The 95979-nt window shown below is 31.9% G+C and carries 93 protein-coding genes, 1 tRNA gene and 1 other RNA gene (1 of these 95 cut by a window edge); 45 read left to right on the top strand and 50 right to left on the bottom strand.

Annotated features, from left to right (window positions below; genetic code table 11):
* On the top strand, positions 1–320 hold the 3' portion of the coding sequence (locus C8D80_RS00790) for a lipocalin family protein (protein ID WP_133606372.1). 100 nt of this gene lie to the left of the window's left edge; only the last 320 of its 420 coding nucleotides appear in the window; its start codon lies off the left edge, out of view; it ends in the stop codon at positions 318–320.
* 254 nt (positions 321–574) lie between these two features.
* Here the strand turns inward: C8D80_RS00790 and tpiA are convergent, their stop codons facing one another.
* The 4 genes from tpiA to C8D80_RS00810 all read right to left on the bottom strand — a co-directional run bounded on the left by tpiA (position 575) and on the right by C8D80_RS00810 (position 3761).
* Complete coding sequence (tpiA, locus tag C8D80_RS00795) at positions 575–1324, bottom strand: triose-phosphate isomerase (protein WP_133606374.1); 750 nt, start codon at positions 1322–1324, stop codon at positions 575–577.
* 111 nt (positions 1325–1435) lie between these two features.
* The gene (locus C8D80_RS00800) at positions 1436–1939 is read right to left on the bottom strand and encodes a TlpA family protein disulfide reductase (RefSeq protein ID WP_199757192.1); all 504 of its coding nucleotides are present in this window, start codon (positions 1937–1939) and stop codon (positions 1436–1438) included.
* A 148-nt stretch (positions 1940–2087) separates the two neighbouring features.
* Positions 2088–3161, bottom strand: a complete 1074-nt coding sequence (locus tag C8D80_RS00805; protein WP_133606376.1) for a MauE/DoxX family redox-associated membrane protein — start codon at positions 3159–3161, stop codon at positions 2088–2090.
* A gap of 60 nt (positions 3162–3221) precedes the next feature.
* The gene (locus C8D80_RS00810; RefSeq protein WP_133606378.1) at positions 3222–3761 is read right to left on the bottom strand and encodes a DUF1599 domain-containing protein; all 540 of its coding nucleotides are present in this window, start codon (positions 3759–3761) and stop codon (positions 3222–3224) included.
* Positions 3762–3894: 133 nt separating this feature from the next.
* Between C8D80_RS00810 and folP the strand changes: the two genes are divergently transcribed.
* From folP to C8D80_RS00825, 3 genes are read left to right on the top strand one after another with little or no spacing between them, the layout of a single operon-like run.
* The gene (gene folP, locus C8D80_RS00815) at positions 3895–4716 is read left to right on the top strand and encodes a dihydropteroate synthase (RefSeq protein ID WP_133606380.1); all 822 of its coding nucleotides are present in this window, start codon (positions 3895–3897) and stop codon (positions 4714–4716) included.
* A gap of 3 nt (positions 4717–4719) precedes the next feature.
* Entirely contained in the window at positions 4720–5457 is a 738-nt protein-coding gene (locus C8D80_RS00820) for a hypothetical protein (protein ID WP_133606382.1), read from the top strand.
* A 44-nt stretch (positions 5458–5501) separates the two neighbouring features.
* Positions 5502–6098, top strand: coding sequence for a hypothetical protein (locus C8D80_RS00825; RefSeq protein WP_144728170.1), 597 nt, complete (start codon positions 5502–5504; stop codon positions 6096–6098).
* 36 nt (positions 6099–6134) lie between these two features.
* Here the strand turns inward: C8D80_RS00825 and rlmH are convergent, their stop codons facing one another.
* Positions 6135–6608, bottom strand: a complete 474-nt coding sequence (gene rlmH, locus C8D80_RS00830) for a 23S rRNA (pseudouridine(1915)-N(3))-methyltransferase RlmH (protein WP_133606386.1) — start codon at positions 6606–6608, stop codon at positions 6135–6137.
* 68 nt (positions 6609–6676) lie between these two features.
* The gene (locus C8D80_RS00835; protein ID WP_133606388.1) at positions 6677–8155 is read right to left on the bottom strand and encodes a TonB-dependent receptor; all 1479 of its coding nucleotides are present in this window, start codon (positions 8153–8155) and stop codon (positions 6677–6679) included.
* A 108-nt stretch (positions 8156–8263) separates the two neighbouring features.
* Between C8D80_RS00835 and C8D80_RS00840 the strand changes: the two genes are divergently transcribed.
* Genes C8D80_RS00840 through C8D80_RS00850 form a run of 3 tightly spaced genes read left to right on the top strand, consistent with a single transcriptional unit; the run spans position 8264 to position 11031 of the window.
* The gene (locus C8D80_RS00840; RefSeq protein WP_133606390.1) at positions 8264–9028 is read left to right on the top strand and encodes an MBL fold metallo-hydrolase; all 765 of its coding nucleotides are present in this window, start codon (positions 8264–8266) and stop codon (positions 9026–9028) included.
* A gap of 5 nt (positions 9029–9033) precedes the next feature.
* The gene (locus tag C8D80_RS00845) at positions 9034–9528 is read left to right on the top strand and encodes a hydrolase (protein WP_133606392.1); all 495 of its coding nucleotides are present in this window, start codon (positions 9034–9036) and stop codon (positions 9526–9528) included.
* A gap of 15 nt (positions 9529–9543) precedes the next feature.
* On the top strand, positions 9544–11031 hold the full coding sequence (locus tag C8D80_RS00850; RefSeq protein WP_133606394.1) for an aminotransferase class V-fold PLP-dependent enzyme: 1488 nt from the start codon (positions 9544–9546) through the stop codon (positions 11029–11031).
* 18 nt (positions 11032–11049) lie between these two features.
* Here C8D80_RS00850 and C8D80_RS00855 read toward each other — a convergent pair whose 3' ends face one another.
* Positions 11050–11931: a lysophospholipid acyltransferase family protein gene (locus C8D80_RS00855; protein ID WP_133606396.1), complete on the bottom strand. Its 882-nt coding sequence runs from the start codon at positions 11929–11931 to the stop codon at positions 11050–11052.
* Between the two features lie 82 nt (positions 11932–12013).
* Here C8D80_RS00855 and C8D80_RS00860 point away from each other — a divergent pair, with 82 nt between their 5' ends.
* Together C8D80_RS00860 and C8D80_RS00865 are read left to right on the top strand one after the other, a co-directional pair.
* A complete protein-coding gene (locus tag C8D80_RS00860; protein ID WP_133606398.1) occupies positions 12014–12640 on the top strand; it encodes a rhomboid family intramembrane serine protease in 627 nt (208 codons plus the stop codon).
* A 66-nt stretch (positions 12641–12706) separates the two neighbouring features.
* Positions 12707–13399, top strand: a complete 693-nt coding sequence (locus C8D80_RS00865; protein ID WP_133606400.1) for an SIMPL domain-containing protein — start codon at positions 12707–12709, stop codon at positions 13397–13399.
* A gap of 250 nt (positions 13400–13649) precedes the next feature.
* On the opposite strand, the gene C8D80_RS00870 is transcribed toward C8D80_RS00865, so the two are convergent.
* The 9 genes from C8D80_RS00870 to C8D80_RS00910 all read right to left on the bottom strand — a co-directional run bounded on the left by C8D80_RS00870 (position 13650) and on the right by C8D80_RS00910 (position 20989).
* Positions 13650–14705, bottom strand: coding sequence for a ligand-binding sensor domain-containing protein (locus tag C8D80_RS00870; protein ID WP_133607963.1), 1056 nt, complete (start codon positions 14703–14705; stop codon positions 13650–13652).
* A gap of 205 nt (positions 14706–14910) precedes the next feature.
* On the bottom strand, positions 14911–15864 hold the full coding sequence (locus tag C8D80_RS00875) for a Fic family protein (protein WP_133606402.1): 954 nt from the start codon (positions 15862–15864) through the stop codon (positions 14911–14913).
* 210 nt (positions 15865–16074) lie between these two features.
* Positions 16075–16374 (bottom strand): type II toxin-antitoxin system RelE/ParE family toxin, encoded by a 300-nt coding sequence (locus tag C8D80_RS00880; RefSeq protein ID WP_133606404.1) that lies wholly within the window; start codon positions 16372–16374, stop codon positions 16075–16077.
* The gene (locus C8D80_RS00885; protein WP_133606406.1) at positions 16371–16619 is read right to left on the bottom strand and encodes a type II toxin-antitoxin system ParD family antitoxin; all 249 of its coding nucleotides are present in this window, start codon (positions 16617–16619) and stop codon (positions 16371–16373) included. The genes C8D80_RS00880 and C8D80_RS00885 overlap by 4 nt, the downstream gene beginning before the upstream one ends.
* A 217-nt stretch (positions 16620–16836) precedes the next feature.
* Positions 16837–17274, bottom strand: coding sequence for a hypothetical protein (locus tag C8D80_RS00890; protein ID WP_133606408.1), 438 nt, complete (start codon positions 17272–17274; stop codon positions 16837–16839).
* 211 nt (positions 17275–17485) lie between these two features.
* Positions 17486–18589, bottom strand: a complete 1104-nt coding sequence (locus tag C8D80_RS00895) for a DUF6544 family protein (RefSeq protein ID WP_133606410.1) — start codon at positions 18587–18589, stop codon at positions 17486–17488.
* A 174-nt stretch (positions 18590–18763) separates the two neighbouring features.
* Positions 18764–19276, bottom strand: a complete 513-nt coding sequence (locus tag C8D80_RS00900) for a hypothetical protein (protein WP_133606412.1) — start codon at positions 19274–19276, stop codon at positions 18764–18766.
* A 342-nt stretch (positions 19277–19618) separates the two neighbouring features.
* A tRNA-Tyr gene (locus C8D80_RS00905) sits at positions 19619–19700 on the bottom strand.
* A gap of 164 nt (positions 19701–19864) precedes the next feature.
* A complete protein-coding gene (locus C8D80_RS00910) occupies positions 19865–20989 on the bottom strand; it encodes a TlpA disulfide reductase family protein (protein ID WP_133606414.1) in 1125 nt (374 codons plus the stop codon).
* 244 nt (positions 20990–21233) lie between these two features.
* Between C8D80_RS00910 and rpsA the strand changes: the two genes are divergently transcribed.
* The 6 genes from rpsA to arsB all read left to right on the top strand — a co-directional run bounded on the left by rpsA (position 21234) and on the right by arsB (position 26232).
* Positions 21234–23000 carry a 30S ribosomal protein S1 gene (gene rpsA, locus C8D80_RS00915; protein WP_133606416.1) on the top strand — a complete coding sequence of 589 codons (1767 nt, stop codon included), beginning with the start codon at positions 21234–21236 and terminating at the stop codon, positions 22998–23000.
* Positions 23001–23127: 127 nt separating this feature from the next.
* Entirely contained in the window at positions 23128–23451 is a 324-nt protein-coding gene (locus C8D80_RS00920; RefSeq protein WP_133606418.1) for an ArsR/SmtB family transcription factor, read from the top strand.
* Between the two features lie 36 nt (positions 23452–23487).
* Positions 23488–23964: a DUF6428 family protein gene (locus C8D80_RS00925; protein WP_133606420.1), complete on the top strand. Its 477-nt coding sequence runs from the start codon at positions 23488–23490 to the stop codon at positions 23962–23964.
* A 1-nt stretch (position 23965) separates the two neighbouring features.
* A complete protein-coding gene (locus C8D80_RS00930; RefSeq protein ID WP_133606422.1) occupies positions 23966–24583 on the top strand; it encodes a class I SAM-dependent methyltransferase in 618 nt (205 codons plus the stop codon).
* A gap of 1 nt (position 24584) precedes the next feature.
* A complete protein-coding gene (locus tag C8D80_RS00935; protein WP_133606424.1) occupies positions 24585–25196 on the top strand; it encodes an arsenate-mycothiol transferase ArsC in 612 nt (203 codons plus the stop codon).
* A 4-nt stretch (positions 25197–25200) separates the two neighbouring features.
* Positions 25201–26232 carry an ACR3 family arsenite efflux transporter gene (gene arsB, locus C8D80_RS00940; RefSeq protein WP_133606426.1) on the top strand — a complete coding sequence of 344 codons (1032 nt, stop codon included), beginning with the start codon at positions 25201–25203 and terminating at the stop codon, positions 26230–26232.
* Positions 26233–26265: 33 nt separating this feature from the next.
* Here the strand turns inward: arsB and C8D80_RS00945 are convergent, their stop codons facing one another.
* The 7 genes from C8D80_RS00945 to C8D80_RS00975 all read right to left on the bottom strand — a co-directional run bounded on the left by C8D80_RS00945 (position 26266) and on the right by C8D80_RS00975 (position 34896).
* On the bottom strand, positions 26266–27996 hold the full coding sequence (locus tag C8D80_RS00945; protein ID WP_133606428.1) for a T9SS type A sorting domain-containing protein: 1731 nt from the start codon (positions 27994–27996) through the stop codon (positions 26266–26268).
* A gap of 248 nt (positions 27997–28244) precedes the next feature.
* Positions 28245–28502, bottom strand: a complete 258-nt coding sequence (locus tag C8D80_RS00950; protein ID WP_133606430.1) for a DUF6952 family protein — start codon at positions 28500–28502, stop codon at positions 28245–28247.
* 2 nt (positions 28503–28504) lie between these two features.
* On the bottom strand, positions 28505–28813 hold the full coding sequence (locus C8D80_RS00955; RefSeq protein WP_133606432.1) for a thioredoxin family protein: 309 nt from the start codon (positions 28811–28813) through the stop codon (positions 28505–28507).
* A 94-nt stretch (positions 28814–28907) separates the two neighbouring features.
* The gene (locus C8D80_RS00960) at positions 28908–29543 is read right to left on the bottom strand and encodes a peroxiredoxin (RefSeq protein WP_133606434.1); all 636 of its coding nucleotides are present in this window, start codon (positions 29541–29543) and stop codon (positions 28908–28910) included.
* Between the two features lie 252 nt (positions 29544–29795).
* Entirely contained in the window at positions 29796–31982 is a 2187-nt protein-coding gene (katG, locus tag C8D80_RS00965; protein ID WP_133606436.1) for a catalase/peroxidase HPI, read from the bottom strand.
* Between the two features lie 138 nt (positions 31983–32120).
* Positions 32121–33578: a Na+/H+ antiporter NhaC gene (nhaC, locus tag C8D80_RS00970; RefSeq protein ID WP_133606438.1), complete on the bottom strand. Its 1458-nt coding sequence runs from the start codon at positions 33576–33578 to the stop codon at positions 32121–32123.
* A gap of 115 nt (positions 33579–33693) precedes the next feature.
* On the bottom strand, positions 33694–34896 hold the full coding sequence (locus C8D80_RS00975; RefSeq protein ID WP_133606440.1) for an aminotransferase class I/II-fold pyridoxal phosphate-dependent enzyme: 1203 nt from the start codon (positions 34894–34896) through the stop codon (positions 33694–33696).
* 181 nt (positions 34897–35077) lie between these two features.
* Here C8D80_RS00975 and C8D80_RS00980 point away from each other — a divergent pair, with 181 nt between their 5' ends.
* Both C8D80_RS00980 and lpdA read left to right on the top strand, forming a co-directional pair.
* Positions 35078–35530 (top strand): Lrp/AsnC family transcriptional regulator, encoded by a 453-nt coding sequence (locus C8D80_RS00980; protein WP_133606442.1) that lies wholly within the window; start codon positions 35078–35080, stop codon positions 35528–35530.
* Between the two features lie 103 nt (positions 35531–35633).
* Positions 35634–37037, top strand: a complete 1404-nt coding sequence (lpdA, locus tag C8D80_RS00985) for a dihydrolipoyl dehydrogenase (protein WP_133606444.1) — start codon at positions 35634–35636, stop codon at positions 37035–37037.
* 229 nt (positions 37038–37266) lie between these two features.
* Here the strand turns inward: lpdA and C8D80_RS00990 are convergent, their stop codons facing one another.
* The gene (locus tag C8D80_RS00990; protein ID WP_133606446.1) at positions 37267–38376 is read right to left on the bottom strand and encodes a tetratricopeptide repeat protein; all 1110 of its coding nucleotides are present in this window, start codon (positions 38374–38376) and stop codon (positions 37267–37269) included.
* Positions 38377–38571: 195 nt separating this feature from the next.
* Positions 38572–39465: a DUF4349 domain-containing protein gene (locus tag C8D80_RS00995; RefSeq protein WP_133606448.1), complete on the bottom strand. Its 894-nt coding sequence runs from the start codon at positions 39463–39465 to the stop codon at positions 38572–38574.
* A 182-nt stretch (positions 39466–39647) separates the two neighbouring features.
* Here C8D80_RS00995 and C8D80_RS01000 point away from each other — a divergent pair, with 182 nt between their 5' ends.
* The 4 genes from C8D80_RS01000 to C8D80_RS01015 are packed head-to-tail and all read left to right on the top strand — an operon-like array spanning position 39648 to position 45186.
* Entirely contained in the window at positions 39648–40931 is a 1284-nt protein-coding gene (locus tag C8D80_RS01000; RefSeq protein WP_133606450.1) for an anthranilate synthase component I family protein, read from the top strand.
* Between the two features lie 7 nt (positions 40932–40938).
* The gene (locus C8D80_RS01005) at positions 40939–41835 is read left to right on the top strand and encodes a hypothetical protein (protein WP_133606452.1); all 897 of its coding nucleotides are present in this window, start codon (positions 40939–40941) and stop codon (positions 41833–41835) included.
* A gap of 16 nt (positions 41836–41851) precedes the next feature.
* The gene (tilS, locus tag C8D80_RS01010) at positions 41852–43159 is read left to right on the top strand and encodes a tRNA lysidine(34) synthetase TilS (protein ID WP_133606454.1); all 1308 of its coding nucleotides are present in this window, start codon (positions 41852–41854) and stop codon (positions 43157–43159) included.
* The gene (locus C8D80_RS01015; protein ID WP_133606456.1) at positions 43156–45186 is read left to right on the top strand and encodes a protein-disulfide reductase DsbD family protein; all 2031 of its coding nucleotides are present in this window, start codon (positions 43156–43158) and stop codon (positions 45184–45186) included. The genes tilS and C8D80_RS01015 overlap by 4 nt, the downstream gene beginning before the upstream one ends.
* An 80-nt stretch (positions 45187–45266) precedes the next feature.
* On the opposite strand, the gene C8D80_RS01020 is transcribed toward C8D80_RS01015, so the two are convergent.
* A complete protein-coding gene (locus C8D80_RS01020; protein WP_133606458.1) occupies positions 45267–45701 on the bottom strand; it encodes a GNAT family N-acetyltransferase in 435 nt (144 codons plus the stop codon).
* 136 nt (positions 45702–45837) lie between these two features.
* Between C8D80_RS01020 and C8D80_RS01025 the strand changes: the two genes are divergently transcribed.
* Positions 45838–47373 (top strand): YifB family Mg chelatase-like AAA ATPase, encoded by a 1536-nt coding sequence (locus C8D80_RS01025; protein WP_133606460.1) that lies wholly within the window; start codon positions 45838–45840, stop codon positions 47371–47373.
* A 1179-nt stretch (positions 47374–48552) separates the two neighbouring features.
* Here C8D80_RS01025 and C8D80_RS01030 read toward each other — a convergent pair.
* From C8D80_RS01030 to panB, 8 genes are all read right to left on the bottom strand, one after another.
* Positions 48553–48969 (bottom strand): DUF2452 domain-containing protein, encoded by a 417-nt coding sequence (locus C8D80_RS01030; protein WP_133606462.1) that lies wholly within the window; start codon positions 48967–48969, stop codon positions 48553–48555.
* Positions 48970–48971: 2 nt separating this feature from the next.
* Positions 48972–49262 (bottom strand): TIGR03643 family protein, encoded by a 291-nt coding sequence (locus C8D80_RS01035; protein WP_133606464.1) that lies wholly within the window; start codon positions 49260–49262, stop codon positions 48972–48974.
* 72 nt (positions 49263–49334) lie between these two features.
* Positions 49335–49742: an SET domain-containing protein-lysine N-methyltransferase gene (locus tag C8D80_RS01040; protein WP_199757191.1), complete on the bottom strand. Its 408-nt coding sequence runs from the start codon at positions 49740–49742 to the stop codon at positions 49335–49337.
* Between the two features lie 5 nt (positions 49743–49747).
* A complete protein-coding gene (ypfJ, locus tag C8D80_RS01045; RefSeq protein WP_133606466.1) occupies positions 49748–50602 on the bottom strand; it encodes a KPN_02809 family neutral zinc metallopeptidase in 855 nt (284 codons plus the stop codon).
* Positions 50603–50623: 21 nt separating this feature from the next.
* On the bottom strand, positions 50624–51979 hold the full coding sequence (locus C8D80_RS01050) for a hypothetical protein (RefSeq protein ID WP_133606468.1): 1356 nt from the start codon (positions 51977–51979) through the stop codon (positions 50624–50626).
* 6 nt (positions 51980–51985) lie between these two features.
* Positions 51986–53989 (bottom strand): response regulator, encoded by a 2004-nt coding sequence (locus C8D80_RS01055; RefSeq protein WP_133606470.1) that lies wholly within the window; start codon positions 53987–53989, stop codon positions 51986–51988.
* Between the two features lie 59 nt (positions 53990–54048).
* Entirely contained in the window at positions 54049–54747 is a 699-nt protein-coding gene (locus C8D80_RS01060) for an RluA family pseudouridine synthase (RefSeq protein WP_133606472.1), read from the bottom strand.
* A gap of 2 nt (positions 54748–54749) precedes the next feature.
* Complete coding sequence (panB, locus tag C8D80_RS01065; protein WP_133606475.1) at positions 54750–55568, bottom strand: 3-methyl-2-oxobutanoate hydroxymethyltransferase; 819 nt, start codon at positions 55566–55568, stop codon at positions 54750–54752.
* A gap of 131 nt (positions 55569–55699) precedes the next feature.
* On the opposite strand from panB, the gene nhaD reads away from it, so the two are divergent.
* From nhaD to C8D80_RS01080, 3 genes are read left to right on the top strand one after another with little or no spacing between them, the layout of a single operon-like run.
* Positions 55700–56986, top strand: a complete 1287-nt coding sequence (gene nhaD / locus C8D80_RS01070) for a sodium:proton antiporter NhaD (RefSeq protein WP_133606477.1) — start codon at positions 55700–55702, stop codon at positions 56984–56986.
* 3 nt (positions 56987–56989) lie between these two features.
* On the top strand, positions 56990–57424 hold the full coding sequence (locus C8D80_RS01075; protein ID WP_133606479.1) for a nuclear transport factor 2 family protein: 435 nt from the start codon (positions 56990–56992) through the stop codon (positions 57422–57424).
* A gap of 8 nt (positions 57425–57432) precedes the next feature.
* Complete coding sequence (locus C8D80_RS01080) at positions 57433–58476, top strand: porin (protein ID WP_133606481.1); 1044 nt, start codon at positions 57433–57435, stop codon at positions 58474–58476.
* On the opposite strand, the gene C8D80_RS01085 is transcribed toward C8D80_RS01080, so the two are convergent.
* Positions 58454–58831, bottom strand: coding sequence for a ribosomal maturation YjgA family protein (locus C8D80_RS01085; RefSeq protein ID WP_133606483.1), 378 nt, complete (start codon positions 58829–58831; stop codon positions 58454–58456). The genes C8D80_RS01080 and C8D80_RS01085 overlap by 23 nt on opposite strands.
* Positions 58831–60246 (bottom strand): L-serine ammonia-lyase, encoded by a 1416-nt coding sequence (locus C8D80_RS01090; RefSeq protein WP_133606485.1) that lies wholly within the window; start codon positions 60244–60246, stop codon positions 58831–58833. The genes C8D80_RS01085 and C8D80_RS01090 overlap by 1 nt, the downstream gene beginning before the upstream one ends.
* Before the next feature lie 148 nt (positions 60247–60394).
* On the opposite strand from C8D80_RS01090, the gene C8D80_RS01095 reads away from it, so the two are divergent.
* The 3 genes from C8D80_RS01095 to C8D80_RS01105 all read left to right on the top strand — a co-directional run bounded on the left by C8D80_RS01095 (position 60395) and on the right by C8D80_RS01105 (position 64065).
* Complete coding sequence (locus tag C8D80_RS01095) at positions 60395–61303, top strand: EamA family transporter (RefSeq protein ID WP_133606487.1); 909 nt, start codon at positions 60395–60397, stop codon at positions 61301–61303.
* A gap of 135 nt (positions 61304–61438) precedes the next feature.
* Positions 61439–63325: a molecular chaperone DnaK gene (dnaK, locus tag C8D80_RS01100; RefSeq protein WP_133606489.1), complete on the top strand. Its 1887-nt coding sequence runs from the start codon at positions 61439–61441 to the stop codon at positions 63323–63325.
* 119 nt (positions 63326–63444) lie between these two features.
* Positions 63445–64065 (top strand): hypothetical protein, encoded by a 621-nt coding sequence (locus C8D80_RS01105; RefSeq protein WP_133606491.1) that lies wholly within the window; start codon positions 63445–63447, stop codon positions 64063–64065.
* A gap of 64 nt (positions 64066–64129) precedes the next feature.
* On the opposite strand, the gene C8D80_RS01110 is transcribed toward C8D80_RS01105, so the two are convergent.
* Positions 64130–66610: a zinc-dependent metalloprotease gene (locus C8D80_RS01110; RefSeq protein ID WP_133606493.1), complete on the bottom strand. Its 2481-nt coding sequence runs from the start codon at positions 66608–66610 to the stop codon at positions 64130–64132.
* Between the two features lie 243 nt (positions 66611–66853).
* On the opposite strand from C8D80_RS01110, the gene C8D80_RS01115 reads away from it, so the two are divergent.
* The 3 genes from C8D80_RS01115 (at position 66854) to C8D80_RS01125 (ending at position 68783) form a co-directional block, all read left to right on the top strand.
* On the top strand, positions 66854–67804 hold the full coding sequence (locus C8D80_RS01115) for an NAD(P)H-dependent flavin oxidoreductase (RefSeq protein ID WP_133606496.1): 951 nt from the start codon (positions 66854–66856) through the stop codon (positions 67802–67804).
* Positions 67805–67839: 35 nt separating this feature from the next.
* Entirely contained in the window at positions 67840–68229 is a 390-nt protein-coding gene (locus tag C8D80_RS01120; RefSeq protein ID WP_133606498.1) for a hypothetical protein, read from the top strand.
* Between the two features lie 83 nt (positions 68230–68312).
* A complete protein-coding gene (locus C8D80_RS01125) occupies positions 68313–68783 on the top strand; it encodes a hypothetical protein (protein ID WP_133606500.1) in 471 nt (156 codons plus the stop codon).
* A gap of 51 nt (positions 68784–68834) precedes the next feature.
* Here C8D80_RS01125 and C8D80_RS01130 read toward each other — a convergent pair whose 3' ends face one another.
* The gene (locus C8D80_RS01130) at positions 68835–69878 is read right to left on the bottom strand and encodes a glutaminyl-peptide cyclotransferase (RefSeq protein ID WP_133606502.1); all 1044 of its coding nucleotides are present in this window, start codon (positions 69876–69878) and stop codon (positions 68835–68837) included.
* A gap of 88 nt (positions 69879–69966) precedes the next feature.
* Between C8D80_RS01130 and ffs the strand changes: the two genes are divergently transcribed.
* The 5 genes from ffs to fsa all read left to right on the top strand — a co-directional run bounded on the left by ffs (position 69967) and on the right by fsa (position 73374).
* Positions 69967–70064: signal recognition particle sRNA small type (gene ffs, locus C8D80_RS01135), an RNA gene on the top strand.
* A 68-nt stretch (positions 70065–70132) separates the two neighbouring features.
* On the top strand, positions 70133–71131 hold the full coding sequence (locus C8D80_RS01140) for an enolase C-terminal domain-like protein (RefSeq protein WP_133606504.1): 999 nt from the start codon (positions 70133–70135) through the stop codon (positions 71129–71131).
* Positions 71132–71168: 37 nt separating this feature from the next.
* A complete protein-coding gene (locus C8D80_RS01145; RefSeq protein WP_133606506.1) occupies positions 71169–71972 on the top strand; it encodes an SDR family oxidoreductase in 804 nt (267 codons plus the stop codon).
* A gap of 78 nt (positions 71973–72050) precedes the next feature.
* A complete protein-coding gene (locus C8D80_RS01150) occupies positions 72051–72575 on the top strand; it encodes a GNAT family N-acetyltransferase (RefSeq protein WP_133606508.1) in 525 nt (174 codons plus the stop codon).
* A 142-nt stretch (positions 72576–72717) separates the two neighbouring features.
* Positions 72718–73374 (top strand): fructose-6-phosphate aldolase, encoded by a 657-nt coding sequence (gene fsa, locus C8D80_RS01155; protein WP_026726663.1) that lies wholly within the window; start codon positions 72718–72720, stop codon positions 73372–73374.
* Between the two features lie 70 nt (positions 73375–73444).
* On the opposite strand, the gene C8D80_RS01160 is transcribed toward fsa, so the two are convergent.
* On the bottom strand, positions 73445–74848 hold the full coding sequence (locus C8D80_RS01160) for a TlpA family protein disulfide reductase (RefSeq protein WP_133606510.1): 1404 nt from the start codon (positions 74846–74848) through the stop codon (positions 73445–73447).
* Positions 74849–75004: 156 nt separating this feature from the next.
* Here C8D80_RS01160 and C8D80_RS01165 point away from each other — a divergent pair, with 156 nt between their 5' ends.
* The 7 genes from C8D80_RS01165 (at position 75005) to C8D80_RS01195 (ending at position 80750) form a co-directional block, all read left to right on the top strand.
* Entirely contained in the window at positions 75005–76624 is a 1620-nt protein-coding gene (locus tag C8D80_RS01165) for an ABC-F family ATP-binding cassette domain-containing protein (RefSeq protein ID WP_133606512.1), read from the top strand.
* A gap of 94 nt (positions 76625–76718) precedes the next feature.
* Positions 76719–77258, top strand: a complete 540-nt coding sequence (gene pyrR, locus C8D80_RS01170) for a bifunctional pyr operon transcriptional regulator/uracil phosphoribosyltransferase PyrR (RefSeq protein ID WP_133606514.1) — start codon at positions 76719–76721, stop codon at positions 77256–77258.
* A 24-nt stretch (positions 77259–77282) separates the two neighbouring features.
* Complete coding sequence (locus C8D80_RS01175) at positions 77283–78212, top strand: aspartate carbamoyltransferase catalytic subunit (protein WP_133606516.1); 930 nt, start codon at positions 77283–77285, stop codon at positions 78210–78212.
* A 32-nt stretch (positions 78213–78244) separates the two neighbouring features.
* Complete coding sequence (locus tag C8D80_RS01180; protein ID WP_133606518.1) at positions 78245–78658, top strand: hypothetical protein; 414 nt, start codon at positions 78245–78247, stop codon at positions 78656–78658.
* Positions 78659–78671: 13 nt separating this feature from the next.
* Complete coding sequence (locus C8D80_RS01185; protein ID WP_133606520.1) at positions 78672–79004, top strand: ribonuclease Z; 333 nt, start codon at positions 78672–78674, stop codon at positions 79002–79004.
* A 73-nt stretch (positions 79005–79077) separates the two neighbouring features.
* Entirely contained in the window at positions 79078–79983 is a 906-nt protein-coding gene (locus tag C8D80_RS01190; protein WP_133606522.1) for a ribonuclease Z, read from the top strand.
* A gap of 110 nt (positions 79984–80093) precedes the next feature.
* Positions 80094–80750, top strand: coding sequence for an HAD family hydrolase (locus C8D80_RS01195; RefSeq protein WP_133606524.1), 657 nt, complete (start codon positions 80094–80096; stop codon positions 80748–80750).
* Here C8D80_RS01195 and C8D80_RS01200 read toward each other — a convergent pair.
* The 4 genes from C8D80_RS01200 to C8D80_RS01215 all read right to left on the bottom strand — a co-directional run bounded on the left by C8D80_RS01200 (position 80747) and on the right by C8D80_RS01215 (position 84781).
* Complete coding sequence (locus C8D80_RS01200) at positions 80747–82207, bottom strand: FAD-binding domain-containing protein (protein WP_133606526.1); 1461 nt, start codon at positions 82205–82207, stop codon at positions 80747–80749. The two genes, C8D80_RS01195 and C8D80_RS01200, sit on opposite strands and share 4 nt — an antisense overlap.
* A gap of 38 nt (positions 82208–82245) precedes the next feature.
* Complete coding sequence (locus tag C8D80_RS01205) at positions 82246–83532, bottom strand: cryptochrome/photolyase family protein (protein ID WP_133606528.1); 1287 nt, start codon at positions 83530–83532, stop codon at positions 82246–82248.
* 78 nt (positions 83533–83610) lie between these two features.
* Positions 83611–84309 carry an SDR family NAD(P)-dependent oxidoreductase gene (locus tag C8D80_RS01210; protein ID WP_133606529.1) on the bottom strand — a complete coding sequence of 233 codons (699 nt, stop codon included), beginning with the start codon at positions 84307–84309 and terminating at the stop codon, positions 83611–83613.
* A gap of 4 nt (positions 84310–84313) precedes the next feature.
* A complete protein-coding gene (locus tag C8D80_RS01215) occupies positions 84314–84781 on the bottom strand; it encodes an SRPBCC family protein (RefSeq protein ID WP_133606531.1) in 468 nt (155 codons plus the stop codon).
* A gap of 135 nt (positions 84782–84916) precedes the next feature.
* Between C8D80_RS01215 and C8D80_RS01220 the strand changes: the two genes are divergently transcribed.
* On the top strand, positions 84917–85768 hold the full coding sequence (locus tag C8D80_RS01220; protein ID WP_133606533.1) for a DUF2911 domain-containing protein: 852 nt from the start codon (positions 84917–84919) through the stop codon (positions 85766–85768).
* Positions 85769–85819: 51 nt separating this feature from the next.
* Here C8D80_RS01220 and C8D80_RS01225 read toward each other — a convergent pair whose 3' ends face one another.
* From C8D80_RS01225 to C8D80_RS01255, 7 genes are all read right to left on the bottom strand, one after another.
* On the bottom strand, positions 85820–87505 hold the full coding sequence (locus C8D80_RS01225) for a sodium:solute symporter (protein ID WP_133606535.1): 1686 nt from the start codon (positions 87503–87505) through the stop codon (positions 85820–85822).
* A gap of 113 nt (positions 87506–87618) precedes the next feature.
* The gene (locus tag C8D80_RS01230) at positions 87619–90066 is read right to left on the bottom strand and encodes a PIG-L family deacetylase (protein ID WP_133606537.1); all 2448 of its coding nucleotides are present in this window, start codon (positions 90064–90066) and stop codon (positions 87619–87621) included.
* A gap of 84 nt (positions 90067–90150) precedes the next feature.
* Positions 90151–90687 (bottom strand): mechanosensitive ion channel family protein, encoded by a 537-nt coding sequence (locus C8D80_RS01235; protein WP_133606539.1) that lies wholly within the window; start codon positions 90685–90687, stop codon positions 90151–90153.
* Positions 90680–91264 (bottom strand): Maf-like protein, encoded by a 585-nt coding sequence (locus tag C8D80_RS01240; RefSeq protein ID WP_133606541.1) that lies wholly within the window; start codon positions 91262–91264, stop codon positions 90680–90682. The genes C8D80_RS01235 and C8D80_RS01240 overlap by 8 nt, the downstream gene beginning before the upstream one ends.
* A complete protein-coding gene (locus tag C8D80_RS01245) occupies positions 91257–92129 on the bottom strand; it encodes a geranylgeranylglycerol-phosphate geranylgeranyltransferase (RefSeq protein ID WP_242004796.1) in 873 nt (290 codons plus the stop codon). The genes C8D80_RS01240 and C8D80_RS01245 overlap by 8 nt, the downstream gene beginning before the upstream one ends.
* Positions 92130–92302: 173 nt before the next feature.
* Positions 92303–92830, bottom strand: coding sequence for a KdsC family phosphatase (locus C8D80_RS01250; protein ID WP_133606545.1), 528 nt, complete (start codon positions 92828–92830; stop codon positions 92303–92305).
* Positions 92814–93572 carry a Rossmann-like and DUF2520 domain-containing protein gene (locus C8D80_RS01255; protein WP_133606547.1) on the bottom strand — a complete coding sequence of 253 codons (759 nt, stop codon included), beginning with the start codon at positions 93570–93572 and terminating at the stop codon, positions 92814–92816. Before C8D80_RS01255 ends, C8D80_RS01250 begins: the two co-directional genes overlap by 17 nt.
* 107 nt (positions 93573–93679) lie before the next feature.
* Here C8D80_RS01255 and C8D80_RS01260 point away from each other — a divergent pair, with 107 nt between their 5' ends.
* Positions 93680–95941 carry a T9SS type A sorting domain-containing protein gene (locus C8D80_RS01260; protein ID WP_133606549.1) on the top strand — a complete coding sequence of 754 codons (2262 nt, stop codon included), beginning with the start codon at positions 93680–93682 and terminating at the stop codon, positions 95939–95941.
* The last annotated feature ends 38 nt before the right edge of the window (positions 95942–95979 follow it).

A 95979-nucleotide genomic window follows, 5' to 3' on the forward strand; every position in this document is an offset into this window, starting at 1 on the left:
CAGGAAAATGGAATGTGAGTCAAGTTGGCTCTACGGTTAATGGGCAAGAAGTTTTGGTAGATGCGCCTCAAAATGAAAGCGGTTGTAATAGAGATTATTTAGATCTTAATTCTGATAACACATTAGAGGAAGGCGATTATGATTCAACTTTAGCTCCTTGTGCTATATATACTAAAGCAGGAATTTATTCAAGATCACATAACAATTTAACTACTGTAGTTGATGGAGTAAGTATTACTAAAGATATTGTTAACTTGACGCTTACAGAATTAAAATTAAGTGATGCTAATGGTGTAATTATCGTTTATGTTAGGGATTAATTTGTGTTAGGTTTAAATTGAAAACGGAAATAACTTCAAGGTTGTTTCCGTTTTTTTATTTTAATCTCTCTAAAATCCTTTTTCGTTTTACGATATTCTTGAATTCGAGTATTGTTTCAATCAAATGTAATAAAAAACTCCGAGAAGTATCGGAGCTTATTAATGCTATTTAAAAAAACAGATTTAAGAAATTAAAGGCATTTTAAAAATCTGTGAAAATCCGTTAAATCTGTGTTATCTGCGTTCCAAAAAAATTAAAAACCATTCACAATAGCTAAAAAGTCATCTGCTTTTAAAGCGGCACCGCCAATTAATCCTCCATCTACATCTGGTTTTGAGAAGATTTCTTTAGCGTTGTCTGGTTTTACACTTCCTCCGTATAAAATGGTTAAGTTGTCTGCAATATCAAAACCATATACTTTTTCAACTAACGTTCTAATGAATTTGTGCATTTCTTGTGCTTGTTCTGGAGAAGCGGTTTCGCCTGTTCCAATTGCCCAAACCGGTTCGTAAGCTAATACAATATTTGCCCAATCTTTCTTTTCTAAATGGAACAAACCATCACGTAATTGGTATTCTACTACATTAAAATGATTGTCATTTTGGCGGTCTTTTAATTCTTCACCAAAGCAGAAAATAACTCGCATTTCATGTTTTAAAGCCGTATCGACTTTACTAGCTAACAAAGCATCGGTTTCATGAAAATACGCACGTCTTTCGCTGTGACCTAAAATTACGGTGTTTATTCCGATATCAGTTAACATTCCCGCTGCAATTTCACCAGTAAAAGCGCCACCTTCAGCTTGGTGCATGTTTTGTGCTGTTACAGTAATTCCTTTTCCATTCGTTATTTCAACTGCTTTGGCTAAGTTTACAAAGGTAGGAGCTACAATAATTTCAGTTGAAGTATTTGGTTTTTTAGCGATAATTTCTTCGATTAATGCAATAGTTTCCTGTTGGTTTTTATGCATTTTCCAGTTTCCGGCAACGATATTTTTTCTCATTGAAATTTCATTTTTATTAATTTCAAAAGTACTAATTTGTTTGTTTAATTAGTATTTTTTGGTCACCTCTTTGTAATAAATTTACGCAAAGGTTTGCGAAGATTCGACGATTTATTTAACCTTGTTTAATACCTCTTTTATTTTGTCAAAATCTTTTTCTATGGCTCTGTATAAAACAATTTTACCAGTTTTGTCTACAATTAAATATCTTGGAATCCAATCTACATCTAATGATTTTCCGAATGTTCCTTTCATGTTATCACCTATGAAATAATTTTCACCTTCTACTTCATATTTTTCGATTCCTTGAATCCATTTTTCAGATGTTTTGTCAAATGATAAGTTTACAAAAACAACGTCTTTACCATAAGTTTGGTTTAATTTTTTTACTTCTGGCATTGCTTTGATACAATCTGAACACCATGAAGCCCAAAGTTCTATAAATATAGTCTTTCCTTCATGTTTTTTTACTATTTCTTGAAATGAAATTGGTTTATCTTCAGTTGTTTTTAAAACATAATTAAGACTTTCATTTTTAAAGGTAGTTTCTTCTTTTTGTGCACATCCTAAAGTGCTGATTAGCATAGTAGCTAAAACGAACATTTTCTTTATCATAATTTCACTTTTTATTTATTTGAAACAAACAGGCATATAGTTTTCAGTTTAATTGCTTTTTTTTAAAAGTTTTTATAGAATAAAATCTTAGGATTTTATCACATTAGTCAACGTTTTAAAAATTTCTATGTTTCTATGTGTTTAAAAATTATTTTTTTAATTCCGAATACGGTTTTTTAATTAATTTTTTGAACTCAGCACCATTGAATTTATTTTCATTGATACCATCGTAGTATTTGAATTCGTTACCATTCCATAAATATTTCACTCCTGGCGTATCTCTTCCTGAACCTAATTCGGTCCAAAACGGAATCACATCAATCATTTTATATGGGAATTTCGTTCCTGCAAATTCAAAGAAGGTTGGAATTTTCTCTGGTTCTTCGTCCATGAAAATTACGTAAATAGGAGGAAAGTTCTTATCTTTTTTACGCATTTCGTTCAATTCTTTTGCGGTATCCATACAATGGTCACAACCTGGAACAAAGTAGCACAGAATCTTTTTATCAGTATCAATGCCAGGAAAATATTTCTCGTAACCCGATTTTACTTTTTTAGGAGCGTCTTCGGTTTTCTTTTCGGCTACCTTTTTAACGGTATCTTTTGTAATTGCAGCAACAGGTTCTTCATTGGACAATAAAGAAGTAGAATCTATTACAACTCCTAAATTTTCTTGAATTTCAGAAGTTGGTTCATCCATTACTTTTTCAACAGGACGAATAGGAGCCAACATGAAAAGCGCTAAAATACAGCCCAATCCAACCGATTTCAACAACCAAAAGTTCGATTTTCCATCAGCAGGAAGTAATTTGAATAACCAAACTAATAATCCAATGGCAATGATATTTTTGATAATCGCCTCAACTGGCGTCATTGGAATTAATTCTCCGAAACAACCACAGTTTCCCGCATTTCCACTCACAAAAGTCGTGTAACTCAAATGTATCGTAAATACAGCCAACAATAAAATCGTAGCTGGAATAGTGATTTTCTTCAAGTAATCTTTCAACAGGATGCAAATTCCCAATGCAAATTCAATTCCAATTAAAATTCTTGAAAAGTAAGGCGCAAAACTTTCTGAAAAACCTAATGGATACAATTGTTTTACTTCAAAAGTAGAAATTGCAAAATAAGGCGAAGGATATAATTTGGCAACAGCCGAAACAATAAATAAGGCAGAAATAATAAGGCGTAAAATCCAACTTAGGTTTTCTTTCTTCATATGTTTTTATAATTTTTATAAAAATACAACTTACTAAAAAGGTAAGCTGTTAACGACTTGTTATTTATTTTCCATTAAAATCAAAGCAAAAACAGAATAGTTGATCATGTCTTGGTAATTAGCATCAATTCCTTCCGAAACTAAAGTTTTTCCTTTGTTGTCTTCGATTTGCTTTACACGAAGTAATTTTTGAATGATTAAATCGGTTAAAGAACTGATTCGCATATCGCGCCAAGCCTCGCCGTAATCATGGTTTTTGTTTTCCATTAAGGCTTTCGTTTCTGCGATTTTTTCATCGTACAATTTCACTGCTTCATCAGCTGATATGTCAGGTTGATTGGCAACTCCTTTTTCCATTTGAATCAAAGCCATCGCACAATAATTGATTATTCCGATGAATTCTGATGCTTCACCTTCATCCACTTTACGAACTTCATTTTCTTGTAGACTACGAATTCTTTGCGCTTTAATGAAAATTTGATCGGTTAATGATGGCAAACGTAAAATACGCCATGCAGTGCCGTAATCATGCGCTTTTTTGGAAAATAAATCGCGACAAACCGCTATAACTTTATCATATTGTTGAGAAGTATTCGACATTATTTGGTGTATATTTGTGTGAAATTTTTCAAAAGTAAAAAAATAAGAACAAAGAATACCGATTCTTAACAAAGAATTTCATGTTTTTATAAGAAAACGATTTCGTAAACTGTAATTTGAAAAACTACTTTAAATGACAATTAATTGTAACGGAAATTTAATCGATTTGTCAACTCCAAAAGTAATGGGGATTTTGAATGTGACACCCAATTCTTTTTACGATGGTGGTAAGCATAAAGAAATCAATTCGATTATTCATCAGGTAGATAAAATGCTGTCGGAAGGTGCTGATTTTATTGATATTGGTGCGTATTCGAGTAAACCAAGTGCCGAATTTGTTTCGGAAGAAGAAGAAATAAAGCGTTTGGTTCACATTATTAAAGAATTGGTTGAAACATTTCCTACAATTATTTTATCGGTTGACACGTTTAGAGCTAATGTTGCTAAAGCTTCAGTAGAAAATGGAGTAGCAATAGTGAATGATATTTCAGCAGGTTTGTTAGATGATAAAATGTTGGAAACCGTTGCCGATTTAAAAGTGCCGTATATCATGATGCATATGCGTGGAAATCCTCAAACCATGCAAAGTTTGACAGATTATAATGATATTGTAAAAGAAATGATTTTCTATTTTTCGGAGCGCATTCAAAAGGCGAGAAGTTTCGGAATTTCGGATATTGTGATTGATCCTGGATTTGGTTTTGCCAAAACATTAGAACAGAATTACGAAGTATTACATAAAATGGAATTGTTTTCGATGTTAGAATTACCAATACTAGTTGGAATTTCAAGAAAATCAATGATTTATAAAGTGTTGGAAAATTCACCACAAGAAGCTTTGAACGGGACTTCGGTTTTGAATACGATTGCTTTACAAAAAGGAGCTAAAATTCTCCGAGTGCATGACGTAAAAGAAGCAGTGGAGTGTATAAAATTAGTCAGTAAATTAAAATAAATAATGAAGAAATTAGTTGCTATTGTTGCCTTGATGGGCTTGTTTTCTTGTAATAACGAAGAAGTTTTGTTGCCACAAGAAAATGTTTCGGTTATGAAAGAAATGACCGATCATTCACCTATTTACATGTTCTTTAAAACCGAAGAAAATAAAGATGATAAAGAAAAATTAGACACAATTGTGGAAGTGAATCGCAAGAACTCGATTTCTTCAACTAATTGGGTTTTCAATATAGACAAACGTTTGCCGTTGAAATTAGTCATTCCAGAAATAATGGAATTACAAGATAAAAAGAAACGCAGTTCGCACTCGAAAACTGGAACCATGAATGTTTTTACGTATTCGGATAGTGTGGCTAAGAATTTAGCTTTTTTTCCTTTTACGGACGTAGAGTTCAAGTATAGCAAGCATTTTTCTAAGTTTTTTATTAAAAAACACGCCGAACATTATAGAAACTTCCACAATTTCACAGTGAATTTCAATAAAGACAACAAAATTACCGTTGACGGAAATGATATTTCTCGTGAAGAATTTATCGATTTCATTAAAGAATTCGCCGAATTTACAAGCGATGGAAAAATCACCATGTTGCATTTGAACTTTGATAATCGCTTAACTTATGACCAATACATTCAAAATAAAATATTGGTTTGGAAAGCAACGAATAACGAAATCCAATTGTCTTCTTTCGAGTTTGTATACGATGAAAAGAAATTGCCTGAATGTGGGTGTAAGCTTTAGAAGAGTTGTGAGTTAGGAGTTTTTGAATTGAGTTAATTAGTTTTATGAGATATTTGAAGTTATTCTTTTTCTTGATAGGTTTTGTTTTTATCTCTTGTAAAGAAGATAAAAGCATGGTTGTTAACAATGATTTAGTTTCTGATGAAGAATGTATTCAACTTTTAAATGAAGTTTTATCTGATACTGTAAATTTAAAATTGATTCCTTCGAAAAGAATAATTATTTCTAATTGTGATTTTCATAGATGGAATTTAAGCGCATTTGAAAATTATTCAGATTATGATTTTTTATATGAATTGCTAGAAGAAAAAGATACTGCATTTGTAAAAAATCAAATTGATACTTTAAAATGTTTTAAAACAACTGAATTAAAAAACTTTGGTTTTCAAGTTTATGACTTCAAAAAAATATTAGATAAAGTAGAATATGATTCAATCCCGAAAGAAATAGAAAAAATCAATATTTCAAATGGGAATCCTGAATTCGGTGATGGTTTTATTATGATACAAAGACCAATTTTCAATAGAAAAAGAGATAAAATTCTTTTAAGAATTGATTACATGACTAGCGGTATCGATTATCTATTAAGTAAAAAGAATAATTCTTGGGAAAAGAAAAAAGTTGGTGGTTGGATGGAGTAATTCCTTTTACCCTTTTCCTTTATCCTTTTGCCTTAATTACTGATGATGATACGGTTCGTTTCTTAAAATCGTAAAACCTCTATAAATTTGTTCGATTACAAATAATCGTACCATTTGGTGAGAAAACGTCATTTCGGATAACGAAACTTTGCCTTGTGCTTTTTGGTAAACGGTTTCACTGAATCCGTATGGACCGCCAATTACGAATACTAAGGTTTTAGTTCCAGCATTCATTTTCTTTTGTAAAAAGTCAGAGAAACCAACACTGCTGAATGTTTTTCCGTTTTCATCTAGTAAAATTAAATGGTCGGTTGGTGTGATTTTGGATAAAATCAATTCGCCTTCCTTTTCTTTTTGTTGGGCTTCCGATAAATTTTTTACGTTTTTGATATCCGGAATAATTTCCAAATCAAATTTTACGTAAAACGACAATCGCTTGGTGTAATCATCAATTAAGGATTGTAACGATTTGTTATCAGTTTTTCCAATAGTTAAAAGGCGGATGTTCATAGGATTTGTTTTTGCAAAAATAGTAGCGTAAAACGAAAAATCACTCTTTTTAGGAGTGATTTTCTAAATTATTCAATTTTCTCTACTTCTTTAAAGTCTACTTCGCAAGCGTAAGAGAATAGTTTTTCTTTCTTAATGATATCAGCAGTTCCTTCTGGAAGCATTTCTTCCCAACCTGTTTCGCCTTTGCAAATCATTTTAAGAATTTTTCTTGAGAAAATATCTAGGTTTTTTTCTTCGTAATCTTTGATATCGATTACTTTTCCATTGAATTTGAAGAATTTATATAATTCTTTCATTCTTGGGTGTACTTTTAAGTTCTCAGAAGTAATAACGTTTCCATTATCATCTTTCATAGGATATAAGTACACTTTTAAATCGCGATAGAATAATTTTCCAAAGGCTTCTAAGATACCTCCAGATAAATGGCGGTAATATTTCTCGTCAAAGATTTCAATTAAGTTATTTACTCCCATAGCTAATCCCATACGAGCTTTAGAATAATTAGAGAAATATTCTACTACTTTGAAATATTCTTGGAAATTTGAAATCATTACGTTTTTACCTAGTTTACAAAGCAATTCAGCTCTGTCAAGGAAATCGCGTTCGTCAATTTCACCTTCTGCTTTTAAGTTGGAAAGCGTAATTTCGAAAACCACAAACGTATTTTCTTCTGCTACTTTATTTTCTTTAATAAACATGTTGTATGACTCTTCATACATGTCCATATTTACTTTTGTAACCGGTCTAAAACTTCCTCTTAAAGCTAAGATGTTTTTCTTGTATAAAACCGCTGCAGGAAGAATGTTTTTTCCATCAGGTCCAAACATTACGGCATCAGTCATTCCGTTTTTCACCAATTGTAAACTCATCAAACGATTGTCTACATTAGCAAAACGAGGACCAGAGAAGTTTATAGTATCAATTTCTAATTGGTCTTTATCTAAATGGTCGTATAAGTAGCGAAGTAATTTTTTAGGATCGTTATATTTATAAAAAGCACCATAAATTAAGTTTACCCCCAAGATTCCTAAGGTTTCTTGTTGTAATTTGGCATCATTTTCTTTAAAACGAATATGAAGAATAATTTCGTTATAATCTTCATCTGGTTCTACTTGATAAACGATTCCTACCCAACCATGGCCTTTAAATTGTTTTGCAAAATCAATTGTAGCTACGGTATTAGCATAACTAAAAAACAATTTATTAGGATGTTTGTCTCGGCTCAAACGTTGCTCAACAAGGTTAATTTCGTGAGTAAGCATTTTTCTAAGACGGCTTTCGGTAACATAGCGACCATCTTCTTCAACACCATAAATAGCGTCACTAAAATCTTTATCGTATGCCGACATAGCTTTTGCAATTGTCCCAGAAGACGCGCCAGCTCTGAAGAAATTACGAACGGTTTCTTGTCCTGCGCCAATTTCAGCGAAGGTACCATAGATACTCTCGTTAAGATTAATTCTTAAGGCTTTGTCTTTGATGGATGGGATTTGCTCAATTGCTTTATCTCCACGAACTTTGATATCTGTAACTATACTTTTCATTAATTTACCTTTGAGGCTTTAGGAATCAAAATAAAACTCTATTTGCAAAGTTAATCATTTTATAAAAACTACCATAATTATTGTTATTTTTGTGCAAAAGATAAGGCTTTGAAAATTTATTTTTTAGGAACAGGTACATCTCAAGGAATTCCAGTAATTGGAAGCCATCATTCTGTATGTTTAAGTTCAGACAAAAAAGACAACAGATTACGTGTCTCGGTTTGGATTGAAACCGAAGACGCTTCTATTGTTATCGATTGTGGTCCCGATTTTAGACAACAAATGCTAAATTCGAAATGTCCTAAAATTGATGGATTGTTATTTACACACGAACATGCCGATCATACAGCCGGTTTAGATGATATTCGTCCGTTCTTTTTTAAACAAGGTGCAATTGCCATTTATGCGCACGAACGCGTATTAAAAAATTTAGAACGTCGATTTGATTATATTTTTCAAACCGAAAACAAATATCCAGGAGCGCCTTCAGTATCTGAAAATGAAGTGATTAATGACCAGCCATTTACCGTAAATAATGAAGTTGTTATTCCTGTGAATGCTTATCATGGTTCGTTGCAAGTTTTTGGATACCGAATTCAAGATTTTGTGTATTTGACTGATATAAAAACAATGGAAGCTTCCGAAATTAAAAAAATAAAAGGATGTGAAGTATTGGTTGTAAATTGTTTAAGAGAAGAACCACATAACACACATTTTAATTTAGAAGAAGTTTTACATTTCATATCTTTGGTGCGTCCAAAAACAACTTATTTAACGCACATTAGTCATTTGTTTGGTTTTCATGAAGAAATTCAAAAGAAATTGCCAGAAAATGTGTTTGTAGCTTATGATAATTTAGAAATTAATATTTAATACTTATGAAGAATGTAATTTTGTATGCTTTGATTTTCTCGTTATTGTTTAATGTATTCCAATATGTGAATTCCACCAAAATATTAGACGCAAAAGACAAAGAAGTACTAAAAGTAAAAGCGAATTTAAAAACTTCGAGAGATTCTGTCGCTACTTTAGCAAATGCGAATTATTTTGCTTTGGAAAGTGATGAAGATGCTCAAGAATATTTCTTTTCTAACAATTTAGATTATCAAAAAGTTGCTATAAAAGTAAAAGAAGATCTTATTAGTTTGAATGCAAATAAAAATGGAAATCCGCTTGTTCCTTATGAACCAATTGATGGGAATCCATTTTTAATTAATACCTCTAAAGTTTTAAATCACAGATGGATTATTGCCGAATTTTCATGTGGTGATTTATGGGGGCAAGTTTTAATAAAATACTTTGTTTCAGAAGGAAAACCAACCGATTTTGAAACGGTAGAAACGGTTTTATACGAAAGACAAACGAAAGAATAAATAAAATACAACGCAATGTCGACTACAACTACTAAAACCCAATTAGAATGCTATTTTGAGCAATTCAGAAAAGATATAATTGGAATCAATCAAAGTTTTCAATCGCCTTTTGGGGAAAAGAAAATCATTTACACCGATTGGACAGCCAGCGGAAGATTATATCGCCCAATTGAAGAGAAATTAATGAATGATTTTGGTCCTTTTGTAGCCAATACGCATACCGAAACTTCAGTTACGGGAACAGCAATGACAATGGCGTATCATGAAGCGCGTCACATTATCAAACATCATGTAAACGCATCTGATTCGGATATTTTAATTACCGATGGAACTGGAATGACAGGTGTAGTGAATAAATTCCAACGTATTTTAGGACTTCGTATTCCAGAAAATTTAAAAGAGTTTACGGCGATTCCAAACGAGTTGAAACCAATCGTTTTTATTTCGCACATGGAACACCATTCGAATCAAACGTCTTGGTTAGAAACCATTGCAGATGTAGTGGTAATTCCAGCCGATGAAAACGGATTATTATGCATTAATGAATTAAAGAATTTACTAGAAAAATATAAAGATAGAAGTTTTAAAATTGCATCAATTACGTCGTGTTCAAACGTTACCGGAATTAGAACTCCGTATCATGAAGTAGCGAAGTTAATGCACCAAAACAACGGTGTTTGCTTTGTAGATTTTGCTTGTTCAGGTCCGTATGTGAATATTAATATGCACCCAGAAGATGCAGAAAGTTATTTAGATGCGATTTTCTTTTCGCCTCATAAATTTTTAGGTGGTCCAGGAACTTCAGGAGTTTTGATTTTTAATAAAGATTTATATAAAAATAACGTTCCAGATTGTCCTGGTGGTGGAACCGTAAGTTGGACAAACCCTTGGGGCGAGCACAAATACATCGATAATATCGAAGATAGAGAAGATGGTGGAACTCCAGGTTTCTTGCAAGTAATGAAAACCGCTTTGGCGATTCAGTTGAAAGAAAAAATGGGCGTTCAGAATATTTTAGATAGAGAACACGAGTTAGTAGATTATATTTTTGAAACTCTTGGAAATATTGATAATTTACATATTTTGGCGAACCAACACCAAGATAGGTTAGGAGTTATTTCTTTTTATATTGATGATTTACACTACAATTTAGGAGTGAAATTACTAAACGATAAATTCGGAATCCAAACGCGTGGTGGATGCAGTTGTGCTGGAACTTACGGACACTTTTTATTACACGTAGATCAAGAAACTTCGCACGATTTAGTTTGTAAAATTTCTTCAGGCGATTTAATACAAAAACCAGGATGGATTCGTATGTCAATTCACCCAACGACTACAACAGAAGAGATTGAATTTGTTTGCGAAAACATCAAAGCTCTAGCAGCTAATCACAAAGAATGGGGAACGGATTACGAGTACAATCCGAAAACCAATGAATTTGTTCATAAAAGTGCCAAAGGCGAAATCAAAGAAATGGTTCACAATTGGTTCAATTTATAAAAAGAAAAAGCTCAGTTATTACTGAGCTTTTTCTTTTGTATGTTTCCATCTTTTATGCGTCCACAAGTAAAATTCTGGAGCTTCATAGATTTGTTCTTCTACTAACTTCAAGAATTTATCAGTAATTTCATAATTAGGAACCGATTTTACGTCTTCCGAAAGTACTTCAAAGCTTGCTTGATAATAACCTCTTTTTATTTTTTTAGTTCTTAGGAAAATCACATTCATATCAAAACGTTTAGCTAGCATTTCTGCACCAGTATGCACAGGAACAATATGCCCCATAAAAGGCGCCCAATGATAAGCTGAACTTGGTTTAGGCGATTGATCACTTGCAAATCCGTATAAACTTAAAACATTTTTATTGTAATTGTCTGAAATAGTTGGAATCGTTTCTTTCGTAGTAATTAATTCGGCTTTAAATTTAGAACGGATTCGTTTGACTAATTTATCAAAATACGGATTTGCTAATTTTTTATAAATACCAAATCCTTTACAGTTAATGTGATAATTCATGGAAACAACCCATTCGTAACTTGCATAATGCGCACACATTAACGCAATACTTTTATTTTTTTTCTCCAAATCATAATACACATCCATGTTGCTAAAAGTGAATCGTTTTTCAATTTCCTTTTGCGATATTGAAATAGTTTTAATCATCTCTAAAAACATATCACACATGTGGCTGTAAAACTTTTTTTCAATTGTAAGTCTTTCTTTATCAGATAAGTGAGGTAATGCCAATTTAATATTATCACGGACTACCTTTTTGCGGTAACCAATAATGTTATAGGTTAAAAAGTATACAAAATCTGATAATAAGTAAAATACAGGAAAGGGTAGTATAGATATTATCCACAATATCGGATAGATAAGTATGTAAACTAATAATTGCATTCGCGAAATTTTTTACAAATATACTTTTTTAGTTCTAAGTAAATTTGACAAAGTATTCCTAAATTTACAAAAAATAGATTTCATGAATATTATTTTATTGGGTTTAATAGTAATAAATGCCTTAATAAGCTACAAAGCCATAAACAATACTTCTTTTTTTAGAAAATATGAATTTCATATTGGAAGTATAAAATCGGGTGAACAATTACGTATCTTGAGTTCTGGTTTTTTACATGTCGATTTTCAGCATTTGTTTTTTAATATGTTTACGTTGTACTTTTTTGCTCCTTATGTGATTTATAATACAAGTGCGCTTTATTTTTTGTACATTTATATGGGAAGTTTAATTGCAGGAAATTTACTTACGTTCTACTTTCATAAAAACGATTATTCGTACCGAGCAGTTGGTGCTTCTGGAGCGGTTACAGGTATCATTTTTAGTGCTATTCTGTTAGAACCAAATATTCGTATGTACGGATTAATTCCGGGCTATATCTTCGGATTTGCCTATTTGTTGTTCTCTATTTACGGAATGAAAGCCAAAAGAGATAATATTGGTCACGTAGCCCATTTTGGAGGAGCAATAGGAGGTTATGCTTTTACATTAACAAAATATCCGCAATTAATTACTACAGAACCTTTAACCGTTGGTGCTTTATTAGTTCCAATTGTAGTTTTATTTTTCTTACAAAAGATGAATAAATTATAAAATTTTAAGATTTTGTTTTTTTGGCACAATACTTGAAAAACTATAAATAATTAAAATATTAAGATTATGAAAAATTTAGTAATGATACTATTATTCTCAGCAGGTATGGTACAAGCACAAGAAGTAAAAACAGTTCCGCAAATTAGCGTTTCAGGAGAAGGAAAAATTAAGGTTACACCAGACGAAGCTATAATTACAGTAGCTGTAGAAAACACTGGAAAAGAAGCAGCCGAAGTAAAAAAGAAAAACGATGAAATCGTAGATAAAGTACTAAAGTTAATCAAGCAACGTGGTATTCCTACGGCTGATTATCAAACGCAACGTGTGAATTTGTACAAGAACTACGATTATAACACTAAAAAATACAATTACGTAGCCAATCAAACCATTTCAATTCATTTGAAAGATTTGTCTAAATACGATAAGTTAATGATGGATTTGGTAGATAGCGGCATCAATTCGATACAAGGTGTAGAATTCAAATCGTCTAAAATTAAAGAATACGAAAGTCAAGCCCGCAAAAAAGCCATGTTAGATGCTAAGCAAAAAGCAGAAGATTACGTTTCGGTTTTAGCAGGGCAAAAAGTAGGGAAGGCGTTAGTAATTTCAGACAACTCATTTACTAATTACCCACGACCAGTGTATGCCGAAATGAAAACTATGGCAATGGCTGATGGAAGCGCAATGCCACAAGAAACCTTAGCAATTGGAGAAATTGAGATTATTTCAAACGTATCCGTTTCGTTTGTGTTAGAATAAGAAATTAGTTTAATAAACAGAAAAGCCAGAATGTAAGTTCTGGCTTTTTTTGTTATACTTTAAAAATGGCGAGTAGCCATAAACAGCTTTTGAGTTTGAGTTTTAACGTTCCAGCTCCATGCGAAGTTCTCACTTCGAAACAGCTTATTTTCTATCAAAGATAAAGTTTCTTTCAAAATGTAAATATTTATTTCCTCCAAAATTCGCAAGCTTAGTTAAATGTACATTAGCGGTTGTTTTTCTTTTGTTATTATGGTTTAAATTTTTCAAATGCATTTCCGTTAAATTTCCATGCGCCATTTTCATGTGAGCCAAGCCAAAGATTGCCATTGTTATCTTTGTAAATACTGAAAAGCGTAATGTCTTTTGAATTGTCTTTAACAGGATAGTGTGTAATTTTTGTTCCATCATATTTCCAAACGCCATCACGATAAGTTACAAACCACAAATCACCATTATTGTCTCTTACGGTTGATAAATATTCGTCCAAATTGCTTTCCATTTTCCCATCTAAACCACCTATGCTTTTGTGTCTTGTGTAAAATTTGTTGCTTTTTAATGTGGTGCTGTCGTAAACACTATAACGATATTCGGTATTAAACCAAAAGTCGCCATTTTTGTCTTCTGTTATTGAACGTACTCCATTTGCCCCTTCATTGCGAAATTCAGTTACATCCTCTTCTGTAATCCATTCAAATGATTTTCCATCATATCGACAAACTCCAACAGGATTTGTGCCAAACCAAATGTTGCCTTTTATGTCTTTATAAATGCTATAGATATCAAATGAATTGGATAAATTTGGTGGGTTCGGGAATTGCAATTCAAATAATGTAGTGCCATCATAGCGATATACTTTTTTCGTATTTCCATAAGAATGTTCAAACCACATATCTGTAGATTCAAGTTTCCAATTTTCACTTGGAACTGCTGTTAAAGGCGTGAAATTATCCCCGTTAAACTTAGATATTGAGGATGTTGCGTTTGCACTAACAAAGTAAATATTGCCTAATTCATCCTCTTTTATATCATCAACTCTATTGTTATGTAACCCGTTTTTTGTTGTGTAATTTATCAAAGTCTTACCGTCATATCGATACACACCTGTTTCCCAACTTCCAAACCAATAGTTATTTTTCTTGTCTTGAAAAACCACCATAATACTACTTCCAAGTTCTTTTACGGTATCGCCCTTTACATTTATTTCATTTAAAAGAACAGAATGATCCTTCAAATTAGAAGTCTGTCCATTGCACGAAGTTAAAAAGGATAGAATGCTAAAAAATAACAATGTTGTTAATTTCATTTCTGTCAGTTTATTGATTAGTGAGGTGGGTCATTGAAGAACCGATGTGTCGCGGCTTACATCAGTTGCTGCTGCAAACACTGACCAAACAAATATAAAGAATTTCTTTCGAACTAAATTAGTGAAAACAAGCCAAATGTCCACCGAAACAAAAATGGTAAGCCCAAGCCCAGTAATTGGTGTAAACCGCTGTTGGCAAAAGTAATTACTTTACTAGGTATTTTGTTTTATTAAGAAAACCAATACTTTCAAATAGTTTTAGTTCAAGTCCTTTTTTTAGATCACGACTCGCAGTAGCAGAAGACAAATTTTTAAAGGTGTTCATATAATCTTTTCTTGTAAATTCTTTTGCTCCGAGTTTTATGAAATATTCTAACCTATCTACATCTTTGAATATTCGATTATTATAATCAAGTAAACTACTTAATGATTTATCAATTACTCCAAGCATGTATTCAATAAATATTGTTGACTTCCCTAGTTTATCACACATTGCAAGTGAATTATAATATTCGTTTTGAGTTTGACTAATCAAAGTCTCAAAAGGCAAAAACTCAAAGACTGGATATTCTGACATTAAAATTAGCGTTTGCCATAATCTTCCCATTCTGCCATTTCCATCAATAAAAGGATGTATAAATTCCATTTCGTAATGAAACACACAACTTTTAATAAGAGTTAATTCTTCGGAATCTTTTAAATATTCAAAAAGATCTTTCATAAGATAAGGAACGTTTTCGGCTGGAGGCGCAACATGTTCAACCATATTTCCTTTTACAATTCCAACACCTTTAGTTCGATACTTTCCAGGACTTTGAATTAATCCGTTCATTAATTCTTTATGAGCTTTTAAAAAACTTTTGTCAGAATAAAATTTATATTTTTCTAGGTTTTCGTAAAGTTTTATCGCATTTAAAACTTCTAGAACATCTTTTTCAGGACCAATTACTCTTTTATTTTCAATCAAAGCTGTAATTTGTTCTTCTGTTAGCGTATTTCCTTCAATTTGTAATGAAGAATGTATTGTTTTGATTCTATTTTGCTTCCTAAGTTGTGGGGATTGTTTACTAAGATAAGTTGCATTTATTTCACCTAACTTCTCCGAGATTGAAGTTATTAATTTTAAAATCTTTGGGGTAATGTCATATGGTGGTTTCATTGATAGTATCATTTGATATTATCAAAGGTACTTTTTTTTATAGAACTACCAAAATATTATTGTTGCTAACGTTCTGCGGCTTGCTCTCAGTGGCGTTGCACCAACACCAAGCCATTACAAATATAAAAAAACATTCCATTCAGCAGCGGATTTTCCGTAGGAAAATCCTGAAGTAGCCATTGAAGCAAACCGCTGTTAGCAGTTGCCATTTTATTCGTTTAGCCGATTTTCTATATCCATTTGTTGATGGAGAATTCGGATAATCTCTAACTCACTTTGTTTTTCGTTGATTTTGTAGAAAATAAAATGGGATTTGACCTGAGAACGTAAATAATCTTTTCTGACATGGCTAAAATCAGAACCAGAATTTGGTTTTTGACATAGATATTCTATTTCATCAAAAATCAAATTCAAATACCTGTCAGCTTGTTCTGCAGACCAAGTTTCAATTGTATAAAGCCAAATTTTTTCAAGATCATTTGATGCTTCTTTACTTATTTTGTAAATCATTTACTCAAATGTTTGTTATGTAAATCCTTTAAAAAAGTATCTCTGTTAAAATCTTTTACAAATCCAGATTTTTCTCCTTTTTTAAGTTCTTTGATAAGTTCAGCTTTTTTTGATTCTTCTTGCTCAAACATTCTTAATGCAGTTCTTACAACTTCGCTTGCTGAAGAAAACCGACCACTTCTTAATTGCTGATTAATAAAATCATCAAAATAATCTCCTAATAGTATTGATGTGTTTTTTGCCATGACAAATAAATTTAAAAAACAAATATACCAAGTTTTGGTATAATGTCAAATTTTACGGAGATTTTTTTTTTATGGTTACTGCTAACGTTCCGCCGCTTCTCGACAGTTGCGAACTACGGAACTTATTATTTTCAGTTAAAGATAAAAATTCTTGCGAAACGTGAACGTGAACTTACCACAAAATTCGCAATTGCGAGAAACGGCTGTTAGTGGTAGTTTATTTTAGATCAGCAATTTCGACAAAGTTAAATTCTTCACGACCTTTTTCTCCGTTTATTAAACTTTTAAATTTGAGTTTTAGTAAACCATCACGAGTTATTTCTCCGCTATATTTAACTGTACCAACTTTACTTGTAGTCGCGAGAGTTATTTTTCTACCCTCAATTTTATAATCACCAATATTTAGATATTCAATTTTTTTATTATCAATATGAAACCATTTGCTTATTTCGACAGCAGTTCCTTCACAATCAGTTGCAACACTAATAACTTTCCCATTTGGATAAAACCTTAAATATTCTTGGTCTCCTTCTTGGTCTCCTTCTTCGTATATACATTTAGTTACATACAATCCATTAAATTTAATAGACGAATTTTCTTCATTTTGTTTTAATGGTAAGAAAGAGATTAGTAATGATAGAATTATTGCTGTCATGAATTTTTCTTGAATGTTGTTTTAAATTGCCACTAACGTTTTGCGGGTTTAAGAAGTTGGGGATTTCGGAGCACAAAACTGTCAAGTCACCACAAAAGTTAATGCGAGGTAGAATGTTCAATTAATCACTGAGCCCCCAATTTCTTAAACCCGCTGTTAGTGGCTGGCATTCTCTTCGGATTAAAATTGTCTTGGTGGTTGTGTCTTCATTTTAATCTTCAATATTTGTAAGGTTATACTTCACACTTTTATATACCATTTCGCCATAAGTAAAATCTCCTTCAGGTTTCTGATAAATCAATTTTGCTTTGCTTGGCAAATAGTATCCATTTATCATTCGGTAATCTTCAACAGGTGTTGCCCAAGGATAACTTTTGTATTGTTTTCCATCGGTATCATAGCGGTCATTGCTTATGAAGTTTACCAATTCACCTTTTTTGTTGAAGTAAAGCACCGCACTTATGCTGATATTCCCATTTTTAAAAATGCCTTTTACAGAGGTGTCGTTTATAATTTCCCAAGTTATTCTTCTGTCAATTAAGGTCGCAGGGGCAATAAAACACATATCGTTAAAAAGTGTTACCGTTTCAGCCTGGTTCATCTTGTCGCCTTTGGCATCTACCACTTTCAGCCAATTCAACATTTTTACTTCAAAAGTTGCAGTTTCGTTTTGGTATAGATGCAGTCCCGTTGCTGGTAAACCCATTTTACTTGCTTCCATAAAAAAGTAGCGTGACGGTTTTGGGTAGAAGTTATATTGAACCGATTGAAATTTCATATATGCATCTTCGGTTTTACCACGCATACCGCCTACAAACTCTGCCCTGAAATTCTTAATCTTTGGTTGTCCAAGTGATTTGGTATAATGAAGATACTTTTGCACAATCACAGGCAAATGAGCAATGTCGTTTTCGGTCAAAATCTCAGAGGAAAGCGTGTTGTTTACTGAAAAATCATTTTTCACTTGATTGGCAAACTCACTTTTCAATAAATAAGAACCTAAACTTACCAATGAAACCACTAAAATAATCAGGTTGGGGATTGTGCCAAACTTAGCATCTTTCCAAAACATTACGACAAGAATTTGCGAAATCACCATAGCAGTAAGCCCAACAAGCCATGCATATTTGGTGTTTGTAAAGTGCAAAATTCCATAAATCACAAAAAGGGCAGTTGCTGTCAGCCAAAATAGTCCCATTGGTTTTGATATAGGAAGTGTCAACTCTTTTATTTCCTTAAAACCAAAGCCTTTTATAAATCCAAGCAAGTGAATTAGTCCGTGCAGTAATACAATTATTAAAAATACTATTCTCATTGTTGTCGTCTTTCTTGTTATGCTTGCCACTAACGTTCTGCGGCTTGCTCTCAGTGGCGTTGAACCAACACCAAGCCATTACAAATATAACAAAACATTCCATTCAGCTGCGGATTTTCCGTAGGAAAATCCGGAAGTAGCCATTGAAGCAAACCGCTGTTAGCAGTAGTATTTTTAATACATCCTAGTAAATTCCGTGACTTCATCCAATTTCCAATTTCCGTATTCTTTCTTAATGTAGACTAAAAAGTATTTTGAATTATAAATATATCCTTCAGAATAAATACAGTTAAAGGCGCCATATTTTCTATGTTCATCGAAGCAAATCTTAGAAAATAGTAAAATTCCAGAAAGCGCATTTTTAGAACTCCAATAACTCTTTTTTATTGAATCAGGACTTACAGATAGTTTAGGTAAATATTTAAAATTTGCCTTTTTTTCTAATTCCAGCAAGTCAATTTTTGGTAATATTTTTTCGGAAATTGTGTCAAAGTGAAGATTTTGGACTGTTTTATATTTTGCATGAAACTGAACAAACCCTGGTATGTCAGTTGTTAGACTATCATAAATTACAATAGTTTTTTGTTTTAAATTTTTTGAAATTGTTTTATTTTCAGTAAGTTTTAAATAAACCGAATCTACAACAGAATTAAAAACTGAATTTAAAGCAATTTGTTCAGTTTCCAAAACACTTTCATTTTTTTGGCAACTTAAAAATGTAAAGCAAAGTAAAAGTGTAAAAGTTACGATTTTCATAATATTACTGCTAACGTCCCGGCGCTTGGCGAGGTTGCGAACTTAGGAACCGAATTATTTTCTATCAAATATAAAAATAAAATAGAAATAATTCATTTGTCAAAGAGCAAATAAAGTAATACATAATAGGAGGATACTAGGAGGATACTAGGTAGATACTCCATAGATACTCCATAGATAGTGTATAGATAAAGTATGGATAGTGTATGCAAGATGTATGCAATAGAAGGAATAATAAGAAACAAAAAAAGCACCTCGTTAAAGGTGCTTTTGTGGGGAGAGCAGGATTCGAACCTGCGAAGATGTAATCAGCGGATTTACAGTCCGCCCTCGTTGGCCGCTTGAGTATCTCCCCAAGCCATCTTGCTTATTTGACTAAGCGGTTGCAAATATAGAATTGTTTTTTATACTTGCAAAGATATTTTTTACAATTTTACCTACTATTTTATAATGTTCTGTAAATGAAAAACATAAAAAAATCTCCCTAAGGAGATTTTTTTTATTTATAGAGTTTTCAGTTTATTTTACACCTAAAAGTGCTGCAACTTTAGCACGTAATTCTTCGCCTCTAAGGTCTTTTGCTACAATGTTTCCTTTTTCATCTAAGATAAATGTAGCTGGAATAGATTGCACATTGTATTGTTTAGCAATAGGTTCTTGCCAGTGTTTAAGATTAGAAACATGTGGCCAAATTAAACCATCTTTTGAAATTGCCTCTTTCCATTTGGCAGCGTCTTTGTCTAAAGAAACGCCAATAATATTTAATCCTTGTGGGTGGAATTCATTGTATAAAGCTACCACATTTGGGTTTTCAGCTCTACATGGTCCACACCAAGAAGCCCAAAAATCAATGATGGTTACTTTTCCTAAAGATTCTTTTAAAGAAATAGTTTTTCCTTCAGGAGATGGAGCAGAAAAGTTAGGAGCAGGTTTTCCAATTACTATAGCTGACATTGAATCTAAAGCGGTTTTTATTTTTTTACCACTTTTAGTTTCTTTTACGTCTTTATCTAAGCCTTCAAAATATGATTTTATCTCTTCAGGAGTTAAATATTGTCTCATTAAAAAGTTCTCCAATAATAAAACAGATAAATAAGCATCTGGATTTTCTTTTATGAATTTTTTAGAATAGTCGTTCATTTCGTTTTGAAATTTTTTGTATTCTTTCAAAAGCTTGTTAATAGTAACGGTGTCATTACTCATCTGAGCTTTTTGCATTTCAGGTCCGTTATCTTTTTCAAATTTTGCTACCTTTTCAGAAATAGCTCTCGATTCGGTATTGAACTTCTGAAATTTATCATTGTTTGGAGTTCCTCCTAAAGTTGACTTATGTAAAGAATCTTTAACAATATTGATTTCAATTTTACCTTCTTCTAATATTAAAGGTAAATTAATTTGTTCGTTTTCAATGCGGATAAATCCTAAATCAATTTCTTCAGTTATTCCTTTAAGCTCAAATTTACCATCTGTAACAACTGCTGTATCTTTGGCTAACGTTCCAGTCTCGGTTTGTACTTCTATAAAAACTTTTTTACCATTTTCAATTCCATTCGCAGTTCCCGAAATAAGAAATTCATTATCTTTTAGATTGTTACATGCTACAAACAAAAGAGCAGAAGTAATAATAAATACTATTTTTTTCATTTTAATTGATTAAATTTTGGCAAATGTATTTAAAATAAATCAGTTACAAAACATAAATAAATGTTAGAATGGCTGTAAAAACTTAACTTCAAAGTTTTGTCAATCAAAAATATAATTGTAATTTTGCGCACCTTTTGGCGGATAGCGTTTCCATTAGGTATCAATCATTTATGTAAAACACTGCTGTTGTTTTCTATTCGCATTAAGAAACGCTAGAATCACGGCATACAAATTTTTAATCAGCATGTCTGAAATTAACAAAACACAAGAAGAGTTTTTAGCGAATTTTAACTGGCATAACTTCCAAGAAGGAATTGACCCAGTAGATGAAAAAAACTTACAAGAATTCGAAGAATTAGTAACTAAAACATTCATCGCTACTGATCAAGAAGAAGTTGTAGAAGGAGTTGTAGTTAGAATTACTGAAAGAGACGCAATCGTTGATATCAACGCTAAATCTGAAGGTGTTATTTCTTTAAACGAATTCCGTTACAATCCTAACTTAAAAGTTGGTGATAAAGTAGAAGTATTAATCGACGTTCGTGAAGACAAAACAGGTCAGTTAGTATTATCTCACAGAAAAGCTAGAACTATCAAAGCATGGGATAGAGTTATTTCTGCTAACGAAACAGGAGAAATCGTTAACGGTTTCGTTAAATGTAGAACTAAAGGTGGTATGATTGTAGATGTTTTCGGAATTGAAGCATTCTTACCAGGTTCACAAATTGATGTGAAACCTATCCGTGATTACGATCAATATGTGAACAAAACTATGGAATTCAAAGTAGTTAAAATTAACCACGAATTCAAAAACGTAGTAGTATCTCACAAAGCGCTTATCGAAGCAGATATTGAAGTACAGAAAAAAGAAATCATTGGTCAATTAGAAAAAGGACAAGTATTAGAAGGTGTTGTTAAAAACATTACTTCTTACGGTGTATTTATTGATTTAGGTGGAGTAGATGGATTAATCCATATTACTGACTTATCTTGGTCAAGAATCAATCACCCAAGCGAAGTTCTTGAGTTAGACCAAAAATTAAACGTTGTAATCCTTGATTTCGATGATGAGAAAACAAGAATCCAATTAGGTTTAAAACAATTAAACGCTCATCCTTGGGATGCTTTAGGAGCTGAATTAAAAGTTGGTGATAAAGTTAAAGGAAAAGTTGTTGTTTTAGCTGATTACGGAGCTTTCATCGAAGTTGCTGAAGGTGTAGAAGGTTTAATCCACGTTTCTGAAATGTCATGGTCTACTCACTTAAGAAGTGCTCAAGATTTCATGAAAATTGGTGACGAAGTAGAGGCAGTTGTTTTAACTCTTGATAGAGAAGAAAGAAAAATGTCTTTAGGTATCAAACAAATGACACAAGATCCATGGACAGATATTACTTCTAAATACCCAGTAGGTTCTAAACATACAGGTATCGTTAGAAACTTTACTAACTTCGGAATTTTCGTAGAGTTAGAAGAAGGTATCGACGGTTTAGTATATATCTCTGATTTATCTTGGACTAAGAAAATCAAACACCCATCTGAATTTGTAAATGTAGGTGATAAATTAGACGTAGTTGTTTTAGAATTAGACGTTGAAGGTCGTAAATTATCTTTAGGTCATAAACAAACTACTGCTAATCCTTGGGATAAATACGAAGATGCATTCGCTGTTGGAACTATCCACAACGGAACTATCGCTGAAATCGTTGACAAAGGAGCTACTGTAGAATTTGGTGACGATATCGTTGCTTTCATTCCTACACGTCACTTAGAAAAAGAAGACGGTAAAAAATTGAAAAAAGGAGATACTGCTGACTTTAAAGTTATTGAGTTCAATAAAGAATTCAAAAGAGTAGTAGCTTCTCATACAGCTATCTTCAGAGAAGAAGAAGAGAAAAATGTTAAAACTGCAGTTGAAACTACATCAAATAGTTCAGCTCAAACATCTACTTTAGGTGATAACAACGATATTCTTGCTGAATTAAAAGCTAAAATGGAAAAAGGAGGTAAATAATCTTCTTTTTGTCATGCTGAACTCGTTTCAGTATCTATAAAATTAATCCCGAAAGAAATTTCGGGATTTTTTATTGTGTATTATATTTGTTTATCGTAATATTGCAATATAATAATTTATAAAAATTATGGGAGCATCAAAATCAGATTCTTTTTCATTAGAGCAAAATGAAATGGCAACTTTATTCAAAGCCTTATCACATCCGGCTCGAATTGCTATCGTTGATTATCTATTAACTGTTGATTCTTGTATTTGCGGTGATATTGTAAACGAATTGCCATTAGCACAACCTACAATTTCGCAACATCTAAAAGAATTAAAAAACGCTAATATTATCAAAGGAACCATCGAAGGAACTGCTATTTGTTATTGCATCAATCCAGATACGATTGATAAAATAGAAAATCACTTTGGTATGATTCGTCATAAGTTAAAGAATAAATGTTGTTAGCTAATCACTTTTTACTAATCACTAATTACTCAAAAAATGAAATTATCAGAAATCAAATCCGAATTAAAAAAGCTAACAACCATAGCTTTTCAACTACCAAATGGTGATTTAGTACCAAATCATTTCCATGTAACTGAAGTAGGTAAAATCACTAAACATTTCATCGATTGCGGTGGAGTTGTTCGTACAGAAGAAGTCGCAAACTTCCAACTTTGGGAAGCAAACGATTACGATCATAGATTACATCCTGAGAAATTGGTTCACATTATAGAGTTATCAGAAACTAAATTGCAAATTCCAGATTTAGAAATTGAAGTCGAATATCAAATGAAAGAAACCATCGGGAAATTCAGTTTAGATTTTGACGGAACTAGCTTCCAATTAAAATCAAAATTAACTGATTGCTTGGCTAAAGACAATTGCGGTATTCCACCAGAAAAACTAAAAGTTAAAATAGGCGAGTGGAAACCAAAAGAAACCTCTTGTTGTACACCAGATTCAGGTTGTTGTTAATATGGAAAACACTAAAAAAGAACATTGGGAAACGGTTTTTACTACAAAAGCTGAAAATGAAGTAAGTTGGTATCAAAACGAACCAAAGACTTCAATTCAATTAATTCAAGCTTGTAAAGTAGCTAAATATGCCAAAATCATTGATATTGGCGGTGGCGACAGCTATTTGATTGATAGTTTATTGGATTTAGGTTACACGAATTTATTCTTGTTAGACATTTCAGATGCTGCTATTGAACGCGCTAAAAAACGATTAGGAGATAAAGCTAAGAATGTCACTTTTATAGTTTCAGATAGTTTACATTTTCAATCGGATGAAAAATTTGATGTTTGGCACGATAGAGCCTCTTTTCATTTTTTTACAGAAGCTAATGATATCGAACAATACAGAGCTAATGTAATTGCAAATACCAATCAAAACGCACATTTTATTATTGGAACTTTCTCGGAAGACGGGCCTTTAAAATGTAGTGGTTTGCCTATAACTCAATACTCAGTTGAAACAATGGAAGCAGTTTTTGGCGAAGATTTCGAATTAGAAAACTGTTTTACAGAAGACCACGAAACACCTTTTGATACCGTTCAAAATTTCATTTTTTGTCATTATAAAAAGAGATAATATGCTTGAGAATTTATCAAAAACTATTGAAACTATTGCTGAAATTGCAGTTTCAGAGGAACGTAAGACGGTCTTAAAGCCATTAGCTGATTATATACAAAACAAAGTCAATGCTAACGAAGAAATTCGATTGAACTTCATTTGTACGCACAATTCCAGAAGAAGTCATTTGTCTCAAATTTGGGCACAAACGATGGCATTTCAATTCGGAATTAAGAATGTTTTTTGCTATTCTGGCGGAACGGAAGCAACAGCAATGTTTCCAAAAGTTGGCGAAACCTTAGTAAATCAAGGATTTCAAATTCAGAAGTTAAGTGAAGAACAAAATCCAGTTTACGCTGTTAAATTCGATGACAATCAACATCCAATCATCTGTTTTTCAAAAGCGTATTTCGATGATTTTAATCCGAAAACTAACTTTGGAGCTATCATGACGTGTAATAACGCCGACGAAGGTTGTCCAATGGTTTTTGGTGCAGAAGCTAGATTTCCAATCAAATACGACGATCCAAAAGCATTTGATGGAACTGATTTAATGAACGAAAAATACGCTGAACGTAGTTTACAAATTGCAAGCGAAATGTATTTTGTATTTAGTCATGTAAAGAAGTAAACATATGAAAAAACGATTAGGATTTTTAGACCGATATTTAACAATTTGGATTTTCTTAGCGATGTTAATTGGAGTAGGAATAGGTTATTTCATTCCAAATTCAGCTAATTTCATCGATTCATTTTCTTCCGGAACTACAAATGTTCCGTTAGCTATTGGATTGATTTTAATGATGTATCCACCTTTAACCAAAATTGATTTTTCTAAAGTGCCTCAAATGTTTGAAAAACCTAAGTTATTATCGGCTTCGTTTTTCATCACTTGGATTGTAGGTCCTTTTTTAATGTTTTTATTAGCGACATTCTTTTTGAAAGATTATCCAGAATACATGATGGGCTTAATTATCATAGGAATTGCGCCTTGTATTGCTATGGTAATCGTTTGGAATGAACTAGCCGAAGGTAACCGAGAATTAACAGCGGGTTTAATAGGAATCAACAGTTTGTTGCAAGTTTTCTTTTTTAGTTTGTATGCTTATTTCTATTTGGAAATCATGTTGCCTTTATTTGGAATTAAAGGTTTAGAATTAAGTATCACTATTTCAGAGATTGCTCAAACAGTTGGAATCTATTTAGGAATTCCGTTTGCATTGGCTGTTATAAGTCGTTTTGCTATTAAAAAGTTTATTGGAGATAAGTGGTTCAATCAAAAATTCATTCCTTTTGTATCACCAATTACTTTGATTGCCTTGCTTTTTACTATTGTAGTAATGTTCAGCTTGAAAGGTGAAATGATTGTTGATTTACCAATGGATGTTGTTCGTATTGCTATTCCATTAGTCATTTTCTTTGCGATTATGTTTTTCTTAATGTTTTTTGTGGCTAAAAAAATCGGTGCTAATTATCGTGATGCTGTGGCGTTATCGTTCACCGCTTCAGGAAATAATTTTGAGTTAGCCATTGCTGTTTCTATAGGTGTTTTTGGAATCAATAGTGGTCAAGCATTTGCGGGTGTAATTGGGCCTTTAGTAGAAGTTCCCGCTTTGATAATTTTAGTAAATGTCGCCTTTTGGTTGAGAAAGAAATATTACAAATAAAAAAAAACGCTCTGTTTAAGAGCGTTTTTCGTTTTATTCTTTAATTACTTTTATCGTTTTCTGTTCCAAATCGTTTTCTAATACAATTAAGTAAATTCCGCTTTCTAAATTGGTTAAATCTAAAGTATTAGAAGTTGAGTTTTCAAATGATTTGGTTTCAATTAATTGACCTAATAGGCTATAAATACTTGCTTTAGTTAAACTGATATTATCTAAATGTAAAATATCTTTAACTGGATTTGGATAATAAGTAAAGGAAGCGAAACTATTATCTCCAGTACTTAAAGTAGTGGTAATATTAAATTGATATGGTGTTTGGTAGTTGGTATTTGTTGGACTTGTACTCGTTAATCTTAAGAAGTAATCACCTGGAGTAAGAGTTCTTGTAAAGCTTAAAGTATTTCCACTATTATTTTGAGAAGCTCCAACAGCTGTTCCTGCGGAATTTAAAATAGTTCCATTCATTGATGAAGTTACAATACTAGTAACAGAAACAACTGCGTTTACATTGTCTGCTATAGTAAATTTAAAGAAGTCATTATCTGCGCCTGTTGGGTTTTGAACTGTTGTATAACCAATATAATCTTTGTTTGTGCTTATTCTGTATGATAATTCTTTAACATTTGGTTCATCCAAACCTTGCATGATTTCATAGTATTGACTAGGTAGTGCGGTGTGATTTTCAATCCCAATAGAAGTGTAGTAAAAATATTTTATTGGATAAGTTAATCCAGTTCCTGTAAAATAATTACCTAAAGTTCCAGAAGTTTCAGTTACAACTCCGTCTGAAGAAGATCCGTTTATTCTTCCTAGTACACATGAAAAATCAATAATGTTATCAATTGGTTTTTGATTTAATCCAACTATATTATCACCAATTGTACCGTTACAATTAACATCTATGTTCCAATAATCTGGGCCAAATAAGTGTTCATTCATATTGCTAGAATTATTTATTTCAATTCCACCAAACAAAAATCTACTTGGTTCACCACTATAATAATAAGTTATTTTTAAGTCTCTAAGCGCTTCAGAACGTGTTTCTGTTCCAGTAAGAAATGATCCAGGAATGTCACTTGCATTACTTCCTCCATGTGGAGTTCCTAATGTTAAAAATTTGGCGACATGATGTTGGTTGTCTGCTTGCCAATTGTATGAGTTTTGAATGTATTCTCTAGAAGCTAATCCTCCCATACTATGACCTACTAAAATTACTTTGTCTTTTCCAGTAACAGCCATAACTCGTTGAACAGCAACTTTTACAGCAGCTCCTTGTTTAGCAACTGCCGATTGGTTACTTAAAACCGTTGTTCCTACTGAGCCATTTGGATTCACATTAAAATTCACATAATAATAATCGCCATTTTGAACGAAAGATTCAAAAGCAGCTATATCAGCTCCAGCAGTAGGGAAAAAGTTTTTATTTGTAGTAGCATTGTTGTTGTCTGCGTTTAAGCAAAAATCAAAACGACCACCGTATGTAAAAGAATATTGTGTGTCGTAATAATCTGTTGCGTCGTTCCATGTTTCAGAACTTGAATTTAATCCGTGGATAAAAATGATAGGATAAGGTAATTTGCTTTCAAAAATGCGACTTGCAGAATTATCAATAGGAGTTTTTAATGGGAATATACTATCATTTCTATATTCAAAGTATTCAAATTCAGCTTGTCTAGGTTTGAATTCGATTCTTTGGTTTTGTGAAAAACCTATTGATGAAATAAATAAAAAGGCAAATGATGCTACAAGAGTAATTTTATTCATATATGTTAAATTTATTTTTTAGCGGACATATATGGTATCGCCTTTTTATTTATTGGTGTTTGCTTGAGCAAACTTGTTGTTGATGGCGATTTCATACACATTATTTTTAATTTAATAATGTGCAATATATAAATAAATTGTTAAATTGCTATGAATGCATATAATTTTTGTGTGATTTAGTTGATTAAAAGAAAAAAGCTCTATGTTTATCACATAAAGCTTAATATATTCATTCTTTTAAAATAGTATTATTTGTCTATCGAACCTAAAACTCGCTTCATAAAATCGTTTAAAGCGGTTTTTTTGTCAGCACCATTTTTGATGGCTTGATGTACTTCAAGGGCTCCGTACATATTTGAAATTAGTTCAGCAATTACATCTAATTCTTCATCCTTTAAAGAAGAAACTTCACAAAGGTTTTCTAAAACTTCGATAGTTTCTACTAAATAATCTTGATCGTTATCTTCAATAAATTGAGTTAACTGTTTTATAACGGGTAATTTCATAATTAAATTACTTCAGCAACTAATTCGGCTAATACTTCAGCTTTATTAGTTTGTGTTTGATTAACTAATACACCATTTTTGAAAGTAGCAAACGTAGGTAAATTATCCACTTTTGCTAATTTTCTAGATTCTGGAAATTTTTCTGCATCAACCATTAAGAAAGGAATTGATTCGTTTTGCGAAGCCATCATTTTGAATTTTGGTTTCATAATACGACAATTTCCACACCATGATGCTGAGTATTGAACCACAACTGTTTCGTTGTTTGCAATTACTTCCGCTAAATTATCTTGTTCTATTTCTGTAAACATAGTTTATAAATTTCAATTACAAGGGCAAGAACAAGTTCAAAATTAATACTTGTGAAAATTTGAACTTGAACTTGAACTTGAATTTGTTATTGAATTAGTGAGAAGCTAAATAAGCAGCAGTACTGTTTCTATCAGCACTCATTGCTTCTTTTCCTTCTTCCCAGTTAGCTGGACAAACTTCACCTTTAGTTTGAACGTGAGTGTAAGCATCAATTAATCTTAAATACTCGTTTACGTTTCTTCCTAATGGCATATCGTTTACACTTTCGTGGAAAATTTTTCCCTCTTCGTCAATTAAATAAGTTGCTCTGAAAGTTACGTTTGAACCTTCTAAAATTTCATCATTTACTTCTTCATTGTAAACCCATTCTGCATCTAAAATATCTAAAGCTGCAGCTAAGTTTCTAGTTGTATCTGCTAAAAGTGGGTAAGTTACACCTTCGATTCCACCGTTGTCTTTTGCTGTGTTTAACCAAGCAAAGTGCACTTCGTTAGTATCACAAGAAGCACCAATTACTGTAGTGTTTCTTTTTTCAAATTCTTGTAATGCTGCTTGAAAAGCATGTAATTCTGTTGGGCATACGAAAGTGAAATCTTTTGGATACCAAAACAAGATTACTTTTTTCTTGTTGTTAACCGCTTCTTCTAAAATGTTGATTCTTAAGTTGTCTCCCATAAAAGAAATTGCGTCAACTGTAATGTTTGGGAATTTTTTTCCTACTAATGCCATGATTTTTTATTTAAAAATTATTATTGTTTTTCTGAGTGCGAAATTACAAATACAATGGCTAATAAAACATGATATTTATTATATTTTCAAATATTATAATAGAAAAAATTTATGAGAAAAAGTCTTATAAAATTTCCTGATTTTGAATAATGATTTTAAAATTAAGTAAAGTGAAAATTTAGTGATATAAAAAAGTAATACCATCAAAAAAATGATGGTATTACTAGAAAAACAATAATAAATATGGAAATTTTATTTTAAATCAAATCGGTCTAAGTTCATTACTTTAGTCCAAGTGTTGATAAAATCTTTGACAAATTTTTCTTTGTTGTCATCCTGAGCATACACTTCAGCATAAGCTCTTAAAACGGAATTAGAACCAAAAATCAAATCAACTCTTGTTGCTGTCCATTTCGTTGCTCCTGATTTTTTATCTACAATATTGTATAGGTTTTCACCAACTGGTTTCCAGCTATAACTCATATCGGTTAGGTTTACAAAGAAATCGTTGGTTAGGATACCTTCATTATTAGTAAACACACCGTGTTTTGTTCCGCCGAAGTTAGTGCCAAGAACACGCATTCCTCCAATTAAAACAGTCATTTCGGATGCCGTTAATCCAAGAAGTTGTGCTTTGTCTAGCATTAATTCTTCTGGTTGAACTACATATTTAGCTTTCATAAAGTTTCTAAAAGCATCATTTGTAGGTTCTAAAACTTCGAAAGATTCTGCATCTGTCATTTCTTGCGAAGCGTCACCTCTTCCTGCATGGAAAGGAACTTTTACATTGAATCCACCTTCTTGAGCCGCTTTTTCTATTGCTGCGCTTCCACCTAAAACAATTAAATCCGCAATACTTACTTTTTTCGATAAGCCAGCTTGAACTTCGACTAATTTATTCAATACTTTTTGTAATCTTTCAGGTTCGTTGGCTACCCAACTTCTTTGAGGTTGTAAACGAATTCTCGCTCCATTTGCTCCACCTCTAAAATCAGAACCTCTAAAGGTTCTTGCGCTATCCCAAGCGGTGTTAATTAATTCCGCTCTTGTTAATCCGCTGTTTAATAATTTTACTTTTAAATCTTCGATTTCAGCATCAGACAAAGTGTAATCTACTTTAGGAATTGGGTCTTGCCAAATTAAATCTTCTGCAGGAACATCAGCTCCTAAATAACGTTCTTTTGGACCTAAATCTCTATGTGTTAATTTGAACCAAGCTCTTGCAAAAACTTCAGAGAAATAAGCTTGGTCATTATGAAATTTTTCAGAAATTTTTCTATACTCAGGATCTATTTTTAATGCCATATCAGCATCAGTCATAATAGGATTTCTTCTTACAGATAGATTATGAGCATCGACAGGTTTATCTTCTTCTTTCATGTTTATAGGTTCCCATTGACTTGCTCCAGCTGGACTTTTCTTTAATTCCCAATCGTGGTTTAATAATAAAGTAAAGTATTCATTATCCCAACGTGTAGGATGTGTTGTCCAAGCACCTTCTAATCCACTTGTTACTGTATCAGCTCCATTTCCGTTTCCTTTAGGGTTTATCCAACCAAATCCTTGATTTTCGATTGCGCCACCTTCAGGTTCTGGACCTAAAACGGAAGCATCACCATTTCCGTGTGCTTTTCCAACTGTGTGTCCACCTGCAGTTAAAGCAACTGTTTCTTCATCGTTCATTGCCATTCTTTGAAACGTAACTCTCATGTCATGAGCAGTTTTTAATGGATCAGATTGTCCGTCAACACCTTCCGGGTTTACATAAATTAATCCCATCATTACGGCTGCTAAAGGATTTTCAAGATTTCTTTCTCCAGAATAACGACTTCCTTCACCACCAGATTTTTGCAACCATTCTTTTTCGGCACCCCAATACACATCTTTTTCTGGATGCCAAATATCTTCACGACCACCTGCGAATCCGAAAGTTTTTAACCCCATTGATTCGTATGCCATATTTCCGGCTAAAATCATTAAATCTGCCCATGAAATTTTGTTACCATATTTCTTTTTGATAGGCCATAACAATCGTCTTGCCTTATCTAAGTTTCCATTATCTGGCCAACTGTTTAAAGGTGCAAAACGGATATTTCCAGTTCCAGCGCCTCCGCGACCATCTGAAATTCTATATGTTCCTGCAGAATGCCATGCCATACGAATCATCAAACCACCATAGTGTCCCCAATCGGCTGGCCACCAATCTTGACTATTGGTCATAAAGGTTTTTAAATCATTCTTTAGCGCTTCTAAGTCTAATTTTTTAAATTCTTCGGCATAATTAAAATTTTCACCTAACGGATTTGTTTTGGTATCGTGTTGGTGAAGAATATCTAAGTTGAGTGATTTAGGCCACCAATCTTGATTCTTTACACCATCACTTAATCCTTTTTGGTTTTGATGAAAAGGGCATTTACTAATGTCGTTTGAGTTTTCCATATTCAATAATTTTAATTTATAATTGTAAGTGTTTGTTTTCTAATTTTCTACACTTGCTAATTTACAAATAAAAAAACCATCACCTTGTTAAAGTAATGGTTAAATTTTATTTAAGTATAAATTAAAATTATAGTAAATCTATTCTTTGATAGTATTAACTAATTGTTTAATTTTAATATTGAAAGCAGCAAAAATTAAAGTCATGAATGGACTGATAATATTAAAGAAAGCATATGGTAGATAATCAAGAGTTGAAACACCTAAAGTTCCTGCTTGATAAGCACCACAAGTATTCCAAGGTACTAAAACTGAAGTTACGGTTCCAGTGTCTTCTAACGTTCTACTTAAGTTCTCAGGAGCTAATCCTTTATCTCTATAGGATTTTGCAAACATTTTCCCAGGAACTACAATCGCTAAATATTGATCAGAAGCTGTTATGTTTAATGCTAAACAACTCCCAACAGTTGAAGCAAATAATCCAAAAGTTGTATGTGCTAGCTTTAATAAGGATTCACTAATTCTTGCTAAAGCACCAATTGCATCCATAATTCCACCAAAAACCATTGCACAAAGAATTAACCAAATTGTAGGTAACATTTTAGCCATACCACCCGAAGTGAATAAATCTGCTAAGGTTTTGTTTTCTGTAGGAACAACCACTTTTGATGTAATTGCATCCATTACACCTTTATAAGCTGATTTAAAATCCATTGTTTCAACACCAGAAATTTGATTGATAATTTGAGGTTGAAAAATTATAGCAAAAATTCCGGCTAATAATGTTCCTACTAATAAAGCTACTAATGGTTCTGTCTTTTTTACAATTAATCCAATTACGATTACTGGAACTAAAAATAACCAACCCGAAACATTAAATGAAGTGGTTATTGCTGTTAATAGTTCATTCGTATTAACATCGCCTTTTACTTCAATAGAAAGACCTAAAATAATGAATAAAATTAGGGTTATAATGTATGTTGGAATAGTTGTTAATGTCATGTATTTGATGTGCGTAAACAAATCAGTTCCAGCCATAGCAGGAGCAAGGTTGGTTGTGTCTGACATTGGTGATAATTTATCTCCAAAATAGGCTCCCGAAATTACAGCTCCAGCAACCATTCCTAAATCAAATCCTAATGCTCCTCCAATTCCAATTAATGCAATACCAACAGTTGCTGATGTTGTCCATGAGCTTCCAGTTGCAATTGAAATTACCGAACAAATAATTAATGTTGCTGGTAAAAAAATGGCTGGGCTTAATATTTGTAATCCGTAATAAATCATTGAAGGGATAATACCACTTACCATCCAAGTTCCAGCAAGTGCACCAACCATTAGTAGAATTAAAATGGCTCCAGCGGTAGATTTAATGTTATTTGCTACTTCATCTATCATTTTATGAAAGGAAACTTTATTAAAATATCCCATAATTGCCGCTACAGCACCACCTAAAAGTAAAACAAATTGATTACTTCCTCCTAAAGAAGCATCTCCATATATAAATACGTTAAATGCTAACATTCCAATTAATGCGACTACTGGAATTAATGCTTCCCAAAGTTTTAATTCTTTATTCTTATTGATTTTTGTATCCATTAGTTTTATTTGAGCTTGCAATATAGAAAAATCATATTTTACAACAAAGTATCGTTAAAATAAAAAGTCCGATTCATTACTAAATCGGACTTTTTGAAAATTTATTTGGAAGAAATTATAAAATACCTAATTCCATCATACATTGTTTCATCATTTGATACGTTCTTTCAATATCGTTATCTAAACCAATTGAAAAACGAATTAAGCCATCAGTTAAGCCCATTTCTGCTTGTTCTTCTAAAGGAATTTCAGATGAAGTTGAAGTTCCAGGAGCACTGAATAATGTTTTGTAAAATCCTAAACTTACAGCTAAGTAACCTAAGTTTCTTTCTTGCATTAATTCCATTAAAGCGTTGGCTTTATCTAAACTTCCTACGTCGATTGTCATCATTCCTCCAAAACCATATTCTGGATTAATCATGCTTTTGTAAATTTCATGACTTGGATGACTTGCTAAACCTGGGTAAACCGTTTTAATTCCATCTGCTTCAAATTTGTTTGCCAAATACATTGCATTGTGGCTGTGTTGTTTCATTCTAATATGTAATGTTCTCATGTTTTTCATCACAGAAGCTGAACGTAAGCTATCCATTGTTGGACCTAAAAGCATACTAGCTCCGTCGTTTACATTTTTTAAACTGTTGATGAATTCCTGAGAAGCACACGTTACACCACCAACCGTATCACTACTTCCGTTGATGTATTTTGTTAACGAGTGAATCACGATATCAGCACCCAATTTTGCTGGAGCAACTGATAAAGGTGAAAACGTATTGTCAACTACTAATTTGATGTTGTGCTTTTTAGCAATTTTAGCCAATGAAGCAATATCAGCAACTTCCAATAAAGGATTACTTACGGTTTCGCAGTATAAAACTTTTGTGTTTGGCGTAATAGCCGCTTCAACTACATCTAATTTAGTAATATCAACAAATGTTGTTTTGATGCCCATTCTTGGAACAAAATTCTTTAAAAAGGCATAAGTTCCACCATAAATTGTGCGACTTGAAACGATATGATCGCCGTTTCCACATAATTGCAAAAGAGTAGGAGTAATAGCGCCCATTCCAGAAGCAGATACATTTGCTGATTCTGTTCCTTCCATAGCAGCCAAAGCTTTATCTAAGTATAAATTACTTGGAGATGAATGACGTGAATATAAATAACAACCTTCTGCATTGCCTTCGAAAGTATCGAACATGGTTTTTGCGGAAAGAAAAGTGTAAGTTGAACTGTCTGAAATTGATGGATTTACACCACCAAATTCACCAAAATATTGTAAATCTTGAATGCGGTCAGCTGGATTGAAATTTTCCATATTTTTAATGTTTAGTTGTTTATTTTAAATCAAAAATAGAATTATGTAAATTATTATTCAATAGTAATTGATTAAATTGGTTTTTTATTCTATTTTTGTTTTAATTTATAGTTTTTAATTCTATTTTTTATTCGATTTCATTACATTTGCCGATAACAATAAACAACAACACAACTAATCAATGGACGCAATCGACAAAAAACTTCTTGGATTACTTCAAGAAGACACAAAAAAAACTACAAAAGAACTTTCAATGGTTCTGAATCTTTCAGTAACCGCGGTTTATGAAAGAATTAAAAAACTAGAGCGTGAAGGCGTAATTAGCAAATATGTTGCTATTCTAGATCGAAATAAGGTAGAAAAAGCTTTCGTGGTATTTTGCCACATCAAATTAATCCAACATACTAAAGATTTTGTTACCACTTTTGAAAGTGAAGTAGTAAAATTAAATGAAGTATTAGAATGTTTTCACGTTAGTGGCGATTATGATTACATTTTAAAAGTACATGTTAAAGATATGGATGAGTTTCGTGAATTTATGGTTACTAAACTTACTGGATTAAAACATATTGGAAGTACGCATAGTTCATTCATGATTGGAGAAGTTAAAAATACGACTGCTTTTACTTTGTAAGAAACACCTATAATAATTTACCAAAAAAGTAACAAAGAATTAATTCAAAAAGCGTTACTTTTGTATCCGAATTTAAGTCAAACAACAAACTTTATATAAAATCATGAGTCAATTTGATGTAACCATTATAGGTTCTGGACCTGGAGGATATGTTTCAGCTATCCGTTGTGCCCAATTAGGTTTTAAAACTGCTATTATTGAAAAATATTCAACTCTTGGAGGAACTTGTTTAAACGTGGGATGTATTCCATCGAAAGCGTTATTAGCATCTTCTCATCATTACGAAGAGTTACAACACTTTGCTGACCACGGAATTGAAGTTTCTGGTGATGTAAAAGTGAATTTAGAAAAAATGATTGCTCGTAAACAAGCAGTTGTGGATCAAACTTCGGGTGGTGTAAAATTCTTAATGGATAAAAACAACATCACAGTTTTCAATGGAGTAGGTTCGTTTGAAAGCGCTACTTCTGTAAAAGTAACTAAAGAAGATGGTTCTTCGGAAATCATCGAATCAAAAAATATTATTATTGCTACAGGTTCTAAACCTTCAAGCTTACCATTTATCAAATTAGATAAAGATAGAATCATCACTTCAACTGAAGCGTTAAAACTGAAAGAAGTTCCAAAACATTTAGTAATTATTGGTGGTGGTGTTATCGGAATCGAATTAGGACAAGTATATTTACGTTTAGGAGCGCAAGTTTCTGTAGTAGAATTCATGGACAGAATTATTCCAGGAATGGACGCTGCTTTGTCAAAAGAATTGACTAAAGTGTTGAAAAAACAAGGAATGAAATTCTACACGTCTCACAAAGTGCAATCGGTAGAAAGAGCTGGAGATGTTGTAACGGTAAAAGCAGAAAATGCTAAAGGAGAAATCATCACATTAGAAGGTGATTATTCATTAGTTTCTGTAGGTCGTCGTCCTTATACTGATGGATTAAATGCTGAAAAAGCAGGAGTAAAAGTTACGGATAGAGGTCAAATCGAAGTAAACGATCATTTACAAACTTCGGCTTCAAATGTTTATGCAATTGGAGATGTAGTTCGTGGAGCAATGTTAGCACACAAAGCAGAAGAAGAAGGAGTAATGGTTGCCGAAATTTTAGCAGGTCAAAAACCACATATCGATTATAATTTAATTCCTGGTGTAGTGTACACTTGGCCAGAAGTTGCCGCTGTTGGTAAAACAGAAGAGCAATTAAAAGCAGATGGTGTAGCTTATAAAGCAGGAAGTTTCCCATTCAAAGCCTTAGGAAGAGCAAGAGCTGGTGGAGATACTGACGGATTTGTAAAAATCTTAGCCGATGCCAAAACTGATGAAGTTTTAGGAGTTCATATGATTGGAGCAAGATGTGCTGATTTAATTGCAGAAGCAGTAACCGCTATGGAATTTAGAGCAAGTGCAGAAGATATTTCAAGAATGTCACACGCGCACCCAACATTTGCAGAAGCTATCAAAGAAGCAGCATTAGCAGCTACAGATAACAGAGCATTACACGTGTAATTGATAATTCACAATAAATGAAAATCCCAAATTCAATTGAGTTTGGGATTTTTTTATGTTTTAAAAATGTAGAGTAGCCATAAAAAGCTTTTTTAACGTAATGCGGCTTGCACTAGTGGCAACTTCTAGCACTGACCAAACAAATATAACTAAAATTTTATTACACCAGCGTACTTTCCTGACTTGCCCAAGCCTTGCCATTTGTGCAAACCGTTGTTAGCAATAGTTTTTATTTTATATGTCTCTCCATCATTTTTATTGCAGCAGATTTTAGTACCTCGTAGTCAAAATTATCATTGAAACCAAGACCAGAATTATAATGAGTGCCGTCTTTACTGGCACAAAGCATATATTTTGTTTTTTCTAATTCCATTGCGATAGGGGAGAACTCGGTTTGAACTCTAAATACAGTATTGCTTTTATCATCACGGACATAAAAAATATGTTTGTCATAAATGCTTTTTTTCTTTTCATCATCTTCATATCGTTCAAAAACTAGAACATTATAATTTTTCCATTTGAATTGGTCAAAGCAGAACATATCTTTTAAATCTCCAGTAAGTTCGCCCTTCTGGTATGCTTCGTATAGTTTACTTCTGTAAGGTTTTGCTTTATCATAATTTTTTTGGCGATAGTAAGTTTGAATTACTTTCGCATATGCATGATAATCTTTAGGATTTAGTTCTATTATTTCGAGGAAAACAGGTTCAGCTTTTGCATAATTTTCTTTAAATGATTCCATTAAACCAATATTGAATAGTGCATTTATATATGAATCTGAATCTTTTGAAACCTTTAATTTAACATTATAGTAAGCCTCTAACGCTTTGTCTTTATTATCCAAATCTGAATAGATTTGTGCTATCATTGAATACGGTCGTTCAGATGCGTTTTCTTGTTCAATTGCTTTTTTATATGAATCAAGGGCTAGTTCATTTTTTTTCAAATTGTAATAGGAATCTCCAAGTCCGGATAAAGATTGTGGATCATTTGGATTTATCTTGAGAGCATTTTCAAACGCTTTAACAGCATCTTCATATTTACCCATGTAATTTAATGTAGAACCTTTAATAAAATATGGCGCTATTTTTTTTGGATCTTTTTCTATCGATAAATCCATAAATTTTAAACTATTGTTATCATCTTCTTTCATGTAATATGCGAATCCAATTTGATAATATGAATCCGAAGAATAATCTCCTGCTTTTGAACCGTATTGATCAATAATCTTGTCGTATTGTTTATTCTCGTAGAGAGATTTTATTTCATCTGCAGATTTATTTTGACCGAAACTTAGTAAACTGTAAAATGTGAATAATAGAATTTGGATTTTATTCATAAGATGATTTTTTAAAATTATTGCTAACTTGTATATATGTATGACAAAATCAGACTTATCTACCCTATTTGAGTGTATATATATGACAAACGTCAATTTTATCTTTTTTTCAAAAATAATAAATAATCTAATACAATATTAGTCGCAATAAAATCTTATAAACAAAAAACCACCAGTTTCCCGATGGTTTATTTCTTACTTTTTCAAAAATTTCTTACATCCAAAGAATCCTAAAAATCCAATCAAAACAAACGGCCAAAGTACTACAATAAACGAAACAATATTTTCTAACATAAACCAACCCGTTTTTACACTGTCCCAAATTTGTAAACCAATATTTGGTCGGTAGGCGTTGATGCTTTTTTCATTAGCCACCATTTCTTGTTTGATGCTTTCGTCTTGGTAAATGTTTAACGTTAAAGTACTAAAGTTTACTTGGTCTTGTAACGATAAATTCTGCAATTTTGAAGCGTCGTTTTGTTCTTTTTTAGCCTCTAAGGTTTCTTCCGCTTTTACAACTTGATTTAGTTTCTTTCCTTTCGAATCAATTGCATTTTCTAAACGCTTTTCTGAAGAATTACTTCTTTTTTGAGCTAATTCATTCGATAACATTTGTAACGAAACATCATCTGCTTTAATGATTCGATAATCTAAAAAATGAATTTGTTTCGCTATGGTTTTAATCACGGTATCCATTTTCGTATTCGGAACTCGAATCGTGATGTTGTTATCTACTTTATATTTAGTTGTTACTAAAGTGCTATCCTGACTCACTTTGGTTTTGTCTTCGCTGTGAATGTTACTTTGTAGATTGGTATAGGTTACAAATCCACCAAATTTCGTTGTCGCATCTTCAATAGCATAAGTTGATTTCGCGACATTCTTGACTTTAAATTTTACATCGGCGGTTCTAACAAATTTTCGATTGCTGTTTTTGTTTTCAACGGCGGCCGAAGAGGAAACAACACTTGTGCTATCAGTTACAGCTTCTTCAGCGTAAGCGGCGTTTTCTTTTGAAGCCGATTCTTTACAAGATAAGACTAAGCCAAGTGCAAGCAAAGTCAGTACGATTTTGGTGTTTTTGTTCATAAAAATTCATTTTAAGTTATTGATTAATTGTTTTTAATACGTGTAGTTTTAGAATCAATACAAATGAATTTTTAATGGGTTAGTTGTAGAGGCAAGAATAAAAATCGTGCCAAATTTTAACATTTGAACCATTTTCCAACAACTATTTTTTTGTTGTACTTTTACGAAGTAAATTTTACAATTTGAGAACAGTAATTACAAAAGATATTTCGTCCTTTTCTGACTTTAAAAACCAGCTTTTACATTGGGCAAACCAACACAGAGAAGTTGTTTTTTTAGACTCGAATCAGTATCATCAAAAGTATTCGAGTTACGATGCGGTTTTGGCGGTTGATGCTTTTACTTCGATTAAAACCGATTACGAAAATGCGTTTCAAGATTTGTATCAGTACCAAAGTCAAACGAAAGATTGGTTGTTTGGTTATTTATCCTACGATTTAAAAAACGATACCGAAGCTTTACATTCCAATAATTTCGATGGATTAGCGTTTCCCGATTTGTTTTTCTTCCAACCTAAAAAGTTGTTTTTAATCAAGGAAAATCAAGTTGAAATTCAATATTTACGAATGTGTGATGATGAAATTGAATTAGATTTCGAAGAAATAATTCAGTGTTCAGTGTTCAGTATTCAGTCATCTGATGTTGAAATTCAACAACGTATCTCAAAAGAAAATTACCTTTCCAAAGTTTCAAAAATGCTCGAACACATTCATCGTGGCGACATTTACGAAGCGAATTTTTGTATGGAATTTTATGCCGAAAATACTCAAATTGAACCTTTGGAAATTTATCAAAAGTTGAATGCTATTTCTGAACCACCATTTGCGGTGTATTTCAAAAATAATTTTCAATATTTACTTTCAGCTTCACCTGAACGTTACTTACGAAAAGAAGGAAATAAAGTCATTTCCCAACCCATAAAAGGTACAGCAAGAAGAAGTTTCGATTTAGAACAAGACGAACAATTAAAATCCGATTTAGCTCAAAACGAAAAAGAGCGTTCTGAAAACATTATGATTGTAGATTTAGTTCGAAATGATTTATCGCACACGGCTACAAAAGGAAGTGTTCAAGTGGAAGAATTGTGCAAGATTTACACGTTTAAGCAAGTCCACCAAATGATTTCTACGATCGTTTCCGAAGTAGAGAATACGACTTCACCAATTGAAATTCTGAGAACTACTTTTCCTATGGGAAGTATGACTGGTGCACCAAAGATTTCGGCTATGCAAATTATTGAAGAATTGGAAGAAATCAAACGCGGATTATACAGTGGAGCAGTGGGTTATTTTACTCCAAATGGAGATTTTGATTTTAATGTCGTAATTCGGAGTATTTTATATAATTCACAAAATCAATATTTATCTTTTTCTGTCGGAAGTGCAATAACTTCTCAGGCTATTCCAGAAATGGAGTATGAAGAATGTTTGTTAAAGGCAAAAGCAATGTTTGAGGTTTTAAGATAAAATAGTTATGAAAAAAATATTCTTTGTTTTAATTGTTGTTACCATTTTATTTTCATGTAAATCTTCTATTTCAGAAGTAAATCATATAATTGATAAAGAATTCGAGATTTATAAAGTTGCCAATTCAAAAGCTACTTTGGTATTGTTTCCTTGTTTCCCTTGTGATATTGAAAATACAAAGAATGAATTTCCAATCATCGAAGAAGCCAATAAGAAAGGCGTTTCTGTTATTTTAATGAATTATAATTTTAAACTTTATTTGAAAGATAGTGAATTACAAAATTTGTCCAAACACTTTAATTCAATTTTTGAAAATAATATATTAAGTACTGATAATGTTTATATTGGTGGATTTTCAGGTGGCGGAAATGTAACTTTGTTACTTAGTAATTATTTGATTAAAGAACGAAATTCAATTCAACCAAAAGGAGTTTTTATTGTTGATTCTCCTATTGATTTATTGGGTTTGTATAAAGTTGCTGAAAAGAATATTATTTCAAATTTTTCTAGTGAATCTGTTGAGGAAGCAAATTGGATAATAGATAAATTTAATTCTGAGTTTGGTAATCCAAAAGATTCCATTTCATTATATAAAAAGTTTTCGCCTTACACTCTAGAAATCAATACTATTTCTAATGTAGAAAATCTTAAAAATTTAAAAATAAGACTATACACGGAACCTGATTTTGATTGGTGGTTAAAAAATCGGAAAAACCAAAAAGATGAGATTAATTCTTATTTTATAGAACAACTTTATAATGATTTAAAAATTAAAGGTTTCCAAAAAATCGAATTAATTAACACTAAAAACAAAGGCTATAGAGCTGATGGCACAAGACATCCACATTCTTGGGCTATTGTAGATAAAGAGAATTTACTCAATTGGGTATTAGAGAAAAATTAATTCCTTATTTTTGGTCATGCTAACAAAATTCCAACATCATATCGAACAAAATTTTCCCCAACTGAAAGACAAGAAATTGCTCTTAGCAGTTAGTGGAGGCGTTGATAGTATGGTTTTGTTGGATTTGTTTTATAAGTTGAGGTTTGATATTTGCATAGTACATTGCAATTTTCAACTTCGTGGAAAAGAGAGTGATGCAGATGAATTGTTAGTTAGAGAAATATGTCAAGATGGATATATTCCTTATTTTATTGAGTCGTTTGATACACTCGAATTTGCTAAAGAAAATAAACTTTCCATTCAATTAGCCGCTCGAAAGTTACGCTATGATTGGTTTCAAGAAATTATTTCACTTGGATTTGATTATGTTTTAACTGCACATCATTTGGATGACAATGTAGAAACGTTTTTAATCAATTTTACTAGAGGAACTGGCTTAGAAGGTTTAACGGGAATTCCAGCTCAAAATGGAAACATTATTCGTCCGTTGTTGCCTTTTTCAAGAGAAGAAATTGAAAATTATGCATTAGAAAATAAAATTCAATGGAGAGAAGATTCGAGTAATGCTTCAGACAAGTATTTTAGAAATAAATTACGTCACAATATTGTTCCCACTTTAAAAGAATTGAATACAGGATTTTTAGATTCGTTTCAAAAGACCTTACATCACTTGCAACAAGCAGAAAGTTTGGTTAACGATGCATCTAAATTGGTTTATGAAAAAGTAGTTGAAGAGAAGGAAAATCAATTAGAAATTCATCTAAAACCGTTGCTTGAATTCCAAAATTACAAAGCGTATTTGTACCAATGGTTGAAAGAATTTGGATTTTCAGCTTGGAATGATATTTATGATTTGGTCGAAGCACAATCAGGAAAGCAAGTGTTTTCAGAAACGCATATTTTATTGAAAAATCGAGAGAAATTAATCCTTTCGGAAAGAAAAGAAATAAATAAATCGGAAGTTTTCATCATTGAATCGATAGAAAGTAAAGTTAATATTCCCTTAAAACTTAGGTTTTGTAAAGCAGTTAACATTTTTGAAACACATTCGAATTGTATATTTGTAGATGAAAGTAAGATCAAATTTCCATTAACGATTCGAAAATGGCAAGAAGGAGATTATTTTTATCCATCAGGAATGAATGGAAAAAAGAAATTGAGTAAGTATTTCAAAGACGAAAAATATTCGCTTTTAGATAAAGAAAATCAATGGTTATTATGTTCGGAAGACCAAATTATTTGGGTAATCGGGAAAAGAGCAGATAATCGATTTATAAATAAAGAAACAACACAAAATAGTATAAAAATCGTATTAGAAGAATGAGAAAATATTTCGCCTTAATCGCCTTAATTTTTGGATTTTTTGGAAATGCACAAATTTTAAATCCGGTACAATGGAAAACCAAAGTAGTTCAAAAATCGGCTACCGAATTTGAATTGGTTATGGATGCTACTATCGAAAACGAGTGGCACATGTATTCGCAATTTACACCAGAAAATGGACCACTTCCAACCGTTTTCAACTACAAAAATGCAAAAGGAAACTTTGATTTAGTTGGAAAAACAAAAGAAAGTCCATACAAAAAAGTATATAATGATATTTTTGAAGTGGATGAATATTACTTTGCTAAAACGGCTCAGTTTAAGCAAATCATAAAAGTTACTAATACGAAACTAAAAGAAGTTAAAGTATATGTGGAATACCAAGTTTGTAAAGAACAATGTATCCAACAAGATGCTACATTTACTTTTAAATTGCCTGAGCTAAAAGTAGAAGATACAGCAGCAACAAATGTAATTTCGACTGATACAACAACAATAACTACCGATACAGCAACTGTTGAAAGAGCAGATGCAGAAAAACCAATTAAAGAAGTTACATCAACTTTGGCTCCGAATGAAGAAAAAAAGAATGGATGGTTATTATTTCTTGCAACTCTATTAGCTGGAATATTAGTTACATTCACCCCTTGTGTTTTTCCAATGATTCCAATGACAGTAAGTTTTTTCTTAAAGCAAAGTGCTCACGGAGATAAAAAGAAAGGACGATTTAATGCGTTAATGTATGGTTTCTTTATTGTATTGATTTATGTTTTGATTTCATTACCATTTCATATTTTTGAAGGAATTAGCGAGGATATTTTTTACGAGGTATCTACAAATCCCTATTTGAATTTATTCTTTTTTGCAGTTTTTACCATTTTTGCGATATCATTTTTAGGTGCATTTGAGATTACTATTCCATCTAGTTTAGCTAATAAAGTTGATAATGCCTCAAATAAAGGAGGTTTGATAGGAATCTTCTTCATGGCATTAACTTTAATAATTGTTTCATTTTCATGTACAGGACCTGCTCTTGGTTTAGTAATTGGTGGTGCTTTATCAACAGATGGTGGTGCTACATTATTAACAATTGCCATGTTAGGATTTGGAGTTGGTTTAGCTTTTCCATTTATGATTTTTGCTTTATTCCCAAGTATGATGGGTAATTTGCCAAAATCGGGCGGTTGGTTAAATACCGTTAAAGTTGTATTCGGTTTTATCGAATTGGCTCTAGCTTTCAAATTTTTCTCAATGGCTGATTTAGTTATGGATTGGCATATTTTAGAGAGAGAAACTTTTATTGCTATTTGGGTGGCATTATTTTTAGGTTTAGCATTATATCTTTTTGGAAAAATTACATTGCCACATGATAGTCCTCTTTCACATATTTCTGTTGGAAGATTATTATTAGGTTTATTGTCTTTAACCTTTGCAGTTTATTTAATTCCAGGTTTATGGGGAGCTCCATTAAATGTAATTAGTGGTTTTCCACCACCAATGTCATATAGTGAAAGTCCAAACGGAGTAGGAGCAAAAAATAGTATCGAATCAAATATTAGTTCAGGAGAAGAATTACCAGAGCATGCTCAATATGGGCCTCATAAAATCGTTGCTTTTCATGATTACGATGAAGGTTTAGCATATGCAAAAAAAGTAAATAAACCAGTTTTAATTGATTTTACAGGTGTAACTTGTGTAAATTGTAGAAGAATGGAAGAATTAGTTTGGGCAAAACCAGAAATTTTAAATATTCTTAAAAACGATGTTGTACTTATTTCTTTGTACGTTGACGATAGAAAAGAGTTACCTAAAGATGAAGTTTATACAACTAAATCAGGAAAAGAAATTACTACATATGGTAAAAAATGGAGTGATTTAGCAATTACAAAATATAAAGCTAACATTCAACCATATTACATCTTAATGTCACATGATGAATCTAATTTAAATCAACCTGTAGGCTATACGCCAGATGTTGAAGAATATAAAAAATGGTTAGAAGATGGTGTAGCGGCTTTTAAAAAATAATTTCTGAATAAAAAACTCCCAATCTTATGATTGGGAGTTTTTTATTCACAGTAACTAAAAGTTGTTTATCATAATACGAATTATTTTATCAATCGCATTTCTAAGTATTTATTCGTAAAACCAAGTTTTTCATACAAAGCTTTTGCTGGATTATTTGGTTCAACATGCAACGCAATATTTCCTTCTACAGATGAAATCGCTTTTTCCATTAGCTTCTTTCCATATCCTTTTCCTCTTTGCAAATTATCAATTGCGATATAAACCAAAATATTCTCAGGAATGTAATCTTTCATACCTGTATTATTTAAAATGACAATTCCGACAATATTTTCTTCATCAGTTCCAATGATAATTTGCCCTCCTTTATCAGGATTTAAAACATAATCAATACATTTTTGTATGTCCTCTTCCGTATCACCAAATTGTTCAAGATGTGAATGTAAAAAGTGGGTAATTGTTTTATTTGGAAACTTTTCTGAAGTCCCTGTAAAAGCATTGATATATGTGAAATTCATAAATAAAACTTTAATAGTAAATACAAAGTACAAAAGTATTGAATTACCAACAGATTGTCTAATTCAATAAAAAAGTTATTTTTTTCAATACTTTTTCTATATTTGCATCTATATAAGCCATTTAATAGTATAAGCCATGTTAGTAAAAGTATTCGGAAGCGCCGTTTTTGGCGTAGAAGCGACTACCATTACGGTAGAAGTAAACATCGATAAAGGAATAGGATATCACTTAGTAGGTTTGCCCGATTCCGCTATAAAAGAGAGTAGTTATCGTATAGCTGCCGCACTAAAAAACAACGGGTACCAACTTCCCGGAAAAAAAATCACCATCAACATGGCTCCGGCCGATTTACGTAAAGAAGGTTCTGCCTATGACCTTACTTTGGCTATTGGTATTTTAGCAGCTTCTTCCCAAATTAAATCAGAAGACATTCATAATTATGTCATTATGGGTGAATTATCGCTCGATGGTGGATTACAACCCATAAAAGGAGCTTTATCAATTGCAATTAAAGCCAAAGAAGAAGGTTTTAAAGGTTTGATTTTACCCTTTCAAAATGTAAAAGAAGCTGCAATTGTTGACGGTCTTGATGTTTATGGTGTTGAAAATGTATTACAAGTCATTAATTTCTTTGAAGGAAAATCAGATTTGATTCCCACTACAATAGATACCAAAGAAGAATTCAATAAAACATTAGATTTTCCAGAACACGATTTTTCCGATGTCAAAGGTCAAGAAGGAATTAAACGTTGTATGGAAATTGCTGCAGCTGGCGGACATAATATCATTTTAATTGGTCCTCCAGGTTCAGGAAAAACAATGTTAGCCAAACGTTTGCCTAGTATTTTGCCACCAATGACGATGCGTGAAGCTTTAGAAACCACCAAAATCCATTCAGTAGCTGGAAAGACTAAAGATGTAGGTTTGATGGCACAACGTCCTTTTAGAAGTCCGCATCATACTGCGAGTTCGGTTTCTTTAGTAGGAGGTGGAAGTTACCCACAACCTGGCGAAATTTCATTGGCACACAACGGTGTTTTATTTTTAGACGAATTACCCGAATTTAAACGAGAAGTTTTGGAAGTCATGCGTCAGCCATTAGAAGATAGGGAAGTGACTATTTCAAGGGCGAAATTTACGATTACCTATCCATCGTCATTTATGTTGGTGGCGAGTATGAATCCGAGTCCAGGAGGTTATTTTAATGATCCGAATGCGCCTGTGAGTTCTTCACCAATGGAAATGCAAAGGTATTTGAGTAAAATTTCTGGACCTTTATTGGATAGAATTGATATTCATATTGAAGTTACGCCTGTTCCGTTTGAAAAACTAACTGAAACTCGAAAAGCAGAAAGTAGTGTAGCGATTAGAGAGAGAGTGACCAAAGCAAGAGAAATTCAATCGCAACGCTTTGAAAATTATGAATATATTCATTACAATGCGCAAATGAGTAGTAAACTAATTCGTGAATTTTGTGCTTTAGATGAGGTTTCGTTGCAACTACTAAAAACAGCAATAGAACGATTGAATTTATCAGCTAGAGCGTATGATAGAATTTTAAAAGTATCAAGAACAATTGCCGATTTAGAGGATTCGGATAGTATTCAATCACATCATATTGCAGAAGCTATTCAGTATCGTAGTTTGGATAGGGAAGGGTGGTTAGGGTAAAAAAAAATAATGAAAATTATATCCATTATGCTTTACAGTTTCAATTACTTTAAATACCAAGAAAACTAGAACAAATTGAACTAATTATCTCTAATGCACTCATAGTGTTTAAATTAAGATGTTAAATTAGATATTGATTAAGATGTTAAAATAGATAAAAAAACAACCTATTAACGTTGTTATGTAGTATTTAATTACTATTTTTGTCAGAGATAAGAAAATGAAAGGGTGTTTTTCAACACCCAATCAGATTACCAAATTCTACATAAAGTAGTAGGCTTTTATTATCTCTACCAGAGTTGCGACCAACAACCCTATTAGAAAATGATAACAAAAGTCCTCCAATTTGGATTTTGAGTTTTCATTTTTCATTAAAAAGAATTAGGTTAATAAATGTTAACTACTCGAAAAACCAGTAAGTGTGAATTACTGGTTTTTTATTTTCAATATTTTTAAGAACTATACTACTAAACTGAAAAGATGTTTTTTTGTTACACTTTTCTTCAAAAGATTCTTTTCGTTTAAATCATTTATACAAAGATAATCCATCCTAAAGGTACTTAAAAGTCAAACTTATTCACTATTGGAGCAAGTTCTTAACAAGAATAATGATTGTCATTAAATTAAAAATATCCTTTTAAATAATTGACAATCAATACTTTAAAAATTATATTTTTTGTCAAAATACCTACAAAAACCGATATAATACAGCAATCCTAAAGATTTAGTTCGATTTAAAAAAGGATTGACAAGGTAAACAAACATATCCAGCAAATAAATCAATGAACCAAATCAATAGGACAAAGTTAAACTTAACCTTAAATGATAATTACAAAGATAATTGTAATCAGTATCTAAACAAAGATAACTGATATCTAAGTTTGGCTTAAACAATAAAAAGACAAAGTAAATAAAGGGTTTGTGGGATATTAATTTGTTACTTATGTGAAACCTTGAGCAAATTTAGAATGGAAAATTAAGTAATCAAAGTGCCTTATTGCTAAACAACCAATTTTGTAATGCAGAGATAATAAATAAATAGATACACTAAAAATTAGTTAAATATTCGACACTTTTTTTGTTAAAGAATTTTTAACATTATAAATGTTCACTTTTTATACTAATGAACATTAATTAGTAGTCATTAGTAAATTAATGCTTAAAAAGGTATTCAATAATTTAAAAAGTATCTTGTTTGGAATCGATATGAATCCATTTTTTGTTACTATTCAGTTTAAAGGAACCAATGTGTTCTTTATTCCAGAAATCTGGGTGAATTAAAGAAAGAAAATTTGAACCGTCTTTTGCCAAATACAAATGATAAGTTTCACCAATTATTGGTTCAAATGAATATTTAGCATTGTATAAAATTTCATTCCATTCATATTCTTGCATTAATTTTTCATATTCGGCTTTGAGTTCATTAAACTTACTTTCGAATTCTCTATTAACATTACGAATACCAATATTTTTCCAATCAACAACGTTATCCATTTTAATTGCTGGCGCACCAACACTTGTAGGATAAGCGAGTACATTTGCATTGTATCCATTTTCTTCAGAAAAAACTACATTATCAGGAATTTTGCTTTTCATTTTTATCTTTTAGAAATTTTATTGTTAGTTATAGCTCTTTGAAGTTTGCACTTGAATCTATCAATGCCTTCAACTCGTTTGGCTAAATGTTTTGTTTTACAATTTTCAACTCTTTTTCTCCATAGTTTATAGCTACTGAATTTGAGTTCTTTTTTCATTAACGCTTTTACATCAGCCTCATTTAAAGAAAATTGAAATTTTATTGCATCAAATGGCGTTCTGTCTTCCCAAGCCATTTCAATAATTCTATCAATTTCAATATCAGTGAAGTCTTTTTTGCACGAAACATTCATTTTGTTTAAAATTTAATTAAAAAAGTTAAACAAAATTACAAAAAAAATATTTTAAAAGGGAATAGATTTGAATTATTTATGTTTTTTCCAATATTTTACACCATAGCTACAAAAAATCTCTTGTTGGGATTTGATTTTCTTTGTAGCTACGATGCAAACATTATCATCATTGTCTAATGTGATTTTGGAATTATTTTTGAATTCTAATTTAGAGAAAGCTTCTGCATCATTAGCATATTTAGCAAAACAATCTATATTCATAGAATCCAATATGGAACCGTCTAACATGTTAATGAAATAGCGGTCATTACCTTCAGAAACTCTTTTTTGAGCTTCATTACCGGCTAAAATTTCTCCTTTAAAAAGTGAGATAATTTCATTAGGATAAATGTCAATTGCTGTATATAAACCTTTTCCAGCATTTGCTATTTGAGAATCTTGAATGTACAAATAATCAGATTCGGGTGCTTCAATTTTCAAAATAGTTATAGTTCTTCAGCAAAAGTATCGCCTAATCGGATATCACCAGATTTAAAACCTTTCATAAACCATTTCATGCGTTGTTCTGATGAGCCATGTGTAAAAGAATCAGGAACAACATGCCCTTGCATTTTGCTTTGAATGGCATCGTCACCAACAGCATGTGCAGCACTTAACGCTTCTTCAATGTCACCTTCTTCTAAATATTTTTGGTTGTAATGTGCCCATAATCCGCCATAAAAATCGGCCTGTAATTCTAAACAAACGGATAATTTATTAGCTTCGGCTTCACTTTTAGATTGTTGTAATTGTCTCACTTTTCCTGAAGTTCCAAGAATTGTTTGAACGTGGTGACCCACTTCGTGTGCCACGACATAAGCTATAGCAAAATCACCACCTTTAGCTCCAAAACGGGTACGCAGTTCTTCAAAAAAGGCTAAATCCATGTACACTTTTTTATCACCAGGGCAATAAAATGGTCCAGAAGCCGAACTTGCGCCACCACAGGCTGTTTCCACTGAACCAGTAAACAAAACCATTTTTGGTTGTTCGTATGTTCCTAAATTATTTTCTTCAAATATTTTAGTCCAAATATCTTCTGTATCAGCAAAAACGGTTGAAACGAATTCGCCCATTTCTTTTTCTTCAGGAGTAAGTTCTCTTGGTTCTACTTGTTCTGTTTGTTGAGCGCCTTGGCTTTGTTGAATGGTATCAACAAATGGTGCTGCTTCAGGGAAAAACATTTTTACAAGAAAAAAAACTATTGCGATAGCTCCACCACCAGCAATTACTTTTCCACCGCCCGACATTCCTCTTCTGTCTTCTACGTTGTCACTTTGACGTCTACCTTTCCATTTCATATGAAATATTTTTAAAAATTATTAAAATCCGAAACGAACTCCTAAATATAAATCGGCTTGTTTTCCGCTATCGGCTAAAGCTGTAAATACACTGTTTGATCCTATAAAAAATCCGGCTAATCTAAATCCGATACCACTAGTAAACCCTGAAATTTCATTCGCTGCCAATGGGGCATAAGCTTCAAACCATTTTGTAGTAAATCTTGGAATTAAAGTGTACGAATTTTGAGTGGTGATAACATCGCTTTCACTGTCGTCACTTACTTTTTGATTGATGCTACCTGTTACAAACCATTTTTTTGTTAATCGAACATCGGCATAAGCGTTAATTACTGTTGGTAATTTTACTGTGTAATCTGCTGTGCTTGATGTTGATTGAAAATAAGCCGCGTTTGCTGGGTCATTTAAAATAGCTTCGATTTCAGTTAAACTTTCAGCATTTTCAAATTGATTTAAATCTAAATTTTCAAAATTATCCACATTTAAAATGTAGTTTTTACTTAAATTATTATCCGATTTAAAAGTCATTGAACCAATATTTTTAATTGAAAGACCTGTATTTAATCGGTAGCTGTTTGCATCGTTTTCATCTTTCCAACGATAGTTTACAGCAATATCAGCGGCAAAACCATTGATTCCTTGAGAGAAAAACTCGTTGTAGTTTCCTTGGTCGTTGTAATCATTTGCCAAAACTCCAGCATAAGCAATGTTTATGTTTGCAGAAGCATTTACTAATGAAATATCTCCAAAATTGTTTACGATGGTACCATTTAAATTATCTGCAGAAAAGTTGGCATAAGCACCTGGGAATAATAAACGTAAGTTGGTTCCAACGTTCAATTTATGTTTGGGTAAATCGATTAAGTTTCTAGCAATTGTAAAACCAAGCTCTCCCCAAGTAGTTGCATTTAATCTTTGATTGTCATTAGAAGAAATCATTGTTTGAGAAAAAATATTACTTAATTCACCATTCTGAATAGCATCTCCCAACTTTGAATCTACATTGATAGCATTTGCTTTTATGTTAGCAATTGAAGTAATTCCGAAACCCCATTTTTGGTATTTAAAGGCAAAAGAAGGACCAAAAATTTGAGCATCTAGTCTTAAATTAACAGCTTCATCACCTTCAAAAATTTTATCTTCTAAGTTGTCTCCGCTAACTAAATCGCTAAATGTTAGTTTGTTATTAGCCATTCCTAAAGAGAAATTGAAAAGATTAGCTTCAAATTTAGTGTTCATATTAACTAATTCTGCTGGATTGTTATTAGCATTCAACAAACCACCTCTTTTAGAAGTTGAAATTCCACTAAAATGTTCTTGAGAAAATAAAGAATTGGTAATCAAGCTTATAGTAAGAATGAATTTAATAATTTTCATGTAATTTTAAATGTATTTATTAATTATGGTTTTTAATTCTAGTAATTTAAATGGTTTCGAAATATAATCATCCATACCATATTCGATGCATTTTTCTTTTTCACCAATCATAATTCCGGCTGTGAGTGCAATAATAGGCAAATTTTTTAATTTGTTGTTTTTTCTTATTTCAATTGTTGTTTCATAACCATTTTTAATTGGCATTTGAATATCTAAAAGGATTAAATCAATAGTGTTTTCTTCTAATAATTCAATTGCTTTTTGACCGTTTTCTGCCTCAAAAACTGAGCTATTTGTTAGAATAGATTGCACCATTTTTTTACAAAGTAACATATTAATCATATTATCTTCTACGATTAATATTTTTAATTTTTGAGAGAATTTATTGGTTTCAAAATTTGTGATTTGATTATAATTATGAGAATTGTTAATTTCGTTTTGAGATGATTTTGCTATTTTAAATGTAATGGTAAAATTAAAATTACTTCCTTCACTATAAACACTATTTACTTCAATTTTACTATTACACTTTTCAAGTATTTTATTTGAAATGGATAATCCTAGTCCTGTACCACCAAATTTTTTATTTGTTGAGACATCTTCTTGTACAAATGATTGAAATATTTTATTTAGATTTTCTTTTTTTATTCCGATTCCGGTATCAATTACAGAAAATTGTATCGTTGAAAATTGATTTTTAATTTTTTTAATTTCTTTAATTTGTAATACGACTTCGCCAAAATTAGTAAACTTCACAGCATTTCCTATTAAATTCACTAATACTTGTTTTAGTCGAACTATATCTGCGAATATATATGTTGGAAGTTGAGAATCAATAATAACATGTATATCAATTTTTTTATTTATCGAATAAGGTTTGAATAATTCGATGACTTGATTTGCGAGAATTCTGATGTCTACAGGTTCTAAAAATAATTCAAATTTTCCAGATTCAATTTTTGAAAAATCTAAAATATCGGTAATAATATCCAACAACAAATTAGCTGACTGATTGATATTATTCATGTAGACTTTCTGATTCGAATCAAGCTTTGTTTTAAGTAATAAATCTGAAAATCCAATGATGCCATTTAAAGGAGTTCGTATTTCATGACTCATATTGGCCAGAAAATCTGTTTTTGCCTGACTAGCTGTTTCTGCATATTCTTTGGCTTTTATAGCTTGGTCGTGTTCTTTTTGTGTTGTTATATCCTTTGCAATTCCTCGGAGTTTAATCACTTCTCCTTCATCATTTAAAATGGGTTCTCCATAACCTAAAATCCATTTTACTCGACCATCTTCAAAATAAATTGGATGTTCAATGTCATAATTAGTTTTATTAATAATGGTATTATTGTGAATTGTGTTTTCAAGGTTTTGTTTATCTTCATCTTTAAAACGGCTTAAATATTTTTCATAAAGATTTTGAGTTTCTTTTTCTATTTCGAAAATCTTATAAAGTTCATCAGACCAATATAGATCATTTGTTTTTAAGTCAAATTCCCAACTTCCAATTCCTGCCATTTTTTGAGATTCGTTCAGCAATTTTTCACTCAAGATTAATTTTTCTTGTGTAGTTATAATCTCAGTGACATCTCTTGCTACAGCAAAAATTATTTTAGTTTTTGTATTGATTGTTGAAATCCATTGCAGCCAAATACAACTTCCATCTTTCTTCTGGTAGCGATTTTTGAAATTAATAGTGTTAATTCCATCATTGAGATTTCCTAATTCAGACAAGGTCTTCGTAACATCATCTGGATGAACAAAATTGATAAATTGTTCTGATATAAGTTCAGTTTCTGAATAACCTAATGTATTTGTGAATGCTTTGTTTATTTTTAAAAAATAGCCGTCAAGATTGGCAATACAAATTAAATCAGTTGTTTCATTGAAGAAGTATTCAAAATTTTCGTGTAAAGCATCTCTGTTTTTATAGTATGCTAATTCCGCTTCAAGTGATTTGATTTTTTGTTGCGCATCGAGATGTGAATTTGAAAAATCATTCATTGCTTTGGAGTTAGTTGCAATAAATTTAGTAAAATTTAATTAAAAATTTAAAAATTTTCTTAATTTATTGAATTCCAAACAACATTATTAGGAGTTTGCGCGATAAAAGACATGGTTTCTTTAGTAACAGGATGTTTTAAAATTAATTTTCTTGCATGTAAATGAATACCGCCATCTGGATTACTTCTGTCAAAACCATATTTCAAATCGCCTTTAATTGGGCAACCTATTGCTTGTAATTGTGCTCTAATTTGATGGTGTCTTCCCGTATGTAAATCAATTTCAAGTGCGTAATAATTATCTAATTTTTTAATGATTTGATAGCTTAAACTTGCTTGTTTACTTTCGGGAACTTCTTTTAAATGGGCTTTTGAGGTATTGTTTTTAGTATTTCTTTTTAAAAAGTGTACTAAAGTGTCTTTTTCTTTCGGAGGACAATTTTTCACTACTGCCCAATACGTTTTTTGCGTTTCTCTGTTTTTAAAAGTTTCGTTTAAACGCGTTAGTGCTTTTGACGTTTTTGCAAAAACAACAATTCCAGTTGTAGGTCTGTCTAAGCGATGCACAACACCTAAAAAGACATCTCCAGGTTTATTGTATTTTTCTTTGATGTATTCTTTTACTACATCCGAAAGTGGTTTATCGCCTGTTTTATCTCCTTGAACAATATCGCCTACACGCTTATTGATGACAATAATATGATTGTCTTCGTGAAGAATTTGAAGATTATTTTTTGTTGAAATTTCTTTAGTAGACACAATTAATATTGTTCGTTTGCATTTGGGAAATCCTGAGATTTCACATCGGTAACATATTGCCCAATGGCTTTTGTCATTTGATCGTATAAATCTAAATAACGGCGTAAGAATCTTGGGCTAAATTCATTATTCATACCTAACATATCGTGGATTACCAATACTTGTCCGTCAACGCCACCACCAGCACCAATTCCGATTACTGGAATTGAGATACTTTTAGCTACTTTTTCAGCCAACGCAGCTGGAATTTTTTCTAAAACTAAGGCAAAACAACCTAATTTTTCTAGCATTTTTGCATCTTCCAATAACTTTTCAGCCTCAGCATCTTCTTTTGCTCTAACTGTGTATGTTCCAAATTTATAAATAGACTGCGGTGTTAAACCCAAATGTCCCATGACAGGAATTCCAGCATTTAATATTTTTTTAATAGAATCTTTTATTTCGCTTCCACCTTCTAATTTTACGGCATGTCCGCCAGATTCTTTCATAATTCTGATGGATGAACGTAACGCTTCTTTAGAATCAGATTGGTAACTCCCGAAAGGTAAATCAACTACTACTAATGCTCTTTCACAAGCTCTAACCACACTTGATGCATGATAAATCATTTGGTCAAGCGTTATAGGAAGTGTAGTTTCATGTCCAGCCATAACATTACTTGCAGAATCGCCAACTAAAATTACATCAACACCAGCAGAATCTACAATTTTAGCCATTGTAAAATCGTATGCAGTTAACATGGAGATTTTTTCTCCATTTTCTTTCATTTCAATTAGTGTTTTTGTTGTGATTCTTTTATAATCTTTCTTCGCTACTGACATGTTTTTATAGTATTTGAAAGACAAAGGTAATAAATGTTACTTTCTTTTTACGGCACTTGAAAAATATTTCTCAAATATTAAATTTATGTTAAATTATTGTGCTAATTTAGTGCCGTTTTAAAAATATAAAAATGATACCTATATTACTTTTTGTTGCAATTCTTGGTTATTTATCAGTTATTTTAGAGTCTCCCATTCGAATAAATAAGACAATTACTGCTTTATTAACAGGTACAATTTGTTGGGTTGTTATTGCTCTATATAGCCAAGATGATCATCATTTAGTAACCGAAAGATTAATGGAATATTTTGGTGAAATTTCGGGTTTACTTATTTTCTTAATGGGTGCGATGACCATTGTTGAGTTAATTGATATTCACAAAGGTTTTACCGTAATTACTAGTAGAATTAGAACTACTTCTGTTTTAAAATTATTATGGATTGTTGCTTTTATAACCTTCTTTTTATCTGCATTATTAGATAATTTAGCTACTGCTATTATTATGGTAACACTTTTGAGAAAGTTAATGCCAAAAGGAGAAATCAGAATGATATTAACCGGAATTGTAGTAATTGCTGCAAATGCAGGTGGTGCTTTTAGTCCGATCGGAGATGTAACTACGACATTATTATGGATTGGCGGACAAGTAAGTGCGGGTGGTATTATCAAGATATTATTTTTACCATCACTTGCGGTATTAATTGTTCCGGTAATCATTGCTAGCTTTAGAATGAGAGGTTTTGCTGTTCTTCGAGCTCAAGTTTCGATGGCTCAGGTGCGTCAGGAAGAAAAAATGAGAGGAAGTATGAGTGTTTTTATTGCAGGAGTTTTAGGTTTAGTAATGGTTCCAATAATTAAAACCTTAACGGGATTACCACCATTTATTGGTGTTTTAATTTCATTATCAATGGTTTCGTTAGTTTCAATAGTATATCATAGAAACAAGACTCAAGAAGAAAAAGATAAATTTTCTGTAGCATATGCATTAACCAAAGTAGATATTAGCTCTATTTTATATTTCATGGGAATTTTATTAATGGTTTTTGCTTTACAAGAAGTAGGTATATTGAGAGAAATGGCTACTTTTCTTGTAACAAATTTACCAAGTACTGATGCCATGATCATAGCGATTGGATTTTTATCATCAATTGTAGACAATGGAAGTTTAGTTGCTGCTACACAAGGAATGTTCTCTCTAGTAGAGTATCCAATGGATCATACTTTATGGGAATTTATTGCTTTGTGTGCTGGAACAGGAGGAAGTATGATGATTATTGGTTCGGCTGCTGGTATTGCTGTAATGGAGAAAGAAAAAATTACCTTTATGTGGTATTTAAAAAAAATAACTCCATTAGCTGTAGCGGGTTATATTGCGGGTATTATTGTTTATGAGTTACAATACTTATTAACACATTAAATAATGAAAAAACTATTTATTATAGCAACTGTTTTAGTTTCAAATTTAATTTTTGCTCAAGACAAAACGCCTAAAGTAATTGTAGAGGATTTTTTTATTGCATTTCATGCAAAAGATACTGTTGCTTTAAGAGAACTATGTCATCCAGATATTGTTCTTCGAACAGTTGCCAATACTAAAGAAGGAAACAAATTGAAAGATGATAAATTTGATGAATTTTTAAATTCAATAGCTACTATTCCTGCCAATCTTAAAATCTTTGAAAAGCTAATTGACTACAAAGTAGAAATCGATGGTAACTTGGCACATGTTTGGACACCGTATGAATTTTATGTAAATGATAAACTAAGTCATGTAGGTGCAAATGCTTTTACCTTGTATAACGACAACGGAAAATGGCAAATTATCCATTTGATTGACACTAGAAGAAAGAAATAAATGTATCAATGAGATTTATTTTAATTCTAATATTACTTCCTTTTTCAATCTTCTCACAAGAAAAAGATTCTTTAAAAATTAAAGTTTCAGGTTTTTTAGAAACGTATTACGCATACGATTTTAGTAATCCAACTACAGATGTTAAACTTCCATTTATGTACAATTATAACCGTCATAACGAGTTTAATGTGAACAATGGATTAATTCGTACACAATTACAATACGGAAACACTTATGCGTCAATTGCAGTTCATGCAGGAACGTATGTAGATGATAATTACGTTTCGGAAGATATAAAATTAGTAAGCGAAGCTTATGTGGGAATGTACTTGAATGACAACAAAAAATCATCAATTGAAGTTGGAATCATGCCAAGTTACATTGGATTTGAATCGGCAACAACGGCCTCCAACTTGACTTTAACACGTTCTATTTTAGCGGAAAATTCGCCTTATTTTATGACGGGAATCAAATACAATTACAAACCTTCTGACAAATGGAGTTTTTCGGGATTAGTAACTAATGGTTGGCAACGCATCAATAGACCTGATAAAACGGTAACGCCAGCTTTAGGAACTCAAATTGTCTTTAAACCTTCAGAAAAAGCTACATTGAATTGGAGTACTTTTATCGGAAAAGAATTTTATGGTACCGAATTAGGAATGCGTTATTTTAGTAATTTGTATTGGGATAACACCTGGAATTCAAAATGGCGTACCATTTTAGGATTTGATTTTGGCATTCAAGATAGTTCTTCTTTGAATGACGAACATTTGTTTTGGATGAGTCCTGTTTTGATTACTCAATATTCAATTAATTCCAAATGGCAAACTGCGGTTAGATTGGAATATTATCAAGATGAAGATAACGTGATTATTGCCACTTCAGATGCGTTTAAAACATCTGGAGCTTCCATAAATTTTGATTATTTGCCAAATTCGAAAGTAAAATTAAGAACAGAGGCTCGTTACTTAGATTCAAAAGAAGCTATTTTCTTTCACAATAAATCGAATAACTTTTTTGTTACAACTAGTTTGAGTTTTGAGTTTTAATGAATTTCAAATCGATTAGAAAAGCTAGTAAAGTTCCAATTATATAGCAAAGTAAATCTGACCAAAGAAAACCTTCGCCCAAAATATAATGTCCTAAAGTAGTTTTCCGAATAGCAATTAACCAATCAATTTGAACCAATTGTAAGATTTCGATACTAAAACAAAAAAGTAAACTCAATAGGAGAGAAGTTGCTTTTTTCAAATCGATTAATATAAATCGAAATCCGAAATAAATCAAAACAGCATACAAAACATCTCCAATAAATAATGGAATGCCTGATATTTTCCTTGAAAGTATTCCAAGAATTAATATCAATAAAATAAGTATAAAATAATTTAAACGATTGTTTTTCATTAACAATCCGACATGTTTACTGCTACAGCTAAACCACCTTCTGAAGTTTCTTTGTATTTGGAATTCATATCTTTTGCAGTTTGCCACATCGTATGAATCACTTTGTCTAATGGTACTTTTGCATTTAAAGCATCGGTTTCTAAAGCTAATTCGGCTGCATTGATGGCTTTTATCGCACCCATAGTATTTCTTTCAATACACGGAATTTGTACTAAACCACCAATTGGGTCGCAAGTTAATCCTAAGTGATGTTCCATCGCAATTTCGGCTGCCATAGCAACTTGAGCAGGAGTGCCACCCATTAACTCACACAAAGCAGCAGCTGCCATAGCACTCGAAACACCAATTTCTGCTTGACAACCACCCATTGCAGCTGAAATGGTTGCGCCTTTCTTGAAGATAGAACCTATTTCACCTGCTACCATTAAAAATTGTTTGATTTCTTTTTCGCCCGCTTCATGATTTTCGATTACCAAATAATACATCAAAACCGCTGGAATAACTCCAGCACTTCCATTAGTTGGAGCAGTAACCACACGACCTAACGAAGCATTTACTTCATTTACAGCCAGAGCAAAACAACTTACCCATTTTAAAATCTGACGGAATTTAACTTCGGTTTGTCTGATGATTTGCAACCACGAATACGGATCTTCATAAGGTAAAACACCAATTAAGTTTTTGTGCATGTCATACGCTCTTCGTCGCACATTAAGTCCACCTGGAAGAATTCCCTCCGAATGACAACCAATGTACATGCATTCTAACATCGTATCCCAAATGCGAAGTAATTCGTTGTGAATTTCTTCTTCGCTACGCATGGTTTTCTCGTTTTCGTATACGATTTCCGATATTTTTTTATTTTCGGCTACACAAAAAGCCAATAATTCATCCGCTTTTTCAACCGGAAATGGAAAAGTATGTAAAATTTCTTCCTTATGATGGTCTTCTTTTTCTTTAACTACAAATCCGCCACCAATAGAATAATAGGTTTCTGAATAAGTTTCAGTATCAGTTTTGGCTGTAAAAGTTAATCCGTTGGCATGAAAAGGTAAAAAGTTTCTGTTGAAAACAATATCGGTTTTAAAACAAAACGGAATTAAAATTTCATTTCCTAAGAAAATTTCTTTCTTGTTTTTAATAGCCGAAATAATTACATCAATACTTTCCACAGGAATATATTCAGGATCAGCACCACTTAAACCAAGCATTACTGCTAAATCTGTTGCGTGTCCTTTTCCAGTTAGTGATAAGGAACCATATAAATCTACTTTGACACCAATTACGGTATCAATTAGATTACGTTCGCGCAATTCTTTTAAAAATTGTTCGGCAGCACGCCATGGTCCAAGTGTGTGAGAACTCGAAGGTCCAACACCAATCTTTAACATATCAAAAACGGATATACATTCCATAAACATTTCTTTAGTATAGCAAAGATAGTCTTTAAAATTGAAATTATACAACACGTAAAAGTGTTCGATTGTTATAAATTAAACGAATTAATAACATAAAATTGGGATTTGATTTCCTTCTTTTTTAGTTCTTTTGCAAAAAAAAGTAATGCCAATAAATAAATATTTTTTATCTGCTTTATCTGCCTTTATTATTTGGGGATTTTTTAGTTTGGCTTTAAAACCTTTAACGAATTATGCTTCACTAGATATTTTATTCTTCCGAGTTTTTATAGCTACGGCTTTCTTATTGGGAATTAATTTATTTTTTAGAAAATCAGTTCTTGTTGAAGCAAAGAAAACGTTCAAAGAACTTTCCAAGAAAAAACAAAAATCAGTAGTAATCATGACGGTTGTTGGCGGGCTTTTGTTGGTGTTGAATTGGTTTTTATTTATCTATGCGGTGAATCATGTTAGCTTGCAATCAGCTTCGTTTGCATATATTATTTGTCCGATTTTAACCACTGTTTTAGCTTTTGTCTTATTAAAAGAAAGAATTGATTTATGGCAGTGGATTGCAGTTGGATTATGTGTAATTAGTTGTGTGATATTATCTTATGGAAATTTCAAAGATTTGATTTATAGCGTCATAATCGCATTAAGTTTTGGATTTTATTTGGTTTCCCAAAGAAAGAATAGTGATTTTGATAAATTCTTGATATTAACTATTCAAATGGTGATTGCTTCAGTCATATTAGTACCGTTTTATCCAAGTTTTGGTGGTGCTGTTCCAACAGAGTTTTTATTCTATTTTCTACTTTTGATTATTGTAATTGTCTTTACCATTATTCCATTGTTCTTGAATTTATATGCTTTAAAAGGATTGAATTCGTCAACTGTTGGGATTTTGATGTATACTAATCCCTTAATTCATTTCTTTTTAGCGATTTTCTATTTTAAAGAATCAGTATCTGTTGCCCAAATCGTTTCTTATTCTTTGATTTTGATTTCTATCTTGGTTTTTAACATAGCTAATTTTAGAAATTTAAGTCAGAATAGAATAAAAAAAGCAGCATAAAACGACATTTTGTCAGTTTTAAAAACCTGACAAAAGCTGTTTTCTGTCAATTTTCCTTATTTTTCGTAATGGCACAATCATTGAATTAGAGTCATCGAGTTTAAAATTGAAATTTAAAATCTAACAAGTATAAAAATGAGCAAAATTATTGGAATCGACTTAGGAACAACCAACTCATGTGTGGCTGTAATGGAAGGTGGAGAACCTGTTGTAATTGCAAACGCAGAAGGTAAAAGAACTACACCATCTGTTATTGCATTTGTAGAAGGTGGAGAAATTAAAGTTGGAGATCCGGCAAAAAGACAAGCAGTAACTAACCCAACAAAAACGATTGCATCTATCAAACGTTTTATGGGTAACAAGTACACTGAAAGTGCTAAAGAAGCTTCAACAGTAGCTTACAAGGTAGTAAAAGGGGACAACGATACACCACGTGTTGATATCGATGGTCGTTTATACACACCACAAGAATTGTCTGCAATGACACTTCAAAAAATGAAAAAAACAGCTGAAGATTATTTAGGTCATTCAGTTACTGAAGCAGTTATTACTGTTCCAGCTTACTTTAACGATGCACAACGTCAGGCTACGAAAGAAGCAGGTGAAATCGCAGGTTTAAAAGTAATGCGTATTATCAATGAGCCTACAGCAGCAGCTTTAGCTTATGGATTAGACAAACAAGGTAAAGACCAAAAAATTGCAGTTTACGATTTAGGTGGAGGTACATTTGATATTTCTGTATTAGAATTAGGAGACGGAGTTTTTGAAGTTTTATCTACAAACGGAGATACTCACTTAGGTGGAGATGATTTTGACCAAGTAATTATCGATTGGTTAGCTAACGAATTCAACGCAAATGAAGGTGTTGATTTACGTAAAGACCCAATGGCATTACAACGTTTAAAAGAAGCAGCTGAGAAAGCTAAAATTGAATTATCAGCTTCTGCTCAAACAGAAATCAACTTGCCATACGTAACAGCTACGGCTTCTGGACCAAAACACTTAGTTCAAACGTTAACAAGAGCTAAATTTGAACAATTAGCTGAAACTTTAGTAAAACGTTCTATGGAGCCAGTTGCTAAAGCGTTAAAAGATGCTGGTTTATCAGTTTCTGATATTGACGAAGTAATTTTAGTAGGAGGTTCAACTCGTATTCCTGTTATTCAAGAACAAGTAGAGAAATTCTTCGGTAAAAAACCATCAAAAGGAGTAAATCCTGATGAAGTAGTAGCAATTGGAGCTGCAATTCAAGGTGGAGTTTTAACAGGTGAAGTAAAAGACGTATTGTTATTAGACGTTACGCCACTTTCATTAGGTATTGAAACTATGGGAAGTGTAATGACTAAATTAATTGAGTCTAACACGACTATCCCAACAAGAAAATCACAAGTTTTCTCAACAGCAGCAGACAATCAACCATCGGTAGAAATCCATGTTATTCAAGGAGAAAGACCAATGGCAAATGATAATAAAACAATTGGTCGTTTCCATTTAGATGGTATTCCACCAGCACCAAGAGGCGTTCCTCAAATTGAAGTAACGTTTGATATTGATGCGAATGGTATCATTAAAGTATCGGCTACTGATAAAGGAACAGGTAAATCACATGATATTCGTATCGAAGCTTCTTCAGGTTTAACAGCAGAAGAAATTGAAAAAATGAAAAAAGATGCTGAATTGAATGCTGAAGCTGATAAATTGGCTAAAGAAAGAGCAGACAAGTTAAACGAAGCTGATTCGATGATTTTCCAAACAGAAAGTCAATTAAAAGAAATTGGTGATAAATTAACTGCTGAACACAAAACAGCTATCGAATATGCGTTAACTGAATTGAAAATGGGTCATGAATCTCAAGATTTAGACACTATTCAAAAAGGTTTAGACAACGTAAATGCAGCTTGGAAAACAGCTACAGAAGAAATGTACAAATCACAAGAGCAAGGAGGAGCTTCTCAAGCTGAGCCACAAGCAAGCGCTTCAGGAGACCAAACTCAAGATGTAGATTTCGAAGAAGTAAAATAATTTACAAATCGTAAATACATTTAAAACCGAATCAGAAATGATTCGGTTTTTTTGTTTCATAAAATTCAATCGTATCTATTTTTTTGTATATTAGGAACTTAATTTAACAACCTACTATTATGAAAAAACTATTTTTACTTCTTGTTTTATTGGTATCAACTGTTGGTTTTGCTCAAAAAGGCAAAGGAAAACCAGCTACAAAAAATGTTATTTTAACTAAAGTTGATAACATATCTGCTGAAATCATTTCTGAAAAGTCAGGAAAGCGAATAGTTCTTTTTGTGAAAAGTGGAGATAAAATAGATACATTAGAAGTTAAAAAAATAGATAAAACCGATTTTAAACCTACGGTTTTTGTTGTTAAGAGCTTTACAACTCAAGGTAAAAAGTTTTATCATGTAAATTGGAAAGAACAAGTTAAAACGGATACAAAACTTAAAAAGGAAACGTCTGATATTACAGAAGACCAACTTTGGGATACTGAAAACAAAACACTTTTATTGGGCAATCTTCACAAAAAATCACATATTAAAGAAACTATTTTTCTTGATGCAAATAAGACAGCTTCACACGATGTTGAAAAAAATAGAAGTGAAGGTTTCGAATTTATTTTAAACGCTGATGGAAGTTTTGTTTTGAAAACTAAAACTCAAAATAGTACTTATGTTTACAATACGGCATCTAGTAAATATGAAATTAAAGGAGCTCCAAAAACTTCTGGAGGGAAAAAGAAAAAGTAATTATTTTATAATATAAAAAAAGGGATGACAATTAAGTCATCCCTTTTTGTTTCAATACAATTGATTATTTAGGTTTCATTGCGTTTTCAATTCTTGCAACTAAATCGTTTAGGTGAAATTTCGTTAAACGATCAGTAGAAACCGCAGCTGCAGCTCTTAACTGATTTTTCAATTCATTTAATTGACCACGAGCAATAGAAGGAATATCAGTGTCGGCTAAAACAATTCTGCGTCCACCGAAAGTAGCTACGTTTGTTTTTTCGCTTGACATTGTTTCTATTAATTTAGAAACAAACAACTTTTGCAAGTTTCTTCTGTAAATATCAATAGGTGCGTTAGTTTTAATTTCTGAGAAAATACCTCTTCTTAAATCGCTCATTAATTCGTCTACTGAGTAATTTGCTTTATTTTGAGATGAAGTTTCTAATAAACGAACCAATCTATCGCCAGCTAATAAACTTGATAAAGTTCCGTCTTGGATTGATTTGATGGCTTCAACTCCGTTTTCAGGTCTAATTTTAGATAAAACATTTTGATCTAATAACCACATTGGAGTTTTAAATAATTGATTGTTCAAGAAAGCAACTGCTTCATTTTGAATAGCTGAAGGAACCACTTCGTATTTGTTTCCTTCCATGTCATATGTTTTTGGAGTTTCATAAATACCACCAACATTTTTCGTAACATGTCCCATATAACGTCTATATTGTCCTGTTAAAGAATTATATAATCCGTTTAATTCATCATAATCTTCACCGTTTTCTTTACTCCATTCGATTAAATTAGGTAAAATTCTTTTTAAGTTTTTAATCCCATAATCTGAAGCTTTCATAGCATTATCACCCAAATCTTCTGTTTGGTATCTTGGGTCATACGGATTCGTTTCGGTACCAAACCATAAACGACGATTTTTGTATGCTTCTTTTGTCATTTCGTTCAATAATGCTTTTTCAGCATCTTCATCTTTAGCATCTTTGAAATACGAATAACCCCATTTGATAGCCCATTTATCATAATCTCCAATTCTTGGGAATAAGTCAGTAACACCGTCTTCTGGTTGCGCCACATAATTAAAACGAGCATAATCCATAATTGATGACGTATGTCCGTTTTTCTTTTGAAACTCTGGATTTCTTAACATTTCAACCGGAGTAGCAAAACTTGCTCCCATGTTGTGACGAAGACCAAGTGTATGACCAACTTCATGAGCTGCCACAAAACGAATCAATTCGCCCATTAACTTATCATCAAACTTTTTGTTTCTAGCTTGTGGATCAACCGCAGCAGTTTGAATCAAATACCAATCACGTAATAAACTCATGATATTGTGGTACCATCCAATATGACTTTCCATAATTTCACCTGTTCTTGGATCATGAACGTTTGGTCCGTAAGCATTTTGAATTTCAGCAGCAAAATAGCGTAATACTGAAAAACGAGCATCTTCTAAACTCATTGTTGGGTCATTTTCTGGCCAATATTCGCCACGAATTGCATTTTTCCAACCAGCAAATTCAAAAGCTTCTTGCCAATCATCAATTCCTTGTTTAATGAAAGGTTTCCATTTGTCTGGAGTTGCTGGGTCTAAGTAATAAACAATTGGTTTTTTTGGTTCAATAAGTTCACCACGTTTTTGTTTTTCAGCATCTTCAGCATTTTTTGGTTCTAAACGCCATCTAACTGCAAAAATATCAGTATCTGCTTTTTGAGAATCTTCTTCAAATACATCGTATCCGTTTGCAAAATAACCAACTCTTTTATCAAAAGAACGTTTACGCATAGGGTTATCTGGAAGTAAAATAAAAGATGTATTCAATTCCATAGTAACTACTCCAGCATCTAATCCTGCAGGTAAATCTACTCCAATTTTTGGTGTTGGAGTTCTTGATATTTGAGGAGCAACAGTAGTAAATGTTTTTGTTGTTCTAATTTCGGTATTAATTGGAAAACTCTTTATAAATTGAATGAAAGATTTGTCTTTCTGAAAAGCTTGAATACTTAACATTTGTTTATTAATTGAGTTTAACGAAAATGTTTGTAAATCAGAATCAAAAGCTGGAGTCATATCAATAACACTTGCAATGTTTTCTTTACCTGATTTGTCTTTTTTGTAAGCTAAAATGTCATAGATTCCAATAATTGGGTCTGCGCTTGAATTTTTAACCGATTTAGTAATTGGTTTATCTTCATCTGGAGTCATAATTACATACGTAATCGAACGAAGAAGAATGGTATTGTTTTGACCTTTTTCAAAACGAACTACTTGACGATTGATTTCTTCACCACCAAATATTCCACCTCCAGCTGGAGTTTTAGAATATCTAGTAATGGTCATAATTTCTTTTCCGATTAATGAATCTGAAATTTCAAAAAGATATTTTTCACCTACTTTGTGAACATCTATAAGTCCATCTTGAGTTACAGCTGTTGAATCAATTACTTTTTTATAGGGTTTAGGTTCTTTTTTAGCATCTGGCTTTTTAGCATCGGATGCAACGGCTTCTGTTGTTGGTTTTTTTTTGTCTTTTTTCTTTTTCTGAGCCATTAGTTCCGTTGAAAAAGAAAATGTAATAAGACAACTAAGAAGGGTTAGTTTTTTGATCATCTTTATTTTGATTAATTATTTCCCAAATTTATCTGAATCTTGTCATTTCTCTTTTCGTATTAAGTTTTTATTAAGAATTTTAACATTTGTTATCACATTTTTATCTTAAAACCGTAAAATAATAATTTTTATATGCATGCATAATATTTTATTTTTCTTATATTTGAATCTAAATTTAAGATTATGGAAAAACAATCGTTGACTTCGCTTTTACAAATTACGCATCCTGTAATTATGGCTCCTATGTTTTTGGTATCGAATACTAAAATGGTTATTGAAGGAATGAAAAGTGGTGTTGCAGGTTGTATTCCAGCATTGAATTACAGAACTTTAGAGGAGTTAAAATCGGCAATTCATGAATTAAAAGCCGCGAAAGTTCCCGGAGGAAGTTTTGGATTTAATTTGATTGTCAACAAATCTAATGTAAAATACAAAGAACAATTACGTATTTTATGTGAGGAAAAAGTTGATTTTATTCTAACTTCGTTAGGTTCGCCAGAAGAAACCATCAATGAAGCACATAAAGTTGGAATCAAAGTCTTTTGTGACGTTACCGATTTGTCTTTCGCTAAAAAAGTAGAAAGTTTAGGTGCTGATGCATTAGTAGCGGTAAACAACCAAGCTGGCGGACACAGAGGAAATATTAGTCCAGAAGAACTTATAAAATCACTAAATAAAAATACTTCTTTACCTGTAATTTCTGCAGGTGGAGTAGGAAGTAAGGCTGATTTAGATAAAATGCTAAGCTATGGAGCCGTTGGTGTTTCTGTGGGAAGTCCGTTTATAGCTTCAGTAGAATCTGGAGTTTCTAACGAATACAAACAAGCCTGTGTCGATTATGGTGCGAAAGACATTGTGATGACCGAACGAATTTCTGGAACACCTTGTACAGTAATCAATACACCATATGTTCAAAAAGTAGGAACTAAACAAACTTGGCTTGAAACTCTTCTAAATAAAAGTAAAACTTTAAAAAAATGGGTCAAAATGATTCGTTTTTATATTGGAATGAAAGCTACTGAAAAAGCAGCAACGCAAGTAACCTACAAAACGGTTTGGGTAGCTGGACCAAGTATTGAGGACACAAAAGCTATTTTACCTGTTTCCGAAATTGTAGCGAAATTGGTTAAGTAGTTAATTTATTAATTACATTTACAAAAATATTTCAATTGAAAAGAGTTGTTCATTATATTATAACCACATTAACCGTTTTTATATTCGGTTACTTGTTGTTGCATAGTAATGATACTTTGGCTGTTTCTCAACCAATAAAAAAGGAATCTACAAAAGAAATTTCCTTACATTTTAATCAAGGAAAAATCGATTTTAATCAGGAAGGAATTCAGAAAGAGTCGATTTCATTAAAAACCAACCAAAATTATTCAGGTTCAAGTGAAATTGTTAGAAAACAAATTCCTTCGTTTTTATTACCAACTTCTTTTGTTCAATTAGAAATATTTAATAAAAATAGTTTTGAAGTTTTCTTTGTTAAAAAGAACCTTTTAAATCTGTTTTTAAACACTTCAAGGATTATTTTTCCGTTTCATTATTTTTGGTAAAATTTATTTTAAGTTTCGTTAATCCCTTGTAAGTAATATACTTGGGAAATTATATTATACACCTAATTTAAAATAAATTCAAAATGGATATTACCAACACTATAATCGGAATCGTATTTTTTTCGTTAATCATTATTCCTATTTTCATCATTAATAACAATGTTAGAAAAAGAAAAAATCAATTATTAAACACCTTAAACGAATTATCATCTGACAAAAACACGAAGTTTTCAGATACTGATTTTTGGGCAAACAATTCGGGAATTGGATTAAAAGGCAATATGTTGGCTTTTTTTAGAAAAGGAGAAGATGCTCAAGTTAATGAAGTTGTTGATTTAAAAGAGGTAAAAAAATGTTTTTTGGTTCAATTTGATAAACACGGAAACGTTCCAAAAAACAACCATGAAATTAATAAATTAGCTTTGCATTTAACGTTGAGCAATCACAAAGAGATACATTTAGTTTTCTTTCATGCTGATGCTAAGAATTTCATTATTGGTGAAGAATTTAGAATAGCTAAAAAATGGTTAGATATTATTATTAGTAAAATCTAAAATTAAAAAAGCCTCAGGAATGAGGCTTTTTTTTATGAATTTCTAGTAAACTTACTCAACTTTAATCTCAAAAGTTTTATCCCAATTTTTACCCGTTACAAAATACGTTTTTGTTGCAGGGTTGTAAGCGATTCCATTTAAAACATCTATTTCTACATGTTTTGTAACTTTTGTTTTTAATTCACTTAGATTAATAATAGCCTCGATAGAACCATTCTTAGGATTTATAATAGCAATAGCATCTTTTTGATACACATTTGCCCATATTTTTCCGTTAACCCATTCCAATTCATTAACGGCTTCAATCTTAGCGCCATTGGTGTAAACGTTAATATAATCTTCAACTTTTAAAGTTTCTGGATTTAAAATGTAGATTTTTTCAGAACCATCACTCATGTAAAGTTTTTCACCATCATTCGTAATTCCCCATCCTTCCATTTCGTAAGGAAATGTTTTTTCTAATTTAAAAGTTTTTGCATCATACACAAAACCTGTTTTTTCTTTCCAAGTCAATTGATAGATTTTGTCTTTTAAAACCGTAATTCCTTCACCAAAATACTTGTCTTCTAACTTAATTTGTTCGGTTACTTTTCCTGTTTTATAATCGATTTTTCTTAAAGATGATTCTTTGTATTGTCCCGTTCCTTCTAATAAAACACCATTATAGAATTCAAAACCTTGTGTGTACGCATTGATATCGTGCGGATAAGTGTTTATAATTTTATAGTTCAAAATCTTTGGTTCAGTACTTGCATAAATTGAAAATCCTGTAGTAATATCAATATTTTGTCCTTCGAAATAAACTAAAGCTTTAATAGTTTGGTTTCCCAATTTCTGATTGCTCAATGCAAAAGGCAATTTTTCATTTCCTTTTACCGAACCAATTTTAACTTCGTTAATGTAGTAAACAACAGAATCTATTGTCTTGTTTTCTTTGTTTTGAAGAACCAAATCGATGCTTTCTTCAAGCTTAAGAATAGGTTTTATCGTAGGATTTTCAATCGAAAATAAATTTTTTAATGCATTTTCATCATCTTTACACGAAGTAGAAATTACACCTAAAACAATGAAAGCGAATAGCTTAACTTTTAACATGGTTGAAATATTTAATAAGGTAAATATACAATGATTTTTTATACTCACAATTGCCTTGCAAAAATATAAAAAGGTTGTATATTTGCACCGGCAAGTCCTACACGACCAGCTCCTGCAGACTCCTCCAGGGTGGGAACACAGCAAAGGTATGTGGTTGTAGCGGTGCGATGTAGGTCGCTTGCCATTTTTTATTTCTTTTGAATTGCTGTCCCGATTGTTCGGGATTTTTTATTTTTACACCAATTCTAATTCCTATGCAAATCACTTGGCAAATAGTTCGCTTACAACTAAAAGAAACGTTTTCAATTAGTTATGGAAGTTACTCGTTCAGAGAAGCTTTAATTGTTTCGCTTTCCAAGAACGGAAAAACAGGCTATGGCGAATGCACAGCAATTGATTACTACGGAATTATTTTATCCGATTTCACTAAGAAGTTAGCCGAAATTCAAACTCAAATTGAAAAACAATCCATAAATCATCCTTCCGAATTTTATGCGTTTTTAGAAACTTTACAATTGCATTCTTTTCTGCGTTCGGCTTTAGATTGTGCGTATTGGGATTTATTTGGAAAGTTAGAAAATATGAGTTTCTTCGAATTAAATTCGATAGAAGTAAAGCAATTACCCGAATCTTCCATTACGATAAGTGTTGCTTCAATTGAAGAACAGTTACAAAAAATCGCAAAATCCGATTGGAATAAATTCAAAGTAAAATGGAATCATTACGATGAGAAAGCGTTGGATTTATTACTGAATTGTAAAAAAGAAATCGCTTTAGATGCGAACGGAAGTTTTTCTATTTCCGAATGTCAGCAATTGGAAGAAAATCCTGCATCAGCTCAATTTACTTATATTGAGCAACCTATGAAAATCGGAATTTCAAATTATTCCCATTTGAATGCATCTAAATTTGCGAATTGGATGGCTGATGAAGATTGCCAAGAACAAACAAAACTTTCCGATTTAAAATCACACTATAAAACCATTAATATCAAATTAGTCAAAACAGGCGGATTAACTCCAGCTTTGGAACTAATTAAAGAAGCGCGAGTAAACGATTTTAAAATTATGATTGGTTGCATGACCGAATCAACTGTAGGAATTTCAGCTGGTTCTGTTTTAGTTCCGTTAGTGGATTATGTAGATTTAGATGGCGCGAATTTAATTGCGAATGACATCGCTTTTGGAAGTACTATCGAAAAGGGAAAAGTATTGCTTTCAGAGAAAGTTGGGTTAGGAATTTCCTTGAAATAATATAAAGCCGTATTTTCGCACTATAATTCACATTAAAATGAGTAAAGTAGTATTAATTACAGGTGGTTCATCAGGAATTGGAAAATCAATTGGCGAGTTTTTGCACCAGAAAGGTTTTTTGGTATATGGTACAAGTCGAAATCCTGAAAAAATCACGAATTCGATATTTCCATTAGTAGCTTTGGATGTTCGCGACAAGCAAAGCATTGTGAAATGTGTAGCCGAAGTTATCCAGAAATCAGGACGATTGGATATTGTAATTAATAATGCTGGAGTTGGAATTACAGGTCCAATTGAAGAAATCCCAACCGAAGAAATACGAAATAATTTCGAGACGAATTTATTTGGTCCAATCGAAGTGATGAAAGCAGTTTTACCTCAAATGCGTGTTCAAAAATCGGGTTTGATTATTAATATAACATCGATTGCAGGTTATATGGGATTGCCTTATCGTGGCATTTATTCCGCTTCAAAAGGCGCTCTTGAATTAATTACTGAAGCTTTACGAATGGAAGTAAAATCCTTTGGAATCCAAATCACGAATGTTGCTCCAGGAGATTTTGCGACAAACATTGCAGCAGGTCGATATCATGCACCAGTTGTGATAGGTTCGGCTTATGAAGTTCCTTACGGAAACACCTTAAAAGAAATGGATTCGCACGTGGATAGCGGAAGTAATCCAAACGAAATGGCAGAAGCTATTTTTGCTATTATTCAAACTGATAAACCAAAAGTACATTATAAAGTAGGTGCTTTCATGCAAAAGTTTTCTATTGTTTTAAAACGTATTTTGCCTGATACGGTTTACGAGAGAATGTTGATGAATCATTATAAGTTGTAGATTAATGTTGAGTTAAAGGTGATGAGTGAAGTCAAACTTGTTTCAGTTCTAATTAATCTTGTTTTTTAAAAAATAATCATGCAAAATATTTTCATAATAGAAGCCGAATTACAAGATATTGAAAAACTTCAAAAAATAGGAAGACAAACTTTTTTTGAAACTTTTTCGGAAAGTAATTCAGAAGAAAACATGCAAAAATATTTGGATGAAGGCTTCTCAATTGAAAAATTAACCACAGAACTTACCAATACAAATGCTGAATTCTATTTTGCTGTTCGTGATGCGGAAGTAATTGGTTATTTGAAACTTAATTTTGGCGACTCACAAACTGAATTAAAAGATAATAAAGCCCTAGAAATCGAACGAATTTATGTTTCCAAAGAATTTCACGGTAAAAGCGTAGGACAATTATTGTACGATAAAGCCATTGAAGTTGCGAAACAAAAAAACGTTAATTATGTTTGGTTAGGCGTTTGGGAAGAAAATCCACGTGCTATTAGTTTTTATAAGAAAAATGGTTTTGTTGAATTTGATAAACACATTTTCAAATTAGGAAATGACGAACAGATTGATATTATGATGAAATTGAATTTAAAGAATTAATTTTCACCTAATCTTTAATTTGATTTTTGAACTTGCCCTTGTCCTTGAATTTGGAATTTTTTATTCGTACTTTTGCCAAAACAATTTATCCTGAGCTTGTTGAAGGACAAAACAACACACAATACTTTAAAATTTAAAAAAGATGAAATTTTTTATTGACACAGCTAATTTAGAGCAAATTAAAGAAGCACAAGAATTAGGAATTTTAGATGGTGTTACTACAAACCCATCGTTAATGGCTAAAGAAGGCATTACAGGAAAAAACAATATTCTAAAACACTACGTAGACATTTGTAACATTGTAGACGGAGATGTAAGTGCAGAAGTAAATGCAATGGATTTAGAAGGTATGATTAGAGAAGGTGAGGAGTTAGCTGACTTACACGAACAAATCGTAGTGAAATTACCTATGACTAAAGAAGGTGTAAAAGCATGTAAATATTTCTCTGATAAAGGAATCAAAACCAATGTAACCTTAATTTTCTCTGCTGGACAAGCTTTATTAGCTGCAAAAGCGGGAGCAACTTATTGTTCGCCTTTCTTAGGAAGATTAGATGATGTTTCAACAGATGGTTTAAATTTAATTGATGAAATTCGTCAAATTTATGATAACTACGGATTTGAAACTCAAATTTTAGCAGCTTCTGTGCGTCACACAATGCACGTAATTAACTGTGCTAAAATTGGTGCTGATGTTATGACTGGACCTTTATCTTCAATTACAGGATTATTAAAACATCCATTAACTGATATCGGAATTGCTCAGTTCATTGCAGATTACGAAAAAGGAAATAAATAATTTTCCTAGACTAGATAAAAACAAAAAGCGTTCTGATTAGAACGCTTTTTTTTTTATGATTGTATTTTTGTTATTTCAAATTCTGTTCAAAATTCACATCAAACAAATTGGCAAAACCATTTTTAATGGTTCCATCTGCATTTAAGACGATGATTCTATGAATTTTTGTAATTACCCATTGTTTTCTTATCGTTTCAAAGTCTACAGCGTGTAGTTCTTTTACGCCTTCAAAATTGTATTTTTTTAAAGCGTTTTTCCAGTTGGCAATGTTGTCATTCACATTAATGGCTATAAATTCATAATCTGGATATTTTGCTTGTAATTCCGTTACTTTTCTGTGAGAAGCTGAAAAATGCGATTCTGCATGACTCGTCCAAAAGAATAAAACAGTTGGTTTTTTAATGACGTTATTAATGTCTAAAGGTTTATATACAGTATCAACTAATTCAATTTTAGGTAAACGATTACCCACTTTTAAATTCTGAACCGAATTATAAATTTCGGAAATTTCCTTTTTATTTTCTTTGTCAGTAGTTAATTGCAAATAACGTTCAATGAATTTTTGGTTGTTGTACATGTTTTGATCTTCTAACAAGTACATCATCGCTACATTATTTAATACTACATTTTTTACTTTTTGATTTTTAATTAAAGTATCGGTAATATTTAATTTTGTTATGTTATTTTCTAACGAATTTTCATTTAAATCTGCCTCGTTACTTTGTAAAGCAACGTTGTTCAACATAACACTCACATATTTAATGTATGGAGAATAATTAGTTAAAACCGCATTATTGAAATCAACTTCTTTTCGGTGATTGTAATAGTCTTTTGGTAAACTAGTTCTAATATTTTCACCTGTTCTAAATTGGTGTGCGTATGGATAAATCTCTTTTTTGGTAATGTGATGAAAATCTAAACTTGCTTTTGCTACTAAATCAAAATTTTCGTCCCAACCAATTTCAGCTTTTCGTTTTAAGTAAAATGACTTACGAATGGCAAAACTCGAATCGATGTTCTTGATAAAACTTTTTACATCTTTATCAAAATTGTCATACATAATAGAACGATCGGCTTCGTTTTTCAAAAATAATTCCATCAAGAAATTGTTTTTTTCATCACCACGTCCACAAAAAACAACTGAATTATCAAAATCAAAAGTATTTACTCGAACCATTAAACTATCGTTCTTGTCAAAATAGACATATTGATATTCAGGGTTGTGTTTAAAAGTGTATAAACCAGGAGTTAACGAATCAAATTTATGCATAAAGCGATTGTTTTTATCTAGATAAATAGTGTCAATCACTTCGCCATCTTTTAAAAACAAAACATATTTCTCTTGAGGATTTAAGACTTCTCCTCCAAAATAAGCCACATAATTATCTTCCTTAAATACTCTTTTACAAGAAGTTAAAGTAGAGAAAAGGACGATAGACAGCGGCAAAAAATATTTTATGTAATTCTTAATCATTCAATTGATTATTGATTTCTGAACAAATGTATCAGTAAAATTCAAATTTTGTTGTTAATGTACAGTTAAAATAAACCTATATTAATTCTAAATTATTGTGTTCAAAAATCTACTATTTTTAGTACTTTTGCAACAGTTTTATAAAAAAATACAAAAATGTTAACAGTTTCAAATTTATCGGTTCAATTTGGGAAACGAATTTTATTCGATGAAGTAAATACAACTTTCACGCAAGGTAACTGCTACGGAATCATTGGAGCCAATGGTGCTGGGAAATCTACTTTCATGAAAATCATAGCAGGTGAGATGGAACCAACGTCTGGTAGAGTAATTCTTGAACCAGGAAAACGTATGTCGGTTTTAAACCAAAATCACAACTTATTTGACGAATATACAGTTTTAGAAACTGTTTTAATGGGAAATAAAGTATTGCATGCTATTAAAACAGAAATGGATGCTTTGTATGCTGATTATACAGATGAAAACGCCAACAGAATTGGAGAATTGCAATTGCAGTTTGACGAAATGAACGGTTGGAATGCAGAAAGTGATGCTGCTACCATGCTATCTAACTTAGAAATTGGTGCAGAACATCATTATACTTTGATGGCTGATTTGGACGGAAAGCTTAAAGTTCGTGTGTTATTAGCACAAGCTTTATTTGGAAATCCAGACGTGTTGATTATGGATGAGCCTACCAACGATTTGGATTTTGAAACCATTGGTTGGTTAGAGAATTTCTTAGCAAATTATGAAAATACGGTTTTAGTAGTTTCGCATGACCGTCACTTTTTAGATGCGGTTTGTACGCACGTTTCAGATATCGATTTCGGAAAAATCACACATTATTCTGGAAATTACACGTTTTGGTACGAATCTTCGCAATTAGCAGCACGTCAAAAAGCACAACAGAATAAGAAAGCTGAAGAGAAAAAAGCTGAATTAGAAGAATTTATTCGTCGTTTTAGTGCGAATGTGGCAAAATCGAAACAAGCAACTTCTCGTAAAAAAATGATTGAAAAATTAAATTTAGACGAGATTAAACCTTCAAGTAGAAGATATCCAGCAATTATTTTCGATGTAGAAAGAGAAGCAGGAGACCAAATTTTAAACGTTCAAGATTTATCAGCTTCAGTTGATGGAGAAACTTTGTTTAAAAATGTAGATTTAAACATGGCGAAAGGCGATAAAATTGTGGTTTTCTCTAAAGATTCTAGAGCAACAACTGCTTTTTATGAAATCTTAAACAATAAAATGACTCCAGATTCAGGAACATTTGATTGGGGAATCACTACGACACAATCGTATTTACCAGTAGATAATCATGAATATTTTGATGGAGTTGATTTAAACTTGGTAGATTGGTTACGTCAATGGGTAAAAACCGAAGAAGAGCGCGATGAAGTTTATGTTCGTGGATTCTTAGGAAAAATGATTTTCTCTGGTGAAGAAGCCTTAAAAAAATGTAACGTTTTATCAGGAGGAGAAAAAGTGCGTTGTATGTTGTCTCGTATGATGATGATTAGAGCAAACGTTTTAATGTTAGACGAACCAACAAATCACTTGGACTTAGAATCGATTACGGCTTTTAATAATTCATTAAATAATTTCAAAGGTTCAGTATTGTTTACTACACATGACCACGAATTTGCGCAAACAGTAGGAAACAGAATCTTAGAATTAACACCAAATGGCGCCATCGATAGATACATGACATTTGATGAATATTTAGAAGATGACAAAATCAAAGAATTAAGAAAGAAAATGTATTCTTAATATGAATCCCGTTGCTATTTTTAGTAACGGGATTTTTTTTACAATACGATTGCTATTAGAAATATAAATTCTAAATTTGTACAAACAACACACTATGAGTCAAAAAGTTTTGCTCACTTCAAAAGAAGTACACATTATCTTGCATCGATTAGCTTGTCAACTAATTGAAAATCATTTAGATTTCTCCAACACTGTTTTAATAGGATTACAACCAAGAGGTAAATATTTAGCCGAAAGAATCAAACAAGTTCTAGAATCGGATTATCAAATTCAAGACATTAAGTTAGGGTTTTTAGATATTACCTTCTTTCGTGACGATTTCAGAAGAGGTGAAAAGACATTAGAAGCTAACAAAACTCAAATTGATTTCTTAGTTGAAGATAAAAAAGTGGTTTTTATCGATGACGTTTTATATACTGGAAGAAGTATTAATGCGGCTTTAACTGCGATACAATCTTTCGGAAGACCATCAGAAGTAGAACTTTTAACCTTAATCGACAGAAGATTCAGTCGTCATTTACCCATTCAACCTGATTACAGAGGAAGACAAGTGGATGCCATTAACAATGAAAAAGTAATTGTAAAATGGGAAGGAAATGACGGAGAAGACGCTGTATATCTGGTAACTAAATAAACAACAACACACAACTACATATAAATGAAAGAATTATCAGTAAATCATTTAATCGGAATAAAATATATTACCAAACAAGATATTGATTTAATTTTCGAAACGGCTGACCATTTCAAAGAAGTTATCAATCGTCCAATCAAAAAAGTACCATCACTTAGAGATGTTACGATTGCCAACATTTTCTTCGAAAACAGCACACGAACCAAATTATCTTTCGAATTAGCACAAAAACGACTTTCAGCTGATGTTATTAGTTTTTCAGCAGCACAATCTTCGGTTAAAAAAGGAGAAACTTTGATTGACACCGTAAATAATATTTTATCTATGAAAGTGGATATGGTGGTCATGCGCCACAGTAGTCCTGGAGCAGCTCATTTTTTGTCACAAAATATTGGAGCAAGTGTTGTAAATGCTGGAGATGGAGCACACGAACACCCAACACAAGCCTTATTAGATAGTTTTACGATTAGAGAAAAATTAGGCGATGTAGGCGGAAAGAAAATTGTAATTGTAGGCGATATTTTACACTCAAGAGTAGCTTTATCGAATATTTTCGCATTACAAATGCAAGGTGCAGAAGTGAAAGTTTGCGGTCCAAAAACGTTGATTCCTAAATACATTGAGTCATTAGGAGTAACTGTTGAACCAAATCTAAGAAAAGCTTTAGAATGGGCAGATGTAGCTAATATGTTACGTGTTCAAAACGAACGTTTAGATGTGAGTTATTTCCCAACTACAAGAGAATATACCCAACAATACGGTGTAACCAAAGAATTATTAGATTCGTTAAATAAAGAAATCGTAATCATGCACCCAGGACCAATCAACAGAGGCGTAGAAATTACTTCAGATGTTGCGGATTCACAACAATCGGTGATTTTAAATCAGGTGGAAAATGGAGTAGCGGTTCGTATGGCAGTGATTTATTTATTGGCAAGTAAGATTAAGAATTAGTATCTTAGTTGAAATTATTAAATTATATTTGAATGACTATTGGGGAAGGTAAAGTTGTTTGGTTGTTTTTTGAAAATATTACTGAATATTTATTTTCTTTATTTAGTAAAAAGATAAAAAATCAAGTTGAAATTATTGATGAATTAGAATCTAAATTAAAGTTTGAATTCGACATTTCAATATCAGATTTAATGGAAAATAATTCTATCAAAATTCAAAATGCGATTCAAAAAATTGAGGTTTATTTTTTAGATGAAATTATTGAATCTATTTATTTCTGTGTGAAATCAAAGGCTAGAAGTAGAGTGATTAATAAGCTAAAGTCGATTAAAAATCTTGATTCAAAACTTCTAGATTTAATTCAAATAGCAGATAATAAGTCTAGTAAATTATGTTTATCAAGAAATAATATTAAAAATTCTCTACAACATAGTTTAAGAAACTAATAATATAAATAAAATGAAAGTAGATCAAAAAGGGCATACCACCATCATCAAAGACACACAAAATAATGTGGAAGCCTTTGTGGGTAAAATTATCAATGAATATCATGTGTTTCAAGGTCAGAATTTAATTTTGGATGTATCGCATAACAAAACCCTTGCTAATGCTGATTTAGTTCATTTTAAAGAACTGGCAAAAACACATAAAAAAGCAAAAAAATCAATGATTATAGTTTCTGATGTTGTTGATTTTGATAAAGTTCCCAATTTTTTAAACGTAGTTCCTTCCGTTTTAGAAGCCCACGATATGATTGAAATGGACGAAATTGAACGCGATTTAGGATTTTAATAATTAAAAATTGATAATTTAAAATTGATAATTCTGATAATTGTTAATTATTCATTATCAACTATCAATTGAAATGAAACTACAAATACTCGGCTGTTACGCAGCTACTCCAAGAACCATAACCAATCCAACATCACAAGTTTTAGACATAAAAAACCATTTGTTTCTAATAGATTGTGGCGAAGGAACACAAGTGCAATTGCGCAAGCATAAAATTAAGTTTTCTCGCATTAATCATATCTTTATATCACATCTTCACGGCGATCATTTTTATGGATTAATTGGTTTGATTTCGACTTTTATGTTGCTAAATCGTGAAAATGATTTGCACGTTTATGGTCCAAAAGGAATTAAAGAAATTATATTGTTGCAATTGCGTGCTTCGGGTTCGTTTACGGGTTACAATTTATATTTCCATGAATTAGAATCCAAAGAAAGTGAAGTGGTATTTGAAGATGAAACGGTAATCGTAAAAACGATTCCGTTAAATCATCGTGTGTATACAAACGGATTTTTGTTTCAAGAAAAGCTAGGAAAACGCCATTTGAATATTGAAGCGGTTGCGAAATACAAAATTGAAAAAGTGTATTTCGATAAAATTAAATCGGGCGGTAATGTAACTTTAGATTCGGGTGAAGTGATTACAAATGAATTACTTTCGTTTCCACCAGATGCCCCTATGAGCTATGCTTTTTGTAGCGATACGTTGTATGACGAATCCATTGTTCCGATAATTAAAGACGTAGATGTATTATATCACGAATCAACTTTCTTAGATTCGGAAATGCAATATACTGAGAAAACCAAACACGCTACCGCAAAAGAAGCGGCTCAAATTGCGAAATTAGCTAATGTGAAAAACTTAATTTTAGGACATTATTCCACGCGTTACGGTTCTATTGAACCTTTTAAAACAGAAGCACAAACTATTTTTTACAACGTACTTTTAGCCGATGATGGCAAAGAATTTGAATTCTAATTTTCAATGATATAACATGTTAGGAACACAGATTGGAGAAATTTTAAAAATTTTCATAATTTCTTTAATCTGTGTTCCAAAAAATATTTTAGATTTTAACGATTATAATAATGATACAAACTGTAATTTTTGATATGGATGGCGTAATTGTAGATACCGAACCGGTTCACCATTATGCGTATCACCAACATTTTAAGCAATTAAACATTGAAGTTACTTCCGAAATGTATGCTTCGTTTACCGGAAATTCGACTCGTAATATTTTTCAGAAATTAAAAGTACAATTCAATTTAGTTGAAGAGGTTGAAGATTTGATTTTAACCAAACGTAATCTTTTCAATGATGCTTTCGATTCAAAAGAAGATTTGTATTTAATAGAAGGAGTAGAAGATTTAATCAAAGATTTGCATGCAAATAGAATTCAATTGATTGTTGCTTCTTCAGCGTCAAATGTTACGATTAACCGAGTGTTTACCCGTTTTAATTTGCATCAATATTTTACGCATATTGTTTCAGGTGAAGATTTTCCGAAATCAAAACCACATCCTGCTATTTTTGAACATGCTGCGAGTTTATCAATTGCTCCAAAAGAAAATTGTATCGTAATTGAAGACAGCACCAACGGAATTCAAGCCGCAGTTTCAGCTGGAATTTTTTGTGTGGGTTACGATAGTTTTCATTCGAAAGACCAAGATTTATCAAAAGCCAATATCATTATTCGTCATTTCAACGAATTGAATTTTGAGAAAGTTCGGGATTTAAACTAACTCATTTCTCTGTCTTGAAACGTGTGTTTTTCAACAATTCGTTTGCTATCTTTTTTAACCGATTCGTCTTTTCGCATCGACCAAAAGAAATCACTTGAAAATTTACGCGCTTCTTCCAAATTTACAATAGGAGAAGGATAATCGCGACCTATTTGAAAATCATACAACATTTGTTCAATTGGAGTTAATTTCCAAGGTTCGTGAATAAATTCTGCTGGAATATTCGCTAATTCAGGAATCCATTTTTTTATAAAAGTGCCATCAGCATCGTGTTCGTAAGAGTTTTTCACAGGATTATAAACGCGTAACGTATTAATTCCAGTTACGCCCGCTTGCATTTGAATTTGCGGATAATGTATTCCAGGTTCAAAATCCAAAAATTGTTGAGCCAAATGCGGACTACAATTTTGCCAAGGTTGGAACAAATGATGCGTGTAAAACGAAACTACCAAAGCGCGCATTCTAAAATTCAAATAGCCAGTTGTATTCAAGCAGCGCATGCAAGCATCAACTAGTGGAACACCTGTTTTTCCAATTATCCAAGCCTTGTGATATTTTTCGTTAACTCTTTGATTCAAATCGCGATAGCCTTTATTTACAGCAATAAATTCCATAGTACTTTCCATTTCAAATTTCTGAATGAAATGAGCTTGCCAACGTAAGCGTGAAGCAAAATTTGAAATCTGACGTTTGAATTTTCCTTGTTGATGAATTTCCCAAGCTTTAGTATACACTTGTCTGATAGATAAATTTCCCCAAGCAATATATGGTGATAATCGGCTACAGCCTTTTCTGCCTAATTCGGGTTTAGAAATATGATTGCTATAATTTTGTACACGTTCTTCAAAGAAAGAATGCATATAACGCATTGCCGTAGGAACTCCACCTTTTTGAAAATTTGGATTATGAACTGTTTTAATTGAAGGAATATCAAATGCATTTTCTAATTCTTCAATTTCAATGTATTTCACAAAACTTCTTGGCGTTGGTTGAAATGGTAAACACTCTTTATCCATATAATCATACCAATCTTCTTTCCACGTTTTTCTGTTTTTGATACCACGAATTACACCATTTGTGATGAATTCTTTCCAAACAATCCCTTTTTCTTTAAGCAATTCAGCCACAGCTAAATCTCTTTCGTACGTCAGTTTTATTCCTGTTTCTTGATGGGAATAAACTGTTGAAATTTCAATTTGTTCGGAAAGTTTTTTAAAAATGGTAGTCGCTTCGCCTTGAACAATTAAAATTTGTGTGTGATATTTTTGTAATTCTTTTTGAAGCGCTTCTAATGATTGTTTTATAAAATCGAATTGACGTTGACTATAATGATAATCTTTCATCAACGAAGGTTCAAAAATATAAAGCAATAAAGTTTTGCCCGAAGTCGATAAGGCTTCATGTAAGGCTTCATGATCGTGCAAACGCAAATCTCTCTTGAACCAAACAACTTTCATTTTTAGGTTTTTTTATAGTGTTTAGGGCAACGCTATTTTTATCCAACTGCTTCTTTATACACTTTTAAGCAACGTTCTCGTGCTTCTTTGTGGTCTACAATTGGTTTTGGATAATATTGGGTTTCCAATTCAGGAATCCATTTTTTAATATATTTTAAGTCTTTATCAAACTTCTTGATTTGTTCTGTTGGGTTGAAAATTCGGAAATACGGAGCAGCATCAACTCCTGAACCAGCGGCCCATTGCCAATTCCCAACATTACTTGCCATTTCGTAATCTAATAGCTTTTGCGCAAAATAAGTTTCGCCCCAACGCCAATCAATTAGTAAATGTTTGCATAAGAAACTTGCTACAATCATACGCACGCGATTGTGCATGTGACCAGTTGTGTTTAATTCCCGCATTCCCGCATCAACAAACGGATAACCTGTTTTTCCTTGACACCATTTTTGAAATAAATCTTCATTGTTATCCCAAGTAATAGCATCGTATTTTGGTCTAAAACTAGCATTTTTTGTATATGGAAAATGCCATAAAATTTGCATGAAGAATTCACGCCAAATCAATTCATTCCAAAAGGTTTCGTTTTTTTCTGCAATGGCTTTTGCAATCATTTTTCGAATAGAAACCGCACCAAATCTGAGATAAATTCCCAAATAAGAGGTTTTGTTTAAAGCAGGAAAATTCCGAGTTGCTTCGTAATTCTGAATTAAGTTTTCGGAAACATCAAATGGTGAAACTTTTATTTTTGACTTTTCAAAACCAATGTCAGCCAACGATAAAAAAGGGTAGGAGTGATTCTCAATCTTATCCAATTTATCTTCCGAATTGTAATGAACTAACTTAATTTTTCTGAAATTCTCTTTCCATTTTTTAGAATAAGGTGTGTAAACCACATACGGACTTCCATCGTCTTTTACGACTTCACTTTTCTCAAAAATCACTTGATCTTTGGAAGTTAAAAAAGAAATCCCATTAGCTACAAATAACTGATTCATTTCCTTGTCGCGCTTGCGAGCATAAGGTTCGTAATCGTGATTGGTATATACGGACGTAATTTTATTTTCGGAAATTAATTTGGTAAAAACTTCAATTGGGTTTCCATGAAAAACTGCTAACGATTTTCCAATTTTATTCAATTCCGACTGAATTTTCTCTAATTGTTCGTGAATAAAAGTAACGCGAGCATCATCTTTTGGAAGTTCCGACAAAATAATTTCGTCAAAAATAAAAATTGGTAACACTTCTTCATTACTACTTAAAGCATGAAAAAGGCCTACGTTGTCTTCTATTCTTAAATCGCGTCTAAACCAAAAAATGTTCATGTGTTTTTTATTTGTTTCAAGTTTCAGGTTTCAAGTTTGATTTTTGTACTTGAACTTGAACTTGTTCTTGAATTTGTTTTATCCGTTTACTAGTAATGTTGACATTCCGCCATCAACATGGAAAATTTGTCCTGAGATCCAACTACTTTTATCACTTAATAAAAAGCTTGCCATTTGAGCGCTGTCTTCTGGCTTTCCAAATCGTTTTAACGGATGGCGCTCGGCCGATTTTTCTTGTTTGGATTCGTTGTTTAAGAATTTATCGGCTAATGGCGTATCAGTTAATGATGGAGCAATTACGTTAACTCTTATTTTTGGAGCATATTCTGCCGCTAAAGCTTTTGCAAAACCTTCAATAGCGCCCTTTGCCGCGGCAACACTAGTATGAAACGGCATTCCCATAGAAGCAGCAACACTACTAAAAAGCACAATGCTAGATTGCTCACCCGCTGTTAAATTCGGTAAAACCGCTTGAATTACTTTTACTAAACTAATGAAATTAATTTGTAAATCTGCTTCAAAAGCTTCTGGTTTTAATCCTCTAAACGGACGTAAATTAATACTTCCAGGACAATATACCAAACCATCTAAAATTGCAGGTAATTTTGATGTATCTAAAGTATCTGTCGAAGCATCAAATGGAATATATGTTACATTTAAACCTGATAAATTTTCATTCGTTCTAGATGCAACAAAAATATTGTTTCCATTCTGAAGTTCTTGTGCAATGGCTAATCCTATTCCGTAAGAACCGCCTATTAATAATATGTTTTTCATGTTTTTATCCTTTAAATTCACCAAACATTTCAATTAATTTTTTTCTTCTGTATTCAAAAATTTCATTCAATTTAGGTTTTACTAAAAACGGATGAACTAATTGACCTAAAATTCCCATCGGTACTTTATAATCTACAATATCTTCCATTTCCACGCCACCAGGAATTTCTTTGATGAAATGTTTGTGATGCCAAAGCGCATATGGGCCAAAACGTTGCTCATCTACAAAATACTGCTTATCTACCACATGAGTAATTTCTGTTACCCATTTGGCTGGAATTCCTAAAACCGGTGTTACTATATATTGTATAATTTGACCTGGAAACATAGGTCTATCCGCTCCAGATAAAATTTTGAATCCCATATATTCTGGAGTGATTTTTTGAAGTTTCTTTGGATCCGAAAGTAAATCCCAAGCTTCATCTATTGTTATGGGTAAGTTTTGTTTGGTATGTAGTCGATATATTTTCATATTATTTTTTTTGTAAAGATATAAATTTGTTTAATCTTTTTAATTATAAATTAAACAAAAAATTATTCATTTAAGTTTATATTAACATTTGATTCTAATACAATTTGTAAATTTGGAAATCTAAAAACGAAACCTATGAGAAAAATTATTGTTATGTTGGCCGTAGTATTAGCCAATTTTGTTGTAGAAGCGCAAGTAAAGACGCCTCAATCTAGTCCATTAGCTAAAATTGACCAAGTTGTAGGTCTGACAAATGTTCAAATTGAATATTCAAGACCAAGTGCAAAAGGAAGAACTGTTTATGGTGATTTAGTTCCTTTTGGGAAAAATTGGAGAACAGGTGCAAATGCAAATACAACAATTTCATTTAGTGAAAATGTAACTATTGCAGGAAAAGAATTGAAAAAAGGAAAATATGCCATATTTACAACACCAAAAGCAGATAGTTGGGATGTGATTTTTTATACAGACACAAACAACTGGGGTTTACCAGAAACTTGGGATGAAAGTAAAGTAGCTTTAAAAACGTCTGTTAAACCAGAGACTTTAAGTAAATCAGTTGAGTCATTTACTATTTTCTTGAATAACTTATCAAATGATTCAGGAGTATTAGAATTATCATGGGAAAGAACAATTGTTTCTATTCCATTTACGGTTCCTACACAAGAAGCTGCAATGAAGAGTATTGAGAAAACGTTAGCAGGTCCATCTGCAGGAGATTATTTTTCGGCAGCTCAATATTTTTACCAAACTAATGGTGATATGACTAAAGCGTTGTCTTGGGTAAATAGTGCTATTTCAAATTCTCCTAAAGGACAAGATGTTCCTTTTTGGTATTTGAGATTAAAATCATTAATTCAAGCAAAATCTGGTGATAAAAAAGGTGCTATTGCTACAGCAAAAGAATCTTTGGCATTATCAATCAAAGCAGGAAATGGCGATTACGAAAAAATGAACAAAGACAGCATTGCTGAATGGTCAAAATAATAGTTAAGAGTTAATTCAAAAGAAAAGTCCCGAAATATTTCGGGACTTTTTTTATATATCTGATTTATTAAATATTTTCTGTAGTACTAATGATAATCCAATTGTTAGTAAAGCTCCAATAAAATTCAACCACAAGTAACCAACAACATCTAGGTAAAAAATATAGAAAATTGCTGTCTGACTAATACATGCCGCAATAAAAACAGCTTTCCCTTTAACATAATTGATATAGAATCCAATTAAGAAAATCCCTAAAACAGTTCCGTAAAAAATAGAACCAATTATGTTTACTAGCTGAATTAAGTTTTCAAACAACGAACTAACACACGCAAATCCGATTGCGACGATTCCCCAAAATACGGTGAAATATTGCGTTGCATATACATAATGTTTGTCAGATTTGGCATTGACATTACGTTTGTAAATATCAATAGCTGATGTAGCACCTAAGGAATTTAAACCCGAAGCACTTGAAGACATGGCAGCGCTAAAGATAACGGCTAAAAGCAATCCTAAAAGTCCTTTTGGAAGATAGTTTAAGATGAAATATAGAAAAACATAATCTTTATCGTTGGTTTCGGTTTTCTCGTCTACTTTAGAAATGACCACTTTGGCTTTTTCTCTTAAATCTTTCTCTTTTAAAGAAAGCGCCACCATTTGTTTTTTTAGAATCGGATTGTCGTATTCGTTATGTTTTAATTGTTCAATATAGATTTGATTGACAATTTTTTTATCGGTGTTTAATTCCGTTAATTTTTTTTCTAAATTTTCATACGCTTCTTTTTGTTCAGATGTTTTTACTTTTTCAACATTAGTTGGGTTAAAATGCAAAGGCGCATCATTAAATTGAAAGAAAACAAACACCAAAACTCCAGTTAGAAGAATAAAAAACTGCATCGGAACTTTCAACAATCCGTTCATGATTAATCCCATTTGGCTTTCTTTTACCGATTTTCCAGAAAGATAACGACCTACTTGTGATTGATCGGTGCCGAAGTAGGAAAGCATTAAAAAAAATCCTCCTGTAATTCCACTCCAAAAGGTGTAACGTGTTTCTGGATTATAAGAAAAATCTAAAATATCCATTTTTCCATTGGCTCCAGCAATGTGTAATACATTTGAAAAATCAACTTCTTGAGGTAAATTTGCTAAGATGTAGAAGAAAATGATGAACATACCACTCATAATCACAAACATTTGTTGCTTTTGAGTCACATTCACTGCTTTTGTTCCACCTGTAACAGTGTATACAATTACCAAAATTCCAATGATTATGTTCAGCATATTCAAATTCCAACCTAAAAGTGCTGACAAAATAATGGATGGAGCATAAATCGTAATTCCGGTTCCTAAACCTCTTTGGATTAGGAATAAAATAGCCGCTAACGTTCGAGTTTGAATATTAAAACGTTGTTCTAAATATTCGTAAGCCGTATATACTTTTAATCTGTGATAAATTGGAATAAAAGTATATGCAATTACAATCATCGCTAATGGAAGACCGAAATAGAACTGTACAAAACCCATTCCGTCATGATAGGCTTGCCCGGGTGTAGATAAAAAAGTAATGGCACTTGCTTGTGTAGCCATAACCGAAACCCCAACAGTAAACCAAGGTGTTTCGTTGTTGTCTAATAAATAATCTTTTACGTTGGCGCTTCCTTTTGTTTTTAAAGCTCCATAAATTACGATAAAAAATAGGGTAGTGGATAATACAATCCAATCTAAAACTTCCATATTAGTTGTATATTTCCATTAGTAAATAGAAAATTAAAATGTATATAGCATTTAAAATCAATACGATGCTATAACTTTTTTTCCATTTGTGTTTTTGTTGTTCCATCACTATTTTATTTATCTAAAGCAATCATGTTTGCTAATAATCGATAAGCGCCACTAACGCCTTCTGGTAGTTCTCTAAAGAAACTCAAACCTGTGTAAATGTAATTTCCTTTACCAAATTTAGCAATTACTAAACCACCTGTTTTTGAAGATTCGCCTTCGTCATTGGAAGCTAAAATAGGAATAAATTCTGAACTCCATTTGTTTGGATAGTATAAACCTTGTTCTTGTACCCAACCAGTGAAATCTTTTTCAGTGATTTTGTTAGGTTGATTTAGTACTTTATGACTTGGTGATAAGAAGGTAACCTTTGCATTTTCATCAGTAACACGGTCTCTAGAAAGCACTAATTCGTAAGGTGCTATTTCTTTGGTAACCAAATTATTAGTGGTGTTGTATTGAATTATTAAATTACCACCTTTTTCTACATATTGAAACAAAATTTTATTTTTGTATTTTAATTCATCAACCACATTAAAAGCTCTAATTCCTAAGATTATAGCATCAAATTGTTGTAGTTTTTCTGTTGAAATTTCGTTCGGATTAATTGTTGAAACTTTGAATCCTAGATTTTCTAAATTCTTGTTTACTTCATCGCCAGCGCCCATAATGTAACCAATATTTTTGCCTTTAGTTTCAATGTCTAATTTGACTAATTTAGATTCTGAAGGTACTAAAATGGTTTGTTTTGGAATATGTGGATATTGAATCGTAATTAATTTATCATCAAATGTTTGATTACCAATTTGAGCTTTTGCACTCAACTTTGTAGCAATTTCGGGTTTGGTTGGATATAGTGTAAACGTGAATTTTTTCTCTTCGTTTTTGGTAGTAATTTCAAATGGAATTTCTTTTGGATTTACTTTCCAATCCGCTGGAATATTTAATGATAAAATTCCTTTTGCATTGGCTTTGTGCGCTTTTACCGAAACCGTAATTTCTTTGGATTGTGTTCCGTTAAAAATTATAACTTCAGGCTCAATTTTAGTGGTAACATCAGGTAAAACGGTAAAAGGAACATAGGTTTCTCCGTCATCGGGATTGTTGAATTTGTAGCAAATATTCTTTACAAATTCAATTGTTTTTCCTTCAATTTCAATGGTGAAAACGACTGGAAAATTTGATGAAACTTCAGGTAAAATTCGAATTGATTTATCCGAAACACGATACATTCCTTCAGTTTGTTGTTCTTTTAACCAAAATAAGTTGGAATAATCAACACTTTCGCCAATAATTACATTCTTAAATTGGAAACTTGTTTTTTCGTTGTTTTTTAAAACAGCATTTTTTGTTTCTAATGGAAGTTGTAACACTTTAACAGAAATCAATTTTGCATTCGACTGACTTCGGTTAATGACTTCAATATTAATATTGAAATTACTATCTTTTGTTGTTGTTTCAGTATCGGCAACGGCTTCCATAAACAAACCGCTACACGCTTCAATAATCTTAATAATTTGTTTCGATTTGATGTCTTTCCAATGCGAATCTTCTAGTTTTTGAATCAAATCATACGCTTTAATCAAATTCGGAATATGAACTGACGGATTTCCAAAGTTGAAATTCTTTTCAATTTCGTATAAAATTTTTCCAATTTCATTGCCACCTTTTACTCGATTCCAAGACGTGTCAATTCCTTCAAAAAGATTGGTATTACTTGGTAAATCACCTTTTAAAAGTTCTAAATATTCGGTTTCGTCGCCACGACTTCCTAAAGTTCCAAAACCTTGACATTTGTGCTGACTTCTACTCAAAGCCGCAATTTCGTTGTTACTTTTTCCTTTTAATGGATAAAATACATTGGAATTAATAGCTAATAATTTTGATTTATCAGCTGCATCAAACGCTTCCTGACTTCCATAAAACCACCAAGACGTGTTGAAAAAGATGCGTTTTGGTTGGTGTTTTACTAAATCATATGCTTCCAAACTCAACATAGCCGAAGCTGTGTGATGTCCGTGAGTAGTTCCAGGCGTGTTGTGGCTAAAACGGTTTACGATAATATCTGGACGGAAAGTTTCAATGACTTGAATAACATCTTCCATAACTTCTTCTTTGTTCCAAATGGCAAAAGTTTCATTTGGTTCTTTCGAAAATCCGAAATCGTTGGCGCGTGTAAAAAACTGTTCGCCACCATCAATTCTTCTGGCTGCTAATAATTCTTGAGTTCTAATAGCTCCTAACTTTTCTCGTAATTCAGTTCCAATTAAATTTTGCCCGCCATCGCCACGCGTTAACGATAAATAAGCGGTTTGTGCGTGGTAATGATTTGAAAAATAGGTGATAAGTTTTGTGTTTTCATCATCAGGATGTGCTGCTACGTAGAGTACTTTTCCTAAGAAATTAAGCTTTTGAACTTGTTCGTAAATTTCAACAGAGTTCAGTTTTTGTGGTGCTTGCGCAAATGTGATTATTGAAATTAAAAATATAAATATTGAAGTAAAGCTTCTTTTCATTGCAGTGGTTTTGTTTCAAAAATAAGGAAATAAAAAAAAGGAAGTTTTAATCACTTCCTTTTTAACACTATTTTATAAGTTGATTTAATCAAAAAATTCTTTTTCTTCAGTAGTATCCTTTAATACAGAAACCCCTTTTTGCATCAGTAAATTGTTTGGATATGTTATAATTTCGCCATTTGCAGCTTTTAGAATTACATAAAATGCTTTAATATCATGAATTTCACCTTCTACAGGATTTTCTTTATCTTGAATTCTAATTTTATCTCCAATTTTAAATGGATAAGAAAAAAATAAAATAATTCCAGCTGTAATGTTACTCAAAATTGACCATTGCGCAAACGAAGCAACTCCAGCAACGGCAAAAACAGAGGAAATAAATAGAAATATTTGATCTTTTTTTACACCCCAAATAATTACAATAGAAATAAACGCTAAAATGCCTAATAATAAGTAAATATACTTGATAACTAGATTACTACGATGTTCTAAAACTTCGTTTAAAGTAGCGTATTTTCGAACTAGTTTTTTTGAGCTAACTCTTAATATAAAGTAAAGAAATAACACTACAATGGTTGCTATTTCTTGGTCTAAATAAGGATTATTTATTAATTCAAACATAATTCATTAATTTTTGAAATAACATTTCTGTTGGTAAACCTACAACATTAGTATAAGAACCTTCAATTTTTGAAATTCCAATTAAACCTATCCAATCTTGAATTCCGTAGCTTCCGGCTTTATCAAAAGGTTGGTAATTATTTAAATAATAAGTAATGGCTTCGTCAGATAAATTAGCAAAAGTAACTTTGGTAACACAATGAAAAACATCAGTTTTATCAATGGATTTCAAACAAACAGAAGTAATTACTTCATGCGTTTGATTAGCCAATTGTTGCAACATTTTAAATGCATCATCATAATCCTTTGGTTTGCCCAAAGCTTTTCCATTTAACCAAACAATGGTATCACTTGTGACTAAAACATCGTTTTCTTCCAATTCATTTTCGAAAGCACTTGCTTTTAATTCGGCTAAGAAATTAGTGATTTCTTCCGCTTGTAAATGTTCTGGATAGATTTCTTCAATTTCTTTTAGGCGAATGGTGTAATGCAAATCCATTTCCTTAAAAAACTGCTGTCTTCTTGGTGAACCCGAAGCTAGAATGATGTTGATTTTATTTAGTTTTTCTTTAAGCATTGGCTAATTTTAAATTGAAAACGATAACAGCAACTGATAAAATTCCGAAAAACAATATGATTTTCAAAACCAAACTCAAGTGATGAAATTCTTTCTTATTTGCAGCATTTATAAGTTTTACTCCAAAATAAATTAGTGGTCCAACGATTAGAACCATTGCATAATATACCACATAATCCAATTCGAATAAATTAGAATTTACATAATAGGCTAAAATCCCAATAGAAAGGACAGTTAAAACACCAACAATTATCTTCGTTTTTTGAACTCCGATAGCAATAGGTAAGGTATTAATTCCCGATTGATAATCGCCATCTATATCTTCTAAATCTTTTACAATTTCACGAATTAAATTGATGATAAAAGCAAAAATGGCATAATGCATTAAAATATCAAAAGCTTCTTTCATTCTAAATCGGTTATCCACATCAATTGCAGGCAAAATGTCAAATAGTCCAATGATGATGATACTTGTAGAAAGCATTAACGCCACAACTACATTTCCAAGAACTGGAATTTGTTTAAAACTTGTAGCATACATGTAAAGCAATGTGGCTACTAAAATAAACATCGAAGCAAACGTAGGTTTGTAAATAACATTTGAAAGATAAAACCCAATTCCAACTCCAACAATAGTTAATCCTATGTACCAATTATACGCCACCGTTTCCGAAATAGAAACACCAACCACGCGGTTTTGAGGTTTTGCAATTTCGTCGGTATCTTGATCCATAATATTATTGATGACATAGCCACCAGCTGCAATGCACACTGTTGCAAAGATTAACAAGATGTAATTAAAATCGGTTAAGGCTAAATCTACATATGATTGTTTTAAAAATAAATAACGAAATACTAATTGCATAAAGGCTAGCATTAGTAAGTTTTGGAATCGAATTAGTTTTAAGTATTTCATGTTTTTTTTTGTTTCAAGTTTCAGGTTTCAAGTTTTTACACAGAACTTTTCCGATTTTTTTGCGCCCCGAAGCTTCGGGATTTGCGAAGAGACTTTGCGTTCTTTGCGTTAAAAATCAACTTTTAATCAAACTTCGCATCAAAATGTTCCATCCATTTGCCTTGTACTTTCATTACTTGTTCTATGACATCACGAACAGCACCTTTTCCGCCTTCTACGTGCGAAATATATTTAGACAAGCCTTTGATTTCTGGCACAGCATTTTGTGGACACGTTGGTAATCCTACTAGTTTCATTACGTGATAATCTGGAATATCGTCACCCATATATAACACGTTTTCAGGTTTGATATTGTAAATATCTGAGAATTCTTTGAACGTTTCTACTTTATCAGAAACACCCAGATGAATATCGGTAATACCCAAATTTCTCAAGCGAACGCGAACTCCTTCATTGCTTCCGCCTGAAATAATACAAACAGTGTAGCCATTTTCGACAGCGGCTTTCATGGCATAACCATCTCTAATGTTCATATTACGAAGCATTTCGCCTGTTGGGGTTACGTGAATAGTTCCATCGGTTAACACTCCATCTACGTCGAAGATGAAAGTGGTGATTTCGTTCATGAGTTCTTTATAACTTTTTGACATGTTGTATCGATTGTGTAAGTAATTGATATAGGTTTTTATATTCGGGATTTTCTAAGAAATCTAAATGTTTTTCAATGGTTTTAGTGTCGTTTCGTAAGGCTGGACCCGTTTGTGCTTCTCTTGGTGAAAGTTCCATGATTTTATGAGCCGTTTCCTGAATTAACGGATGCAATACTTCAAATGGCACGTTATTTTCCTCGCAAATTTCATTTCCAATTAGGTACAAATGATTTACAAAATTACAAACAAAAACAGCAGCTACGTGCAAACTTTTGCGTTGTTCTGAAGTAATTCTAACTACTTTTTGTGAAATACAATTGCCTAATTTTTCTAAAAGTTGGTAATCAGCTTCATTTTCAGCTTCCAAGCAAATAGGAATAGGAGAGAAGTCGATTTCTTTCCCTTTAGTAAAGGTTTGAAGCGGATAAAAAACGCCTTTTCGATTCTTATCATTCAAAACAGAAATTGCAGATGAACCCGAAGTATGCACCACCAAACGATTTTCAAAAGGTAATTGTGCTGAAACTTCCGCAATAGCGTTATCTGAAACCGAAATAATGTACAAATCAGCTTCTTTAATTTCTTGATAATCAGAAGTAATTTTGGTTGCTGGTAATAAATGGGATAAATGAATTGGATTACGAGCAAACGCTTGCACCAAATTCACATTTTTAGCTTGCATCAATACTTGAATTAAGTGTTGCGCCACATTTCCTGAACCGATTAAAACGACTTTTATCATGGCGCTAAAATAGTGAATTTTGAGGAAATTTTGTAATCTAAATAGGATTAGATTATTCTTTGATATGTAAGGAATTATATTACTTTTGTTTCATTAATTTCTTACAAATGAAAAAATTTTACTTTTTATTCTTTTTGACGATTGGTTTTTTATCTAATTCACAGATTGTGAATATTCCAGATGCTAATTTTAAGGCTAAACTTTTGAGTACAAGTTCGGGTAATGTTTTTGCTTCTACAGAAACTCCAATCTATAATTCATCATCAAATTCATGGTCAGTTTCTTCTTACAATGCTATTGATATTAATGGAGATGGAGAAATACAAATTACCGAAGCTCAGTTAATTAAATTCTTACAAGTCCCATATTCAAATATAACTAGTTTGGTTGGATTAGAAGCTTTCGTGAATCTAGAGTTTTTTAATTGTGAGGGTAATAATGTACAAAGTTTGGACTTGACTCAAAATACAGAAGTTAAATATTTGCAATGTTCTTACAATCAAATAAATAGCTTGATTTTATCACAATGTTTAAATTTAACTCAATTACATTGTTATAATAATAATCTTGTAGCTATTGATTTAACACAAAATACAGCTTTAAATTATCTTTTTTGTTCAACAAATCAATTAACAAATTTAGATTTGACGTCTAATAGAAACCTTGAATCTCTTATAATTAATTATAATCAAATAACAGAGTTAAATTTGACAAATAATTTAGAGCTAAAATATTTATCTTGTTTATCAAATCAGATAGTAGAATTGGATGTTTCAAAAAATAAAAATTTAGAATATTTAGATTGTTCGTATAATCAGCTTATTTATCTTTTCTTAAAAAACAACAATGTTATTTGGGATTATTACACATCAAATAATGGAAATACTTTAATTTTTGCTTATAATCCTAATCTTATTTATGTATGTGCAGATATTGAAGATATCAATATGGTTCAACAAAAAGTAAATAGTTATAATCTTATAAATTGTCATGTAAATGATTATTGCTCCTTCACACCAGGTGGAACATTCTATGAAATTTCAGGAACTACAAAATTAGATTCAAACAATAATGGTTGTGATGTTTCGGATATTAATTATTCTAACTTAAGATTTAATATTGCTAATGGAACTAATTTAGGTTCTATGATTTCAAATCAAACAGGAAATTATCATATTCCTGTACAAGCAGGAAATCATACCATTACTCCAAACCTCGAAAATCCAAACTATTTCAACATTTCACCAGCTAGTTTTACTGCGAATTTCCCAACACAAGCAAGTCCGTTTACGCAAGATTTTTGTGTAACAGCAAGTGGAGTTCATCATGATGTTGAAGTTATAATATTGCCAACCGTTCCAGCACGTCCAGGTTTTGATGCTAATTATAAACTAGTTTATAGTAATAAAGGAAATCAAATTGAAAATGGTAGTATTTCATTTACTTTTGATGATGCAAGATTGGATTATGTTACTGCAAATCCAGTTTATAATAGTTCTGCTGCGAATAGTTTTACTTGGAATTATACTAATTTACAACCTTTTGAAACCAGAGAAATAGCATTAGTATTAAACGTAAATTCACCTATGGAAATACCAGCGGTTAACAATGGAGATCAAATAAATTTTCTAGCTGAAATTACTCCTTTTACTAATGATGAGATACAATACGATAATATTTCAGCATTAAAACAAATCGTAGTCGGCTCATACGATCCAAATGATAAGACTTGTTTAGAAGGAACCACTATTACACCAACTGAAGTTGGTAATTATGTACATTATGTAATTCGTTTTGAAAATACAGGGACTTTCCCTGCAGAAAATATTGTTGTTAAAGATATGATTGACTTGAATAAGTTTGATATTGCAACTTTGGTTCCATTGAAAAGTAGTCATGATTTTTATACCAGAATTAATGGAAACAAAGTGGAATTCATTTTTGAAAACATCAACTTAGATTTCAATGATGCTACCAATGATGGTTATGTAATATTTAAAATTAAAACAAAACCAACTTTAGTTTTAGGTGATACTTTTACCAATAACGCCAACATTTATTTTGATTATAATTTCCCAATCACAACTAATACGTATACAACAACTGTTGCTGCTTTAAGTACTCAAGATTTTGATTTTGGAACTTATTTTACTTTATATCCAAACCCAGCAAAAGACGTTTTGAATATTCAAACTAAGCAAGGATTAGCAATCAATTCGATTGAAATTTACAATCAATTAGGGCAAATTGTTATGGCGGTTACAAATGCTGTAAATGCAGTTGATGTTGCTAATTTAGCGTCAGGAACGTATTTCGTAAAAGTGAATACAGAAAAGGGTAGTGCTAATGCGAAGTTTGTGAAAGAATAGTTTCGACAAGCTCAGCTTTGACATTCATATAAATAATA

It is taken from the genome of Flavobacterium cheniae, assembly GCF_004363695.1.
Lineage (GTDB): Bacteria > Bacteroidota > Bacteroidia > Flavobacteriales > Flavobacteriaceae > Flavobacterium > Flavobacterium cheniae.

Bases quoted from the DNA above. Each gene is read 5' to 3' on its own strand.
- C8D80_RS01020 (WP_133606458.1), bottom strand. From the start codon at position 45,701: ATGAATTTCACATATATCAATGCTTTTACAGGGACTTCAGAAAAGTTT.
- C8D80_RS01145 (WP_133606506.1), top strand. From the start codon at position 71,169: ATGAGTAAAGTAGTATTAATTACAGGTGGTTCATCAGGAATTGGAAAA.
- C8D80_RS01235 (WP_133606539.1), bottom strand. From the start codon at position 90,687: ATGTTTGAATTAATAAATAATCCTTATTTAGACCAAGAAATAGCAACC.
- C8D80_RS00925 (WP_133606420.1), top strand. From the start codon at position 23,488: ATGAAATTATCAGAAATCAAATCCGAATTAAAAAAGCTAACAACCATA.
- C8D80_RS00820 (WP_133606382.1), top strand. From the start codon at position 4,720: ATGAAGAAATTAGTTGCTATTGTTGCCTTGATGGGCTTGTTTTCTTGT.
- panB (WP_133606475.1), bottom strand. From the start codon at position 55,568: ATGTCAGTAGCGAAGAAAGATTATAAAAGAATCACAACAAAAACACTA.
- C8D80_RS00995 (WP_133606448.1), bottom strand. From the start codon at position 39,465: ATGAACAAAAACACCAAAATCGTACTGACTTTGCTTGCACTTGGCTTA.
- C8D80_RS01005 (WP_133606452.1), top strand. From the start codon at position 40,939: ATGAAAAAAATATTCTTTGTTTTAATTGTTGTTACCATTTTATTTTCA.
- C8D80_RS01180 (WP_133606518.1), top strand. From the start codon at position 78,245: ATGACTATTGGGGAAGGTAAAGTTGTTTGGTTGTTTTTTGAAAATATT.
- C8D80_RS01105 (WP_133606491.1), top strand. From the start codon at position 63,445: ATGAAAAAACTATTTTTACTTCTTGTTTTATTGGTATCAACTGTTGGT.
- C8D80_RS00885 (WP_133606406.1), bottom strand. From the start codon at position 16,619: ATGGCAAAAAACACATCAATACTATTAGGAGATTATTTTGATGATTTT.
- C8D80_RS01030 (WP_133606462.1), bottom strand. From the start codon at position 48,969: ATGAAAAGCAAAATTCCTGATAATGTAGTTTTTTCTGAAGAAAATGGA.
- C8D80_RS00960 (WP_133606434.1), bottom strand. From the start codon at position 29,543: ATGGCATTAGTAGGAAAAAAATTCCCAAACATTACAGTTGACGCAATT.
- C8D80_RS01095 (WP_133606487.1), top strand. From the start codon at position 60,395: ATGCCAATAAATAAATATTTTTTATCTGCTTTATCTGCCTTTATTATT.
- rlmH (WP_133606386.1), bottom strand. From the start codon at position 6,608: ATGAACATCCGCCTTTTAACTATTGGAAAAACTGATAACAAATCGTTA.
- C8D80_RS00865 (WP_133606400.1), top strand. From the start codon at position 12,707: ATGAAAAATTTAGTAATGATACTATTATTCTCAGCAGGTATGGTACAA.
- C8D80_RS01050 (WP_133606468.1), bottom strand. From the start codon at position 51,979: ATGAAAATTATTAAATTCATTCTTACTATAAGCTTGATTACCAATTCT.
- dnaK (WP_133606489.1), top strand. From the start codon at position 61,439: ATGAGCAAAATTATTGGAATCGACTTAGGAACAACCAACTCATGTGTG.
- C8D80_RS01110 (WP_133606493.1), bottom strand. From the start codon at position 66,610: ATGGCTCAGAAAAAGAAAAAAGACAAAAAAAAACCAACAACAGAAGCC.
- C8D80_RS01175 (WP_133606516.1), top strand. From the start codon at position 77,283: ATGAAAGAATTATCAGTAAATCATTTAATCGGAATAAAATATATTACC.
- C8D80_RS00945 (WP_133606428.1), bottom strand. From the start codon at position 27,996: ATGAATAAAATTACTCTTGTAGCATCATTTGCCTTTTTATTTATTTCA.
- C8D80_RS00845 (WP_133606392.1), top strand. From the start codon at position 9,034: ATGAAGAATGTAATTTTGTATGCTTTGATTTTCTCGTTATTGTTTAAT.
- C8D80_RS01205 (WP_133606528.1), bottom strand. From the start codon at position 83,532: ATGAACATTTTTTGGTTTAGACGCGATTTAAGAATAGAAGACAACGTA.
- katG (WP_133606436.1), bottom strand. From the start codon at position 31,982: ATGGAAAACTCAAACGACATTAGTAAATGCCCTTTTCATCAAAACCAA.
- C8D80_RS00890 (WP_133606408.1), bottom strand. From the start codon at position 17,274: ATGACAGCAATAATTCTATCATTACTAATCTCTTTCTTACCATTAAAA.
- C8D80_RS01225 (WP_133606535.1), bottom strand. From the start codon at position 87,505: ATGGAAGTTTTAGATTGGATTGTATTATCCACTACCCTATTTTTTATC.
- C8D80_RS01015 (WP_133606456.1), top strand. From the start codon at position 43,156: ATGAGAAAATATTTCGCCTTAATCGCCTTAATTTTTGGATTTTTTGGA.
- C8D80_RS01195 (WP_133606524.1), top strand. From the start codon at position 80,094: ATGATACAAACTGTAATTTTTGATATGGATGGCGTAATTGTAGATACC.
- C8D80_RS00835 (WP_133606388.1), bottom strand. From the start codon at position 8,155: ATGAAAAGTATAGTTACAGATATCAAAGTTCGTGGAGATAAAGCAATT.
- C8D80_RS01125 (WP_133606500.1), top strand. From the start codon at position 68,313: ATGGATATTACCAACACTATAATCGGAATCGTATTTTTTTCGTTAATC.
- nhaC (WP_133606438.1), bottom strand. From the start codon at position 33,578: ATGGATACAAAAATCAATAAGAATAAAGAATTAAAACTTTGGGAAGCA.
- C8D80_RS00950 (WP_133606430.1), bottom strand. From the start codon at position 28,502: ATGAAATTACCCGTTATAAAACAGTTAACTCAATTTATTGAAGATAAC.
- C8D80_RS00875 (WP_133606402.1), bottom strand. From the start codon at position 15,864: ATGAAACCACCATATGACATTACCCCAAAGATTTTAAAATTAATAACT.
- C8D80_RS01025 (WP_133606460.1), top strand. From the start codon at position 45,838: ATGTTAGTAAAAGTATTCGGAAGCGCCGTTTTTGGCGTAGAAGCGACT.
- pyrR (WP_133606514.1), top strand. From the start codon at position 76,719: ATGAGTCAAAAAGTTTTGCTCACTTCAAAAGAAGTACACATTATCTTG.
- C8D80_RS01215 (WP_133606531.1), bottom strand. From the start codon at position 84,781: ATGAAAATATATCGACTACATACCAAACAAAACTTACCCATAACAATA.
- C8D80_RS00825 (WP_144728170.1), top strand. From the start codon at position 5,502: ATGAGATATTTGAAGTTATTCTTTTTCTTGATAGGTTTTGTTTTTATC.
- C8D80_RS00860 (WP_133606398.1), top strand. From the start codon at position 12,014: ATGAATATTATTTTATTGGGTTTAATAGTAATAAATGCCTTAATAAGC.
- C8D80_RS01190 (WP_133606522.1), top strand. From the start codon at position 79,078: ATGAAACTACAAATACTCGGCTGTTACGCAGCTACTCCAAGAACCATA.
- C8D80_RS00850 (WP_133606394.1), top strand. From the start codon at position 9,544: ATGTCGACTACAACTACTAAAACCCAATTAGAATGCTATTTTGAGCAA.
- C8D80_RS01230 (WP_133606537.1), bottom strand. From the start codon at position 90,066: ATGAAAAGAAGCTTTACTTCAATATTTATATTTTTAATTTCAATAATC.
- C8D80_RS00975 (WP_133606440.1), bottom strand. From the start codon at position 34,896: ATGGAAAATTTCAATCCAGCTGACCGCATTCAAGATTTACAATATTTT.
- C8D80_RS00910 (WP_133606414.1), bottom strand. From the start codon at position 20,989: ATGAAAAAAATAGTATTTATTATTACTTCTGCTCTTTTGTTTGTAGCA.
- C8D80_RS01165 (WP_133606512.1), top strand. From the start codon at position 75,005: ATGTTAACAGTTTCAAATTTATCGGTTCAATTTGGGAAACGAATTTTA.
- C8D80_RS01240 (WP_133606541.1), bottom strand. From the start codon at position 91,264: ATGCTTAAAGAAAAACTAAATAAAATCAACATCATTCTAGCTTCGGGT.
- fsa (WP_026726663.1), top strand. From the start codon at position 72,718: ATGAAATTTTTTATTGACACAGCTAATTTAGAGCAAATTAAAGAAGCA.
- C8D80_RS01035 (WP_133606464.1), bottom strand. From the start codon at position 49,262: ATGAATGTTTCGTGCAAAAAAGACTTCACTGATATTGAAATTGATAGA.
- C8D80_RS01245 (WP_242004796.1), bottom strand. From the start codon at position 92,129: ATGCAATTAGTATTTCGTTATTTATTTTTAAAACAATCATATGTAGAT.
- C8D80_RS01210 (WP_133606529.1), bottom strand. From the start codon at position 84,309: ATGAAAAACATATTATTAATAGGCGGTTCTTACGGAATAGGATTAGCC.
- C8D80_RS00855 (WP_133606396.1), bottom strand. From the start codon at position 11,931: ATGCAATTATTAGTTTACATACTTATCTATCCGATATTGTGGATAATA.
- C8D80_RS00980 (WP_133606442.1), top strand. From the start codon at position 35,078: ATGGACGCAATCGACAAAAAACTTCTTGGATTACTTCAAGAAGACACA.
- C8D80_RS00920 (WP_133606418.1), top strand. From the start codon at position 23,128: ATGGGAGCATCAAAATCAGATTCTTTTTCATTAGAGCAAAATGAAATG.
- C8D80_RS01200 (WP_133606526.1), bottom strand. From the start codon at position 82,207: ATGAAAGTTGTTTGGTTCAAGAGAGATTTGCGTTTGCACGATCATGAA.
- tpiA (WP_133606374.1), bottom strand. From the start codon at position 1,324: ATGAGAAAAAATATCGTTGCCGGAAACTGGAAAATGCATAAAAACCAA.
- C8D80_RS00805 (WP_133606376.1), bottom strand. From the start codon at position 3,161: ATGAAGAAAGAAAACCTAAGTTGGATTTTACGCCTTATTATTTCTGCC.
- folP (WP_133606380.1), top strand. From the start codon at position 3,895: ATGACAATTAATTGTAACGGAAATTTAATCGATTTGTCAACTCCAAAA.
- C8D80_RS00990 (WP_133606446.1), bottom strand. From the start codon at position 38,376: ATGAATAAAATCCAAATTCTATTATTCACATTTTACAGTTTACTAAGT.
- arsB (WP_133606426.1), top strand. From the start codon at position 25,201: ATGAAAAAACGATTAGGATTTTTAGACCGATATTTAACAATTTGGATT.
- C8D80_RS01160 (WP_133606510.1), bottom strand. From the start codon at position 74,848: ATGATTAAGAATTACATAAAATATTTTTTGCCGCTGTCTATCGTCCTT.
- C8D80_RS01185 (WP_133606520.1), top strand. From the start codon at position 78,672: ATGAAAGTAGATCAAAAAGGGCATACCACCATCATCAAAGACACACAA.
- C8D80_RS01080 (WP_133606481.1), top strand. From the start codon at position 57,433: ATGAGATTTATTTTAATTCTAATATTACTTCCTTTTTCAATCTTCTCA.
- C8D80_RS00880 (WP_133606404.1), bottom strand. From the start codon at position 16,374: ATGATTTACAAAATAAGTAAAGAAGCATCAAATGATCTTGAAAAAATT.
- C8D80_RS00870 (WP_133607963.1), bottom strand. From the start codon at position 14,705: ATGAAATTAACAACATTGTTATTTTTTAGCATTCTATCCTTTTTAACT.
- C8D80_RS01150 (WP_133606508.1), top strand. From the start codon at position 72,051: ATGCAAAATATTTTCATAATAGAAGCCGAATTACAAGATATTGAAAAA.
- C8D80_RS01055 (WP_133606470.1), bottom strand. From the start codon at position 53,989: ATGAATGATTTTTCAAATTCACATCTCGATGCGCAACAAAAAATCAAA.
- C8D80_RS01085 (WP_133606483.1), bottom strand. From the start codon at position 58,831: ATGAAAAACAATCGTTTAAATTATTTTATACTTATTTTATTGATATTA.
- rpsA (WP_133606416.1), top strand. From the start codon at position 21,234: ATGTCTGAAATTAACAAAACACAAGAAGAGTTTTTAGCGAATTTTAAC.
- C8D80_RS01090 (WP_133606485.1), bottom strand. From the start codon at position 60,246: ATGGAATGTATATCCGTTTTTGATATGTTAAAGATTGGTGTTGGACCT.
- C8D80_RS01130 (WP_133606502.1), bottom strand. From the start codon at position 69,878: ATGTTAAAAGTTAAGCTATTCGCTTTCATTGTTTTAGGTGTAATTTCT.
- C8D80_RS01260 (WP_133606549.1), top strand. From the start codon at position 93,680: ATGAAAAAATTTTACTTTTTATTCTTTTTGACGATTGGTTTTTTATCT.
- C8D80_RS00800 (WP_199757192.1), bottom strand. From the start codon at position 1,939: ATGATAAAGAAAATGTTCGTTTTAGCTACTATGCTAATCAGCACTTTA.
- C8D80_RS01220 (WP_133606533.1), top strand. From the start codon at position 84,917: ATGAGAAAAATTATTGTTATGTTGGCCGTAGTATTAGCCAATTTTGTT.
- tilS (WP_133606454.1), top strand. From the start codon at position 41,852: ATGCTAACAAAATTCCAACATCATATCGAACAAAATTTTCCCCAACTG.
- C8D80_RS00930 (WP_133606422.1), top strand. From the start codon at position 23,966: ATGGAAAACACTAAAAAAGAACATTGGGAAACGGTTTTTACTACAAAA.
- C8D80_RS01255 (WP_133606547.1), bottom strand. From the start codon at position 93,572: ATGATAAAAGTCGTTTTAATCGGTTCAGGAAATGTGGCGCAACACTTA.
- lpdA (WP_133606444.1), top strand. From the start codon at position 35,634: ATGAGTCAATTTGATGTAACCATTATAGGTTCTGGACCTGGAGGATAT.
- C8D80_RS00955 (WP_133606432.1), bottom strand. From the start codon at position 28,813: ATGTTTACAGAAATAGAACAAGATAATTTAGCGGAAGTAATTGCAAAC.
- C8D80_RS00895 (WP_133606410.1), bottom strand. From the start codon at position 18,589: ATGAGAATAGTATTTTTAATAATTGTATTACTGCACGGACTAATTCAC.
- nhaD (WP_133606477.1), top strand. From the start codon at position 55,700: ATGATACCTATATTACTTTTTGTTGCAATTCTTGGTTATTTATCAGTT.
- C8D80_RS01140 (WP_133606504.1), top strand. From the start codon at position 70,133: ATGCAAATCACTTGGCAAATAGTTCGCTTACAACTAAAAGAAACGTTT.
- ypfJ (WP_133606466.1), bottom strand. From the start codon at position 50,602: ATGAAATGGAAAGGTAGACGTCAAAGTGACAACGTAGAAGACAGAAGA.
- C8D80_RS01250 (WP_133606545.1), bottom strand. From the start codon at position 92,830: ATGTCAAAAAGTTATAAAGAACTCATGAACGAAATCACCACTTTCATC.
- C8D80_RS00810 (WP_133606378.1), bottom strand. From the start codon at position 3,761: ATGTCGAATACTTCTCAACAATATGATAAAGTTATAGCGGTTTGTCGC.
- C8D80_RS01115 (WP_133606496.1), top strand. From the start codon at position 66,854: ATGGAAAAACAATCGTTGACTTCGCTTTTACAAATTACGCATCCTGTA.
- C8D80_RS00935 (WP_133606424.1), top strand. From the start codon at position 24,585: ATGCTTGAGAATTTATCAAAAACTATTGAAACTATTGCTGAAATTGCA.
- C8D80_RS01075 (WP_133606479.1), top strand. From the start codon at position 56,990: ATGAAAAAACTATTTATTATAGCAACTGTTTTAGTTTCAAATTTAATT.